The following is a 115,343-nucleotide window of genomic DNA, read 5'->3' on the forward strand; positions in this document are numbered from 1 at the left end:
CACTGGCCGCGCGGCGCGCCTTGTGCGGCAAGGACATCGCGATGATTTTCCAGGAGCCGATGTCGTCGCTCAACCCGGTGCTGACGGTGGGGTTCCAGATCGGCGAAGTGCTGCGCCAGCACATGGGCTTGACCAGGCGTGGCGCCCGCGCCCGCACGCTCGAGCTGCTGGCTGAAGTGGGCATTCCCGATCCGCAGCACAAGATCGATGCCTATCCGGGCCAGATGTCCGGTGGCCAGCAGCAGCGCGTGATGATCGCGATGGCCATTGCCTGCGAGCCGAAGCTGCTGATCGCCGACGAGCCAACCACGGCCCTGGACGTGACGATCCAGAAGCAGATCATGGACCTGATCGCGCGCCTGCAGCGCGAGCGGCGTATGGCCGTGCTGTTCATCACGCACGACCTGGGCCTGGTGGGCGAGATTGCCGATCGCGTGATCGTGATGCGCCATGGCGAGGTGCGCGAGGAGGGCACCGCCGCGCAGGTGTTCGGCGCGCCGCAGGACGCCTATACACGGGCGCTGCTGCATTGCCGGCCATCGCTCGACGCGCGCCCGCTGCGCCTGCCGGTGATCGACGACTACCTGGCGGGGCGCGTGCTGCCTGGCGCGCAGCTGCCGCAGCGCGTGCGCGGCACGCACCCCGACGATGCGCCGCTGCTGGTGGTAAAGAATCTGGCCAAGAGTTTCTGGACACGCGAGGGCCTGTTCGGCAAGCGCGAATTCAAGGCGGTCGAGGATGTCTCGTTCACGCTGGCGCGCGGCAAGACGCTGGGCGTGGTGGGTGAATCGGGCTCGGGCAAGACGACGGTGGGGCTGACGCTGTTGCGGCTGCACCGCGCGACGGGCGGCTCGGCGCTGTTCGAGGGGCGCGATCTGGTCACGATGAGCGACCGCGAATTCCAGCCGTACAAGCGGCGCATCCAGATTATTTTCCAGAACCCGTACGCGTCGCTCAACCCGCGCTTTACGGTCGGCCAGATTCTGCTGGAACCGATGCGCATCCACGGCATCGGCGCGCACGAGGCCGAGCGCGAGACGCTGGCGCGCGCCTTGCTGGGGCGGGTCGGCTTGCCGGATGCGGCGTATGGGCGCTATCCGCACGAATTTTCGGGCGGGCAACGTCAGCGCATTGCGATTGCGCGCTGCCTGACCATGCAACCCGAGATCCTCGTGTGCGACGAATCGGTCTCGGCGCTGGACGTGTCGGTGCAGGCGCAGGTGCTCAATCTGCTGCAGGATCTGCAGGACGAATTTGGCCTGAGCTATATCTTCATTTCACATGATTTGTCGGTCGTGAAATACATCTCCGACCAGGTGATGGTGATGCGTAACGGCGCTGTCGTGGAGGTCGCCGATGCCGACGCGCTGTACCGCGATCCGCAGCACCCATACACGAAGTCCCTGCTGGCGGCGATCCCGCGCGGCGTGTAACTACGGGTAGTGGTCGATGCCGCGAAAGACCGTTGCGAATATGCCAAACAACCTGCCGCAACAGGCCACATTCCTGTGCCGTGAGCGCAATTCACGTACACTGTGCCGATGTCCCAGTTAGTCGAACTCATTCAAGTCTATGGCGTGCTGATCGTGTTCGGCATCGTTCTCGTCGAGCAGTTCGGCCTGCCCATTCCCGCCTATCCGATCCTGATCGTGGCCGGCGCGCTGTCGGTCGATGCCGACGTCAGCTGGCAGCTGGTGTGGCTGGCCGCCATCGGCGCCTGCTTCATTTGCGATATGTTCTGGTTCCGCGCCGGGCGCTTCTATGGCAAGCGCATCCTGCGGCTGCTGTGCAAGATTTCCCTGTCCCCCGATTCGTGTGTCAACCAGACCGAAGAGCGCTTCAGCAAGTTCGGCGTCAAGTCGCTGCTGGTGTCCAAGTTCATCCCGGGCTTCAACACCATCGCCGCGCCGTTGTCGGGCGCGATGGGCGTCGCGCCCAAGCCGTTCCTGCTGTACGCCGTCACGGGCGCAGCGCTGTGGAGCGGTGTGGGCATCCTGCTCGGTGCCTGGTTCCATGACAGCGTCGACGACGTGCTGAATATCCTGTCGACGATGGGCAGCACGGCGCTGGTCGTCGTCGCCAGTGTTCTGGCGCTGTTCATCGCCTTCAAGTATGCCGAGCGGCGCCGGCACCGCGCGCGCAGCGCCGGCGAGCGCATCGAGATGGCAGAATTGCTGACGCTGATCGACAGTGGCGAGCAGCCGGTGCTCATCGATGCACGCAGCCTGACCGCGCAGAAGCTCGAGGCTGCCATCCCCGGTGCGCTGATTTTTCACGCGTGCCCGCCCGGGCAACTGATGGCGTCGCTCGACCGCGAGCGCCAGATTGTGGTCTACTGTAGCTGTCCCGACGACATCACCGCCGCCCAGGTGGCGCGCCAGTTCGCGGCCAATGGCTTTCATCGCGTGCGGCCGCTGCGGGGCGGACTGGATGCGTGGAATGCGCAACGTGGCGCCGCGCCATCGCTCGATCCGGCACCATGCGGATGAAGCGCACGTCTTGTAGAGTGAATCAAGTAGTGCAATTACGCTGTCAGAGCGCATCTGAGGGTAAGTCAGGCCTCACATGTGCGAATCTCTGTACCTAAACTACAGATAGTTCTTGTCTTCAAGGCAAAGAATTTAGTATTCTTGCAGCTTCGCTCCCAATGTCTGCAATGACCGCTTCCATGTTCATGTCCGAGACCTCCCGCCTGCATGCCGGCGGCCCCCGCCTGCTGGCCGATATCGGCGGCACCAATTGCCGTTTTGCACTGGAATGTGGTCCTGACCAGCTCGAGGGTATCGAGATCTACCCGTGCGCCGCGTATGCGACCCTGGGTGACGCGATGCGCAACTATTTGTCGAGCCCGACCGTCAAGGCGCTGACCTCCAGCCCGATCCTGCATGCAGCGCTGGCAATTGCCAACCCGGTCACGGGCGATTACGTGCGCATGACCAACCACCACTGGGAATTCTCGACCGAATCCTTGCGCCTGGAGTGCGGCTTTGAGGTTCTGATGGTGGTCAATGACTTTTCGGCACTGGCGCGTTCGCTGCCGCATCTGGGTGAGCACAAGCGGCAGGTCGGTGGCGGCGTGCCGCAGCCGGACACGGCGCTGGGTCTCATCGGCGCCGGCACCGGCCTGGGCGTGTCGGGCCTGATCCCGTGCGCCAGTTCGTGGACGGCCTTGCGCAGCGAAGGCGGGCACGTCAGCTTCGCGCCCATCAACGATGATGAAATCGCGATCCTGCAATTTGCCTGGCGCGAATACGATCACGTCTCGTTCGAGCGGTTCCTGTCCGGCGCTGGCGTCGAACTGATCTACCGCGCACTGGCCGATCGCGCCGGGAGTCCCGACGAACGTCTCAGCGCCGCCGAGATCTCGCGTCGCGCGCTGTCCGGCGAATGCCCATTGTGCGACGACGTGCTCGAAGCATTCTGCGGCATGCTTGGCACCGTGGCCGGCAACCTGGCCGTCACGCTCGGCGCGCAGGGCGGTATCTATATTGGCGGCGGTATCGTTCCCCGCCTTGGCGCGCGCTTTGACCGCTCGTCGTTCCGCCGCCGTTTCGAACAAAAAGGGCGCTTCGTCCATTATCTGACGGCCGTGCCAACCTACGTCATCACTGCCGAGTACCCGGCTTTTGTTGGCGTGTCAGCGATTTTGTCGGAAAAACTGTCAGACTGACGCTACTAGCTATCCACCGCGTGGATGGTCGCTTGTCCACTACGCGGTTTTATCGGGTACAATGGCCGCCAGTTGCAAGAAACGTTGTCGTCCCTTCGCGTGCCGCACAGGCCGCTCCCCGGCGCCTCCCGAACATGGCGAGTGCGCCGATACGCCGCGTTTCCCAACGAGCATCAATACTCAGAGGCAGTTTGCCCGCGACGGGTTCCTTGCCTGTCGTGTATAGATTGTCCGGCGCATCAGCCCCGGACCCACGCATTCCAGTATCAGGCAGCAGATCGCAAGCAGAACGGTAGCCGCCCACGCGCCGGTACCGCTCGTTGTGTGGTCGCCGGGCGCTGGCTGTGTTTGCCCTGATTCTGTTGCGCGGATTCTGTTTCTGCTACCGCTATAGTTTGTGGATTGACGACATCGCACTATGAATACTGACGAGGCCAAGCGCGTCCTCGAAACCGCCTTGCTGTGCGCCCGCGAGCCATTGTCGATCCACGGCATGAAAAAGCTGTTCGCCGAGGTCGATGCAGGCGGTCGCAGCCAGGGTGCCGGTGTTGGCGCCGATACGATCAAGATTTTGCTGGAAGAACTTCGCCACGACTGGGACGGGCGCGGTATCGAGATCGTCAGCCTGGCGTCGGGCTGGCGCTTTCAGAGCCGCCCCGAAATGAAGCCGTATCTCGACCGTCTCTCGCCCGAGAAACCGCCGAAGTATTCGCGGGCAACGCTGGAAACGCTGGCCATCATTGCCTATCGCCAGCCGGTGACGCGCGGCGACATTGAAGAGATTCGCGGCGTGGCCGTCAATTCGCAGACGATCAAAATGCTCGAAGACCGCGGCTGGATCGACGTGCTCGGCCACCGCGAAGTGGTAGGGCGTCCCGCGCTGCTGGGTACGACGCGCCAGTTCCTGGACGACCTGGGCCTGGCGTCGCTGTCGCAACTGCCGCCGCTGCAGGCGCTGGCCGAGGGGCCGGATGCACGCAGCCTGGAAGCACTGGAAGCAGCACTGAACGACAATTTTGAGAAGGCGGACGCCGGCGCGCCCGTCATACATCCGGACACTTCACCGATTGAAGTGTCGCTACAAGACCTGACAGACGACGGAATTGCCGAGGCGGGTCAGCACAATAAAGATACGAACGATGAACCCAACTGAACCAACCGAAAACATGCCTGTCGATGCAGCCGAGACCGCCGCCGCCAAGCCGAAGCGCCGCACCAAGGCCGTGATTGCAGCCGAAGCTGCTGCTGCGGCGTCGGCACCGGTCGCTGCCGCCGTGGAAGCGCCGGTCAAGGCAAAGCGCACCCGCAAGGTCGCCGTCGCCAGTGAATCCGGCGCCGCCGCGCCAGTCGCTGCCGAGTTGGCTGGCGATGCACCAGCTGCCGACGCGCCAGCCGCGAAAGTGCGCAAGCCGCGCGCGATGAAGGCCGCCAAAGAAGTTCAGGCTGCCAAGGAAGAGCTGGCCGCAGCGCCGGCCGCCGATGGCACCGACGCTGCACCTGCGCCGGCGCCGAAGCCGCGCGGTCCCCGCCAGATGCGCGAAAAGCGTGCCGAACGCGAAGCGCTCGAGCAGTTGGCCGCACCTGCCGCTGCTGTTGCCGACGCTGCGCCAGAAGGCGACGCGCCGGCTGTCGACACTGCCGATGCGGCTGCCGTCGACGGCGCGCCGCAGGGCCGCGGCCGTGGCCAGCAAAAGCCGGGCATGCGCAACCAGCAAAGCACCCGTCCGGTGCAGGGCGCCGGTCGCCAGGGCCAGCCGGTCAAGCAGATCGGCCGCAACGGCAAGCCGGGCAAGCCCGGTGGCAAGCCGCAGCCAATGGACGAGGCCGACAACGTGTTCTCGTTCGTCACGTCGGACGACTTCGACGCCAACGACGGCGCGCGCCGCAATGCGCCGGTCAAGGCCGTGCGCCGCGACCTGACCGCCGACGACGACGCGCCGAAGCTGCACAAGGTGCTGGCCGAAGCGGGCCTGGGTTCGCGCCGCGACATGGAAGACCTGATCGTTGCCGGCCGCGTGTCGGTCAATGGCGAGCCGGCCCACATCGGCCAGCGCATCCTGCCGACCGATGCCGTGCGCATCAACGGCAAGCTGATCCAGCGCCGCGTGAGCAGCAAGCCACCGCGCGTGCTGGTGTACCACAAGCCGGCCGGCGAAATCGTCAGCCATGACGATCCGGAAGGCCGTCCGTCGGTGTTCGATCGCCTGCCATCGATGAAAGCAGGCAAGTGGCTGGCCGTTGGCCGCCTCGACTTCAACACCGAAGGCCTGCTGCTGTTTACGACCTCGGGTGACCTGGCCAATCGCCTGATGCACCCGCGTTACAATATTGACCGTGAATACGCGGTGCGTACGCTGGGCGAGCTGGAAGAAGGCATGCGCCAGAAACTGCTGGCCGGCGTCGACCTCGATGACGGCAAGGCAGCATTCTCCAAAATCCAGAACGGCGGTGGCGAAGGCATCAACCGCTGGTACCGCGTGGTCATCGGCGAAGGCCGTAACCGCGAAGTGCGCCGCATGTTCGAGGCGGTCGGCCTGACCGTCTCGCGCCTGATCCGTACCCGTTACGGCGCAATGACGCTGCCAAGTGGCCTGAAGCGCGGTCGCTGGGAAGAATTCGAAGAAAACGATGTCCGTTCGCTGATGACGGCCTTCGGTGTCGAGAAGAAAGCGGCGCCGGAGAAAAACGCCAAGTCGGGCGGCAAGCCGGGCAAGGGTCCGCGTCCGAATGGTGCGCGCGACAGCGAGCGCGGTAATGAACGTGGCGGTGAGCGTGGCAACGAGCGTGGCAACATGCGCGGTCCTGAGCGCGGCAACGTGCGCAGCGCCGGAGGCGACGACGAGCGTAGCAACGACCGCAGCGATGGCAACCGCATCGACCGCGCCGATGCCAACCGCAATGTCGATCCGTTCGGTCCGCAGGCAACGCGCGTGGGCAGCACCCGCGGCCAGGGCATCCTGAATGGTCCGGTGCCTGGCAACAAGCCAGTCGGTGGCCGTCCGGGTGGTCAGGGCGGCGGCAAAGGCCGCGGCGCCGGTTTCGGCGGCGGGCAGGGCGGCAAGACGGGTGGCGCTGGCGCCAGCAGCCGTCCGCGCCAGCCCGATCCGTTGCAGACCACGTTCGGTTTTGCCAACACCGGTGGCGGCGCACGCCGCGGCGGTGCGGGTGGCGGCCAGGGTCCGCGTGGCGGCGCCGAGCATGCGGCACCGCGCCGCGGCCGTCGCGGATAAGCCTGATTCAGTGCGGGCTGCCGATGGCAGTCTGCTAACTGTTGTATAGCTGCTCATTTTGGCGTGCGGATTGCGAGGCACGCCGAAAAGCAGTATAATTTGCAGCCTAATCGAAGACCTTCCCGACGTGTTGTTCAGCGTGCATCCGGTGTAAGCGTCATATTTTGATTGGGGTGTAATGACAAAAAGATGGGCAGATGCCCATTTTTTTTTTGGTAAATCGTTTTAGAAGCCCTGGAGAAGTGCCGTGCAGCAGTTTGATTTAATCGCCACGACAGTCAGTGGTCTCGGTTATGAACTCGTCGATGTGGAGCGAGGCGACCGCGGGATCCTGCGTGTGTATATCGATTTTCCGGCTGCCGACGCGGACGAAAAGGGCCCGATCACGGTCGAGGATTGCGCCAAGGTGAGTCACCAGCTGTCGCATGTCTTCACGGTGGAAAACGTCGATTACGAACGACTCGAAATTTCGTCGCCGGGCCTCGATCGCCCGGTACGAACCCTCGCCGATTTCGCGCGCTTTGCCGGCCTTGAGTGCACGGTCAAGCTGCGCGTCGCGGTGCCGGGCAGTGATAACCGCAAGACGTTCACCGGTATCCTGCGCGGCGTCGAGAACGACAAGGTTGGCTTGGAATTTGACAGTAAAGATGGCCCGGCGTTGATGGAATTTACGCTGGCCGAATTGGATAAGGCACGTTTAGTGCCGCAGGTGGATTTTAGGAGTCGCAAAGCATGAGTCGCGAAATTTTGTTACTGGTGGATGCGCTTGCGCGCGAAAAGAACGTCGACAAGGAAGTCGTTTTCGGAGCGCTCGAGTTCGCGCTGGCACAGGCCACGAAGAAGCGTTATGAAGGCGAAGTCGACATTCGCGTGTCAATCGACCGTGACACCGGCGAATTCGAGACTTTCCGCCGCTGGCACGTCGTTCCCGACGAAGCCGGCCTGCAGCTGCCTGATCAAGAGATCCTGCACTTTGAAGCCAAAGAGCAGATCTCGGACATCGAAGTCGACGAATACATCGAAGAGCCGATTGAATCGGTCGACTTCGGTCGTCGCTTTGCCCAGGACACCAAGCAGGTCGTGCTGCAGCGCGTGCGCGATGCCGAACGCGAGCAGATCCTGCAAGACTTCCTGGAGCGTGGCGATTCGCTCGTCACCGGCACCATCAAGCGCATGGAACGCGGCGACGCGATTGTCGAATCGGGCAAGATCGAAGCACGCCTGCCGCGTGACCAGATGATCCCGAAAGAGAACCTGCGTATCGGCGACCGTGTGCGCGCTTTCATCCTGCGTGTGGACCGCAATATGCGTGGCCCGCAGGTGATCCTGTCGCGCACCGCGCCTGATTTCATCATGAAGCTGTTCGAACTCGAAGTCCCGGAGATCGAGCAGGGCCTGCTGCAGATTAAATCGGCTGCCCGCGATGCCGGCGTGCGCGCCAAGATCGCCGTGTTCACGGCCGACAAGCGCATCGACCCGATCGGTACCTGCGTCGGGATGCGCGGTTCGCGCGTCCAGGCCGTGACCGGCGAACTGGGTGGCGAGCGCGTCGACATCGTGCTGTGGTCCGATGACCCGGCGCAGTTCGTGATTGGCGCCCTGGCGCCGGCGAATGTCTCGTCGATCGTGGTCGACGAAGAAAAGCACGCGATGGATGTCGTCGTGGACGAAGAAAACCTGGCCATCGCGATCGGCCGTTCGGGCCAGAACGTGCGCCTGGCGTCCGAGCTGACCGGCTGGAAGATCAACATCATGACGGCCGAGGAATCGGCCAACAAGGTGGAGCAAGAGTCAGCGGCCATCCGCGCGCTGTTCATGCAAAAACTGGACGTCGACCAGGAAGTGGCCGACATCCTGGTGGAAGAAGGCTTCTCGAGCCTGGAAGAAATCGCGTATGTGCCAATTTCCGAAATGCTGGAAATTGAATCGTTCGACGAAGACACTGTCAACGAACTCCGTACCCGTGCACGCGATGCGCTGGTCACCGAGGCGATTGCTTCCGAAGAAGGCCTCGAAGGCATGGAAGAAGCTCTGGTCAATCTGGAAGGCATGGACCGTACCGTTGCCGGCAAGCTTGGCCTGGCTGGTATCAAGACGGTCGACGCATTCGCGGCACTGGCCTATGACGAGTTTGGCGCCATCCTGGCGCTGCCGTCGGAACGTGCCCGCGACCTGATCAAGAGTGAATTTAATGATGTGACCGACGACGAGATGAAGCTGGTCGATGGCAAGTACGACGACCGGGCGAAAGCACTGCAGGCGAAAGCCTGGAGCCTGGCTGAAACGGCCAAAGCTTGAGCAAATCTTTATCATCTGTCGCGACACATAGAAAAGAGGACTGAATGGCGAGTAACAACGTAGCCCAATTTGCCACCGAGCTGAAGATGCCTGCAGACCTGCTGCTGACGCAGCTGCGCTCGGCCGGCGTCGAAAAAAGTTCGACGTCAGATCCGTTGTCGAAAGATGATAAGGACAAGCTGCTGAACCATCTGCGTCGTACCCACGGCGCGAGCGACACCGGTGAAAAGAAAAAGATCACGGTAACGCGCAAGGAAACCAGCGAAATCAAGCAAGCTGATTCGTCGGGCAAATCGCGCACCATCCAGGTCGAAGTCCGCAAGAAGCGCACCTTCGTGCAGCGCGACGACCTGGTCACGACCAAAGCACCTGAAGAGCCAGTCGTCGACGTTGCTGAACAAGCACGTCGCGAAGAGGAAGCAGCGCGCCAGAACGAAGCGATCGCCCGCCAAGAGGCTGATCTGCGCGAGAAGCAAGAGCGCCTGATCAAACTCGAAGCCGAAGAAAAGGCGCAAGCCCAGGCAGCGCAAGAGCAGGCCAAGCGTGACGCGGCTGAACAAGCCAAGCGCGACGCCGCCGAGAAATCGGCTGCTGCTGCGGTGGCTGCCGGTGCTGCCAAAGAAGCGGCTGCCGGCGCGAAAGAAGCCGCTGCCGGTGCTGCTGCTGACGAGTCGGCCAAGCGCGCCGCTGAAGAAGTCAAGGCCCGCAATGAAGCGGCAAGCAAGGAAGCGGCCGAACGCGTTGCCGCTACCGAGCGCGCACGCAAGGCCGTGGCCGATGAAGTTGCGCAGATCAAGCTGATGATGAGTCAGCCGCGCCGCGTCATCAAGGCACCTGAGCCAGCACCGAAGCCGGTCGTCGCACCAGCGGCCCCAGCCGGTACGCTGCACAAGCCTGCCGACAAGAAGCCTGGCGAAGTCAAGAAAGACGACGCCAAGAAGCCTGGCGACAAGAAGTCGATCAAGTCGGCCAATGTGTCGTCGACCTGGTCGGATGACGCTAAAAAACGTGGCGGCCCGAGCGTGAAGACGCGCGGCGGCGCAGGCAGCAGCACCGGTGGCCGTGACGGCTGGCGTGCTGGTGGCGGCCGTGGCGGTCGTCGTGGTCATGATGACCGCGAGACCAACTTCCAGGCACCAACCGAAGCGATCGTGCGCGATGTACACGTGCCGGAAACCATCACCGTGGCCGAACTGGCCCACAAGATGGCGATCAAGGCATCGGAAGTCATCAAGCAGCTGATGAAGCTGGGCCAGATGTGCACGATGAACCAGGTGCTCGATCAAGAGACCGCGATGATCCTGGTGGAAGAGATGGGCCACAAGGCCTTCGCTGCCGCCGAGGATGATCCTGAGGCACTGCTGGCCGACAACGGCGAGCACGCCGAGTTCGAATCGACCTCGCGCGCACCGGTCGTCACCGTCATGGGTCACGTCGACCATGGTAAGACGTCGCTGCTGGATTACATCCGTCGCGCAAAAGTCGCCTCGGGCGAAGCTGGTGGTATTACCCAGCACATCGGTGCATACCACGTGGACACGCCACGCGGCATGATCACCTTCCTTGACACCCCGGGTCACGAGGCGTTCACCGCCATGCGTGCCCGTGGTGCCAAGGCGACCGACATCGTCATCCTGGTGGTGGCGGCGGACGACGGCGTGATGCCGCAAACCAAAGAGGCAATTGCTCACGCAAAAGCCGCTGGTGTGCCGCTGGTCGTGGCGATCAACAAGATCGACAAGCCGGGTGCCAACACTGACCGCGTCACGCAAGAGCTGGTCGCTGAAGGCGTCGTGCCTGAAGAATACGGTGGCGAATCGCCATTCGTGCCAGTGTCGGCAAAAATCGGTACCGGTATCGACGATCTGCTGGAGCAAGTGCTGCTGCAGGCCGAAGTGCTGGAACTGAAAGCACCGACCGAAGCGCCGGCCCGTGGTCTGGTGGTCGAAGCCCGTCTGGACAAGGGCCGCGGCCCGGTGGCAACGATCCTGGTGCAGTCGGGTACGCTGAAGCGCGGCGACGTCGTGCTGGCTGGTTCGTCGTTCGGTCGTGTTCGTGCCATGCTGGACGAAAACGGCAAGGCGATCACCGCTGCTGGTCCATCGATTCCGGTCGAGATCCAGGGCCTGACCGAAGTGCCGACTGCCGGTGAAGAAGTCATGGTCATGGCCGACGAGCGCAAGGCGCGTGAAATTGCCCTGTTCCGTCAAGGTAAGTTCCGTGACGTGAAGCTGGCCAAGCAGCAAGCCGCAAAGCTCGAGAACATGTTCGAGCAACTGGCCGAAGGCGAAATCAAGAACCTGCCGCTGATCGTCAAGACCGACGTGCAGGGTTCGCAAGAAGCGCTGGTCGGTTCGCTGCAGAAGCTGTCGACCTCGGAAGTGCGGGTCCAGATCGTGCACGCAGCGGTCGGCGGCATCACCGAGTCGGACGTCAACCTGGCAACCGCGTCGAAGGCAGTCATCATCGGCTTCAATGCCCGTGCCGACGCCCAGGCGCGCAAGTTGGCCGAGTCGAACGGCGTGGACATTCGTTACTACAGCATCATTTACGATGCGATTGACGAAGTCCGTACCGCTCTGTCGGGCATGCTGGCGCCAGAAAAGCGCGAGACCATCACCGGTCAGGTCGAGATTCGCCAGGTCATCCTGGTCTCGAAAGTCGGCGCGATTGCCGGTTGCCTGGTCACCGATGGTGTCGTCAAGCGTTCGTCGTCGGTCCGTCTGCTGCGCAACAACATCGTGCTGTGGACTGGCGAGATCGATTCGCTCAAGCGCTTCAAGGACGACGCAAAAGAAGTGCGCGCCGGTCTCGAGTGCGGCCTGTCGCTCAAGGGTCAGAACGAAATCCAGGTCGGCGACGTCCTGGAAGTGTTCGAAGTCACCGAAGTGGCACGTACGCTGTAAGCGACACGTTGGCGTAACATGGGGGCCAGGACGCTTCGCGGCAACGTCGCGAAGGGCCTGGCCCTTTTATTTGGCTCTCTGATTTTCCAGAAAAAGATGCAGCAACATCATGGCTAAACACAGCAAAAGCATTCCCAAGCGCGGCCTGCGCGTGGCCGACCAGATCCAGAAGGATCTGTCGGAACTCATCGCCTTCGAACTGAAGGACCCTCGTGTCGGCATGGTCACGATCAGCGAAGTGCAACTGACCCCCGACTACGCCCACGCCAAGGTGTATTTCACCCTGCTCAAGGATGGCGTGGAAGAAGTCAAGCAGACGCAGGAAGGCCTGAACAAGGCGTCCGGCTACCTGCGCAATATGCTGGGCAAGCGCCTGCACATCCACACGCTGCCGGCGCTGCACTTCGTGCATGACACGTCGACCGTGCGCGGCCTGCAGATGTCGGCCCTGATCGACCAGGCCAATGCGACCCGCTCGAAGGATGACCCGGAATCGAATCCGTCGCCTGAGCTGGATGCCGATCACGAGCACGAGCAGGAGCAGGAGCAGGAGCAACATCAGAATAGCGATGCTGGTGACGACGCCGACAAGGCGAACCAAGCGTGAACGGTCGGCCCGCCAAAAAACCGCGCGACCTGGTCAATGGCGTGCTGTTGCTCGACAAGCCGGTGGGCTTCTCGTCGAATGACGCGCTGATCAAGGCCAAGCGCGTGCTCAACGCGAAGAAGGCCGGCCACACCGGCACGCTCGACCCGTTTGCCACTGGCCTCTTGCCGCTGTGCTTTGGTGAAGCGACCAAGTTTTCGCAGGATTTGCTGGAGTCGGACAAGACCTATCTGGCCACGGTCCACCTGGGCATCATGACCACGACCGGCGACACCGAAGGCGAGGCCGTCGAGACCAAGCCGGTCGATGTGACGCTGGACCAGATCGAAGCCGCATTGGCCCGCTACCGCGGCCCGATCCTGCAGACGCCGCCAATGTACTCGGCGCTCAAGCGCGACGGCAAGGCGCTGTACGAATACGCGCGTGAAGGCATCGTGCTCGAGCGCGAAGCGCGGCCCGTCACGATCCACGCACTGACGCTGGTTGCTTACGATGCGCCGTTCCTGAAGATTGCCGTCACCTGCAGCAAGGGCACGTATGTGCGCGTGCTGGGGGAGGACATCGGCGCCGCGCTGGGTTGCGGCGCGCATCTGAACGCACTGCGCCGCACCGAGGTCGGGCCGTTGACGATCGAGGGCATGATCACGCTGGACGACCTGCTGGCGCACCCCGATCCGTTGTCGCTGTTGCAGCCGGTCGACGCTTTGCTGTCGAGTTTCCCGGCCCTTGAACTGATGCCCGAGCTGGCGCGCCGTTTCCTGCAAGGCCAGCGCCTGGCGCTCGGCAAGGAAGACATCGTGGTGCCCGAACAGCAGGGCAGGGTGCGCATCTATCATGATGGCAGCCTGCTGGGCACCGGGATTTTGGGGGAGTATGCGATCCTGGCGCCCGAGCGCCTGATCTCGACCGCGCCCCAAGGTTGATGTCACGCGGCAGTCATAAACGGGCGCTACCCTTGCAGGCAGCGCCCCGTCTGCCCAATGACCGGGCAAGCTCTTGAAATACCTCGCTATTTCCAGCCACCCCGGTTAGAGCGGTACTTTACCTGCTATACTAGTCGGTTTCCGAAATCAGCAAGTGCGCGGCAACTTCGCGGCACCATCGCGGCAACATCGTGGCAGCACCGGAGCAGTACTGTAGAAACATCGCGGTATAGCGCAGCAGATACTCGGCAGATCGTACACTTCCGTACAACGCAACTTCTCAGAGACCATGTCAAACACCAAACGCGCGATTCGTAATATCGCAATCATCGCCCACGTTGACCACGGCAAAACCACCCTGGTGGACATGCTGCTGCGTCAATCCGGTACGTTCCGTGAAAATCAGCAGGTGGAAACCCGCGTGATGGACTCGAACGACCTCGAAAAAGAACGCGGCATCACCATTCTGTCGAAGAACTGCGCTGTCGAGTACGAAGGTACCCACATCAATATCGTCGACACCCCAGGCCACGCCGACTTCGGCGGTGAAGTCGAGCGCGTGCTGTCGATGGTTGACTCCGTGCTGCTGCTGGTCGATGCGCAAGAAGGCCCGATGCCACAGACCCGCTTCGTGACCCGCAAGGCACTGGCCCTGGGCCTGAAGCCAATCGTCGTCGTCAACAAGGTCGACCGTCCAGGCGCGCGCGCTGAATGGGCCATCAACCAGACGTTCGAACTGTTCGACAAGCTCGGCGCAACCGACGAGCAGCTGGACTTCCCGGTCGTCTACGCATCGGGCCTGAACGGCTATGCCGGCCTGACCGAAGATGTCCGCGAAGGCGACATGAAGCCGCTGTTCGAAGCAATCCTGCAACACGTGCCAGTCCGTGACGACAATCCGGACGGTCCGCTGCAGATGCAAGTGACCTCGCTCGACTACTCGTCGTACGTCGGCAAGATCGGCATTGGCCGTATCTCGCGCGGCCGCATCAAGGCCGGCCAGGACGTCATCGTCCTGAACGGTCCTGGTTCGACCCCGATCAAGGGCCGCATCAACCAGGTCCTGAACTTCAAGGGCCTGGAGCGCGTGCTGGTCGATGAAGCCGTCGCCGGCGACATCGTCCTGATCAACGGTATCGAAGAAATCGGCATCGGTTCGACCGTCTGCGCACCGGACACCCCGGACGCACTCGAAATGCTGACCGTCGACGAGCCAACGCTGACCATGAACTTCATGGTCAACAACTCGCCACTGGCCGGCCGCGAAGGCAAGTTCGTCACCAGCCGTCAGCTGCGCGAACGCCTCGACCGCGAACTGAAAGCCAACGTCGCACTGCGCGTTTCGCCAACCGACGACGACACGATCTTCGAAGTCTCGGGCCGCGGCGAACTGCACCTGACGATTCTGCTGGAAAACATGCGTCGCGAAGGCTTCGAGCTGGCAGTGTCGCGTCCACGCGTCGTGTTCAAGATGGTCGATGGCGTGCGCCATGAGCCGTTCGAGAGCCTGTCGGTCGACGTCGAAGAAGCCAACCAGGGCGGCGTGATGGAAGAACTGGGTCGTCGTCGTGGCGACCTGCAGAACATGGAATCGGATGGCAAGGGCCGCGTGCGTCTCGAGTACCTGATCCCGGCGCGTGGCCTGATCGGCTTCCAGGGCGAATTCATGACCCTGACCCGCGGCACCGGCCTGATGAGCCACGTGTTCCACGAGTACGCACCAGTCGACAACAGCAAGGGCGAAATGGCCGGCCGTCGCAACGGCGTGCTGATCTCGCAGGATGACGGCGCTGCCGTTGCCTACGCCATCTGGAAACTGCAGGACCGCGGCCGCATGTTCGTGTCGCACAACGATCCGGTGTACGAAGGCATGGTCATCGGTATCCACTCGCGTGACAACGACCTGGTCGTGAACCCGATCAAGGGCAAGCAGCTGACCAACGTGCGTTCGTCGGGTACCGACGAAGCGGTGCGCCTGGTGCCACCAATTCAGATGTCGCTGGAATACGCGGTCGAATTCATCGAGGACGACGAACTGGTCGAGATCACCCCGAAGAGCATTCGTCTGCGCAAGCGCTACCTGAAAGAGCACGAGCGCAAGAAAGCCAACCGCGAAGGTTAATTCCTTCGAACGTAAAAAACCCGCTGCCTGCAGCGGGTTTTTTTATGCCTGGTTTGTTGGATCGGACCGGCTGGTCAGCGATTCAGGCTGTCGCGCAGTGCATCGGTCCATGGCTCGTGCGCAAAGGTATGGTAGCGACCCGCCAGCAGCGCGCTGGCTACCTTGGCACAGCGCGCAACCGGACTGGCCGGCAACCGGCCGCGCCAGCGGATGAAATCTGCCGCTTCCTGCGCCATGGCGATATGCGATGGGGCCAGGCCAGCGCGGCCGGCCATGTGCGCATGCAGCGTGGCGCGCGCCGACAGGAGACTGTCGGTGGTGGCTTTCAACGGACTCGGGCTGCCGATGGCCCACCACAGACGGCGCAGCTTGGTGAGCCGCCCCGTCCGCTTGACGCCCACCAGATTGGCGCCATGCTGGCGGTACTGGATGGTCGGAGTGTCGAGCATGACGACGCGGCCCGATGCCGCCGCCATCAGCGCAAGCCAGCCATCGTGGTAAAACATGGTCTTGGGGGGCATGGGCTGCAGGTGCCGGACCAGGCGGCGCCGGAACGCGGCGGCAGCGCCGGTAACCACGTTGCGGCGGCAATATACGCGAAACGCACAGCCACTGTTGATATCGCGCCGTTCGGCTCTGGAGATCGCGAGTTCCTCGAACAGCGTCGCTCCCAGTTCGTGCCCGTCGGCGTCAACCAGGATGGCATCGGTGTGGGCCAGTTGCACGCTGTCGTCAGCTTCGAATTCGGCGGCGAGCAGCGCGACCTTGTCGGGCATCCAGACGTCGTCCTGGTCGGACGCGAACACGATGTCTTCTTCTACCAAGCGCATGGCCTGCTCGAAATTCGCGCTCACGCCAAGTGGGGGATCGTTTCGCACCAGGGTGACGCGCACCGGGGCCTCCTTGGCCCATGCTTCCAGGTATTCCCAGGTGCCATCGGTGGAACCATCGTCGGATACGACGATATGGGCGACGGCGCGGGTTTGCGCGAGGATGCTGTGCAGCTGCTGCGGCAGGTATTTCAAACCGTTGTGGGTGATCAACGCAACGCCGCTGGTCAAAGGTGTGCCGCGGAAAGTAGTTGGTGAATCCATGGGCGCCAAATCAGTTTCAATTGAATTGAAATTGATGATAGCGCGCCTCTGGATCGTGCACGATTGACCGCGGTGATTCTATCCAAACATTGCAGCGCGGCGTTATTGCCAGAAATCGGTGGCGGCGTCGGTCAGTGCAAGCCGAGCAACGCCTGTACCCGCTCACGGCTCACGCCCACCAGCGCCGAGGTGATGGCCAGCAGCGACTGGTAATCGTGGCTGGTGGCTGTGCCGGAAAAATCTGCAGCCAGCAGCGCCAGTTCGGCCTGTTCCATCTCCGGTTGCGCCGTGCGCGCCATGGCCACGCTCAGCGCGAGCGTCGCGGCATCCTGCGAGCGGCGCACGCGCGTCAGGGCTTGTACCACGTCGCGCAGGCCCTGGCGCAGGGCGTCCGGATTACCCAGTTTCCATTCCTGCGGCGCCAGCGAGGGCGGTAGTGCGACCGTGTCGACACGGCCACGGCCCGTGACTGCGATGGCATCCTTCACACCGTCGAACGTGGCTTCAGGCGTGGTGAAGACAAGTGTGCGATCCGTGTCCAGCCCGGCGCGAATCCCGACTGGCGCCAGTGTGCGGTCCAGACGTCGCGCGATTTCTTCCTCGGTCATGCCTGGTTCGAACCTGGCCGCCAGTTGCGGGCCGCCGACGCTGCCGACCGAAAAGCCGAGGGTCTGTGGGCCGGCGGCCTGCAGGCTGGCAATGTCCAGGCCATCGATACGAAACCGTTGCTGCGCGACCCGGCTGCCATCAAAGCCAAGCTCGGCATCGAGCCCCGCGCCGCCTTCGCTGCGGCGGGCGTCAAGGGTGTCACCAAGCTGGCGCACCCGCGCTTCGAGCTGACGCGAGGCGGCGCCACGCCCGGCCAGGCGTGTCGAGAGGTCGGTTTTGAGTGCTTCGAGTTGGGCGGCGATGCGCGCCAGGTAGTCAAGTGCCTGCTGGGCTTGCGCCACGTCCGTTTGCAGACCGGGGTTGTGGATGACGCTGCGGCGCGGCGCACGCGCCGCGGACGCCGTTGCGGCGCCCGTATCGGCTGGCGGCGCGGACGGCTGCGCGGCCAGCGCCCGGGCCACGCTGCTGGCGCCGGTGCGGACCGTGCCGCCCGGCGTGCCGTTACCGGGGACGGCGGATGGCGTGAGGGTGCGGGTGAGGGCGTCCATGGTCATCAGAGTGCATCGAACAGCGACAGGTTGCCGATCTTGGCGTAGGCCTTGTAGGTCGCCTGCAGGGCCGATGAGTAGCCACTGAGCTCGGTCGCCGCGAGGCCGACATCGAGCTGGCCGATGTCGACGATGGCCATCTGGTTCGACAGGCTGATATTGGCGTGGTTGTCGTCGAGCGTCTTGATGACGTTCTGACGGCCGCCCATCGTGGCGATCTTGCTCGAGACCAGACCCTGGGTCGTATCGAAGCCTTGCAGGTTGGCAGTCAGTACGGCGCGCACGGCAGGATCGTTGGCGTTCGCGCCCGGCGCCGACAGTGCGCGAATGGTCTCGTCAAGCTGGTTCAGCAGCGATTCCAGGCCCGCCAGGTCCTCGTTGGCCGGCTGGGTCAGCCCGTTGCCGACCGTGACGTTCTGGCTGTTGCTGTTGCCCGCATACGTGTAGCGCGCACCTGCCGCGGCGGCCGGATCGAAGGCCAGCGGCGCCGTCCGGGTCAGGGTGCCCGAAAACAGATGGTTGCCTTCGTGGTCGACCGTGTTGGCGGTGAAGAACAGACTGTCCTTGAGCGCCTGCAGCGGCGCAATCATCGCTTTCAGGTCGGCCGGCGCGTTGCCGCCGTCGGAGGCCCAGACCAGCAGGTCGCGGCCTTCGTTCATCTCGCCCACCATATTGCTCAGGTAGCCTTCCGACTTGGACAGTCGCAGCTGCAGCGCACCGATATTGTCGCGATATTGCTGGACCGACGATTCCTCGCGTTCGAGGCGCGACAGGCGCACGCTGTCGACCGGGTCGTCCGACGGCAGCAGGATGCGCTTGTTGCTGGCGATCTGCTGCATGATCTGGCTGACCCGCTCCTGGTTGACCTGGAGTGAGGCATTCATCGTCGATTGGTACTGGGAAGTGGCGATACGCATGATTGTTCCTTTAGCCCATCATCGCGAGCGTGGCGTCGAACATCGAGTTGGCAATCGAGATCACCCGCATGTTCGCTTCGTACATCCGCTGCAGTTCCACCAGCTTGACCGCTTCTTCGTCTTCGTTGACGCCGCTGGTCGATTGCCAGTCGTCGACCGCTTGCGTGCGCACGGTGTCGGTGGTCTTGAGGGAGGCTTTATTCAGTTTGCTGTCGATGGCAAGCTTGCCCAGCAGCTGGGTATCGGCGTCGCTCAGCAGGACAGTGCCGATACCGGGCAGCGTGACTGGCTGCCCCTTCAGCGCGGCAAGTTTTTGCAGATTGCCGGTGTCGCCCGGCGAGCCGTCACCCGAAAAGGCGAGGTCTTCGGCCTTGAAGCCGGTGATAACCTTAAGGGCATTCGCGCCGCCGCCCGGGGTGTAGACGAACAGCGGTGTCCCCGGCACGGCGGGTCCGCTGGCAGGCGTGCTGTAGCCGAGTGCCAGCTGGGCATTGACGCGCTCGGCAATCGTGCGGCCCAGCGCGTCGATATCGTCCTGCAGCGGTTTGAGCGTGGTGACTTCGTACAGGCTCAGACCACCGATCTGGCCCCCCATTTTCGTGGCGTCCAGCGTGAAGGTGGCATTGGCAAACGTGATCGAAAACGCCTGTGGCGCGTCGGCCGTCGCGGCCGCCTGGAGCGTGCCGTGCATCCCGCCGATCACCAGTGCCTGGCCACTCTTGAGCGCGACATCACGGCTGCCATCCGCGTTGGTGGATACCTCCAGCGCCATCCTGGAAGCCAACGCGTCGATGGCGCTGTCGCGCGCATCGATCAGGCCGGACGCCGAGACGCCGCCCGCCTGGGTTTCCATGATCTGCCGGTTCAGGCTCGCGATCGTGCTGATGTCGCTGTTGGCCGACTCGACCAGTGCGCTGCGCTGCTGGCGCACCGACGTCAGTTGTGCGTTGAAGACATTGTTCATGCCATTGATGCGCTCGCCCATCAGACTGGCGGATGTGAGCACCTGCTGGCGCAGCGGGGTCGAGCCGGGGTCGCCGGCAACGGCATTGATCGCCTTGAAGAAGGCGTCGATGCCGGCCGACAGGCTGGCCGACGCGTCGCCCATGACACTTTCGAGCTGGGTCAGGTAGGGCTGCGACTGCGCGTAGGCGCCTTGCTCCGACGCTGCGCGCCACATGGCCTGGCTCTTGTAGTTGTCGGAAAAACGCATGAGCGAACTCACCTGAACGCCATTGCCGGCCGAGCGGCCGCTGGCATCCGGGCCAACCGACGTAAACAGCGCCGATTGCCGGGTGTATCCCTTGGTTTGCAGATTCGCGATGTTCTGGCTGCTGGCCGACAGCGCGATCTGGGCGGCGAGGGCGCCGGAAAGGGCATTGTTGATGATCGTCATGGGTGAGACTCTTTTCGGGACAGGGTTAACCTGATAAGGCGACCAATTATTGCCGTTTGTTAAGCTTTACCGCAGATTGGCGTTGCCGGTGCGGTCCATCAGGTTTTGCCGCCCCCGGCGCCCGGCACCAGCTGGCGCAGGATCGCGTCGGCAATGCCGAACGCGCGCTGACCGGCCATATTGCCTGCCAGCAGATCGTCGGCCATGTCCTGCATGTCCTGGTTGACGCGGTTGTTGAAAACGCTGTCTTCGCTGGCCATTTCGCGGGTCGAGGCGCGCATCGTGCGCAGCATGTGGCCGATGAAGAAGCGCTCGAATTCGACTGCTGCCTTGGTGGCCTTGGCGACATAGGCGGGGTCGGGCTGTGGCTCGGCCGCTGGGGCGACTGCAGTGTCGGCACCCGCCGCCAGGCTCGTGGTGCGAAGTTCGTCGATGCGCATCAGATCACCACCAGTTCGCCTTCGATCGCGCCGGCCTGGTCGAGGGCCTGCAGGATCGCCATGATGTCGTCGGGCGAGGCGCCCAGGCTGTTGACGGTGTCGATGATCGTCTGCAGGCGCGCGCCGGGCGGCCAGCGGAACATCTGGCCCGAGCCCTGGTCGACCGACAGCTTCGATTCGGGCGTCACGGCGGTCTGGCCGCGGCTGAGCGGCCCCGGCTGGCTGACGCGCGAACTCTCCGAAATGATCACCTTCAGCGAGCCGTGCGTGACGGCGGCGGCTTTCACGCGCAGGCCATCGGCGATGACGACGGTGCCGGTGCGCGAATTGAACACGACGCGCGGCACCTCGACACCCGATTCGACGGTCAGCGCGGTCAGGCGCGCCATGAATGCCACGCGCTCGGTCGGATTGCTGGGCGCGATGACGTCGACGCTGGTGCCGTCCTGCGTGGTGGCCACCGGGCCGTAGCGCTTGTTGATCGCATCGACCACATTGGTCGCCGTCTCGAAATGCGGCTGGCGCAGGCGCAGCGTGATTTGCGGGCGGGTGGCAAAATCGGTAGCGATCTCGCGCTCGATCTGGGCGCCGTTGGGAACGCGGCCGGCGGTCGGGGTATTCACGGTGACCGACGAGCCGCTGCGGCCGCTGGCGTTCAGGCCACCGACCACGACATTGCCCTGGGCCAGTGCATAGACTTCGTTGTCGGCCGCGCGCAGCTGCGTCAGCAGCAGCGTGCCGCCACGCAGGCTTTTCGAGTCGCCCAGCGACGAGACGGTGACGTCGATCGTCTGGCCACGGCGGTAGCCGGGCGGGAAGGTGGCCGAGACCATCACGGCGGCGACGTTCTTGTTCTTGGCGTCTTCGCCCTCGGGCAGGCGCACGCCGAACTGCTTGAGCATGTTCACGACCGACTGGCTCGAGTATTTGACCTGGGTCGAGTCGCCGCTGCCGTTCAGGCCCACCACGAGGCCATAGCCGACCAGCGGGTTATCGCGCACGCCTTCGACGCTGACGAGGTTGCGCAGGGCCTGGGCGGCGTGGGCGGGGTAGGCGGACAGCAGGGCGCAGAACGCGGCAAGCAGCAGGGGCGCAAAACGGCGCGACATCATGGTCATCCTCAGAACGGCATCAGGGGGCTGTTGAAAAAGCGCGTCAGCCAGCCCGGCGTGTTGGCCTCGGCCAGTGCGCCGCGGGCGGAATAGGCGATGCGGGCATTGGCCACGCGCAGCGACGAGACGCGGTTGTCGGTATCGATGTCGGCAGCGCGCACGAAGCCTTTCAGGCGCACGAATTCTTCGCCCTGGTTCAGCATCAGGTTCTTTTCGCCGGCCACGCGCAGCAGGCCATTGGGCAGCACTTCCTGCACGATCACGGTCAGGGCGCCGGACAGTGCATTCTGCTGGGTGCTGGTGGCGTCGCCTTCGAAATCGCGGTCGGCCGAGACGTCGAGCGAGGTCTTGCCGTAGACCTTGCCGAGCGCGGCCAGCGGCGAGATGCCGATCGACGAGCCCTTCGAGATGCTGGTGCCGGCCCGCTTGCTGGCCTGCGTCGTCTCTTGCAGGATCACGGTGACGGCGTCGCCCACGCGGTAGGCGCGGCTGTCGGACGTGAGCGAGACCGTATCGGCCGTGAACACGCCACCCGACAGGCCGGCGCGCACCGGGCGCTGCAGCGGCATGGCGTCGTCGTTGGCCAGCGAGACCGGCATCGGCGACGAGCAGCCGGCCAGGACCAGCCCGCACAGGGCGGCGGCAAGCGCCCAGGCAAGCGCGTTGGCAGGCGGGATGGCAACGGTATGCATCAGCGTGCCGCCGCCGCCAGGGTCTGCAGCATATTGTCGGCTGCCGACAGCACCTTGGTGTTCATCTCGTAGGTGCGCTGGGCCGCGATCATGTCGACCATCTCTTCGACGACCTGCACGTTCGAGCCTTCCAGCGAGCCTTGCTTGAGCTTGCCGAATGCGGCGTCGCCCGGACGGCCTTCGTTGGCCGCGCCGCTGGCGGCGGTTTCCTGGAACAGGTTGTCGCCCAGTGCCAGGAGGCCCGTCGGATTGATGAAGGCGGTCAGGTTCAGCTGGCCGATTTCCTGCGGCGCCGGCTGGCCCGCGATCGTCACCGAGACGACGCCGTTCTCGCCGATGGTCACGCCGGCGGCGTTCTGCGGAATCGTGATCTGCGGCACGATCGGCAAGCCCTGGGCATTGGTCAGCGTGCCATTGGCGTCGACCTGCAACTGGCCGGCGCGGGTGTAGGCCGGTTCGCCGTTCGGACGGCGCACCTGCAGGAAGCCGGCGCCGGAGATGGCGACGTCGAGCGGCTGGCTGGTCTGCTGCAGGCTGCCGTTGGTGAACGCCTTCTGGGTGCCGACCACGCGCACGCCGTTACCGAGCTGCACGCCATTGCTGACGGTGTTGTCGGCATTCTGGGCGCCCGGTTGCGCATCGACCTGGTAGAACAGGTCTTCGAACACGACGCGATCGCGCTTGAAGCCGACGGTGTTGACGTTGGCCAGGTTGTTGGCGATGGCCTGCAGCTTGGCGTCTTGCGCCTGTACACCGGTCTTGCTGATCCACATTGCTGGATTCATGGTTGCTCCCTGTGAGGTTGTGCCGGCGTCAGGCGCCGAGCAGTCGGTTGCCCGATTCGTTCATGCTGTCGCTGGCCTTGAACATCTTCATCTGCATCTCGAAGCTGCGGTTCAGGGCCATCACGGCGACCATTTCTTCCACGGCCGAGACATTGCTGCCTTCGAGCACGCGGCTGCGTACATTGATGTTCTGGTCGGCCGCGAGCGGCTCGCCGCCACGCGCCACGATCAGGCCGGCTTCGTTCTTGGTCAGTTCGGCGCCTTCGGCGCTCACCAGCCGCAGCCGGTCGACGACCTGGGTCACGGTGCCGCCTTCCGGCATGACCGAGATCGTGCCGTCGTTGGCAATGTCGACCGCCGTGTGGGGCGGCAGCACGATCGCGCCGCCTTCGCCCAGCAGGGGGCGGCCGGCGACCGACAGCGCGCCGTTGGCATCGATGTCGATGGCGCCGCTGCGGGTATAGGCTTCGCCGCCATTCCATTCGACCGCCAGGTAGCCATTGCCGGCAACGGCCACGTCGAGCGCCCGCCCGGTCTCGCGCACGGTGCCGGTGCGGGTGGAAATCGTGTCGGCTTCCGAGCGCGACTGGTGCACGCTTTCGTAGCCGTAGCCACCGAGCGACTGCACCGATGCCAGTTCGATATTGGCGCGAAAGCCCGGCGTGTCGGCGTTGGCCAGATTGTTGGCCCGCACCTGCTGCGCGCGCAGCGTGCGTTCGGCGCCGCTGACGGCGGTAAAGATGAGCTTATCCATGGCGCGGCGCTTACAGGGCCTGCATCAGCGACTGCATCATTTCGTTCTCGGCGGTGATGACCTTCGAGTTCGCCTGATAATTGCGTTGCGATGTCATCAGACCGACCAGTTCCGACGTGATGTCGACGTTCGAGCCTTCCAGCACGCCCTTGGACAGCTTGCCGCCCAGGCCGACGCCCGGCGTCGTGTACAGCGGCGCGCCCGAGTTGGCGTTGGCGATCCAGGCGGTATCGCTGACCGACACCAGACTGCCTTCGTCGGGGAAGGTGGCAATCGCGATCGTGCCGACGACCTGCTGCTGCTCGTTGCTGTACTTGGCCACGATCGAACCGTTCTCGGCCAGCTCGACGCCGACGAAGGTGCCCGACGCATAGCCGTCGGCGCGGTTGGTGGTGTTGGTTGCTTCGCCAGCAAACTTGGACGTGCCGGTGTAGTCGAAGTTGAAGGTCATGTTGGCTGCGCCCGCGGCTGCCCCAGGGATGGTCAGGGTCGGACCGGTCGTCGATGCCGGCAGAATCTGGCCATTGGTGCCGAAGTTCATGGCGAAGTTGGTGGCCGGCGCCGCGCCATCGAGGCTGTAGTGCACGGTCACGGTGTCGGCATCGGTCTTGACGAAATATTGCGACACCGTGTGCTGCGTGCCGAGCGAATCGTAGACCACCGATTGCTTGACCATATTGTAGCTGTTGCCGTCGGTCGGGTTAAAGCCTGCTGTCGGAACTTTCCAGTCGCCCGACATATTGCCGGCGTAGCTCACCTTGGTGCTGGCCACGGCCGGGATCTGGCCGGTCGGGATGGCGATGTCACCCATCGTGCCGAGCGCGCCACCCACGGACGGGCCGTATCCCTGGATTTTCTTGCCGGTCGCATCGACCAGCAAGCCATCGGCGTTGGTCGAGAAGATGCCCACGCGCGAGTACGACACGACGCCCTGGGCATCGCGGCTGGTGAAGAAGCCGCGCCCCTGGATCGCGGCGTCCATGCCGCGCCCGGTGCTCGACAGGCTGCCGTTCTGGCTGATGTTCTGGGTCAGTGACTGCACCTGCACGCCGTTGGCCTGTTCGCCTGCATAGATCGACGCGAAGTTGGCGCGGCTGCTCTTGAAGCCGTAGGTGCCGGCGTTGGCGATGTTGTTCGACAGCGTCGTGAGCTGTTCGTTGATGGCCTGAATGCCCGACAGGGCGATATTGAAGCTCATGGCATATCCTTTTAATTGAACGTGACGGACGCATCAGCGTCGGTGGTCTTGCCGTTGAAACCCGTGATCCAGCCCGGCTCGACATCGCCGATGCCGGCCACCTGCATGACGATGCCGCCGCTTGCCGACAGGCGCACGCTGTTCAGGCGTCCGTCGATTTCCACCGCCGGCTTGGTGCCGTCGGCTGCTTCGGCAGCGATGCTGTATTTGCCGGCTGGCAGGCCGAGTTTGGCCGGGTCGATCGTGAAAGGCTGCGCGCCCGCGGCATGCGGCGGCAACTCGATCCGTGTCTGCACGCCGGTGGCGCCGGTGAGTACCAGCTGCGTCAGGTTGCTCGCCCCGCCCAGCTGGACGGTGCCCTGCAGCGGGGTCTCGCCCAGTTGCACGCGGCTCGTCTCGACCGACACCTGGTTGCCGACCTGGCCACCCATGGCCAGCACCTGCAGGCTTTGCAGCATGGTGGCGCTGGCAGAGGTAGTCTGGGTCATGTTTTCCAGCGCTTCGGTCTGCGACAGCTGCGACAGCTGATTGACGAACGTGGCCGGGTCCGATGGCGCCAGTGGATCCTGGTTGCGGATCTGCGCGACCAGCAGCTTGGTGAACATGTCCTTGTTGGCGCTGACGGGGCTGGCGGCCGGGGCGACGGCATTGCTGCCCGTGCTGCCGTTCGCATTGCCATTCAGGCCGAATGCATTCGAGGTGGTGGTCACCATGATCAGCTCTCTCCCATGCGCATCAGCGACTGCTGCATCGACTTGATGCGGCCCATCACCTCGACATTGGTCTCGAAGGCGCGCGAGGCGGCCATCATGTCGGCCATTTCGGCCACTTCGTTGACGTTCGCGTAGAACACCATGCCGTCGGCATCGGCCAGCGGATTGTCCGGTTCGTGCATGCGGCGCAGCGGTGCGCTCGATTCGACCACGTCCAGCACCTGCACGCTGGCGCTGCCGCCGTCGCCCAGCATCGCGGCAAACACGGGCTTGCGCGCGCGGTAGGCATTGGCCTCGGTGCCGGCGACTGCGTTCGCGTTGGCCAGGTTGCTGGCGATCGTGTTCATGCGCACGGTCTGGGCCGCCATGGCCGAGCCTGCAATCTGTGAAATATCCTTGAATCCCATGCGATGCTCCTTACTGACCGGTGATGACTTTGTTCAGGCCGCGCAACTTCATGTTGATGAAGGTGAGGCTGGTCTGGAAGTCGGATGCGTTCTGCGAAAACGCTGCCTGCTCGACACCGATTTCGACGGTGTTGCCATCGGCGCTGGCCTGATACGGGACGCGGTACAACGGACCGTCGGCGGACAGGGTCGGCATCCCGTCCTCGCTATCGCGCTGGTCCTGCAATGCACTGGCGAAATCGATGTCGCGGGCGGTATAGCCCGGGGTGCTTTCGTTGGCGATGTTGGCGGCCAGGACGCGGGTGCGTTCGGCGCGCAACTGGAGCGCATCGGCGTGGACGCCCAGCGCGTCCTTGAAATTAATCGACATGGCGATTCTCCGGTGAAGTGCAGTGGGATTGGTTAGAATGGTTATTTCCGCCTGACCAACATTGTCCACCTATGGATTTCCGTAAGGCAATACTGATTATTGTAACCTGTGTGTTGTGCGCCACAGCATGGTCAGCGCAAACTCTTTCCGCACAGATACAACAGATTGCGCGAGATGAGCTTGAAAAAGTCGCTGCCGCCAGTGGTTTGAGCGAACCCGAATTCGATCTGGCCGTGGTCAGCAGCCGGCCGGCGCCCGCCTGCAGCGTGGCGCCCGCCATCGAGACCGTCGACACGCGCCAGCCGGCGCGCATGCGTTTTGTTGCCCGTTGCCCGGACGGCAACGGCTGGCGCCATGAATTCATCGTGCGCGCACGGGTGTCGGCCATGGTGGCGGTGGCCAGCGCGCCGTTGTCGCCTAATACGGTGCTCGGCGAGTCCGATGTTGCCCTCGAACGGCGCGACATCACCAATATCGCCGATCCGGTCGGGGTGCTGGCCAATGTCGTCGGCCAGTCGAGCCGGCGCAGCCTGCGCGCAGGCGACGTGCTGCGCGTGGGCAGCCTGGCCGCACCCGTCGTCGTCAAACGCGGCGACGGCGTGATGATGGTGGCGCGCCAGGATGGCATCGAAGTGAGCATGGCCGGCGAGGCGCTCGACGCTGGCGCGCGCGGCGCTGTGGTCCGCGTCAAGAACAGTGCCAGCGGCCAGGTCGTGCGCATGCGCGTGGTCGGCGCCGGCGCAGTCCAGCCGCTCGACTTGCCGCTGGGCGAATGACGCGCCAAGCGAGGCATCAATCCGCCATGCCCTGCAGCTTGCCGGCGATGCGCGCCAGTTTCGACGCGTAGTCGGGGTCGGTGGCGTAACCGCCACGCGCCAGTCCCTGCGCGAAGGCCTGCGCGTCGTTGCCCGTGTTGAGCGCGCCGCGGTAGCGGGGATTGTCCAGCAATACGCGGGCGTAGTCCTGGAACGCGCTGGCTGCATCCGGATAGGCGCGAAAGCGCTCGCGGGTGGTCAGCGCCGCGCCATTCACGTATTCGGTGGTGGTCGAGTCGCCCGTTGCGCCGTTCCAGCGCGGCCCGGCCTTGATGCCGAACAGGTTGTGGCTGCTGGCGCCGCCCTCGACGCGCAGCGGCCGCTGGCCCCAGCCCGATTCGAGTGCCGCGTGGGCTTGCACCAGCTCCGGCGCCACGCCGAGCTGCTGGGCCGCCTGGCGCGCCCAGGGCGCGATGCTGTCCAAAAATGCCTGCTGCTGCCGCGGCCTGGCGGCGTTCGGCGCCTCGACACCGTCGGCATTCTCGCTACCATCCATGATCAGGCCGGTGGCGCGTGCGCGCAGCAGCGCACCTTCGGCGCTCAGCGTGCTGGCAGCGCCACCGTCCGCGTCGCCATGCTGGATGTAGGCGGACACTTCACTGGCGACATCGTTTAACAGGCTGCCAAACCCCGTGCCGCCGCCGGGTGCGGCGGTCGGGCGCGTTGCGTTCGTTGCGCTCGTCGCTGCGGTTGGCGCGGTGGCCCGGGTTGTCAGGTCAACGTGGCGCATACAACTGCTCCTCGCCGTGCAGCACACGCTGCATGATGCCGTGCTGTTCGGCCAGCAGCTGGCCATTGCGCAGCGTTGCGTCCTTGCAGGCGCGCACCGTCTGCTCCAGCGCCTGCCAGGCCGCTTCGAAGGCGGCGCGCGGCGCCGGCGCCAGTGTCGCGCTGTATTGCGCCATCGTTCCCTGTGGCCCGAGCAGTGCGCGCACCAGCGTCACGCGCTGCTGGCGGCGCGCTTCCACGGCCTCGAGCAGCGGGGTAAGTTCGGCGGCCAGCGTGCTCAGCTCGGCGCTGCGGTGGCGCACGGCGGCGTCGAACTGGCGTTCGAGCAGCATCAGGATAGTGGCTGCTTCGTTGACGTCCTGGGTGACGCCGTCGGCAAGCAGCGCGTTGGCCTGGGTGCGGGTGAGAGTGGCCATGCTTAGCGTCCCGAGTGGAATTTTTGGATCAGGCCGGCCAGGCGCCCGGCATCGAACGGCAGCTCGCCGCGTGCAAGCGCCTCGCGCAGTTCGGCCACACGCACCGCGTCGAAGTCCGGCATCGCGCTGAGCGCATCGGCGGCAGGCTGCAGCACCGCCGACTGCAAGGCGGCTGCCGGCGCTGCAGGTGCTTCGCTCTGGACCGGTACCGACACCGCACCGGCGCCGGGTGTCACGGTGGTGATGGCGGACGACGATGTGCCGGAGATTTTCATGCGGTTACCTCGTGATTTGGTATTGATGGTCATGGCGATGTCGGCAGCTGGCCGCGCAGTGTTTCCAGTGCCGCCGCGTCGGGCAGGCTGACGGTCGCGCCGGCACCTGCGTTCCCGACCAGTGTCTTGCCCGCCGGTGCGCCGGCCGCCGGCGCGCCGAACATGCCCGCCACCGCGCGCGATTGCGCGCTGGTCAGGATCAGCAGTTCGATGCGGCGGTTCTTGCCGTCGAGCGGCTGCTCGGGATGCAGGGGGCCGCGGTCGGCCATGCCCACCACTTGCAGCACGGTGTCGGTGCGCATGCCGCCGGTGAGCAGCTGGGCCCGTGCCGACAGCGCGCGGTCGGTCGAGAGCGCCCAGTTCGAATACGCACCGCGGTCGATGCCGGCGTAGCGGCTGGCATCGGTGTGGCCGACGATCAGCATCTGGTTGCGCATCTGGGCAAATACCGGACCCATCTTTTGCAACAGGCGCGCGAAGCGGCCGGTGGGCAGGGCGCTGCCGCGCATGAACATGCCCTGCTTGTCGGTGTCGTGCAGCATCACGCGCAAGCCGTACGGCGTGACCACAGTGGCCAGGTTCGGCGCCAGTCCTGCTTCCACCGACATCTCGGTCAGCGCCTTCGACAGGGCGGTGAGGTCGGCCCGGGTTTCGTAGCCGACCTTCGGCGCGCCCGCATCGCCCCCGCTGCCCGGATTGCCGGGGCCGCCATTACCCGTGTGCGGCACCGGGAAGCGTTCGATCAGGCTACCGCTCGGTTCGCTCGCGATGGCCGGTTTCTGGCCCTGGCCTTCGAGCATGCCGCTCTCGGTGGCCTCGCTGATGATGGCCTTCAGGTTCTGCTGTTCGCGCGAGGCGATCAGCCACAGCACCAGGAACAGGGCCATCAGCGCCAGGCAGAAGTCGGCGAACGCGACTTTCCAGGCGCCGCCATGTTCGTCATGCTGGTGCTTGCCGCCACCGCGCTTGACGATGGTCGATTCGTGTTTGTCGTTCGTTTTCGACACGTGTTACCCCGTCATGCGGTCGGCGGCGCGCCGGCGCTTGTTCTGCGATTCGTCTTCGCCGCCCATCGCGTTGATCCACTGTTCGAGCTGGGCAAAGCTGGGCTTGGTATTCAGCTGGATCAGGCGGCGCCCGGCGTCGATTGCCAGCAGGGCCGGCTTGCCGGCCACGTGGGTGCACAGCACGACCTTGACGGTTTCCATCGTCGAGGCATCCGAGTTGACCGTCTGTTTCATCAGGTTGGCCAGCGGCTCGAGCACGCCGTAGCAGGCGAAGATGCCGATGAAGGTGCCGACCATGGCCGCGCCGATCTTTTCGGCGATCTCGCCCGAATCGGCGCCGCCCGAGACCGAGTACATGGCCATCACGATGCCCAGCACGGCCGCCAGGATGCCGAAGCCCGGCATCGCCTCGGCGATCTTCTGCAGCGATTTGGCCGGCTGCGTCAGCTCTTCATGGATGGCTTCGAGCTCTTGCTCGAGCACGCCTTCGAGTTCGTGTGCGTTGATCTTGCCCATGGCCATCAGGCGGAAGTTGTCGACGATGAAGGCCAGCAGCTTGGTCTCGTCGAGGATGGCCGGATAGCGCTGGAACAGCGGGCTTTCGGCAGGCGCCTCGACGTGCGCATCCAGTGCCTTCAGGCCACCGGCAGCCGTCTGCAGCAGCTCGTACATCAGCAGCAGCAGCTGGCGCTGGAATTCCGAGTCGTGTTTCTTGCGCGCCGCCACCTTCTTGAGCTGGTGACCCAATTCGGCCAGGACGTGCTTCGGGTTGCCGAGCACCAGCGCGCCAAGGGCAGCGCCGCCGATGATCAACAGCTCGATCGGGTGGAAGATCGAGGTAAAGGTGCCGCCCATCAGGGTAAAGCCCCCGAAGACGGCGCCGAGCACGATGGCGATACCGAGTAATTGCTGCATGACGTGTGCCTTTCTGGCGGTTTCTTTGTTGAGTTCAGTCGCGTCGCAGCGCGGTGTTCATTTTGGCCAGCGCGCTCTTGTTGAGCTGGCAGACACGCGCGTCGGACAGGTCGAGCACGGCGGCGATTTCCTTGTAGCTCAGCTCGAACTCGTAAATCATCTGGATCACGCGCTGTTCCTTGTCGTTCAGCTTGGCCAGCGCCTGCTCCAGACTGCGCCGCACCATGTAGGCGTCTTCGGGGCCGGGCGTGTGGTGCTCGGCCCCGACCGCTTCCTGCAGAACCTCGTCGAAGCTGAGCATTTCTTCGGCGCTTTCTGCCAGCAAATATTGCTGGTAGTCGCCTGCGCTCAGGCCCAGCGCGCTCGCCGCTTCCTGTTCGTTCGGCTCGCGGCCCAGGCTGCGCGTGAGTGCGCGCAACGCGTCGCGCTGGCGGTGGCTGTCCTGGCGCACGGCGCGCGGGCGCCAGTCCTGGCGCCGCAATTCGTCCAGGATCGCGCCGCGCACGCGCAGCGCGGCGTAGCTCGAGAACCCGGTGTCGGGCGCGCCATAGCGGCGCAGCGCTTCGAGCAAGCCCATCAGGCCAATCTGTTCCATGTCCTCGCGCCCCATCGCGCCCGAGACCTGGCTGCCGAGCTGGCGTGCGATGCGCTTGACCAGCGGCGCATACGCCACCAGGTGACGCGACTCGTCCTGCGGCGACAAGCCGGCACTGGCCACCACCTCGCCATATTCGCTGGCGGCGGCATCGACGTAATCGGTCATATAGGCCACGGCGTCTCCGGGATCAGGCTGCGTATCACTCGATGATCAGCTTGCCGACCATGACTTCGGAAAACGGCTTGATGTGGTTTTCCTTCGCGTAGTTGGCATTGAAGACCTTGTTCAGCTCGGCAGCGTACTGGTCCACCGTCATGCCCGACGCTTCGGCCATCGTGCGGGCCGACAGCGCGGACACGACGATGCTGCGCAGCAGCGGCAACTGTTCCTTGGTGGCTTTTTCGCCCTCTGCCGTGGTGGCCAGTACCAGGTCGACCGACAGGTAATGCGTGGACTGCTCGGCCGGGGCGCGGCGCAGCATCACAATCACCTTGTCCAGCGTGACGTACTTGGTGAGCTTGGTTTCTGGCGCCGGCTTGGCGGCCACGGCGGTGCTTGCGGTCTTGCTTGTGTACCACATGGCGCCACCCGCGGCGGCCGCCACGACAACGACGACGGCGGCAATGGCAATGATCAGTTTTGCTTTCATGGGGGGCGTGTCAGTTCATCGAAAAAAGGGTGGAGCCGGGGCTGGCCTCTTCATGCAGCGCGCGCCCGGGGGCACGGGCCTGTTCCTGTTCCTGGCGCGAACGGCCCTGGGCATCGGCCTGGCCCTGACCCGGGGTGTGGCCACCGGTCTGGGCGCTGGCCTGCATGCGCGGCACGTCGCTGACGTTGACCGAGACGCTGCCGTACTGGCGGCCCGCCAGGTCGCTGCGCAGGCTGTCGCTGACCGTGTTCAGCTGGCGCAGCACTTCGCTGTTGGACGCGGCGATGTGGATTTCCAGGTTGCCGGCGCTGTGGCGGATCGCGATCTCGATGCGGCCCAGCATCGGCGGCTCCAGGCGGATCGTGGCCTGCTCGATGTTGCGGCCAAGCTGGAGCTGCAGGCGTTCGCCGAGCGCCTCGTGCAGGTTCTGGCGCCATGCGGTCGGCGGGCCGGCCAGCACGATGCTGTCGGCGCTGCGCGCGCTCGCCGCCGGCGTTCCCGCGAGCGCACCGGGACCTGCCGTGACCGGGATCGCATCGGCGCCGGCGCCGGCATCGGCCGCGGCCTCGCCTGATAAGGACGCAGCAGCCGGCACGGCGTTCGGCTGCGCTGCCACGGACTGGGCGGCGCCAGGTTCGGGCCGGGCTGCTGCCACGACGCTTGCTGCCTGGGCGGCCGATGGCGTGAGCGCCGTTGCTGCAGCCGGCACCAGGGGTGCGGCGCGTGCGCCGATCGCCTGGGCGACCGCGCCTGGCGCGCCGACAGCCGGGCCGCTTGCGGCTTCGTCGGACGGCGCGCTGGCGGCATCACCGGCAACGCCCGGTTTCGCAGTCTGCATCGCCAGCATCATGGCCGGCAGCGCTGCCGGCGCCAGCATCGGCGCCATCGCGCCCAGCAGGGCGTCGGGGACGACGTCATCGTCCACCGCTGCCTCGGCTTCGCCAGCGTCTTCGCCCGGCGCCGCCGCGAGATCCTGCTGCGGCGTGGTGACGGTGACGTCGCGCAGCGCGCCTTCGAGCTTGATCCAGTGACCGAATGGCAGGGTAGCCGCCGGCGCCGTGGGTGTGGCCTGGACTGGTGCTGCCGTACCGGCGGCATCAGCGGCGGGCGCAAGCGCATCGGGCGCCACCGCGCCGGGGGCGGCGGTGGATGCTGCCGGCGCAGGGTTGCCGGCCATGCTGCCAGCCGGTTTCATTGTCGTCGTCATGCTGCTGTTCATCGCAAAATTCATCGCACGTTCTCGCCAGGTTCGGTTGCGCCCGCGAGGGCATAGGCCATCCAGCCTTCCTTGTTGTCACGCATCTCGTCCATCCGGGCCTGCAGGCCGGCAGCGGCAGCGGCGCCCGCCTGTGCGGCGCGCTCGTGCGACGCACGCAGGCGCTGCAGGGCCGCGCGCTCGGCGGCGCTCCACGGACCCTTGACGGCCAGGGCCTGCAGCTGGCGCGCCAGGCCGTGCACGGCCCGCGCGAGGGCATCCCAGTCGGCGCCGCTGGCAGCGGCGTCGAGCTGCGCCCCCAGGCGTCCGATGGCGGGTGACCTATCCATTGCGTTCCTGCACGCCTTTCCAGCCCTGACGAATCGTCGACAGGATGCGGATGACTTCATCGACCATGTCAGGGTCGAGCTTGATACCAGCGGTGTGCAGGTGGCCCGCGCAGAAATCGTAGATGCGCGCGAGGTTGGCGACCGTGTCGCCGCCGCCGTCGAAGTCGAGCGAGCTGGCCAGACCGTTGATGATCTCGACGCATTTGTTGATGCTGTTGGCCTTCTGTTCGTAGCGGCGCGCGACGATGTGCGCGCGGGCGCGCGCCAGTTCGTCGAGCAGGCCGTCGGTGAGCAGCAGCACCAGGTCGACCGGCGAGGCGCGCGTGGTCTGCGCATCCAGGTTCACTGCGTGGTAACTGCCGTAAGCTTCTTGATAGGACATGATGGGGATCCGGCTGTGGTTATTTGTCGTTGCCGAACAGGGCATCGAACAGGGACACGTTGTTGTTCATCACGGACTGCATGTTCTGCAGCTGCGTGAATTGGCGCAGGTAGCGCTGATAGGCTGCTTCGTGCTGCCCGTCGAGCGATGCCTGGCGCGCACTCAGGCGCGATTGCTCGCTGGTTGTCTGTTCGCGGCGCAGCTTGATCTGGCCGTCGACGCTGCTGCTCCAGGTTTTCAGGTAATTGTCGAGCGCGCCGGCGATGCCGGTCGGCGCCGATGAACTTGGCGCCCCGATCAGGGCGTCCAGACCGGTCGGATTGACGGCCAGCTGGCTGGTCAGGCGCTTCGCGTCCAGTTCGAGCGTGCCGGTGCGCGTGGAAATGATGCCGTAGGCCGCCAGCGAGTCGCCATTGGCCGGCCGCAGCAGCGTCCCGAGCCGGTCGTTCAGCGCACGCACCCCGCTGTCATGCGCGAACGTGCCAGCGGCAACGCCCTTGGCGGAGTCGCCGCTGGCGGTCAGCTTGCTCAAGGTGGTCTTGAGCTTGTTGAAGGCGTCGACGAACGCCTGCACGTTGGCCGTGCTGGTGGTGGTGTCGGCCGACACGGTCAGTGTGACGGGCGCGGCGCCGGTTGCATGGGCCCTGGTGAACGTCATGCTGACGCCATCGATGGCGGTGAAGGTGTTGCTGGCCTGCGTGATCGCGGTGCCGTTCTCGGCGCCGACGCGGATCTCGGCATCCTGCGCCTCGACCAGCACCCGGCGCCGCGCCGGATCGGCATTGGCGTCGGCCAGGCTGGAGGTGCCGGTGATGCCGCTCGTATCGAGCGTGATGGCCGAGTTCAGACCCGTGTCCCTGGCGGTGAGCACCAGTTCGGCCGTGCCGCCGGTGGTGACGATCGAGGCTGTGACCTTGCCCCCGTTGCCGGCAGCGCCATTGATGGCGGCGGCCAGTTCGCGCGTGCTCAGCGCGCCGCCGTCGGTGTTGGCGGCGGCCATGTCGACGTCGAAGGCGAGGGCGCCGCCCATGTTCAGTTTGAGCGTGCCGGCCACGCCGGTGTTGTCGGTCAGGCCCGTGAGCGACACCTGGCTGGCCGTGGCGATCTGCTTGACGAAGAAGCCATACGTGCCGGCGGCGGCCTTGCTGCTGGCAGTGGCGCTGCCGATCGTCGTGTCGCCAAACACGGCGGACTGCGCGAACACCGTCTTGTTCGCGCCCGTGAGCGCCGCCAGGCTGGTCTGGAAGGCCAGCAGCGCCGAGTTCATCTCGGTCAGGCCACGCTCGGCGGCCGTGGCAGTGGCCAGCTGCGTCGTCAGGATCTGCTGGCGCGGCGCGACGTATTTGTCCGCCAGATTGGTGGCGGTCGGAATGGGATCGTAGGTCGGTGAGGTGATTGCCGTTGCCATGGTGCGTGCTCCTTGTGATTGCGTGTGCCCGTCGGGTCGGCTCAAGCCTGCCCGGCCAGCCAGGATTGGGTGGCGATATCGTCTTCGCGCTTGCGGGTAGCGCGTTCATTCTCGGCCGCATGCGCGCTCTGGGTACGGGCCAGCACCTTGCCCAGCAGTTCGCGACCGACCCAGGCATCCTTGAGCCGGCTCTGCGAGACCGCCATGTTTGCCTGGTGCAGCGACAGGTCGATGCGGTGGCTGTCGGCCAGCGCCATCACGCCCTGCTTGTAGGCGCCGCAGTTCAGCGCCATCGCCGGATTGACCTGCAGCGCCGCGCCCGATGCGCCGCTGCCGTGCGTCAGCGCCGTCAGGCGATCCAGGTTGTTCTGGTAGCGCACCCGTGTTGCTTCCTGGCTGGCCAGGTCGGCTTCCAGACGCTCGACCTGGGTCGAACGCAACTGCACGAGGGTGCCCAGGCTGCGGATGGTCGTCGAACGCGTCATGCCATGATCGCTTTCAGGGCGTCGATGCAATTGTCGATGGGGGCGCCTTCACGCGTGCCCTGGCACAGGAACGCCTCGATATGCGGTTGCAGCTGCACCGCGCGGTCGGTTTCCGGATCGGCGCCCGGCACATACGCGCCCAGCGGAATCAGGTCGCGCACGCGCGCATGGCGCGCCAGCGCTGCCTTGAGCTTGCGCGCGGCCAGCGTGTGTTCCGGCGTGACCACCTGCGCCATGCAGCGCGAGATCGACTGCGCAACGTCGATCGCCGGATAGTGGCCGCGCTCGGCCAGCTCGCGCGTGAGCACGATATGGCCATCCAGGATCGCGCGCGCCGAGTCGACCACCGGATCCTGCTGGTCGTCGCCTTCGGCCAGTACCGTGTAGATCGCGCTCATGCTGCCTTGCGGGTTCTCGCCGTTGCCGGCCGATTCCACCAGTTGCGGCATGTTCGAAAACACCGACGGCGGATAGCCGCGCGTGGCCGGTGGCTCGCCCAGCGACAGCGCCACTTCGCGCAGCGCCATCGCGTAGCGGGTCAGCGAATCGCACAGCAGCAGCACGTTCTGGCCGCGGTCGCGGAAATGCGCCGCCACGGCATGACACAGCTCGGTCGCCATGACCCGCATCAGGGGACTTTCGTCAGCCGGCGCGACCACCAGGACGGCGCGCTTCAGACCCTCTGGTCCGAGCGAGCGCTCGACGAATTCGCGCACTTCGCGATTGCGCTCGCCAATCAGGCCAACCACGACCACATCGGCCACGGTCTGGCGCGTGATCAGGCCCAGCAGCACCGATTTGCCCACGCCGGAGCCGGCCATCAGGCCGACGCGCTGGCCCTTGCCAATCGTGAGCATCGCATTGATGGCGCGTACGCCGACGTCGAGGGGTTCATCCACCGGCGTTTTCTTGAGCGGGTTGACGCGCGGCGGGGCAGGGGCGAGCGGCTGGTCGCCACCCAGGCGGCCCAGGCCGTCGATCGGTTCGCCCAGGCCATTGACCATGCGGCCCATCCAGCTCGGGCCGATCATCAGGTCGCCCTTGTCGGTTGCCGGCAGCACGCGCGCGCCGGTGGCCAGGCCGGTCGCCTTCTTGAACGGCATCAGATACGAGACCTTGTCGCGAAAGCCGACCACCTGCGCATCGAGCCATTCGCCATCGACGGTCTCGATGCGGCAGCGCTGGCCCGTGTGCAGGCGGCAGCCGCTCGCTTCCAGCAGCAGCCCCTGGGCGCCGACCAGGCGCCCGGTAGGCGTGGCCACCGGCACCGCGCCGAGTTCGACGGCGCGCAGCGAGTCGGCCAGTGAATGTGCCAACCCCGTCATGCCTGCTCGCCTTCGCCAAGCAACTGCTGATGCACCTGTTCCATGACGGCCGTCAGGCGCCCCTGGCAACCGGCATCGACTTCATGGTCGCCCGAACGCACGCGGCATTCGCCGGCGTCGAGCGCCGGGTCGGGCAGGATGGTCCACTTCTTGGCACGCTTCGGATCGAGCTCCAGCACGCGGCGCAGTTCTTCCGGATTCATGAACACTTCGACCTGATCGCGTGACGGCGGCATCACGGCCAGCGCTTCCTCGACCAGCGAGAGCAGCTGCACCGGCTGCAGCGCCAGCTCGGCGCGGATCACCTGGCGCGCGATCTTGCCCACCAGGTCGACCACTTCGGTGCGCTGCGCGGCGCGCAGGTCGGTCTTGAGTTTCTTGAGGCTCTTGAGCATCGCATCGACCGGCTTGGCCAGCTGTTCGAAGCTCTCGAGCGCCATCGCGCGGCCTTCCTCGATACCCCGTTCGAGACCCTCGATCTTGCCTGCTGCAATACCGTCGGCGCGGCCCTGGTCCAGGCCCACCTCGTAGCCGTCACGCTGGCCCTGGCGATAGCCGTCGGCCAGTGCGCTTTGCCACTCGTCGGCGGCATTGCCACCGGCCGCACCGGCGGACGCGCCGGCAGGGCGCGCCGCGCTGAACTGGTGCAGCGGCGGAAAGTGATAAGCGCGAAACGGTTTCATTCGGCAGTCGCCTCGGCAAACAGCTGGATGTCGATCTCGCCGGCGTCGGCCAGTTCCTTGACTGTGGTCATGATTTCGCGGCGGGTCTGCTCGATGCGCGACATCGGCACCGGTCCGGAGCGGCGCATCAGGTCTTCGAAGCTTTGCGCCTGGCGGCGCGGCATCGCGGCCAGGATGGCGTCGCGCAGCGGCGCTTCGGCGCCTTTCAGCGCAATGGCCCACTGTTCCAGCGGCACGTCGTCGAGCAGGCGCGAGATGACCTGTTCGGTCTGGCGCGACAGGATGAAGAAGTCGTACATCGACATCTCGATCTGCGAGACAACTGCAGGATCGTGGGCGCGCAGCAGTTCGACCATGCCGGCGCGGTTGTCCTGCAGGCGGTTGAGGATGTCGGCGACCTGGCGCACGCCTTCGACGCTGGCGCTCTGCGTGTCGAGCGCGGCGAGGCAGCGGCCCACCAGTTCTTCGAGTTCGTGCAGCACGTCGCGGTCGATTTCGTCCAGGCGCGCCATGTTCAAGAGCACCAGTTCGCGGCCTTCCAGCGGCAGCGCTTCGAGAATCTGCGAGGCCAGCGCCGGCGGCAGGAACGCCAGGAACACGGCCTGCATCTGCACGTGCTCGCTCGAGACGAATTCGGCCAGCCACTTCGGCGACGCGTACTGCAGGCGCGCCATTTTCGGGCGGATCGCATCGCCATAGATCGAATTGAGCACGCTGTTGGCGATGTCGCTGCCCAATGCCAGGTCGAGCGAGCGCTTCAGGTAGCTGCGCGAGGCGCCATGCAGACCGCTTTGCTGGCGGTAGTCGTCGAAGAAACTCTGCAGCGCCGATTTGACGGTGTCGACCTTGATGCCGCTCATGCGCGACATGACCTGCGTCAGTTCGATCAATTCGTCGCGCTCGAGGCAGCGCAGCACGGCCGCAGCCTGCTCTTCGCCGATCGACAGCAGCACGATGGCCGCCTGTTCGACCGGGCTCAGACCGGCCTCGACGTCGTTGTCTTCCACGTTATTCAGTTCGGCCATGTTTTTTCTGTACCCATTGTTTGACGACTTCGGCGACGCGCTCCGGCTCTTTGGCCGCCAGCACTCTCAGGTGATCGACCATGACGTCGACCGGCGAGCCGGACGGCGGCAAGTCATAGTTTTCGAGCAGGGGAATGACGGCGCCCGGGGCGCCCGTCGCCGGCGCTGCGAGCGCCGTGACGCCGGCCGGCAGCGCGGTCAGCGGTGCTGCGGCGGCGCCCGCCAGGGCCGGCGTGGCCAACGTCGGCGATGGCGGCGCCAGGCGCGAGGTGGCGGCGCGCAGCAGAGGCCGGGCCAGCAGGAAATACGCCAGCACCGCGCCAACGGCCCACAGGGCCCAGCTTGCCATGTCGACGATGTTGTCGCGTTCCTGCCACCATGCCTGTTCGACCGGCGCAGCCGGGAACTTCATGGCCGACACGGCCAGCACGTCGCCCCGCGCAGCGTCGATGCCCAGGCCGCCGGCCAGGATCTTCTCGATATTCGTCAGTTCGGCGGGCGTCCAGGCCTTGCCGTCGGCAGCGCTGGTGGTGTTGAGCACCACGGCCACCGACAGTTTTTTCAGGCGGCCGCGTTCGCGCTTGATCTGCGTGATTGCGCGGTCATACGCGTACTGGCGCGTGGTGGCGTTCTTGCGGGCGTTGCCGTCGTCGGCTTTTTCGGCAGGCGCGGCGCCTGCCGCTTCCGCGGTAGCGGGCGCTGGTGGCCGGTTCGACAGCGTGCCCGGCACGCCCATCGCCATCCGGCTCTTTTCCATCTCTTCGCGCATCGCTTCGCTCGTGACCTTCGGCGCTTCGCCGTATTTTTCCTGTGTCTCGTCGACGCGGTCGTTGTCCACGGCAGCAGTCACGCTGACCTTGTAGTTGGCCATGCCGAGGATCGGCGCGAGCAGGTCGTTGACGTTGGAGCGCACCTCGTCGGCGTGGCGCTTGGCGGCGGTATCGCCCTGCGCGGCGCCATCGAAGCCATCGGCCAGGTCGATGCGCGAGGACAGGTAGTTGCCGGCCTGGTCGACCAGCGAGACGCGCTGGGGCGAGAGCCCCGCGACGCTGCCCGAGACCAGGTTGACGATCGCGGCGATCTGTTCGTTGCCCAGGCTGCGGCCCGGCTTCACGGCCACCACGACCGACGCCGAGTTGCCATCGGCATTGCCGGTCACGAACGAGCTGGTCTTTGCAATGGCCAGGTGCACGCGCGCACTGGCGATCGAATCCATCGCCAGGATGCTTTGCGCGAGCTCGCCTTCCAGGCCGCGCCGGAAGCGTACGTCCTGCACGAACTGCGACACGCCCAGCGGGTCGTTGCGGTCCATCAGTTCGAGACCGGCCGGCAGCTGGGCGGTCACGCCCTTGGCCGCGAGCAGCATGCGCACCTTGCCCAGCTGCGACGACGGGACCATGACCTGGCCGCTGTCCGGATGCACGCGGTAGGGAATCTGTTCGGCTTCCAGCACCGTCATCATGTCGGCGGCGACGACTTTCTCGCGCGCACCGAAGACCGGCTTGTAGCTCGATTGATCCTGCCACAGGAACATCATGACGGCAGCCGTGACGGCCATGGCCACGCCAAGCATCAGCGGCAGGTTATTGCGCAGCAGCGGTGGCAGCGCGGGCAGCGCGAGCTTGCCGCTGAAGGAGGACTTGAGAGAGGAGAGCACGTGAGCGTCGCTTGTCGAAAAAATCAGATCGGGAGCTTGAGCAGTTCATCGACTGCGCCCATGACCTTGTTGCGTACTTGCATCAGCATCGAGAACGAGAGGCTGGCTTCCTGGCTGGCCAGCATGGCGCCGACCAGGTCGTCGCTCTTGCCGGTTTCCACCGCCGTGACGCGGGCGCTTGCAGCCTGGTCCTGGGCGTCAACGCCGGCGATGGCGCTTTGCATGGCCTGGGTGAAGGAAAACGCGTCGGCGCCACCCGTTGGCGCACCGAGCCCGGCAAATGAGGCCGAGGCGGGGTTGATCGCCAGGCGGCTTGCGTCATTGCTCAGTTGTGCAAGATCAGCCCGTATCAAGCCTGCAAGTTCATTTGCCATCGTGGTTCCTTGAAGAAGTATTGTTGTTCATCGGCGACAAAATTTCACAACTTTTTGGTAATTTCTTCGCTGAAATTTGTTAAATCGGAGACTGGCGCGGTGCAGGCTTGTATGAACGGTACCCTGTCGCGCTGAGGCAGATTACCCTGACTGTCACTCTGCAGAGGGCAGATGGTGCAATGCAGTGACTCAATATTACCGTAGGGCAAATGATAAATCAAAGCGATATGTCAAAGTTGCGACGTTTGAACTCGCTGTATAATTATTGCTGCACGGAATCAAAACAATGTGACATTAACTTTCAACAAAGACAGATGGCAATTAATCAACTTGACCGACGGCGCGACCACCAGGTGCTCGATCCCTGCTTGCTGGGGCGTCCGGTGCATCTGCTGCCGGCGTTTGCTGCCGGGCTGGCCGAGGCGATTGGTAGCGAAATGGCATCGCCCGGCGGACGTCGGCACTGGGGCGCATACCGCCTGGAACAGTTGTCGTTCGAACGGGCACCCGAACAGCCTGGATTGCGCTGGCTGGGAGTAAGCGGCCACTACGGCGTGGCGGCCGTTGCCTTCGAGCGCAATCTGCTGTTGGGACTGCTGGAAGGGCGTTATGCACGCCGTCAGCCGGCACCATCTGCTGCAACGCAGCAAAATCCGGTCATGGAACGCGTCACGGCCACCGAAGAACGGCTCGCTGTCACGCTGGCCCAGCAACTGGCCACGCTGCTCGATGCGCGCGTGGCCGATGGCCTGGCCCGGGTGGACGGTGCGCCCGTGCCTTTGCCGGCGGCCGCTGGCGCTGCAGTGGTGCCGGCCAGCGCGCCTGGCAAGACCGGCTGGGTACTGCGCGCCGTGTTGCGCGCCCAGTACGGCCGGCGCGATACCGATGAGCCCACCCAGGCCGCGCCCGAAGGTCAGATCTGGATCGGGCTCGACCACGCCCTGATGGCCTGCGTACTGCAGGGCATCAAGGCCGACCGCGGCGCCGTGCGAGCGGCGGGCGGTGCGCGCATGCCGCGCGAACCGCTGGCCTCGCGCCTCGAAGTCAAGCTCGAGGGCTGCCTGGTGAGCAAGGAAGTCACGCTCGCCACGCTGTTTGGCCTGCAGATCGGCGACGTGATCCCGGTATCGGTCGGTCGCGCCGATGTATTGCTGGACAACTCCCGCCTGTTCACCGCCGCGGTGGCCGAGCACAAGGGCAAGCTGTGTTTAACCTCATTTGAAGATGCCGAATAATGGACATGAATCTCAACGACCAACTGAGTGGCGACGTCATCATTGACGATCTGGACAGCGAGGATGCGCTGCAAGTCGCCGCCTCCGGACGCAGCGGCGCGCGCCAGCTGCCGCAGATGATGCGGCGTATCCCCGTCACGCTGACCCTCGAAGTCGGTTCGGTGCGCATCTCGCTGCAGGAACTGATGGACATCGGCCCGTCGTCGGTGCTGCCGCTCGATTCGCTGGCCGGCGAGCCGCTGGTCATCAAGGTCAATGGCACGCCGATCGGCCGCGCCGAAGTGGTCGTCGCGGGCGAGCAGTACGGTCTGAAGGTGATCGACCTCGAAGGCCTGAACCTGGACATTCTCGCGCCATGATGTGTGTTACCGGGGGCGTCAGGGCCCGCGCCCCTGCGCTTCTGTCGGCGCTGCTGGTGGGCCTGCTGATTGCGGTCCCGGCCGCCGCCCAGAACCAGGACCTGCTGGCCGGCGTGCTGCCCGGCGCCACGTCCTCCAGCGCCGGGATGAGCGTCAAGTCGCAGATCCTGGTGCTGATGACGCTGCTCGGGCTGCTGCCCGTGATGGTCATGATGATGACCTGCTTCACGCGCTTCGTGATCGTGCTGTCGCTGCTGCGCCAGGCGCTCGGCCTGCAGCAGGGCCTGCCCACCCGGATCATCACCGGCATCGCACTGATCCTGACCATCCTTGTCATGCGCCCCGTGGGCGAGCAGGTCTGGACCCAGGCGTTCCTGCCGTACGACCAGGACAAGATCGGCCTCGAGACCGCGCTGCGTATCGCCGAACAGCCCGTCTCGCGCTTCATGCTGGCCCAGACCAGCAAGGCCTCGCTGGCGCAGGTCGCGCGCCTGGCCGGCGAGTCGACGGCCCAGCCGCCGCAGCAGCACAGCTTCCCGGTCAAGCTGGCCGCGTTCGTGCTGTCCGAACTGAAGACCGCGTTCCAGATCGGGGCGATGCTGTTCATCCCGTTCCTCATCATCGACCTGGTGGTCTCGTCGGTGCTGATGGCGATGGGCATGATGATGCTCTCGCCCCTTGTCATTTCCCTGCCGTTCAAGCTGCTGCTGTTCGTGCTGGTCGATGGCTGGACGCTCACGGTGAGCACACTGGTCGGCAGCATCCATGCGTACTAGTGCCGCCGCAGGAGACCGGCAATGAGTCCCGATATCGCCGTCGACCTCGTGGTCGAGGCCCTGCAGATTGTCATGCTGATGGTGATGGTGCTGGTGATCCCAGGCCTGCTGGTTGGCCTGCTGGTCGCGCTGGTGCAGGCGGCCACCCAGATCAATGAACAGACGTTGAGTTTCCTGCCGCGCCTGCTGGTGACGCTGCTGGCCGTGATCCTGGCCGGCCACTGGATGACATCGACGCTGATGGATTATTGCGTCTCGGTGTTCCAGCGCGCCGCCACGCTCGTCGGCTAGGGCAGGGCGCGCGCCGATGGAACTGTACGGCTTCCTGATGCCCCTGATCGGCGCCCTGTGGTGGCCGTTCTGCCGCATCATGGCAATGATGATTACCGCGCCCGTGCTGGGCGATGGCACGATCCCCATCCCGGTGCGCGCGCTGCTGGCCGTGGTGCTGTCGTTTTTGATGCTGCCGCTCACGAGCAAGGGCGCGATGCCGGATGCGTTTTCGCTGGCCGGCGTGCTGGCGATGTTCGAGCAGGCCGTGATCGGCGCCGTCATCGGCCTGGCGATGCAGTTCGCGATGGCGGCCATCAGCATGCTGGGTTTCCTGGCCTCGAGCCAGATCGGCTTTTCGATGGCGACGATGAACGACCCGGTCAACGGCCAGGCGTCGGACGTGATTTCCAGTCTGATGGCGCTGGTGGCGATGCTGGTGTTCTTCGCCATCGACGCGCATCTGGTGCTGGTGGCGGTGCTGGGCCAGAGTTTTCTGGCCTGGCCGGTCGGTGGCGGCCTGCAGCCGATGCTGCTCGAGGCCGTGGCGCTGAACCTGAGCTGGGTCTTTGCCGCCGCGATCCTGCTGGCGCTGCCGCTCGTGTTTTCCACCGTGGTGGTGCAGATCGGCTTCGGGTTTCTCAATCGCGTCGCGCCGAGCCTGAACCTGTTTTCACTGGGTTTTTCGCTGGTGACGATTTTTGGCCTGCTGATGCTGATCCAGCTGGTGCGCTTCATTCCCGAGCACTACATCTCGATGACCAATCAGGTGCTGGAAATGCTGACCGAACAAATGAGGCTGGCCCATGGCCGATAGCAGCAGCGGCGACAAGACCGAAAAGCCGTCAGCCCAGAAGCTGAAGAAGGCACGCGACGACGGCCAGGTAGCGCGTTCGCGCGACCTGGCCACGGCCGTCGGCATCCTCATCAGCCTGAAGGTCTTCATGCTGATGCTGCCGGGCTACCTGGACGACATGCGCCACCTGTTTCGCCTCGTGTTCGTGCCGCTGGGCGAGGCGGGCGACCTGGAAAACGCGCTGTCGACCGTGTTTTCGTCAGCCCTGCTGCTGCTCGTGCACATGGTGCTGCCATTGCTGGCCGTGCCGCTGGCGATCGTCATCGCCGGCGCAATCCCGGGCGGGATTGTCATCAGCGGCAAGAATCTGGCGCCGAAGTTCAGCCGCCTCAATCCGCTGACCAACCTGGGCAACCTGTTCAAGCAGAAGCACTGGGTGGGCTTTCTGACGTCAGCGGCCAAGGCCATCGTGCTCGGCATCGTGCTGTGGCATGTCTCGAGCGGCAGCATCAAGGGCTATATCGAATTGCAGAGGATGCCCCTGGACGATGCCATCGCGGTCGGCGGCGGTCTCGTGTTCGATGCGCTGATGGCGCTGGTGACGGTGTTCGTCATCTTCGCGCTGATCGATGTGCCGGTGCAGAGTTTTCTCTTCATGCGCAACCAGCGCATGAGCAAGCAGGACATCAAGGAAGAGCACAAGAGCAGCGAAGGCCGGCCCGAAATCAAGCAGCGCATCCGCCAGCTGCAGAATCAGCTGGCCCAGCGCAGCGTGCGCAAGTCGGTGCCGATGGCCGACGTGGTGATCGTCAATCCCGAGCATTACGCGGTCGCGCTCAAGTACGACGTTGACCGGGCCGAGGCGCCGTTCGTGGTGGCCAAGGGCGTCGACGAGATGGCGTTGTTCATCCGCCGTATCGCCACCGAAAACAAGATTGAAACACTGGAACTGCCACCGCTGGCGCGCGCGATCTATCACACGAGCCAGGTGCAGCAGCAGATTCCCGCGCCGTTGTACCAGGCCGTGTCGCAAGTACTGAATTATGTTTTACAACTGAATGCGTTCCGTGCAGGCAGGCGCCAGGCGCCGCCCCGGTTCCCCAACGAGGTGGTCGTACCACCGCACCTGAGTGAGGCTCCAGCATGACCGTAACGAATACCTTCAACGCCTTCGTGGGAGAGCTGCGCCGCCACAAGTTCGCCGCGCCCGTGTTCCTGATTGCGCTGCTGGGCATGATCATCCTGCCGCTGCCGCCGATCCTGCTCGACGTGCTGTTCACGTTCAACATCGTGCTGGCGCTGATCGTGATCCTGGTGGCCGTGACGGCACGGCGCCCGCTCGACTTCTCGGTGTTCCCGACCGTGATCCTGGGCACCACCCTGATGCGCCTGGCACTGAACGTGGCCTCGACCCGCGTGGTCCTGCTGCATGGCCACGAAGGCACGCACGCGGCCGGCCAGGTCATCGAATCGTTCGGTAACGTCGTCATCGGCGGCAATTTCGTCGTCGGCCTGGTGGTGTTCGTGATCCTGATGATCATCAACTTCATCGTCGTGACCAAGGGCGCCGAACGGATCTCGGAAGTCTCGGCGCGCTTCACACTCGATGCGCTGCCGGGCAAGCAGATGGCGATCGACGCCGACCTCAATGCCGGCCTGGTCAACCAGGAACAGGCGACCACGCGGCGCAAGGACGTCGCGGCCGAAGCCGACTTTTATGGCGCGATGGACGGCGCCTCGAAATTCGTGCGCGGCGACGCCATCGCCTCGATCCTGATCCTGATCATCAACCTGATCGGCGGTATCGCCATCGGTTCGCTGATGCACGACCTGCCGCTGGCCGACGCGTTCCGCGTCTACGCGCTGCTCACGATCGGCGATGGCCTGGTGGGTCAGATTCCGGCGCTGCTGCTGTCGGCCGCCGCCGCCATTCTGGTCACGCGCATTGGCGAATCGGGCGACCTCGAAGATCAGGTCAGCCAGCAATTGCTGGCCCGGCCGGGCGTGCTGTACTCGGCCGCCGGCGTGATGATGATCCTGGCGATCGTGCCGGGCATGCCGTGGTGGTTCTTCACGGTCGCTGCCGGCGTGCTGGCCTGGGTCGGCTGGACGATGGCGGGGCGCATCGCTGCGCCGGACGTGGCGGGCGTGGCCAAGATCGAGGCGGCCTTGCGCGACGACCGCGTGCCCGAACTCGATTGGCAGGCGCTGCCGGTGGTGCAGGCGGTCACGGTGGCGGTGGGCTACAAGCTGGTGGGCATGATCGACCGCGCCCAGGCTGAGCCGCTGGCCAAGCGCATCAAGGGTGTGCGCCAGAGCCTGTCGGAGCAGATGGGCATGCTGCTGCCGGCGATCTCGGTGCGCGACGACCTGGCGCTGCGCCCGACACAATATGCGATCAGCCTGTCGGGCACTGTCGTGGCCGAGGCCGAGGTCATGCCCGACCACCTGCTGGCGATTCCGTCGCCGAACGTGTACGGTGAACTCGACGGCATTCCCGGCATCGAGCCGGCGTACGGGATGGCGATCACGTGGATCCTGCCCGAGCAGAAAGCGCATGCGCTGGGTCTGGGCTACCAGGTGGTCGAAGTGCCGAGCGCGATCGCGACGCACGTGTCGAAGGTGGTGCGCGAATACCTGCACGAATTGTTCCGCCACGAAGACGTACCGGCGATCCTGGAACGTCTGACGGCGCTGTCGCCCAAGCTGGCCGCCGCGCTCGACAAGGCGCTCACGCACACCCAGCTGCTGCGCGTGTTCCGCGTGCTGCTGACCGAAGGCGTGTCACTGAAGGACATCGTGGTGATCGCCACCACGCTGCTCGACAGCTCGGAGACGACCAAGGATCCGATCCTGCTGGCGGCCGAAGTGCGCTGCGCGCTGCGGCGCCAGATCGTCTCGACGCTATTCGGTAAAAAGAAAGACATGCCGGCCTTTAACCTGTCGGCCGAACTGGAAAACATGCTGCTCGGGTCCCTGAATCAGGCGCGCCAGAATGGCGGCGGCAAGGTCGCGCTGGACAATTACCCGATCGACCCGCAATTGCTGGCGCAACTGCAGATCAATATGCCGGTGGCGCGCGAACAGATGAAGGGCCAGCATACGCCCCCGCTCTTGCTGGTGCTGCCGCAGGTGCGGCCATTGCTGGCCCGTTATGCGCGGCTGTTTGCACCGGGCCTGCACGTGCTGTCGTACAACGAGATCCCCGAAAACCGCGACGTGTCGATCGTCGGCACGGTGGGCTGATCAACCCTTCGCCACGAGGCGCCGCGTGATCACCGGGCCGTCCGGCCCCAGGTGAAACGCCAGCTTGCGCTCGCGCAGCGCGGCGTCGCCCGCGGTGGCGCGGTCGAAGCGGCGCAGGTGCTCGGTCCAGGACGGATCGATGATCTGCTCGGTGAATAATCCCGGATCGCTGACGTCGCGCAGCAAAGTCCAGCTCAGCGCGCCCTGGCGCAGGCGCGCGCGCCGGCTCAGTTCCATCAGTGCCATGAAGGCGTCGGTACGGGCCGGATCGATCCGGTATTCCACCGTCAGCACCAGGCGCCCGCCATCCTGCAGCGGCGAGAGCGACGGCGCCAGCGCCTTGAGCGCCGTCGACGGCGTCATGTCTTCGAGCAGCTCGCGGTCCTGGATGGCGCGCAGCACGAGCGCCATCACGACGACGCTGCTGCCGGCCGCATACAACAGGCTGTGCTGCACGCTGTCGAGCGTCGCCACCTGGCCCCAGACCGCGGCGCCCGTTGCACTCGCGCCCATCAGCGCCATCTGGTAGATCGACATCCCGCGTGCCCGCACCCAGTCGGGCAGGGCCATCTGCATCGACACGCTCAGCGAATTGGCCGACACGATGAACGCCATCCCCGACAGCCACATCGCGCCGGATGTCAGCACCACGTTGGTGCTGATGGCCGCCACCGCGATCATCGCCGCCGACAGCACGGTGCTGCCCATGACAAGCCTGTCGCGGCTGAACGCCTGGCGCATGCGCGGCAGGAAGAACACGGCGCTGATCGCGCCGCCGCCCATGCAGGCCAGCAGCAGCGTGAACACGCCAGCGCCGCCGCCGCCCTGCGCGCGCGCGACCAGCGGCAGCAGCGCCATCAGGGCCGTGGAGTGGAAGAACGACGCCGCCACCCGTGCCAGCACCGCTTTCACGCGGTTCGAATGGCGCGCAAACTGCAGGCCGACGCGCATCGCGCCGCCGATCCGCTCGCGCCCCAGCGGACTGGGCACGTGCGTGCGGCGCCAGCGCATGATCACGAAGCCCGAAATCACGGACAGCACCGCATTGAGCACGAACACATAGGCGCTGCCCAGGCTGGCGATGATGGCGCCGGCCGCCAGCGGTCCGGCGATGCGTGACGCGTTCATCGCCACGCCATTCAAAGCCAGCGCGGCCGGCAGCTGCGCGCGCGGCACCAGTTCGGGCACGATCGCCGAGAACACGGGCCAGCGCATGGCCAGGCCGATGCCGTTGGCAAACGTCAGCGCCAGCAGCACCGGCGGCGTGATGGCGTCGGCCAGGATCACCGCGCACAGGATCGTGGCCACGACGGCGACCCAGAACTGCGTGATGATGAAATAGCGCCGCCGGTCGAGGATGTCGGCCAGCGCGCCGCTGGGCAGGCCGAGCAAAAACACGGGCAGCATCGACGCGGTCTGCACCAGCGCGACCCAGATCGGCGCGCTCGTCAGCGACGTCATCATCCAGGCGGCCGCCACGTCGTTCATCCACATGCAGGTGTTGGCGATCAGCCAGGTCAGCCACAGCATGCGGAACACAGGGGCGCGCATCGGGCCGAATGCCGATGGCGGCGGCGCAGCGTCATTGGCCGAGGACGCCGGGCGGGGAGGCAGGGGTAACTTCATGCAGATGGGCTCATCGGAAACAGCAGCGATGGCCGCGAGCGTATGCAACGTGTCATTGGAAAGGCAGATGCGTGAAGACAACTGCCATTGTAGTCGGCGCAGTGCCGGGGACGGCGCGCAGGTCAGTCTGGTCTGTCAGCCGCGTGCGCGCTGCGCAGGCAGCAGCAGCGCCAGTTCAGCCACGGCGCGGAACACGACCGGCGTCAGCGCTTGCGCTGCCTCTTCGGCGTTGGCGATCATTGCGTGGCTGCGCCCGGGGGGCAGGGCATCGCGAAAGCCCCAGCGCAGCACCGTCAGGCCGGCGCGCGTCAGCACCGTCTCGAGTTCGGGCTGCAGCCAGCGCAGGCGCGTGAGCGCGCCTGCATCGGGCGCGCAGACCTCGATCACCAGCCCTTGTGGCGTCGGTTCCACCTGGATCACGACAGCGCTGCCGTCGGCCAGTTCGAGTTCGAGGCGCAAGGCGGCGCGCGCACGGCGCCGGCGGCCTGGTGGCTTGTCGGCCTCGTCGGCCAGCACGGACAGGTGCTGCGGCGTCTCACCAGCGCCATGCACCGTGAAGCGCCAGGCATCCTGATGTGTAGCGAGCAGCTGGGGCTGGTGCACGACCTGGCCCTGCTGGCCCGCAGCGAGCATGGCCGGCGACAGATGTCCGCCCATGTCGGCCAGCGCGCGGCTGGTCAACTGGCTGCCATGATTGCGTACCTGGCTGCGCCAGGCGCGCGCCAGGCCGGCGCCATCCTGCTGCTGATAGGCGAGCTGGCGCGCCATGAGCACCTGATCCGGCCGCATGGCGGCGCCGTCCCCACCGGACTCGGGCGCCGGCTGGCCCGTAGCTGGTGGTTCCGGCGAACGTGGCGAGGAAAAAGGCAGCGGCAGCGCATCGGCGCCGCCGGCCAGTACGGCGGCCGGGGCCACCACGGCGCCGACCTGCAAGGGCGCGAGGACTGGCGGGGGCAGCGCGGCAACGGGGAACATGTGGGCCATCGGAATGCCTGTCAGGGATAAAAAAAAGGCCAACCGTGTGGCTGGCCTTCCAAGTCTAACCCGGGGTGAGGCCCGGGTATGCGGCCATTATTGCAGCAGCGACATGACCATCGACGACATGCTGTTCGACTGCTTGAGCATGGCGGTGCCGGCTTGCAGCAGCATCTGGCTCGACGTCATGTTGGCGCTTTCGGTTGCGAAGTCGACGTCCATGATCAGGCCGGTAGCTTGCTTGGTGTTGGTGCTGATGTTCGACAGGTTGTTGTTGACGTGTTCCAGACGGTTGGCGGCGGCGCCGATGTCCGAGCGCACGGTGCCAACACTGTCCAGTGCGGTCGACAGCAGAGCGATCGTTGCATTGGCTGCGCCGGTCAGCTCGGCGCCTGCTGCTGCAGGTGCCGCAGCATAGTTCGTCGTGGCGGCGCCGACGGCGGTTGCCACTGCGGTGAGGTTGGTACCCAGGTTGACCGTCATGGTTTCGGTCGACGACGCGCCGATCTGGAAGGTCATCGACGATGCAGTGGTACCGCCGATCAGCAGCTTGTTGCCGCCGAACGAAGTGTTGTTCATGACGTTGAACAGTTCCTTGCCCAGCGCATCGTATTCCGACTGCATGGCGGTCTTGTCGTTGGTGCTCGACGACGCATCGGCAGCCTGGGTTGCCAGATCCTTCATGCGAACCAGCATGTTCGAGACTTCATCCAGCGCGCCTTCGGCCGTTTGCAGCATCGCGGTCGAGTTCTGGGTGTTGCGCATGGCAACGCTCATGCCCGAAGTCTGGGCTTTCAGGCGCGAAGCGATCTGCAGGCCGGCAGCGTCGTCCATTGCCGAGTTGATGCGGTAGCCGGTCGACAGGCGGGTCATCGAGGTCGACAGATTGCTCTGGGTCTTCGAGATGGCGTTTTGTGCGGACAGGGCGGCGTTGTTGGTGTGCAGGCTCAGCATGATGGACTCCGAAAATGTAGGGGAAGAATTCTGTATGTCGAGTGCGTCACTCGCTCTCATGAGTACAAGGCGACACATTTCCGTAAGGCATTAAATTCTTTATCGAAATTTTTAAAAATAATTTTTCAGCGCGTGACAAGGCCCGGACTGACCAGCTCATCGTGGCGCACGTAGCAGCAATGCAGCGACCTTGACAATGCGAATGAGGATGATAATGATTCTCATCTCTGTTAGAATCCCGGTTTTTCGCACCTTACGATCGCCAAACCATGACCCAACACGCCAACGCCTCACCACGCCCACCCGTCGAATCGATCCTGTCGCGCCTGGTCAGGAGCGCTCTCGTCAGCGTCGTCGCCTCGGCGCCGGTGCTGGCGCTGCCGTTTGCCGCCAATGCGCAGGAGGCAGGGCCGGCCGCGGTGGAGAAGGTGATCATCACCGGTGCGAAAGTGCAGGCCGATCCGGCCTATGCCGGCGGCCAGATCGGCCGCAGCGGCGGACTGGGCATCCTGGGCGAGGCGGACATCATGAAGACGCCGTTCTCGACTACCAACTATACGTCGCAGATCCTCGAAGACCAGCAGGTGCGCACGCTGGCCGATGTCGTCGTCAACGAAGCGTCGGTGCGCGTGATGACGTCGACCGGCGGGTTCAGTGAAGACTTCCAGATCCGGGGCTTTAATGTCACCAGCGGCGACGTCGGCCTGAACGGCCTGTACGGTCTGTCCTCATCAAACCGCATGCCGGCCGCCATCATGGAGCGCGTTGAAGTGCTCAAGGGCCCGGGCACGCTGATGTATGGCATCAGCCCGAACGGCAGCGTCGGCGGCAACATCAATATCGTCACCAAGCGCGCCGGCGACCAGCCGCTGACGCGCGTGACCGCTACCTATGAAAGCCAGGCGCTGTTTGGCACCCATGTCGACGTCGGCCGCCGCTTTGGTGACAACGGCGCCTGGGGCGTGCGCGTCAACGGCGTGATCCGTGGCGGCGACACCAACATCGACGACGGCAAGCAGGACCTCGGCCTGGCTGCGATCGCGCTGGACTACCGCTCGCCAAAACTGCGCTGGACCCTGGACAGCTACGGCCAGCAAGAAAAAACCGACAACTTCCGCGCGCAAAACAGCTTCCGGCCCGATATCGCGTCGATCCCGGCGCCACCGTCGGGCCACCGCGCCGTGTACCGCGGCGCCGACCTCGAGTTCCGCGATGCGACGATTGCCTCGCGCCTCGAATACGATGTGTCGAAAGACTGGATGGTCTACGCGACGGCCGGCTATCACTACGGCGCCAGCGAGCAGGACTTCCCGACGGCGCGCGCACTGAACGCGGTCGATGCTGCCGGCAACTTCCGCCTGACCAACGCCTGGTACGACGCCTATGGACGCAGCAAGACCGGCGAAGTCGGCACCCGCCTGAGCCTGGACACGGCCGGCATCAAGCACTTCATCACCGCCTCGGTCTCGCGCCTGGACAGCGAAGCGGGCAGCTTCTACCTGTCAGCCCCGGCCAGCTCGTCGCAGCTGTCGAACATCTACAACCCGGTCGCGATCACGCCGATGACGGGCGAGCGCCTGGCGCCGACCAAAACCTCGGAAACCGAGCTGTCGAGCTTCTCGCTGACCGACACGCTGACGTTCCTGGACGGCCGCGTCATGTTTACCGGCGGCTTGCGCAAGCAGAAGGTATCGCTCGACAACCTGGCGCCAAGCGGCGCGGTGACAACGTCGTACAGCGAAAGCGCCGTGTCGCCACTGGCAGGCCTGGTCGTCATGCCGATGGAAAACGTGTCGCTGTACGCCAACTTCACGTCGGGCCTGAGCCGCGGCAGCACCGCTCCTGCCACCGCCGCGAATGCCGGTGAAGTGTTCGCGCCGTTCAAGTCCAAGCAATACGAGGTGGGCACCAAAGTCGACACCGGCCGCGTACTGCTCGGCGCGGCCGTGTTCCAGATCGACCGTCCGAACGCGATCACCGATCCGCTGACGACGGTCTACAGCCTGGACGGCACGCAGCGCAACCGCGGCCTCGAACTGTCGGCGGTCGGCGAAGCCGCACCGGGCCTGCGCCTGATGACGAGCGCCACGTTCTACAACGCCAAACAGCAGCGCACCGCCGGCGGCATCAACGAAGGCAAGAAAGCCACCGGAGTGCCGAAGAATGCGTTCAACGCCGGCGTAGACTGGGACTTGCCATGGATTAGCGGCCTGAGCCTCAATGCCCGGGCCATCCACACGGCGGAGCTGGCGCAGAACGTCACCAATACCGTCTATATCTCGTCGTGGACGCGCTTCGATCTCGGCGCCCGTTATCGTACTGAACTGATGGGCAAGCCAGTGGTGTTGCGTGCCAGTGTCGAGAACGCTGCCAACAAGCGCTACTGGCTGTCGAGCAGCACGCTGGCCACGGTCGGTACGGCGGCAGCGCCGCGCACGGTGCTGCTGTCGGCGCAGGTGGACTTCTAAGTAGTCCTACGGTGTTATCCGGAATCTGCCCGCATGGCGAATGCGGGCAGATTCCGTTCTTTTCGGGCAGCGCCGGTTTGAGGCACAAGATTCGGAACAAAATGTGGTTGAGGCGTTGTTTTGCGGTAACTGAATCGCGTGCATTCTGTTGCCCTAGGGTATAGTTCCTCCCATATTCTGCGAACATGTGATGAAACTTATAACCTTTGAAATCAGTGACCGTTCCCTTGCGATCACCACAGTGAAAAAAGCCGGAGAGCAATGGGAGTGCGTGCTATCGGCGTCAAGCCATACCACGGACGGCGCGATGTCCGCCATCGTCCAGCAACAGATCAAGTTTGACGGCGCCTACTGTGCCGATATGGTGCTGGAAAAGGCCGTCGATTTCAGTGGCGCGTTTCTGCAACTGATGATGTAGGGCGGGCCGCGCCGCTCTTCTGGTCTGCCTGCGTACCCGTCCCCCGGGTGCCCGGATGCGATAGAATGCACAGTTAATTGTCGCCTTATCGCTCCCGGCGAATTCACTTCTACCTTCTTCCTGATCAAGGCCATCCGCAGTGTTATGCAACGACGCCATCGTGCGTCGGGCAGGGCGGGCAGGCGCATACAAGCATGAATCGCAATGACATCAACTAAAAACGGCAGGCGGCGCCTGAGTGTTGCCCCCATGATGGACTGGACCGACCGCCACTGCCGCGTCTTCCACCGGCAGATCACCCGCCACACCTGGCTCTACACCGAGATGGTCAACACCGGCGCGCTGGTCTATGGCGACGCCGAGCGTCATCTGCGCTTTGACGACATCGAGCATCCCGTCGCCCTGCAACTGGGCGGCAGCGATCCGGGTGACCTGGCCAAGAGCGCGAGGCTCGGCGAGCAGTGGGGCTACGACGAGATCAACCTGAACTGCGGCTGCCCCTCCGAGCGTGTGCAGAAGGGCTCCTTTGGCGCCTGCCTGATGAACGAACCGCAACTGGTGGCCGATTGCGTCAAGGCGATGCGCGACGCCGTCTCGATCGACGTCACCGTCAAGCACCGTATCGGCATCGATCACAATGAAGAATACGGCTTCGTGCGCGACTTCATCGGCATGGTCGCCGACGCCGGCTGCAAGACGTTCATCGTGCACGCCCGCAACGCGATCCTGAAGGGTCTGTCGCCGAAGGAAAACCGCGAGATTCCGCCCCTGCGTTATGCCGTCGCGTATGAACTCAAGCGCGAGTTTCCCGACCTTGAGATCATCATTAACGGCGGCATCAAGAGCGACGACGAAATTGCGCTGCACCTGCAGCATGTCGATGGCGTCATGCTCGGGCGCGAGGCTTATCACAACCCGTGGACGATGGCCGACTGGGACGCCCGTTTCTATGATGCGCCCGGCGCGCCGCGCACGCGCATCGACGTACTCGAAGCGATGATCCCGTACATCGACGCGCAGCTGCACCAGTACGGGCCACTGGGCTTGAAACTGAACAGCATCACGCGCCACATGCTGGGCCTGATGCAGGGCTTGCCGGGAGCACGCGTGTTCCGCCAGACGCTGTCGGACTCGAAGCAACTGGCGCTGGGCGATGCACGCCTGCTGCTGGCCGCCGCTGCCAGGATGCCAGCCACCGCATAAGCACAACTTTGCTGCAAAAAAGCGTGCCTCGGCACGCTTTTTTTCGTCTGTCGACAAATCGAGACATTTCCTTGTCGAAACTATCACCGCCACTCAAATTTGCTTGCCGCTTGGCAACCCCAGTTCCATAATGCTCACTTGTTCTGTTTCTGAACCGATATCAATGGTGTTGTACCACTGAAACAATTCATTCGAGAAATAGATTTTCACGCTGATTAACGATCTGTTGATCTATCCTTCAGGAAATAGCTGAAAACTATAAGAAGTACAGATTTCACTTGCGCATCGTGCGGCGTATCGCGGGACGCGATCTCAACCGAACGAGTTTTGATCAATAAGTTACAGGGAAAACACGAATGAATTTGAACAACATGAAGGTCGGCACCCGTCTGGCCCTCGGTTTTGCACTGGTTCTGGTATTGCTGGTGGCAGTGGCAGTGGTCGGTATCCTGCGCATGGCGCAGATCCAGGATCGCCTGGACCACGTGGTCAGCGTCAGTAATGTATCGACCGGTCTCGTGGTCGAGATGCGCAACAACGTCAGCGATCGCCTTGCTTCGCTGCGCGTGCTGACCCTGATGACTGACCCGGCCGACATGGAGCCGGAAATCGTCAAGTTCAAGGAACAAACGGCCAAGTACGATGCGGCCCAGGCCAAGCTGACCGCGTTGTTCGCAACCTATGCCAACGGCCAGGAAAAGACCCTGCTGAACCAGATCAAGGAACACGAAGCGACCGCAATGCCCGCCATTGGCCGCGCTACCGACTTGTATCTGGCCGCCAACGCGATGGGCGCCACCCGCGTGATGATCCGCGAAGTGCGTCCCGTGCAGCGCAAGTGGACCGACGCCCTGAACGCGCTGTCGGCCCTTGAAGACAAGCAGAATGCGCAAAGCAAGGCCGATGCCGAAACGGCGTTTGCCAATGCCCGTAACTTCATGCTGGTCCTGCTGGTGCTGGCCGTCGTCATCGGTATCGTCGCTGCCGTGGTCATCACCCGCAGCCTGCTCAAGCAGCTCGGCGGCGAGCCGGCCTACACCGCCAAGATCGCCGGCAGCATTGCCCATGGCGACCTGTCGATCGTCATCGACACCAAGGCATCGGATCGCGGCAGCCTGCTGGTGGAAATGAAGGAAATGCGCAACAGCCTGGTTGGTATCGTCGAGCAAGTGCGTCGCGGTACGGAAACCATCGGTACTGCCTCGCGTGAAATCGCCGCCGGCAATATCGACCTGTCGTCGCGGACTGAACTGCAGGCAAGCTCGCTGGAAAAGACCGCCTCGGCGATGGAGCAACTGACCTCGACCGTGAAACAGAATGCCGACAATGCCCGTGAAGCCAATGCACTGGCTGCAACCGCGTCGGACGTGGCCCGCAAGGGTGGCGACGTGGTGTCGCAAGTCGTCGGCACGATGGGCGAGATCAATAGCTCGGCCAGTAAGATCGCCGACATCATCGGCGTCATCGACGGTATCGCTTTCCAGACCAACATCCTGGCGCTGAACGCGGCAGTCGAAGCAGCCCGTGCCGGTGAACAGGGCCGTGGCTTCGCGGTCGTCGCCTCCGAAGTGCGCAACCTGGCGCAGCGTTCGGCAGCCGCAGCAAAAGAAATCAAGACGCTGATCGGTGACTCGGTCGAGAAGGTCGAGCGCGGCAGCAAGCTGGTCGGCCAGGCCGGCGTGACGATGGACGAAGTGGTCTCGAGCGTCAAGCGCGTGACCGACATCATGAGCGAGATCGCCAACGCCAGCGCCGAGCAGAGCGCCGGCATCGCCCAGGTCAACACGTCGATCATCGAGATGGACAGCATGACGCAACAAAACGCTGCGCTGGTGGAACAAGCCGCCGCAGCCGCCCAGAGCCTGCAGGATCAGGCAGGCGAACTGGCCCGCGTTGTCAGCATCTTCAAGCTGGAAGAGGGCGAAGAGCATCACGTTCCAACCCAGGCCCAGGCCCAGGCCAAGGCCCCGGCAGCGGCGCCAGCCGTGACCACCACTGCGGTGGTGGCGCGTCCGGTCGTCAAGCGCCCGGCGCCACCGGCCCTGAAAAAGCCGGCTGCAGCATCGGCTGCACCGAAAAAAGCGGACGAGGCAGTTGCAGCGCCGAAGCCGAAGAAAGCCGCCGTCAGCGCCACCGCCAGCGCCGACGAGTGGGAAGAGTTCTGATTTTAAGTAGTCGACCAGCGCCGGCCCGCCGTGCGGCGCACACCAAGACCATTGCCGTTCAATTCAAAAACCTTAAGTGGGGAAACCATGAAAAACCTGTCCGCCAAACTGTTCGTTGCACTGACCCTGACCGCCGCTGCCGGCGCGAGCTTCGCCGCTGAGACTTCGGCCCAGTTCGATCCAAAGAAATGCAGCATCGAGTACCCGAAGGCGTCGCTGATGAATGAAGAGCAGGGCACGACCACTGCGTCGTTCCTGGTCACCGCGGACGGTACCGTGACGGAATCGAAGATCGACAAGTCGAGCGGCTTCAAGAACCTGGACCGCGCGCTGGTCAAGGGCCTGACCTCGTGCAAGTTCAAGCCGGGCACCAAGGACGGCGCACCAGCACAGACCTGGACCAAGATCGACTACGCCTTCAAGCTGGACTGATCCACGCTCCCTGTACGCTCTCTTTCACGCAGCCGGCACCATCTGCCGGCTGCGTCGTTTTATCCCCCCCGCAACACCGGCCCCGCGTCATTTCCCCTCTGCACCAAACAATCTTGGTTGTTACAAGATTGTTGCCATATGTTACTGCTGTAATCACTTGGTTCAATCCCGCTTTTTAATGGATGCGCCCGGTATATTGAAGTCATACAAACAGCAACCGAAACGGAGCACACCATGAAAACTTTTCTCTCGACCGCTACCGCCGCCGCTGCCGCGCTCCTGATCGGCACCTCGGCTTTCGCACCAGTACAAGCGCAGCCGCACCATCAGCGCGCCGACGTCATCATCATCAAGAAAGCGCCGCCAGCGCCGCGCCGCGAAGCCGTGCCGAATGCGCGCCGTGGTTTTGACTGGGTGCCGGGTTATTGGAACTGGAACGGCCGCCGCCACGACTGGATTGCCGGCCACTGGGAAAAAGTGCGTCCTGGCTACGCCTACCAGCGCGCAGCATGGCGCCAGGACCGCAATGGCTGGCACCTCGACCGCGGCGGCTGGCGTCAGGAAGTGCGCGGTCGTGACAATGGCCCACGCGGCGACCGTGATCGCGACGGCGTCCCGAACCGCCACGACAACCGTCCGAACAATCCGAACCGCTATTAATCCGGATGGACAGGGCGGCGGCGATCCACGGCAAGCATCACGCCGCTGTGTCGTCGTCGCCGGACACCTGATTACGGCCTGACATCTTCGCCCGGTACAGCCGGGCGTCGGCACGTTCAATCAGGGTGCTCGTGGCAATGGCCGCGCCTTCTCCGCTGGTGGGCGACGCGCTTGACGTGTACACGCCAGCACTGATCGTCACGATGCCGGCGTCATTGCCGTCATGTGCGATCTGCAGCGCCATGACTGCGCAGCGGATGCGCTCGGCGACCATTCTGGCGCCGGCCGGATCGGTATCGGGCAGCAGTGCCACGAATTCTTCCCCGCCGTAGCGCGCCGCCAGATCGGCCGGACGCACCAGACTGTCGCGCAGCGCCGCCGCCACCTGGCGCAGGCAGGCGTCGCCCGCCACATGACCATAGGTATCGTTAAAGCGCTTGAAATGATCGACGTCGAGGATGACGATCGACAGCGGCAACCCGCTGCGCGCGGCGCGTGCCTGTTCCTTGGACAGCACCGTTTCGAAACGGCGCCGGTTGGCGATGCCGGTCAGGCCGTCGTGATCGGCCAGCACGGTCAGCGCCCGGTTACGTTCCTGCAATTGCTCGCGCGCGCCCACCAGTTCATTCTGCAAGTGGTCGCGAATCATGATCTGGCGCACCAGCCGCCAGCCAAATCCCAGCAGCAGCACGATGGCGACAAACGTGATCGCCGCTTGCGTGAGCATCGACTGCAGCCACTTTTCGAGGATTTCCTGCTTCGATTGCGCGGTCGCGACAATCAACGGATAGGTGTCGAGGTGGCGGTAACTATAGAGCCGCTCGATTCCGTCGATCTTCGAGCGGCGCAGGCCGGAACCGACCGGCCCCTGACGGATGTACATCTGCTGGATCGGTCCGTTGCTTACGTCCGTGCCGATCAGCGACTCGCTGTGCGGCAGGCGGTAGACCATCGTGCCATCGTCGAGCGTGAGCATGACCACGCCGGCGCGGCCGACATCGAAACTTTCGTACAGTGTCGAAAAATACGCTATGCGGATGGTGCCGAGGGCAACGCCGGCAAAGGTGCCGTCAGGATGATCGAGCCGGCGCGACACGGGCAATATCCAGTCCCCGGTCGACCGGCTGCGCACGGGTTTGCCCACGTGTACGCCGCGATCCGGGTGCTTCAGGTGATATTGAAAATATTCGCGATCGGCATTGTTGTAGCGTAGCGTGCGGTCTTGCGAGGTCATCAGCCAGCGCCCGTCGGCGCCGAACACGAACAGCCCATGCAGCTCTTCGACCTGCGCCGCCATATTCTTCAGATGCAACTGCAGCCGGACACGCGCCAAGCCATTGTCGACGCCATCGGTCTCGACGCGTTCAACCACGCCGGCGAGCACGGTATCGACCACGCGCACGGCGCTTTCGCCTTGCGCCGCCAGCGCATGCGACATATTGGCGGTGGCCACGGCCACCTCGGCCAGGCGCTCCTTGCGCGCGCGCCAGCTGTCCGAAATCTGGATTGCCAGTAGCAGCAGGCACAGCCCGACCACGAACAGCACGGCATTGCGCACGGCGGGGCGCTTTTCAGCGGTCAGGCGGGAGATTTCGGGAACGGTGCTATGGTCTGGCATGACGAGGCGGTGAGCCACCACTGGCGCAAACGCCATGGCCGTCAGCAGCAGCGACTCTCAATACGGGTAGAAAACCGACGAATTGTCGCACAGCGCTGCTGGATTACCTGAATTGTCACCACCTGATTACAAAGCCGCGCAACTTACGCCACCCGCAGTCCCAGCTCACTGATCAGTTCCGCCGCCTGGCGCGGCGTGATCCAGGCGCCCTGGAACAGCTTGACGTCGGCCAGCGTCAGGCCCGACAGATCGGCTTCGCGCAAGTCGGCGTTATCGAAGCGCGCCTGTTTCAGGCTGGCGTTGCGCAGGCTGCCGCCCTCGAACACCGTGTCGCGGAAATCGCAGGCGGCCAGGTCGGCATCGGAAAAATCGAGCGCTTTCAAGGTCGATTTGCGAAACGACATGCGGCGCAGGTCGGCGCCGATCAGCAAACACTCTTCGAAGCTCAAGCCCAGGTGCGCAGCTTCTTCGAAATTCGCACCGGTCAGCTTGCACCCCTTGAAGGTGAGGGACGCAAGGCGCGCGCGGCGCCAGCTGCTGTTGTTCAGGTCGCAGCTCTGGAACTGCGCATCGGTCAGGTCGGCCGCCTCGAAATCGGCTTGGCGGCCGCGGCAGCGCTGCCAGGTGGTCTGCGCCAGTTTGGCAGCATAAAACGAGGTTTCGGCAATGCTGCAGTTGATAAAGCTGCTGCCACGCAGGTCGAGCCGCGACAGATCGGCAGCGTCGAGCGTGCAATCGACAAAAGTGACGCTGCCACTGGCAAGCGCCGCAGCGATGGCGTCGCGGCTGGGGGAATCGGTAAATGTATGCATTAATTTGTTTTGAAAAAAAGCTCGCACGAAAGCGGCGACCTTGTTTCAAGTTCCCGGGTTACGCTTATGGCGGCGAACATCATGATTACGGCAGTTTACCTGAATTCTCCCATGCCCAATTCGTGCTTGATTTCATCGACAACCGCAGGCATTTGAGGGGCGGAGCAGGGTGTTGTGCGCAGGGCGGGAAAAGGTCGAAGCTGAGTTTCCACTTGGACAAAAAAAAGGTAAGATAGTGTCGCTCCCTTTATGTTTTTGATAAGCGCTTATTATTGGTTAAGCCGATTGAAAACAGTTGAAGGGTAATCGTGTTTGAGAAATTCGGAATACAAGATGGATCATAAGAAATCGGCTGATTGGGAACTCGCTTCCGGCAGCTGGACGGTGGCAACCAACGATGGCGAGATTCGCCTCAATCGTACGGTGATGGGCAATGCCGTCGCCGCCTCATTGGGTGTTGCAGACATTGCCGCCATCATGAAAATGCGCCGTGCCAACGGTGCGCCAACGCTGTATCCCCCAGATTTCAATTTCTCGCCCATCGACGGCGCGCGGCTGGCACCAAACAGGCCCAGCGGCGCCAGCTGGATCGCGCCAAGCGGCGCGTCGGCCATCACGGACGCCGGCATGCCCGAAGCCGTCGGCCTCAAGCGCACGCGTCTCAGCGTGCCGGTCGATCGCCTGCGCCGGCATGACGCCGACAGCATGGCCGATATGGAATTGCCACTGCCACCACCCGGCGAGTACGAATTCTTCTCGGGCACGTTCGGCACGGTCGATGCCGTCCTGCTGGCGCTCGATACGGGCAAGGGCACACTGTTTGGCTGGTTGCCGGCGTCGCAAAGATGGCAGCCGCTGCTCGGCACCGGCACGCGCCTGCTGTCCGAATCGACCTTGCCCGTGCATGCCTGGCGCGCCGAGATGGCCGCCGCATTCAACAGCCGCCTGTATATTGCCACCGAGCATGGCCTGGCGATGCTGGTGCCCGATTTCGCGGCGCTGCAGTTCCGGATCGATTACGTCGGCAACGCCCCGGTCGTGGGCGCGCCGGTGGCGTTCGATCACCAGGTGTGGGCGCCGATCCGCCATGAAGACGGCGTGGTGCAGTTCGTCTTTGCCGATGCCGATGGCGTGGCTGGTCCGCCGCTGCGCGTCGATGGCCGCTGGACACTGGGCGAGATGGGTGCGCCGTGTGCCTATGGCCGGCTCGCGGTCTGGCCCTGCGCAGCGGGGCAGCTGCGCTTGCAGAAAATGACCGATGGCAGTGTGGCGGCCACGTTCCTGGCCTGGCCGGACAATATCAAGCCCCATTTCGAGTTCGGCAGCGCGCACATGGCGCGCTCGGGTTCGCTGTGGCAGTTGTGCTTCGATAGCCGCCTCGACAGTTATGTGTACGTGCGCCTTGGCGTGAACGAACACGAACAGGTCGCCGCGCTCAATCCGCGCATCGGTTCGGGCACGATCAATTACCGCTTCGCCACCAAGCTGAAAACCGATCCGTGGATCGAGCCGGAACATGGTGACGACGGCGCAGCCAACACGGTCGTCGTGCCGCTGCTCGAACTGGGCGAGCGCAGCGCCGTACTGGGGCTGCGCATCGACAGCACGGCCGGCCTCGGCACGTTGCTCAATTCGGCTGAACGGATGCGCGCGCAACTGGTCTACGATGATGAGAACAACGACATCGTGTTCCACACCATCGCGGTCAGCAAACCATGGGAACTGCGCCTCTTCCTGCACAACGGTTACTTGTGGGCCTACCACCCCGGCATGCAGCGCATTCTCGGCTGGGACGTCCAGCAATGATGCCGCGCGCGTGGTGTGCGGCGCTCGCGTGCGTCGTCCTGGGTCTGTGCGCTGTGCCGGCGCAGGCCATCCAGCAAGCATTTCTGGTGCAGAACTCCGGCTGGATGGAGCCGTTCTACGCCGATCCGCAATCGCAGTTCAAACCGCTGATCGCCGCCGTGGCCAACGCCGCCGCGCGCCCGGGCGACAAGGTCATGGTGCTGGCGTTCAGCCAGTCCAGCGGCAACAATGTCTCGCCGCGATTGCTGGGACAGGGCGATGGCGCCGCCCAGGTTGCCGGCTGGCTGGCGCCGCTCGCGCCTGCGCGCAAGAGCGCCAGCGCACTGGCCGACACGGATTTTCGCGAAGCGGTGACCAAGACCATCGGTGAAACGTTCAAGTCGCGCCCCGGCATCATCTGGATCTTCACCAACAACAAGAACAGCCCCGGCAACGATCCCGCCACGGCGGCGCGCAACCTGGAGTTCTACCGGCTGCTGCATTTGGAGCCCTCCATCACGCGCACCGTGGTGTTCCCGCTGCGCATGCCGGTGCAGGGCAAGTTCTTTGCCGCCAAGGGCTTGATGGTCTACGGGCTGGCCTACGGCAAGGAAGCCGGCGACGAGTTGGGTCGCATGGTGGCCGAAGGCCGGCTGTTGACCATCCTGACCAAACCCCCGGCGCGCTTGAAACCGGTGGACCAGGACGGCGTGCGCATCGTGCCGCAGGCGGTACTGAATACCCCGAACATGACGGCATCGATGGGCACCGACAAGCGCACCGTCGTGCTCGATGTGGACGCCGACAAGCTGGTCCCGCAAGTGCGCCTGAAGGCGTCGTTGCAGAACCTGTTCTATCCCTACCTGATTGCGCAGGCCACTGTCGATGGCCAGCTGCGCACGCGCGCCGGCACGGCACCGCTCATGGTGACACCGACAGCCGTGAGCAACCTTGCACCGGGCGCCAGCCAGTCGATCGAGGTGAGCTTCAAGCTGCCCCTCGAGGAAGTGCCATCGGCCTGGTCGCGCCAGGCCATTGCAGCGATGGGCAAGCAAGTGATCATGCCGATGTCGGTGAGCCTGGGCCTGAGCAATCAGCGGCTGGCCTTGCCGGCATCGTTCAAGACCGAGATGCAGGACCTGTTCCCGGGCGATCCGCTGTCGGACATGTTCGTGCCGCCCGACAGCGTGAAATCGTCGACGGCGCAGGTGCCGCTGATCGTGCGCGTGCAATATCCATTGACGCCCGTGCTCGTGATCGTTGGCGGCGTGCTGGCGTTGCTGCTGGCGCTGGCCGCGCTCGCGTTTCTGGCCATGAAAACAACGCGCTATCCGGTCATGGTCAACGGCGTGCGCCGCAACGTGCTGCTCAAGCCGTTCAAGTCGCTGGCGATCAAGGCCGACGACGGCGCCGCGGTCGGCGAAATCCGGCGCGGGCTCGGCCGTCCGACCGTGGTCCAGGTCGAGCCGGGCCAGACGTTGACCATCGCGTCGTAATCCATTCAAGTAGTCTTTATCCCATTCAGGAGAACGTGGCATGACGCAGCAAGCAAAAGATAACGCAGGCTTTGCCCTGCCGGCACCGGTCGAAGGCCAACAGGCGCCAGCAGCGGCGGCGACTCCGGCGACCCCCGCAACGGGAACGCCAGAGACCGTCGAATCGCTGCCGGTGACCACCGACGTCGATACGTCGTCGCGCGATGCGCTGATCGGCGGCGGCGTCTTGCTGGTGCTGTTCATTGCGTTCTTCTTTGCCAAAAATGCCTACGCCAACACGCTGGTGGCAAAACGTATTCAACCGGGCAAGGCGAATGCGGCTGGCTGGTGGCTGTTCATCTTTTTGGCCAGCCTGTCGACCGGCGTCGTGCTGGCGGCAATCAATGCACCGAAGTTCATGGCGCCGCTGATCATCGGACCACTGACGCTGATCGGCCTGATTGCGCTGGTGCTGATGCTGCTGTCTTCCCGCAAATAAGTACCCAGACCAGGAACCACGCGACATGGCAGATAATCTGAACCAAACGATCGGCGCCGGTACCGGCGAACGCAAGCAGGAGCAGAGCATCGACCTGCGGCCGACGCTGTTCATCGGCATCGGTGGCACCGGCATGGAAGTGCTGATGCGCGTACGCCGCCGCATCCTCAACACGCTGTGGGGCGGCAACGGGGCGCGCACCCGCGTCGACAGCCTGGCCGAGTTTCCGGTCGCGCAATTCATCCAGTTCGACCTCGACACGGGCGCCGTCATCGACAGCGGCCGCGCCCAGGCCGAAGACCTGCAATTTGACCAGGTCAAGTTCACCGACGAAGAAAAAATCGTCGAAGCGTTCGACATGGACAAGTACAGCCGTGACGACGACGCGCTCGAGAAATACCCGCACATCAAGGAATGGCTGTCGCTGACGCCCAAGAAAATCCGCGAACTGGGCATCGACCCGTCGAAGGGCGCCGGCCAGATCCGCGCCGTCTCGCGCCTGTACCTGTTCGACAAGTACACCAAGATCCGCGACAAGATCCGCCTGAAGCTCAAGACGCTCAAGGCCGGCCTGTCGCACGAGCAGCAACTGGCGCGCCTGGGCCTGCGCATGGAAACCGAGAAATTCCGCATCGTCATCGTAGGCTCGGTGGCCGGCGGTACCGGTTCCGGCGCCTTCCTTGACATGGGTCTGCTGGCGCGTTGGCTGGCTAAGTCCGAAGTGGGCAATGCCGACGTCGAACTGATGCTGTTCTTGCCGACCGGTTACGCGGGCGCCAACAAGGAGCGCACCGAAGCGAACGGTTACGCCGCGCTGATGGAACTCGAATCGGCCATGCTGGGCAACAAGGGCTACGTGGGCCGCTGGGATGCCTACGACCAGCCGGAATTGCCGCGCGAACCGTACAGCGAAGTCTATCTGATCGACTCGGGCAACCTGGCGCAGCAGCACACGAACGACGTCAAGGATGTCTACCACATGGTGGCCGACACGCTGTTCGAAGATTTCGCGTCTGGCGACTTCGCCCGCCGCAAGCGTTCGGTGGCCGTGAATCAGGCGCAGCACAAGAACTTCCTGCACGATGCGCTGGTGCCGAAGAACCGCTTCGCCGACATGCGCCTGTCGTACTCGAAGCGCTTTTCGTCGTTTGGCCAGGCCGTGCTCGACACGCGCCAGGAAGCGCGGCGCGAAGAGCGCGCGCACCGCTGGGCCGGCGCCATGCTCAAGGCCTTCTTTGGCGTGGGCGGCGTCGACACCGGCGTGAACCGCGCCACCGACAAGCAGCGCGACGAATTCATGGCGGCCCAGATGGCGCTGCGCGCCGCGCCGTTCAGCGATTTCCCGACCTTCTCCGACCGCAACGTCGAGCTGAAACGCTCGAGCGGCGAGTTCCTCGATTACGCGCTTGTCGACGACCTGCTGCAGGACAAGCACGGCTTGCTGCTGGCCGGCGTCGAGCAGCGCGTCAACGCACGCATCGACAGCATCCGTACCGGCTTCGACCGTGCCGAATGGCCGACGCAGGTGCGCGACACCGTCCAGCAGCTCGAGCGCGACTCGGTGCGCGACCAGGATTCCACCGCCGACACGACCGAAGACCGCGTGGTGAAGCGCCGCCGCGAAGTGCTCGAGCGCATCAAGCTCGCAATCCGCGACCAGCTTTACGCCTACCTCGACAACAAGGATTTCGGCGGCCTCGAATACGTGCTGTCGCTGGTCGAGCAGATCAAGGACCGCCTCGAAGCACCTGGCTCGGGCCTGATCAGCGCACTGAAGCTCAACAGCGAGCGTTACCGCGAAATCAAGGAAGCGGTACGCACCCGCGAATACGAACGCCTGCTGTCCAACCTCGAGCAAACCAAGGGCGGCTTCTTCAGCAGCAATAACGAAAAGCAGGCGGTCACGGTGCTGGACCACCTGCGCACCGAAATCGCCAATGCGCTCAAGTTCCACCTGCGCGCCAAGGCGGCCGACGAAGCGGCGATCCTGATGGCCGACCTGTCCGCGTGGCTGGGCAAAAAGAACGGCGTCGACGCGCAGGGCCGCGCCATCTGGAACGGCCTGGTCGGCGAATTGCAGGCCGGCCGCGAAGCCGTGCTGGCGATGCTGGGCCAGCTGCAGCACGCCAACGCCATCATCCAGCAAGACCTGAACAAGGACCACGCCACGTTGATCACGGTGCCGGTGGCCGAACGCAACGTGCCGATGCCGAACGCGCTGCAACTGCGCGAATGGGCCGACGAGGCGTTCAAGGATCTGGGCGGCTCGAAGGTGCTGTTTCCGATGCTGGGCGACGCCGCCCAGCGCAGCGAGATCATCAACAAAGTCAAACGCATGGCCGAGCGGCAGTTGACGCTGGCCGGTGCGGGCGACGCTGAAACCGCCGACCACGATCCATTGATCGAGGCTCTGGAACAGATGAACCCGGCTGAACGGATGGACCGCTTCCGCAAACTGCTGGCTTGCGCGATGCCGTGGATCGACGCGAATTTGTCGGGCGACTTCACCGTCAAGGCCGACCAGTTCAAGTGCTTCGTGGGCGTGGCCAATGCCGACCGCTTCAAACGCCTGTTCGGCGCCGAACTCAATACCTGCGTGCCGACCCAGGCCAATATCACGGCCGCGCAATTGTCCATCGTCGAGACCGGCGTGCCGGGCCGCGCCGTCTGCTACTGCGAGCTGTCCGGCATCCCGATGACGGTGCTGCGTGGCATGGAAGGGTGGCGCACCAGCTACCGCAAGGAAGCCGAAAAGAACCCGACCCACACGCACATCGACTCGACCCAGTTCAGCCATCCGATGGCGCCGACCACCGACGAGATCAACCGCCTGGCCGAAGACTTCAAGCAGTACCTGCAGGCGATCATGCTGGGCATCCTGACGCGCTCGACCCAGCGCGTGATCCCGCGCGGGCAGTACCAGTTTGCCGTCGCGCGCGGCGACGTGCGCCGCATCGGCAACGAACGCGCCATCCGTCAGAACGGCTTGCCGGCCACGTACCGCGACGCCATCGTCGAACGGGTGCAGGAGCGCCTGGCCGAACTCGACGCCAGCCAGACCGTTGCCCTGGCGGCGCTGGCCAGCTATTACGAGACGGCCGTCTATACGCCGAAACTGGTGGAAGACGCGACCGGCGCGCAGGATGACCGCAAGGGCTTTGCCAGCGCGATTGCCGGCGAAGCCAAACGCGAGCTGGCCGAGAAGGCCCGCCGCAAGGGCATGAGCCAGCGCGACATCGACCGCGCCGACGAGCAATTGCTCGAAGTGCTGACCGAGTGGGCGAGCGTCGTGCCGGATTCGGATGAAGACGCGTATGACTGGGAAGTGCGCGAGCCGGGCGAGGATGGCCATCTGCGGCTGAAGTACGTGATCAAGCCGGATGCGTTCAATGCCGGTAAGTTAGACGCGTTGCTGGCGCCGCAGGCTACTGCGCCTGTTGCCACGTTCCCGGCTGGTGCGCCGGTCATGCCTGGCATGCCGCCGCCACTGGGTATGCCGCCACCGCTCGTCGAGCATCAATATCACTTGGGCATTGGCGGGCAGCAGTTTGGGCCGTACAACGCGCAGCAGGTTGTGCAGATGGTGCAGGCGGGGCAGGTCGTGGTCGCTGGCACGAAAGTGTGGCGCGCGGGCCTTGCGGCCTGGGGCGAACTGGCGCAGTTGCCGGAATTGACGATGCTGTTCGCAGCGCCGGCGCCGGCATCGCCGCCGCCGTTGCCACCGATGCTGTGAGGACGAGACTTTGAAACAGTGTTCTGGCTGCAGCGCAACGCTGCAGGGTGAGGTGGCGTTCTGTCCATTCTGTGGTGAAGGGGTGGATGGGGCGGTGCGCAAGGTGGGGCAGGTTGCTGCTCCGGTTGCGGCTTCGAATGCCGCTCCGGTTGCTGCGGTACCAGCGCCGCCGAGTGTGCCTGTGCCTGCGGCGCCTGTCGTGACACCGCAACCAGTTGCGGCGCCGACGGCAAGCGTCCCGCCGGCTGCTGCCGTGCCGCCGCCATCTGCGCCTGCAACGCCGTCCCGGCCTGCAGCCGATCGCGCGCCAATACCGCCTGCAACGCGCAAAGGCGGGAAGGGCAAGTGGATCGCTGGTGGGATCGGGCTGCTGCTGGTTGTGCTCTACAACATGGGTTCCCGGGACAAACCGGTGATCGAGGAAAACGCCTGCGAATCGGCCTTCGACCTGGGCACCCAGGCGGTCACGTCGGGCGACCTTGCCGCCGCGCGCACCCAGGCGCTGCGGGCCAGCGCCGAATGCGGCGACAAGGAGCGCGCCAAGGTCAACACCTTGCAACGTGCGATTGCGGCAGCGGAAAAGACCGACAACGCCTGCCAGCGCAACTTCCGTGCAATCGACGGCTTGCTGCAGGACAGCCGGCCCGGTCGTGCGCGCGCGGGACTGAACGAATTGACGGCGGCGTGTTCAAACAAGCCGGAGGCCGAAGCCTTGCGCACCCGGCTGGAGGCGACCCAGGAATCCATCAAGGGAGCGCTGGCTGACGTGCGCAGTGCGCTCAATGCACGTGACCAGGCGCAAGCTCGGGCCGCACTGGCCAAACTGACTGGCCTGAACCGCGATGAACCCAGCCTGAATCAGCTCAAATGGGAGGTCGACGCACTGGACGCCGCCGCTGCGGCTGCAGCCCAGCCAGCGCCGCCTGCCGAAGTCTTCATGCCGGGTGCGGCGCCGGTTCAGCGTGCACCAAGCCAGGTGCAGGAGCCAGTTGCGCCACGTGCGCCGACTGCGCCAAGTGCTTCAAGTACACAAGACGCTGGCGCCGCGCAGCGCACGTCGATGGCAACGATGTTCCTGCGCGATGCCGAGCAGGCGCTGTTGCAGCGAAAATTTGATGCCGCAAAAACCTATGTAGAAAGCGCACGCCGGGCCGACCCGAACAATCCGCAGCTCGACAGCATGATGCAGCAGATCCGCGATCGTGAACGCCAGATGCTCCAAGAAGAAACCACCATCAGATAATGCAGTCTCATCAGGAAAAACCATGAAAACGCCAATGAAAAAGATCGTTGTCCTGACGTTGCTGACGAGCCTGGTATCCGGCTGCGCCACGACGGGCCAGAGCGGCATGTCGCAAACGCAGTACCCGCAAGGCGGCGTCGCCGCCGAGCAAGACCCGTGCGCCGTCGGCTCATCGGCACTGATGGGCGCCGCCGCCGGCGCACTGCTGGGCGCGCTGATGGACGGCAAACGCGGCGCAGCACGCGGCGCTGCCGCCGGTGGCATCGTGGCCGCACTTGGCTGCGTGGCCATCAACTCGCAATCACGACAGACCCGCACCGCCGCCCAGGTCGACAACGACTTCATCCGCACCCGGGGCCGTCTGCCTGCTGAGCCACAAGTGGTGTCGTATCAGCCGCGCCTGAACGCCAGCACGGTACAGCGTGGCAAGCCAGTGGTGGTCAACTCGACCGTTGAACTGGTCAACGGGGCGACGACACCGGTGATGCAAGTGCGTGAAGAGCTGGTGGTGTTCGATCAGGATGGCAAGCAATTCAAATCAGGCTCGAAGGCGCTGACCAACAACTCGGGCGGGCGCTTCGAGAACTCGTTTGAAATCACGCTGCCGAAGGATGCGTCGCAGGGACGCTATGCGCTGCGGACTAATTTGTACGTCAACGGCAAGCTGTCGGCGTCGCGGGATATGAATACGCAGTTGGTGTGGAATGGGGTGGGGCAGGTGATGATCGCCAGCCGTTGAAAATTGGCTTGATCGTGGCAACTTGAATATCAAACCGTTTGAACCCCTAAAACTTTTAGGCATAAGGATTCGATTCCAAGATGAAAGCCCTATAAATCGCTCTACGCTTTCTCGGTCGTCATAGAATTCACCTTGCCGAAACGGCGTATGCTTCGCCTACTCGCTAAGGTTATGCGAGCATGTACTTTTTTGCGAGCAGGGCGTAATTCATTGATGATTTTCTGTATCTTTATTAAGAATTCTTTGGGCACTAAAAACATTGAAAGATCGCTGATAGCTATTGAGCTGTTAGAAATTTTGGATTTTCAGCTGACCCAAGATTTTTTTAGTGTGTCTATTGTTTTTCTTGCTTAATTATATTGCGTTTCATTTCAGTGCTGCTGTCATCTGCAATTGTCACTGGCTTTTGAGTACTCGTGAAAGTATTTCCTTCAATGATCACATTCTTGCTTGAGCCGGTGAGATAGATGGCATGACGGTTAGCAGAGTTCTGCTGGACATCAATTAGATTGCCACTAATAACAGTATTTGACGCGTAGTGCAGTGCAATTGCTGCTTTAACTTCACGCCTCGCCTCAATCAATTGTCTAAGATCTCTGATCCTGTTCAAGTCAGAGCCTTTCATCTTCCCGGGTATACGTGGCGAAGTTAATATAATTTTATTGTTTAATATCTTCCCATTTTTACCTGCCATTGCAATGGCAACTATCCCGCCACTCTCGATAATGCAATTTCGGATAATATTGCCGTCTCCCTCTAATAGTATTCCCATATTATCAGTTTTTATCAAAAGATTTTCTAGAATAATATTCGTTTTTTTTAAATTTCCCAAGCTTTTCATCTACTTTTTTTTCTACTCCATCGATGTCCCAACTGCTTAGATTGGACAATGCAAATCCTAGTCCGCGTAAGTCAATAACACCGTTTCTTATAATTATGGTATCTGCTATCGTTATTGACTCCGCAGCTCCTTTTTCTTTTTTAGAATCATCGAAATTAATCGAAATCCCACTCGAATGTCCGTCACTATGAAGAATGTGATTAGCAAGATCTATAACTACATTGCTAGCCCTAACTTCGATTAAATGACGGTACCGTGCCGGGCCACTATGGCCTGCTCCGTCATAAAGACGTCTCTGCCAAAAGTCTGTGCCTAAGCAATACTGCCCAGAATTCGAGATTACCGCTTCTTTATATGGTCCGGCGTCCGGAGTCAGTCTGGTGCAATGATTTAATTTTGGGATAATATTACGAGGCTGTTGTAACTTATCTGTTTTTTCATTTCTAAGAGAAAATATTAGATAAAATATAATTAGCGCTAATATTAGAGATGGCCAAAGTTTCCAGCGCTGTAGAAATAGTTGAAAAATCTTTTCCATTTTTTATCTTTTTTCATCGGGCAAAGGTTGACTTCCTTGGGGTAATATGGTCCCTGGGTAGTTATATATCTTTAAGGAATTTAACGCTGCTGCGCGATTCTTCTCCGCGATCTGTTTGCTATAGCCATGCTTAAACGGCGTTTCTTCAGCAAAGCCGGGGTCAGGTCTGACATTCGGACACGAGCTCAGGCTTAATGCAGCGTCGAAGTAAAAACTTGGCTAAATGGAGCCATTCGTTACCATATAGTAATAACAGAAGGAAAAGTATAGAGCAGGCGTCCGAATATTAAACATGAACCCTGCTTGTCCTTAGAGAAAAAGCCAATTTTGAAGATTGGATTTTTTTTTAATCCTGTGGAGTTGTCGAGGGGTCTCTATTCAATGAAAGAAGTTCTAGGAAAGGTCTGACATTGATAAACGAATTCAGGCATAAGATAGCCTTCGGAAGTGATGAAATTATTCGCAATTGGTAAAACATTTTTATTTAGAAAATATTTATCAAACTTATGTGAATAGTTTCCTATTTAATAAATTTCAATTGGGCTTGAAATCTTAGAAAGTGTTATTTTCGACTACGGCCGTGCTGCCATTAACTAAAACAATCGGCTTTTTAATATCTATAAAATTGTTGCCAATGATATTAATATTTTTGCTATTGTTGTCGACATAGATGCTCATTCTTCTTTCTGATTCACCTTTCACTAATATTTTATTATTCCGAATCAGCGTATTATCTGCTTGGTGTAAAACGATAGCTGCTTTCTGGATGCGGTTGGTTTGAATAATTCTATAAATCTCCACCGGATTATAAATTCCTTCCATGAATTTATCAAAGGTAATTGGTCTAATTTTAGAAAAGGGTCTATTATTAAGAATAATAGTATTACCTTCAATCAAGCCGTTCGGTCCCGCCATCATTATTGCTGCTTGACCATTACTTTCGATAATACAATTCCGTATTGTGTTTCCGTCTCCTTCTAAGATGACTCCGGTATTATCAGTAATAATGCGAAGATTTTCCAATATAAAACCCGTCTTCTCGTAGTGAGGTGGTCCTTCAGGTGCCGAGGTATCAATAAAATTCATCTTCCATCGATCTACAAGCGCAACCCCGACCCCAAGTCCTCGCAAATCTATAACCCCATTTTTTATGGTTATCCGTGTTGTTTGCTGAGAAAAATCGAAATTTTTATGTTCTCGATCAAACGTGGTTTTATTAGATTGTGTGAATGCTACAATCCCGCTTGAATGTCCATCGCTGTGTAGTATGTGATTCATTAAGTCAATCGTGACATTTCCCCCTCGGATCTGCACTAAATTACGATAAGGAGCGGGTACACAGTGACCTGCCTCGCAGAATCGACGTTGCCAAAAGTTTTTTATGACGCAATGAACCCCAGGATTGCTAACTGCAGCCTCTTGGTAAATTTCATTATCTGGATGGAGCTCAAAGCAATCTTCAGTATATACCACTGGGAGTTTAGGTGCGGTTAGGTTGACTTCTGTATCTTGGGATTTTGAGAAGAATAAAAACATTGGAACTGCAAGAAAAGCAAGAAAATATCGTGGCCTGATGAGCGTGCCGAAAATTTTTTTTAACTTGCTCATTTTTTTTCCGGCAATGGCGCCGTTCCTTTCGGTAAAATTGTCCCGACATAATTTTCGGGGTTTAGAGTGGCTAATGATCTCTCTCGTATTTCAGCTGCTTTCTTTGAGTCATATCCATGTTTTCCAGAGCCAAATGACATATCTATCCCGCCATATCCTAAAGTGATTAAGCCTGTGCTCAAAATAGCTATCTTTTCTTGAAGTTTTCCTTGTTCGATATCCGTGTCACTAGCCTCAAACTTATTAAAATCTTTAAGAATTTTTTCAATTCCCGGAAATTTTGTCGATTTTGTGCCATATGTTGTTCTAAAAGTTAACGCTGAAAATACTTCTTTTTCCATCTCTAGTGTTCTCGCTTCGTTAGTTCCCCAATATCCGAGCCCAGGCATCAAAGAAAAGTGATTGTACGTAAAGTCAGGATTTTTTCCGTCAATCGCATGGCCTGCACCTAACCCAGCAGTTTGCGAGGTATAAGGTTCATTTTGTTGGTCTCGATGTGCAAAAGTATCTTCTAAGCTGTGCAGATATTCCCCGAATAACTGATCGCTCGATTCGCACGTCGCATTTATGTCACTTTTTGAAAAAATCGATGCCGTGAGTAATCGACCTAGTTGGGGGCTAGAAGGATTTTTTATGCGGTTGATAATGTATTCTTCAGTATCAGAACCAAAAAGTGAATGGTATAGTTTTTGAACTACAGTGCGGGGAGGGTCGTACGTCGCCTGGACGAAGTGATAACGATCTAGGGCCGCCTGGTTATGTGCCATGCTGGAAGGATTTAACCCGTCGGGCGTTGGTGATGTAATCGAATTATCATCAATGTATTGTGTCGCCAAAGCTATTATCCGCGCTCGTTCTTGATCTACTCCGGCCGTGATCGCCAAAAAGAAAGTCATGTAATAATGTACATCGATCTGATAAAGTCCAAGTGGGTCGATATTCATCAGGGGATTGTTTGAGACGTAAATATATGGGCTGACGTGCCCGCCTGAAGTAATAGGATCTGGCGCAGTATATCGACCAATTTCCGGATCGTAGTCTCGGAGGTAGTTGTAGTTGAGATTTGTTTGATCATCAAAAAATTGTCCGGGGAGCCTCAAATTCATCTTGAAATTCGTGCCTGTTGTCTTGCTAAGCGCTGCATATCTAACCTGCGTTTTTCCGAATGCTGTGGTGTCCCCCTGCCAGACTGTCTTCCGACTCGAATCTATTACCAGTTGAGGCGTGCCTAAATGGTCTGTGATTATTGAGTAGATTACACCTACGAAATCAGTAGTATTTTTTCCTAATTTAAAAGAGAAAAAGTTCAAGAGCTTGCGCACAATAGACCGATTAGGCACCATTTCAATTTTTGCCACCGGCTTTCCATAAAGATAAATATAATGGTCTGTAATGTGTCCTTCGTCATCTGTTTCTGCAGCGAGCCTTTGGTCGCGATATAGGCTGTAGGAAGTATAGGGTCGAAATTCAGGCGAGTTGGTATTCTTTGCAATGCCAGTTTTATGTGGCGGATAATTTGTTCGGGCAATGCGCTCGCCTTTAATATCATAGAAATATAGCGAATTGAGTTGCTCGTTGTGATATACGGCAATTGGTCGCTTACTAATGTTGTAGACGATGCGCTGAGCGTCCTCTTCGAAATTCTTCCAACGTAGTTGTGTAAGGTGTATTCCGGTGGGGTGGTAAAACCAAGCACTGTTCAGCGTTGGAATATTATCGATTTTTTTGCGCTGTGTTTCGTTATCGGATTGGCGATCAAAAATTCTAGCACTGTCTAAAAGTGCATTTTGGGTAACGGCAAGAAGTCGGTTGGAGCCTGATGCGTAATGAAAAGAGAAATTTTTTGCGGTAGGTAATTCTGCATCTGCTGTTATCTTTTTCATACGAATGCTATCGAATATTTCAGCAGTTCTATTGCCATTTTTGTCGTACTGAAACCTAGTCTTGGATTCGCCATGCATAGATGTGGTAGTTATTCGGTTCATCGCGTCGTATTCATATAGATCAGAATAATTTTCAACATCATTTATGGAATTTGCAGAAGATATTCGATCAATCTTTACTATCCTGCCCCCATTGTCGTAAGAGTTACTTTGCTCGTACAAGGGCTGAGTAGTTGAGTCAGATTTAAAAATCCATGTGTCAACATATTGCCACCAACTTCTGACAATATCAGAGGAGTATTGCAATTTTTTAATACGGCCATTATGGTCTAGGCTAATTTTATGCCGTATTCCATTCCCCATCGTGTAGCCGCGTAATCCGCCTACGATTGAATTTTCTATGTTCGAGATGACGATTCTTTCATCGAATAGAATTGCTTCAAGCTGAACTGGCTGGCCGGAGTGGGTAACGCTATTTTCAAAGGGTCCATAGCGATATGTCAAACGATGACCGTCAGGCAGGATTTGAGAGATCAAACGACCATCGATATCGTAAGTATTTTTGGTAACAAAATTGAAGCCACCTGCCTTCGTTTTTGTATTTGCATTCGTATTTGGGTTGACGTTAGCGAGCCATTGCGTTTCCTTCGTAACACGTCCTAAGGCATCGCGCTCATAAACGACGCGTTCTGTAACATGCTCTTGCATACCATCGCGAGTGCTGGTCATCGCCACCAGCTGACTCCCCTGATATCGAAATTGCACCAAGTTTTGCTGTTTTCCTGTGCCGACAGCAATCAGACGATCCGCATGGTCGAATGTGTAGCGCGTCGCAACGAGCGTCTCGTCGATGCTGGCAATGACGTGACCTGCCGCGTCGTGGCGAAACAGCTTGGCCCCCTGGTCGGGATCCGCCTCCAGGACTTTCTGACCGAAGTCGTCGTAGACGCGTTTGGTCTTCACGCCATTCGGAGCGGTAATCGTTGTCGCGTGACCTGCAGTGTCGTAGAGCATATGGATGCTTGCGGCGTCCCGAGTACCGTCAGCATCGGTACGTTGGGAGAGCTGGCCATCGGCTCCATAGCTGAACGTTTTTGCGATACCAAGCGCATTCGTGATGGCGGCGATTTGACCGGTATCGGTATAGCGATAATGCGCAGACACGCCAAGAGCATCGCAAATCCGCGTCAGACGGCTTGGCTTGTCAATTGGCCGATCATAGAAAAAGTTCGTGATGGGCAGTTTGTCAGACATCGGCGTCGCCGCATCCAAAAATCGGGCCACATTTTGCACACGGTCTTCGGTGTCTTGTGCTGTGAGAATACCGCTGCCATCGGGAAGAATTGTTCTTGTCAGCCTGCCGGCCTGGTCGTACTGAAACGTTGTGCGCAGTTTGCCTGGCGCCGTGATGGCGCTGATTTGGCCTGTGGCAGTGTAGTCAAACTCCATCTGACGCCGCAGTGCGCCAGCGCTCAGATCGATACGCAGCGGCGCGCCGCGCCAGTTATTGGTCACCGTCGCAACTTGTACTACGCCACCGTCGTTAGTGCGAATCTTGACCGGGCGCTGTGCCTGGTCGCGCTCAAGCACTTCGGTGATGAATTTACCGGGGGCGATAATACGCGTCACAATACCGGCACTGCGCATCGCCGGGGCGTATTCGGCGATGCCGCTCGGATGCAATTGCGGCGTCGGTGGTACCCACGAATTGTCGTGGTTGTCATACTCGATGACCGTGATGTCCGAGTCAGCTGGCGTGTTCGTTTTGCCGTTCGGTAGCGGCCCGTCGATCTCTGTAAGCAGGCTCCGGTCGTTGATTTGACTGTAGCGATACCCCACAGTGCGTTCGATTCGGCCAGCAGCCTGCGAGCCATCAAGGTTGGGGACCCATCCCGTTTCCGTCACACTGAGTGGTTGTCCGGCAGCGTTGTAGGCTATGCGTGTGAGAACTTCCTTCCCGGGCACCACACTTGGACGGGCGATGACGTTTGGAGAAAAGCTGTCACCAGCATAATCGTAGCGCGTCACCCATTGTGCCGGCGTTGGTTTTCCGCTTGAGTACGAGACTTTGCTGATGAGGGCGATACGCCCCAGCTTGTCGAAGGCAGTGCGTTGAGCGACGATGGGTTCGCCGACGTCCGATAGTTTGATCGTCTCCGTCAATTGCCCGGCTGTGTTGTAGCGGTAGCGGACATTCGTCTCGCCACAGAGTGCACAGCCCGCGCCGCGCACCTGTAGCAGCCGGTGCTCCCCCCCGATGACAGCGTGCTGGTAAATGGTTCGTTGGCCAAGGCTGTTGGTGACAATGGTTTTTCCGAACTCCGGGGTGACGAGTGTGACTTTGTCGACATTGTTCGCATGGGTGCTGAGGATAGCGCGCCCATCAATGTCGTAGCCATAGGTGGAATACCTGGTCGCAATCGGCTTTCTGCCCGCGCCCATAGTCTCCGTGCTGATTCCCGTGAGTAGCCAAGGACTGCGCGGATCTTCATGATGGTAGGTACGGCTGATCCGGCTGGTCGTGGTGCCGCGGCTGGTGAGTGCATGCGCAGGCTTGTCCGGCTCGAAACCAGTGGGGAGTTCTGCCCTGACCAACAGTGCCAGCAGGTTTCGGGTATCAATGAGGCCGCTGCCTTTGGGCGGCTTGCTGCCGTACTGATACGCAAAGCGACCAACCGGACTGTCGATAAACTGCACGCCGTGAAACTGGTTCTTTAATTGCAGGTCGCCATATACCAAGTGCAAACTGCGCCCATATGGATCGGTGACGCGTTGCAAGACATCGCGTTGGTCGTAATCGAGCGCGACGACTTCCCCGGTAAGCGCTTTGATCTTGTAGAGCTTGCCCACGCTGTTGAACAACAGTTTGCGGCCATTGGTCCAGGTCCAGATGTATTCGGTGGCACCATTCTTTTGCGGCACAAGCGTCATGGTGCCATTGGCCGGATTGCGTGTGCTGCACAGATTGGTATGTCTCGGATCGCGCTCGAAAATGATGCGGCCGCCATCCGCCTGCAGGATTTGAATCTTCCCGTACATATCGAACAGCTCGGTTTCGTAGGACAGCCGCCAGCCACGGCCCATGACACCGTTCTGGCGTCCGGGCTGGCTGTTGACGCTGTTGTAGTGTCGAATGATTTCCAGGCCGAGCACGCCGGGCAGCGCTGGCATGTCGACTTCGCGCTCGTATTTATTCCCTGTCATGACATTGATAGGGTTGCCCGCACCAGAATCCGGGCCGCCGGTGCCTCCGGTACTGGCCACGCCCGGGCAATTATTAGGCGGACCTCCTGGAGGCGCGCCGCAATCGGCCTGGGCCAAGGAGGACCCCAATATGCCGAATACAAGAATCAGCAACCCGGCGGCGAGTATTGAAAAGCCGCATCGCCGCAATGAGGTGCAGCAGCCGATTGCACGATATGGCGTTGTCACGCCTGGCGAATCTTTCATCGAGGGCCTCCTGATGGGATGCAGCACATTTCCGCGGTGGGCGTGCAATCGGCCGGCGCGCAATGGGCCGGATCGGTGAACGGGTTGCAGGCGGGCGGGTCTGAAGGGCCGGGTGGCGGATGGATATCGCAGCCGAGATTGCTGCAGTCGGGCGGGGGATTGTTGGAGATCGGCGGTGAGCCCGGATCGATCGGCGTGCCATTGTTGCCAACGCCCGGTGAAGACGTCAGAGTGCCCGGTTCGATGGCGTCCGACTGCATGTGCAAGGTCACGCTCGTGACGATGGGAATGCGACCGTCACTGACCAGCTTGGTATGAAATGCGTCGGTGTGTGGATCGAGCCACTTCAGATAGGTGGTGTAGATCTTGTTGACGAAGGGGACTTTGGGCAGATAACCCTGGGTAATGCGCAACTTGAGGATGTTCGCGTCCTGAATCGTCTGTCCCGATGTTGCGCCGACAGACTGGGTTTTGAACGCCTGGCCAGCATTGGGAATGACGCGCTTGCCACCCGAGTTCAATGCCTGTTGCAAAACAGGATCGTTCCAGTCCGCAAAGCTCTCGCTGGTCGGATTCAATAGCTCAATCTGGACGTTGCCTTCGCCACTCGCGCCAAGGTCCGCGCTTGCTTTGGCCAGCGAAGTGGCGAGCTCGGCTGGCGTCTGGCCGCCGCCGTACAGGGGGACGAGTGCGCGCAAGTAGGCATCGTGGATCGAGGACAGGCTCGCATGGGTCATGGCACCTTCGCGCGCAGCCATGAAGCCGGCGTAATTGATTTGGCCTTTGGCGAAAAACAGCATGCTGTATTGGAGAACGGTGAGTCCGAGCATCGTGATCAGCGGGCCGACGATCGTGAACTCGATCATCGACGCACCACGCTGTTCGTGATCGGCTGCCATCGCCAATCGGGGGTATGGGTGCTGACGGCCCCAATGCGGATGATGCAACTGGTCCCCCTCGGCAATGCCCAGAGCATCAATTGCACCGCAGGCAAGTTCGAGTGTGTGGACCGTGCGGCCAAATCGTCGTCCCTGCGAATTGCAACCGGCATTGCCGAAGCTGGCGCGCCAGGGGCGCAGGCCGCGTACGCATTTGGTGACCACTCCACCAATGTCGAGATAGACGACATCGATAGGGCAGCGCATGAATGCGCTATGCACACTGGGGCAGGGCGTCAACAGCACACCCTGGCAGGGCTGCAATGCGTCCCTGAACATCAAGCCGGCGAAGCGCGTCAGGAAAGTAGCGGCCAGCCTGACCTTGAGCAGATGCGCACCACGCGCCGTGACCAGCGTACAGTTGACGGTGTCAGTCTTGCGCATGACAGACTCCTATAAACCCGACTGCATGAACTGGATGACGATCGGAAAGAACAGGACAATAAAGGTGCACGGGAAGATGAACGCAATGAGCGGAAACAGCAGCTTGACGGGCGCTTCGATCGCCAGCTTCTCCGCACGCAGGAAGCGCTCGGAGCGACGCTGATCGGCCTGCGCACGCAAGACTGGCCCCAGGTTCATGCCCAGGCGCTCAGCCTGAATCATCGCTGTGACGAAGTTGCTGACACTTGCCTCCTGAACGCTGTCACTCATCGCCCGCAATGCATCGGCCCGCGCCTTTCCATTGCGGATGTCGCGCAGAACGCGCTGCAGTTCCTGCTGCAGGACGCCCTTTGGGCCTTTGTCGACCGCTTGGTTCAGTGCGCCTTGCAGATTGAGTCCCGCTTCGACGCACAGCGTGATGAGATCAAGATAAAACGGCAGTGTCTTTTGCAGCATGCGCTTGCGCTCGGCGGTCCGGTCCTTGAGCCAGATGGCCGGATACGCCCAGCCGCACAGAGTGCCGACGAGGGCGGCTTCGGCGTAGCCTCCTGCCTTGAAGCTGCTACTGGTGCCAAGCGGGGCGAAGGAAGCGAGTATCCAACATGCACCGGCAGCAACCATCGTGCCGCACAGCAGGCGCGCGGCCAGGAACTGGGCCGGAGCAATGGAGTAGGCCAGTCCTGCCTTGCGTAGCCGGATCGTGAGCGATGCGGTCGCTCCAGCGGACAAGAGAGGCCGAATGACGTGGCTGCACCACTGGATCGGCCACCACATCAGCCTGAATCCAAGTGGTGGTGTGTCCATGTACCGGCGGTCCTGCGGTGGTATTGCTGCGACGGCTTTCCCGAGCAGCATCGCCATCAGCGCAACCGATACACCAGCACATGCGGGGATCATGGCGATGACGAGGCCTGTTTCGGATAGCATTGCGCACCCCTTGCATCAAACGTCGATGGCGACGATCCGCCGGATGACATAAATGCCAAGTGATTCCATGCAGGCGATGACGGCGAGCGCTCCCCAACCCATCCGCGTATGCCACATCACGCTCATCGCTTCCGGCTCCATCTGGTTCAGCACGGCCATGAGCGTCAAGGGCAGAAAGCCGACGACCCATGCCTGCAGTTTCCCTTGTGACGTCAGTGCGCGAATCTTGCCTTCGATCTGGAGACGGCTCCGAACCGTGTTGGCTGTACGTTCCAGCATTTCAGCAAGACCGCCACCCGTTTCGGATGCGATTCGCATCGCCGAAACCGTCAGGATCGTGGTTTGGGTCGGCACGCGTCGCACAAGGCCATTCAGGCTTTGCTCCAAGGTCAGGCCCAGACGCTGTTCGCGCAGCAGCAACGTGAATTCCTGCCCGAGTGGCGCCGGTGCCTCAACCACCAGTTGCGCAAGGGCAGTGCTCAGGCTCAGGCCCGCACGGAGGGCGCCAGCCAGCATCATGAGCGCGTCGGGCAACTGCTCCTCGAATTTGCGTTGCCGCCGTTGACGCAGCCACGCATACAGTAGCCTCGGCAGCAGCGCCAGACCGAAGAAAACGGGAAGGCCAGCCAGTACGTTGCCAGTGATTAGCACCGCTGTGATGGCGCCAAGCGTCATCATGGCGACGTGAAGGATGAAGAGTTTTGCCGGATCGATGAAAAGGAAAAATTCACGCGCTTGAAAATGTGTGCGCTCGGTAAACTCTGCGCGGTAACGCGCCATGGCGGTCATGCCCATATCAATGATGAACCAGGCAAGCATGGCAGCGGCAACGGCCGCAAACAACATCACGACCACCAGCATGTTGGCCGCTTTCATTGGCCGCTCCCGCGCGCGAATCCGCCCGTACCCGGATCGCTGCCCGACCCAGCGGCGCTGTTGCCCGCCGGTTGCCCATCACTTTTGAAAATCTCGAGATCGAGCGCATGGCCAGACGCGCGCAATGCCTCGTAGAAATTGGGCGGAATATCGCAGCCCGTAAAATAGCCACGCACCTTCATGCCATCCGGCCCTTGCGCATATCCGAGGTTCACGAAGCGAAACAATTCCTGCAACTGAAGTTTGCCGCTTTCCATGCCCGTGACCTCGGTGATGCTGGTGACGACACGTGTTCCACACGTAAAGCGCGTCTGCTGCACGATCATGTGAATCGCCGAAGCAATCTGATCACGGATGGCGGACAGGGGCAAATCCATGCCGGCCATCAGCACCATCGTTTCCAGACGCGCCAGGCCATCGCGTGGGGTATTTGCATGCAGCGTGGTCAACGAACCGTCGTGGCCGGTATTCATGGCCTGCAGCATGTCGAGCGCCTCGCCGCCGCGGCATTCGCCGATCACGATCCTGTCTGGCCGCATGCGCAATGTGTTTTTGACGAGTTCGCGAATGGAGACCGCGCCTTTACCCTCAACATTTGAGGGGCGCGATTCAAGACTGATCCAATGCTCGTGGTGCAACTGCAGCTCGGCGGAGTCTTCCACCGTAATGATGCGTTCGCCCGCAGGAATGAAGTTCGAAAGGATGTTCAGCAGCGTCGTTTTACCCGAACCGGTGCCGCCCGAAACGACGATGTTCTTGCGTGCCGTGACACACACTTCCAGGAACGTTGCCATCGCCGGGCTGATCGCGCCCAGCGTGACAAGGTTGTCCACCGTCATTTTGTATTTGGCAAATTTACGAATGGTCAGTGCAGCGCCCTTGAGCGCCAAAGGTGCAATGATGGCATTGACGCGCGAGCCATCCTTGAGTCGTGCGTCGACCATTGGCGAAGCTTCGTCGATGCGACGTCCAAGTGGCGCGACAATCCGTTCGATGACGCCCAGCACCGCCCGGTCACTGGTAAAGGTCAGCGGGTGCTTTTGAATGCGACCACCGCGCTCGACATAAATTTTGTCGAACTGACAGACCATGATTTCGGTGACGCTCGCATCGTCCAGCAAGTCTTCGAGCGGGCCGAGACCGACTGCTTCGTCGAGCACCTGCCTGGCCAGCAGTACGCGGTCGAGCTCGGGAGGAATTGTCGCTTCCTGGTCCAGCATGATGTCGGCGATGATACGACCTGTTTCGGTACGCAGCTGGGCATCGTTCATGGTCGATACGTCGTGACGGCGCAAATCCATTGTTTCCAGCAACATCGTATGCAGGCGCTTGCGCCACGCGAATTCGTCATGCCTCTGCTTTGCTTGCGGCGCCAGAACGACAGCGTAAGCGTTGGATTTGATCGATGCCGGATCTGGTGCCTGCACAAATCCCGGTGCTGACGTTTGCGACGAGGCCGTCGCCGTTTTTGTGGCGTCCCTGGCATCGCGAGCGTCCTGTGCTTGCCACACTTGTTGTTGCGCCTTGGTGGCTGCGACCCGCGACGCCTGTATTTCTTCCGCTGCGCGCAGGTTGCGCACCGGGGCGCTCGTCGAGCGCGAGTGTGCCGCTGCCGCCTGCACCGCGGGCGGTGCATCGGGGTGCAGCATCACGCGCAGCTTGAACGGCCCGATGGCGATCACGTCAGTGTCGCGCAGTGGCCCGTGAGGACTCGTGATCCGCAACCCGTTTACGGTTACACCGATAAACGTCCCCATATCCTCGAGCAGAACACCGGATGGCGTCCGGACCAGCCGTGCATGGTCCTTGCTGACGCGCCAGCTGTCGAGAACGACATCATTTGTCGACCGGCTGCCGACCATCGATTCGTCTGGCACATTGAGTTGCCGGGCATGGCCATCGGCGTTCGTGATTTCGATCTGGAACATGGCGCTACCTAGTGGGATCGAACAAGCGGTACCGGCCGGGTTGTTTGCCCTGACGGCGTCTGGTTGACCTTGCCTGCGTCACGGCCAGGCTGCAGCGGATCGGTCAGGAAAGGTGGCGCACCAAGTTGCTGCTCGAGCCGTTCGCCGGCACGTCTGGTTCGGTCGACCAGGCCGGGACTGTGGCTGTCGACAATGGTTGGCGTGACAAAGACCACCAATTCGGTTTCTTTGTTCTGAAAGCGCTTGGAGCGAAACAGCGCGCCCAGGACGGGAAGGTTGCCGAGGAAAGGAACCTTGTCGATGTCGGTGCTGGTATTGCGTTGCAAGAGCCCCGAGAGCACGATGGTTTCACCCTGATGAACATTGAACTCGGTTTTCGTGCGTCGCGTCAGCAAGCCTGGACCACCGGAGGTCGTGAACGACGCATCAATCGAGCTCACTTCGGATTCGATGATCGCCCGCACAATGCCGTTGCGGCCGACACGTGGTTCGATATCAAGCTTGATGCCGTACTGTTTGAATTGCACCGTCACGCCGTTGACGGTGGCGATCGAGTAGGGCACCTCGCCACCTGCCAGGAAACTAGCCTTGTAGCCACTTCGTGTGGAGAGTTGAGGTTCTGCCAGGATGCTGGCGGTGCCGTTCTGTTCGAGTGCATTGAGCTGCGCATTGAGGCCCAGATTGAGCGCGCTCAGCACCGTGAGGCTCGATGGCGACAGATTGCCGGCATTGTCGCCTGCCGAGATTGGTGGCGTGCCACCGCCGGTCGTGATCGACAGGCCTTTCTGATCGCCACGACGCAGAGGAGCCCAGATGCTGCCAATGGCGGCACCGCCCACTGCACCCCACTTCAAACCCAATTCACGAAGCTCGGTACGGGGAAATTCGACCACCTTCACATCCATCATCACCATTTGTTCCCAGCCTATGGGGCTAGTAAAGTTGATGATTTGTGGATACCGCTTTGCCAGTTCGGCGACCTTGTCCCGGTCGGCGTCCGACAATTCGTCACCTTCGACAATCACCTTGTCGCCGACGACACTCGTTGTCGCGTTCGGAATCGTCGACAGGAAGGTGGCAACCTCCCGCGCAACGCGGCTGACGTCGCCCAATACCACGTTGACCTTGATGCGTTGGTAGCGACCATCCTTGTTCCACACGAACAGGGATGATGTGCCTGCACCGTTGGCGAAGATGATCGTGTCTTTATCGTCCAGTGCGCTCGCGGTAATGACCTGTGCGTTACCCACGGCGATGCGCGCCACGTCTGGTGTGGGAAACACGCGTGATTCACCGACAAACAGCTCTATTTCGGCAACCTGTTCCGGCTCAGCGGATTTGGCAATCGGCGCGTATGGCGCGACCGCCATGGTGCCTGCGCGGCATTGGCCGGTTGCACTGGCGACGCATCCCGCGAACACCACCAGGCACACGAACGTGAGACGACGCGGAAAATCGATCCTGCTGTTTTTCATGGCTGGCTCACCGTATGGAAGAACGCATTGCGCGCGGGTCATAGCCGACCGAGCGCGAGTACAGCGCTATTGGGACAGGGTGCTCGCTGCGAGTGGGTCAGTGGAACCGGGCAGGATTGGCGGCGCAATGAAGGATGCGGACTGATTCGGTGTGACCGCCGCGTGGCGGTAGCGCCCGAGCTTTAGTGCTTCTGGTGGGAACTTGTTGCCACTACCGCCGTACAACACCGGGACGCCATCATCGCGTGCCATGTGCTGGCCAGCAGCCTGGGGACCGAACCAGGTGACAAGGTCGATACCCTCTCTGGCACCGCCGGCGTCGTCACCGGGGCTGCGCAGCAATGCTGTCAGCTTCCCGGTTTCGCGGGCCAGAATGATGTTTTTGGCTTCGTTCGGGGTGGTGTTGAGGGTCACGGTCGCAAACTGAACGACTTCGCCTCCACGAGGATCGTCGACGGACCGTTTACCAGTGGCCATGACCATCACACGTTGGAGGAGGGGAAGAATAATCTTTTTGCCGTTCTGGTCTGTGGTGAAGATCAAATCGATCAAATCACCCGGTTCGAGCATCCCGGAAATGGAGTTGATTTCGTCAACCATGACCGTAATGGCCCGCTGGCCATGGTCCAGCCGGGCCGAGAAGGTTGCTGGTCGTCTGCTCAGCAACTGGCTAGATAAAAGCATCTCCCCTGGCTTCAGGTCGTAATTGCTTACTCTGCCTGCCACGTTGAGAACGTCCTGGGGTGCGACTGCGTCGGAGTGGGCGAATTCTGTGGGTATCTTGCGAATGGCGAGATCATCCACGGCGACAACACTTCCTTTTGTAATGAGGGATTTGGCAACCAGCAGTTCGACGGTTTCGACCTTTCCGCGTGACTCGATCGATTCTATTTTCTTGCTGAGGTAACTGCGCGTGGTTAGTGCCGCAGCAATACCAATCACCAGCGCGATGCCCAGAACTGCCCAGGTCTTGCCGATTTTCGGTATTTTGGGGAGAGTCAGTCTCATCGCTTAGCCCGGGAGAGATATTGAGTAGCTGAAGTTGTGATAGGCCGTCTTGAATGCATCGAGCAACTGCCAGAGAACGCTCTGATCATTCGACATGCCAATGCCCAGCGCCAGCGCAAGTGCACCGCAAACGACGAGATACTCCATGCTGGACTGGCCATGCTGCGCAACGGTCCAGAGATGTTTATGTCGGTTCATCGTGTTGGTTTTGAAGAAGTGATGGTGTTCAGGACAACTGCTGTCCTGCCTTGGTTGTCCCGGGCTATGACGGCAACTGCTTCGCTGTCCGCCTTTTTGAAAAAAAGTAAGTTGGCTTCACGCGATGCTGTGGCTCGACCCACCCCGGGATGAATGGGCGACCTGGTTTCACGCTCCAGAATGAAGCCATCAATGCGGAGCATGCTTTTAATGGATTCGGTACTGAGTCCGAGGCTGTGCGTATTGGTGAGAACAACATGCTCGATGCGACGTCGGGCGTCGTTCGATGTGGTGCGGCTGAGAATATGGAAACCTGCAGCAAGCCTGGACAGCAGTCGTTGGTCTGCATCGCGGGATGCTGTCGCGCTGTTTATTGCGGCGCTCAGTTCGGTTACCGCGATCACGCCACGTGTACCTGTCCCATCAGGTTCGAAGTGGACCGTCGCGTAGTGTGTGCCAAGCGAGCGTCCAAGGATGCGCCTCGTACCGGCCGTGTTATCGACCAGCGGTTGCCCGAGACTCTGCCGGAACAGGGCAGCGACCCTGGCAGGTGTGGCTAGGGAGGTAAAGCCACGCATTTGAAGGGGCGTCCCGTTGGCGTTGACTGGCCCACCCTGGTCGGTCAGGTTGATACCTTCTGGGATAACGATCTGCGGCCACACCGACTGGGCGATCGTCGCTTCAACTGGCATAATCAGCAATGCGCCGATGAGCAGGCTGCGGCGGCGCCATCCGGAAGACGATCCGCGCAACACCGTAGTCGAAGCTGCCATGCCTGCCATGATTGCGCACCCTTTGCTGAGTTTCAGTGTTCGGGAATCGCTGACTAGTTCCAATTGGAATCTTTTCAGCAAGCAGCACACTTGACCTCGCACAACAGAACGCACAATGGCGGCTCGCTGGGTGCATCACTACGGCCGCATGTGGTATCCGCGAGTCACTTCAGCCGGTCAGGCGGAACAATATCGCGCCAGAAGTCGAGTTGCCCCAACTGAGGTTTGTCGATATGCCCGCCCTCAACCAGGGACACGGATGCACCGACGACCGAGGAAACGGCGCGCAATTTCGTGGCGGGAACGAGCATGGGATGATCGATGCGGGATTCCACTTGCTCCGCATCCCTGGCGGTCCATCCATCCACGACAAGGCTGGTGTGACGAGTGACGGACAGGTTGATCTTGTCCAGCGGCGTATAAGCCTTGAGACCGGCTGGCACGTTAGCCAACGTGATGCTGACATTGCCGGTATAAATGCCGCGTGCGCGTAGCCCAAGCCAGTCAGCGGTCTTCGGTTGATTGAATGGCTTGCCGTCGTCGGTGGCGCTGAAGGCGTCATTCTGGGTCGCACCACCGCCATCGCCATCGCCATCGCCTGCGCCGAATCCGACTGCAACATCCTTGTCGAAGTTGGCGATCAGCGGCGCGCCGGTCGGCCCGCGCCAGAACATGTTCTGGTGCGCAGTGAAATTGCCAGCGACATCACCTGTCTTCACCGGAGCATCGGGGTTGCTGAAAAATCGGCGTCTGACTTCCTCGTTCAATTGCGCGGGCGTCTTCCAGGTACTCTGCTCGTCATTGCGGGTGGTCGCTTCGAATGCCACATAACGGCTTGCCATCTGCACCGCGTATGAAACGTCTTGGTATTTTGCAATCAGGGGGATCAGCAGAATAAGTGGAATCAGTGCAAGCGCAACAACGAGAAACTCGGTGAGCGCCTGACCGTACTGACGGTAATGCTGTGCTTGATGTGGCAGGCAACGCTGACAAAAACCACTACTTTTGCGGCGAACGCTTGATCTACGCTGTGTCATTTGCGCGGCATCCTGCTGGTGATCGTAAATCCAGCATTCAGGTAGGGTGCGAAGACGGCGCTATGGACCATCGTGTCGAGCCTTGCTTCGACAGCATGCGCTTGGATGCCGCCGACCGACGTTGTTTCCAACGTCATGTTCGACTGATGATGTTCGCCATTGGCATGCCATGCGGTGAACGAGCCACCCAGAGAAAGGCAGTCCTTTCCTTGCGTGGTCAAGGGATTGTCCCAGACCTCGCACTCGAGCCCGAGAATCATCTTGCGTTCACGCTTGACCGACAGCGGATGCTGGCGCATCACTGCCGCAAGCGCCACGAGTCCCGGGTTGTCGGGAGACTTGCGGATCGCTTCGTCGATCTCTGCCACGCTTGCCGCTGGAACGCGTACGCGGGCACGCGCCGTTGCGTGAGCTCGCGCATCGCAGACGCCAGTGGCGGTCTTCTTGCGCAAGTCGATGATGCATGTGCCCATGGTAGAGCTGAGCTCGGCTGTCTCCTCTGCGGTTTCGCGCAGGCTGCAGTCGTGCTCCAAAAGGTCATAGGTCAGGCCGGACTGATAGGTGATGGTCCTGTTCGCAGATGTGTAGAGGTCGGTTCTAAGGCTCAGCAAGTAGTCAGGCCAGGCGCGGGGTAGATTTACTGGCCTGCCAGTTTCATGATGTTCACGAATGCATTGTTGCGTCTGCGCCTTCAGTTGCGCCAAACCGGATGCGTTGCCAAGCCTTCCGTCGACGTAGCTGTCCAGGCGTGTGAAATGCACCCTGACCGTGCCGCCTTCGATGCCCACGGCTTGATGCGGCATCGGCTTCTGTGCGCGCACAAGTTCAGCCTCGGTTGTTGCCTTGGCGGGCATCGCAATGATGGCTGCACAGAGAGCCAGGAGTACGGGTGCCCGTCGGCACAACCGCCAATCAAGCACTATTTCCGCGCGCTTGGTGACATCGACTGGCTCGCTCATTGTGAACCTCCCCGTGCCATCGCCTGGTCAAGAGCTGCTGACGACGTCGGCACCAGCCGCACCTGCCAGAACGGATTGAAGAGACTTGCCAGTTCCGTCTTGCCGTCACTGCGGGGGGATGGGCGGTCAAAGAACACTTCTGACGTCGAGACTGCTGATAGAACATCCGACTTTGCTTTCCCGTCGTACAGGGCCAGTTTGCCAGTTGGTTTGATGATGGAGCGACCATCGGATGTGCGGGTTTGCGACTTGTCGCGGGTAAGTCGGATCGAGAACCTCAACGTGGGCGACGGCATCGCCAATTGGGATGCGGACAGATCGTAGAACCGGGGCACGCCGCTATATTGGACACTGCGGCCGTTGGCATCACCATCCGCACTTGCACTAGGATTGTCATTGCGCGAATTGCCGTACTCCGCGCCCGACTCATCGGGGTTGCCATGCTTCGCCTCCTGAGTGCCATAACCAAGCGCCATCTCGTCGTGTTCGCACTTGGGCAGGCCGAAGGCAGGGATATTCCAGTGCCATTCATGCAGCGATGCCGTATCCATGGCCTTCCACTCGTCAAACCCGATCAGTTCGGTACCACCACGCCGTCGGAACTCTGCCTTGAGCCCGAGGATGCACGGGAAGCTGTTCTTCGATGTCCACGAGCGATTCTTTACAAAACCGTCCAGGTCTGCGGCCTGGGTCACCGCGCTTTTAAAACGGGTTCGATCGTTTCCTGAATACAGTTCACTGAAGCCCAGGAAATCGTCCGCAAGCGGCACCTCGTCAACTCGCACCACGCCGTCCCCGAGATAATTGGCATCTGCAACGGCTTGCATGACTGCTGAACGCGCAGGAATCAATGTCGCCTTCATCAGCGCTTGTGCACTTTGGAGCGCCTGCTTCGCAGTTTCTGACAGGCCGATTGTTCCTGTGGCCGCGACGCTGACCGCGGCATCGGTGCTCTTAGCAACAGCAGAGGCCGGTCCGAAACTCAACAGGTAGCAGACCGGAATATATGTCACGAGCAATAACATAACCGGCCGGGAATAAGAGCTCTGACACATCAAAGGCGGGATGTTTTCGGTATGTGTAACAACATGGCTGCTCCAGGAAGCAATGCTCACTGCCTGGGCGATCATCACCTCGTTGGCCATGAGTGCCCGGTTCGTATATGCGTCGAAATTGAGTGCCCGGGCGTGCATGACGCCAGCGCTGTATGCAACCGCATCTGCCGTGTTGACGAGTTTGGATTTTTCCGCAGTAAGTTGACCTGTGTTGAAAAGGAAGAACAACGCAGCCAGGCCCCCAATGAGGGTGAACAAACCGTAAATCAGCGCTTGCCCACGCTGGTAGTGCAGACTCTTTATCGAAGATGCTGGCACATGATGTCTGTACATGACGCGCACACTTTCTCGAATGCTGTAACGTTTGCAGTCCGGAGGCCCGGGCCAACGTGCAGAATCTAAAAAGCCGCTGTGGATCAGCGGCTGAAATAACACTGACTACTGTTGACCGTCCTTTGCCTGGTTGCCATACGTCGACAAGGAGCCCTTGGTCGGGTCCTTGGCCTGAGTCTCGGCTTTGCCTGCTGCCGTGCCAGCTTGGGTGATTGCCGAAGATCCATCTTTACCAGCCACTTCCATGGCGACGGCAGCAGTTTGATTGCGCAAGGTAGCCCCGAATAGCTGGTAAATCGCTATGGCAGCAACAGCAATCAAGGCAACAATGACAATATATTCGGTCATGCCTTGACCGCGACTCCTGTTACCAAGTGTGATTACTTTCGGCGTCAGTTTCATACCGGACTCCATCTTCATTTGGTTAATGTTGATATAAGGAACGTGTAATTGCCTATGGATAATATAGAAGGTGGAGCTGGTGAAAATTGGCGAACATCAACCAAAGTCTGATTTCAGCCGATGCCAGCGGCGCCCCACCCAACTTTTGCGGAACGATGTGCAGAACAAAAAGGGCTACACGCCGAAGCATGTAACCCTCTAATATCACAGCAAATTCTGTGGGTGGCTGATGGGGGAACACTGACCAAAGCAACGTATCCACGCTCACTGGGCGTCAAGGCAATTGCTCCACCGGTCTGTGAGAGGGATTGTGTTACGAAAGCAATCCTCTTGCAGTGCCGCTTTTTGTCCAGATTGTTGGTGGCGAGGTCCGTATCGATGAGCGTACCCGGGCTAGCTCCAGACAAAGGCGACGTGTTCCTTGTCTTCATCGTCAATGACAAAAGCCCGAACGTACATGCGAAATTTTTCGGCGACATACACTTCGGTGCGAAAAGTCTTGAGTGCCGAGGCGTCAACATGATGTCGCCGAAGGTGGTCCGCTAATCCAGCCCGGTAAGCCTCTACACATTGTTGTACCAGTGGCGGGAGGTCGCGCGAATCTTCGCCGTCGGCAGGGATCCAACTGATGATGACCTTCTCGCCGCGTCGCTCTCTGGCCAGCTTGTACACGTCCTCAAAGACGAAGGCATCGTCCACGTAGTTCATTCCGCTCATGAAGGAGTGCGACCAGTTATGCGCCATCGAGCGGATAAGTTTGTACTTCATCTACTGTGCTCCTCGTGTGCGCCAATGCCAGCCGTTGGCGGTTCCTTCGTGCTTGTTTCAAGCGAGCACCTTGCCATTGTCAACTACCTGCCGACCAGGTTGGTAAACCAAAACTGCGTCCGCGCATGCAGACACTTCTGCCGCTTAATGTTGAGCACGTGTCCGAATGTCAGACCTGACCCCGGCTTTTTGTTCGCATCAGAACGCAAAAAGCCCAGTCCGAAGACTGGGCTTTTTACTTGCATTCTGTGGGGTGGCTGATGGGGCTCGAACCCACGACAACAGGAATCACAATCCTGGACTCTACCAACTGAGCTACAGCCACCACTGAACTACTACATCTGTCTCGTTGTTTCCGCGACAGAACAAGATTATATAAACTTTAGCCCGTGCTTGCAAATTTAATTGCATGTCGAAGCAGAGGGCGCTTGCGGTTCGGCAATGTCGACCGCGTACACGGGCGGATCGATCCCCAGCAGGCTGCGAAACGCGGCCGTCAGCGCCGCTGCACTGGCCGTTGTATAGCCCGTCAGCCCAGCTGGCAGCGCCTCCGAACCAACAGCCCGCGCCAGCCCACCAGCCACCAGCAAACGCGCCAGTTGCCGCGCCACAGCGTCCCCCGTATCCACCAGCGCCACGTCACCATGTCCAGAGCTAACCAGCAGCCGCTCGATCGCCCCACGCACCAGCGGATAGTGCGTGCAGCCAAGCACCAGCGTATCGGCATCCTGCGCCAACAGCGGCGCAATGAAGCGATCAAGCATGGCCGTCGTGACGCTCGATTCAACCTCGCCAAACTCAATCTGGTCGGCCAGGCCGACACACGGTTGCAGCAGGAAGTCGACGCCGGTATCGCCATGGATCTGGTCACGCAGTTGCAGGAACTTGGCGCCGCGCAGCGTGCGCTCGGTGGCCAGCACGCCCACCTTGCCATTGCGGGTCAAGGCGGCAGCCGGCTTCAACCCCGGCTCCACCCCCACAACCGGCATTCCCGGATGCGTCTCCCGCAGCACGCGCACGGCCGCCACGGTCGCCGTATTGCACGCCACGACGATTGCCTTCGCACCTTGCGCAATCAGAAAATCAGCAATCGCCAGCACACGCGCAATGACCAGCGCCTCCGGCTTGTCGCCATACGGCGCATAGCCGGAATCGGCGACATACAACAGGTGTTCATGCGGCAGCTGCGCCTGAATGTGGCGCAGCACCGACAGACCGCCGACGCCCGAGTCGAACATGCCGACCGGGGCGTCGTGGGAAAGCGTGGTGGAAACCATGCTGAAGGGGAGAGGTGTTATGCGACGTTGATCGGCACGCCGCGCAGCGATTCGATCTTGGCCGACCATTCCTTCGGGCCGGTCGTGTGGACCGACGTGCCGGTCGAATCGACGGCGACAGTCACTGGCATGTCGGTCACGTCGAACTCGTAGATCGCTTCCATCCCCAGGTCCGCAAAGCCGACGACGGTGGCCGACTTGATCGCTTTCGACACCAGATACGCCGAGCCGCCGACCGCCATCAGATAGGCCGACTGGTGCTTCTTGATCGACTCGATGGCGGCCGGGCCGCGCTCGGCCTTGCCGATCATCGAGATCAGGCCGGTCTGCTCGAGCATCATGTCGGTGAACTTGTCCATGCGCGTCGCGGTCGTCGGGCCAGCCGGGCCGACCACTTCGTCGCCGACCGGGTCGACTGGGCCAACGTAATAGATCACGCGGTTGGTGAAGTCCACCGGCAGCGATTCGCCCTTGGCCAGCATGTCCTGGATGCGCTTGTGCGCGGCGTCGCGGCCCGTCAGCATTTTGCCGTTGAGCAGCAGCGTCTGGCCAGGCTGCCACGAAGCCACTTCTTCCTTGGTCAGCGTGTTCAGGTCGACGCGCTTGGATTTTTGCGTGTCCGGCGTCCAGTTCACATCAGGCCAGCTCGACAGTGCAGGCGGTTCGATGTAGACCGGGCCCGAGCCGTCCAGCACGAAGTGCGCGTGGCGCGTGGCGGCGCAGTTCGGGATCATCGCCACGGGCTTGGAGGCCGCGTGGGTCGGGTACATATTGATCTTCACGTCCAGCACCGTGGTCAGGCCGCCCAGGCCCTGCGCGCCGATGCCCAGCGCATTGATTTTGTCGCACAGCTCGATGCGCAGCTCTTCGAGTTTGTTGTTCGGGCCGCGCTGGCGCAGCTCGTACATGTCGATGTCTTCCATCAGCGACTCTTTGGCCATCAGCATCGCCTTTTCGGCGGTGCCGCCGATGCCGATGCCGAGCATGCCCGGCGGGCACCAGCCCGCGCCCATCAGCGGCACGGTTTTCAGCACCCAGTCGACCAGCGAGTCAGATGGGTTGAGCATGACGAACTTGCTTTTATTTTCCGAACCGCCGCCCTTGGCCGCGACTTTCACGTCGACGGTCTCGCCCTCGACCAGCTCCATGTGGACCACGGCCGGGGTGTTGTCCTTGGTGTTCTTGCGCTCGAAATGCGGGTCGGCCACGATCGAGGCGCGCAGCTTGTTGTCGGCGAAGTTGTAGGCGCGGCGCACGCCTTCATTGACGGCGTCCGTGACGGTGCCCGTGAAACCCTCGAAGCGCACGCCCATGCCGATTTTCAGGAACACGTTGACGATGCCGGTGTCCTGGCAGATCGGGCGCTTGCCTTCGGCGCACATGCGCGAATTGGTCAGGATCTGGGCGATCGCATCCTTGGCGGCCGGGCTCTGCTCGGCCTCGTAGGCGCGCGCCAGGTGCTGGATGTAATCCGCAGGGTGGTAGTAGCTGATGTACTGCAGTGCTGCCGCGACCGATTCGATCAGGTCGTCTTGGGTAATCACGGTTGCCATGTTCGCTCTTTCAGAAGTACCAGGAATGTTCTGTTTTAAGAATGCTTGTCGTTGTGCGTGCTCATCACGATGCGGTCGGTGTAGGCAATCGCCATGGCCGAGAGCAGGAACGCGAAGTGGATCAGGGTCTGGAAGAACAGCGTCTTCACATCGTAGGACGACGCGTTGATGAAGGTCTTGAGCAGATGAATCGACGAAATGCCGATGATCGCCATTGCCAGCTTGGTCTTCAGGACCGACGCGTTCACGTGCGACAACCATTCTGGCTGGTCCGGGTGACCATCCAGATGCATGCGCGACACGAACGTCTCATAACCCCCGATGATCACCATGATCAACAGGTTCGAGATCATCACCACATCGATCAGGCCGAGCACGACCAGCATGATGATGGTTTCATTGAGCCGGGTAGGGCGCAGGGCGCCCGGAACGCTGACGGCATCGATGATGTGTTTGAGCGAGTCGGCGTTGCCCATGGCGGCGCCAATCAGGTCGACGAGTTCGACCCAGAAGTGAAAGACGTAGACGCACTGGGCCAGGATCAGGCCCAGGTAGAGCGGCAGTTGCAGCCAGCGGCTCGAGAAAATCAGTGAATTGAGGGGCGACAGCTTGCGAAAAGGCTGGTTCGGCGGCAGGGACGACATCGGGATGGAACTCCAGGAAGTGCGAGAAAATTCAGCACGGCATTTTACACCGGCGCCAGCGTTACGGTGTCGTCTGGCGCGCACTTGTCCGCTTTGCAAGCGACGGCGTTAGAATGCATCAGGCGGCACCTGCCGGTCGCCGGGGGCGGTGTGTAAGGGCTCAGTAAGCGAGCGCCCCTATGGTATCGGCATAACCCACTAACTAGAATGGAGACTGACATGTCCGAGAACGAGACGACGCAAGAGCAATCCCAGGGCCTGCAAGAAAATCGCGTGTTCCAGCCGCCGCACGACTTTGCTGCCAACGCCACCGTCAGCGGCATGGCCGCCTACGACAAGCTGTGCGCCGAAGCGGCCAGCGATTACGAAGGTTTCTGGGCGCGCCTGGCGCGCGAGAACCTCGACTGGCACAAGCCATTTACCAGCACGCTCGACGAGTCTGACGCGCCGTTCTACAAATGGTTCGGCGACGGCCAGCTCAATGCGTCGTACAACTGCCTCGACCGCAACCTTGAGAACGGCAATGCCGACAAGACCGCGATCATCTTCGAAGCCGACGACGGCGCCGTCAACCGCGTGACCTACCGCGAGCTGCACGAGCGTGTCTGCAAATTCGCCAACGCGCTCAAGTCGCGCGGCATCAAGAAGGGCGACCGCGTCATCATCTACATGTCGATGTCGGTCGAAGGCATCAGCGCGATGCAGGCCTGCGCCCGTATCGGCGCGACCCACTCGGTGGTGTTTGGCGGCTTCTCCGCCAAGTCGCTGCAGGAGCGCATCATCGACGCCGGCGCAGTTGCGGTCATCACGGCCGACGAACAGCAGCGCGGCGGCAAATCGCTGCCGCTCAAAGCCATCGTCGATGAAGCCCTCGGCATGGGCGGCTGCGACACAGTCAAGGACGTCATCGTCTACAAGCGCACCGGCGGCGACGTCGCTTTCAACGAAGGCCGCGACCTGTGGCTGCACGAGCTGGTCGAAGGCCAGTCGGCCGACTGCGAGCCGGAATGGGTCGATGCCGAGCACCCGCTGTTCATCCTTTACACGTCCGGCTCGACCGGCACCCCGAAAGGCGTGCAGCACTCGACCGGCGGCTACCTGCTGTGGGCCGCGCTGACCATGAAGTGGACGTTCGACCTGAAGCCCGACGACGTCTTCTGGTGCACGGCCGACATCGGCTGGATCACCGGCCACACCTACATCGCTTATGGCCCGCTGGCCGTCGGCGGCACGCAGGTCGTGTTCGAGGGCGTGCCCACCTTCCCGAACGCCGGCCGCTTCTGGAAGACGATCGAAAAGCACAAGGTCAGCATCTTCTACACGGCGCCAACGGCGATCCGCTCGCTGATCAAGGCGTCGGACGTGGACGAAAAAGTCCATCCGAAGAACTCGGACCTGTCGAGCCTGCGCCTGTTGGGTTCGGTCGGCGAGCCAATCAATCCGGAAGCCTGGATGTGGTACTACAAGAACGTCGGCAGCGAACGCTGCCCGATCGTCGACACCTTCTGGCAGACCGAAACGGGCGGCCACATGATCACGCCGCTGCCGGGCGCGACGCCGATGGTGCCGGGTTCGTGCACGCTGCCGCTGCCGGGCATCATGGCCGCGATTGTCGATGAAGCCGGCGCCGACGTGCTGAACGGGCAGGGCGGCATCCTGGTCGTCAAGCGCCCATGGCCGTCGATGATCCGCACCATCTGGAACAACCCCGATCGGTTCCGCACCAGTTACTTCCCGGACGAGCTGGGTGGCAAATACTACCTGGCGGGCGACGGCGCGATCCGCAACAAGGACACCGGCAACTTCACGATCACGGGCCGCATCGACGACGTGCTGAACGTGTCGGGTCACCGCATGGGCACGATGGAAATCGAATCGGCGCTGGTGGCCAATTCGCTGGTAGCCGAGGCGGCGGTGGTGGGGCGCCCGGACGACACGACGGGCGAATCGATCTGCGCGTTCGTCGTGCTCAAGGGCGCGCGGCCAACTGGCGAAGAAGCGAAAAAAATCGCCAACGAACTGCGTGCCTGGGTGGGCAAGGAGATCGGTCCGATCGCCAAGCCGAAGGAAATCCGCTTCGGTGACAACCTGCCAAAAACCCGCTCGGGCAAGATCATGCGCCGCCTGCTGCGCGTGCTGGCCAAGGGCGAGAACATCACGCAGGATGTGTCGACGCTCGAGAATCCAGCGATCCTGGAGCAGTTGAAAGAATCGGCGTAATCGCAAGCGTCTGCACCGGCCTACATGCCGGTGAAAAAAATGCCCGTGGTCGCATTGCGAACACGGGCATTTTTTATGACGCGAACCACCATCACAACTTCTGCAACTGCTCCTTCGCATACGTCGCACCCGCGCCGGTCGGCGCCAATTCGAGATACGTCGTGAACGCCGCCCTGGCTTTCTGCGGCTGCTTCGACCTGACATACGCATCACCCAAATTGCGATACGCAATCGCCCGCGACGGATCGATCTTGACGGTATTTTCAAACCAGCGCGCCGCCTCGACAAAACGATCCTGCTTGTAAAACACGAAGCCCAGATTGTTCGCCGCCAGCGCAAAGTCCGGCCGCAGCTTGAGCGCTTCGGTGAACTGCGCCTCGGCCTGCGCATACTGCTTCTCTTTATACAGCTGCAAACCCAGATCGTTGGCCCGCTGCGCCTGCTGCCGGCTCGATACCGGCACCGCCGCCGGCGCCTTGAGCCGCGTCTCGCCGCCTTGCAGATCCTTGACCACGACGGTGCCCGTTGCCTTGGATGCCTGCGCATCCAGCCGCGTGTTGAGCGCGATCGCATCGTTCGACAACTGCGCCGTGCCGGCGGTGAGGAACTCGGTTTCTTCCGGCAGTTCGAACACGAAGTCGCCGCCTTCCGAGCCTGGCAAGCTGCCAAAGGCCGGCGTCTGCTGCGATACGCTCGACACGGCCGGCGCCACATATGCCGCCAGCTCGGTGGCCGTGATCAGGCCATCGCCATTCAAATCACCCTTGCCGCCCAGGCCCTGCATCAAGGTCCAGGTAAATACCGAGTGGCCATTCGGCCCGCCATCGGCCACCAGTTGGTCGGTGCCGCCGGCCGTGAGCATCTGCCGGCCCAGACGGCGCGCGTTGTCGCGCAAGAACGACGCATTGGCCGCGCCACGCGTCAGGCCAAGGCCGCTGTAGCAGGCGTCCATCACGAACAGCGCGTGCTTGGCGGGCAGGCTCTCGGCGATGTTCTGGATTTCGGTCATCGGAATCGCATCGGTGGCCAGGTTATTCGGGTCGGCATCGAACGGCACGATGTAGCCGAGATCACGCCCGGAACTGAGCTTGCGCGTGGCGCCGTGCCCCGCGAAGAACACGAACACGCGGTCGTTCGGCTGCAAGCCACCGTGAGCCAGGCGATCGTGGAACGCGGCCAGGATGCCCTGGCGCGTGGCCTGTTCATTCTTCAGCGTGATCACGCGCTCCTGCGCGAAGCCGAATTTCTGCACCAGCAGCCGCTCGACGCCCTCGGCATCGCGCACCGCATATTCCAGGCGCGGCCACTTCGGATAATTGTCGATGCCCACCAGGATCGCCCACGAATTGGCGTAGCCGGTGGCCGCCGCGCGCGGTGCCGGCGCGGGCGCTGCCTTGCTGTCGACCTGGAACGTGGCGCCATCCCAGCCGGCAAATTGATACCCCTCGGCCGCCAGGCGTTCGAGAATCATCGGCAGCGCCTTGACGGTGCGTTCGTGGATATCGTGGAACAGGATGATGCCGCGGCCTTCCTTCTCGACGCTGCGCAGCACGCGGTCGGCGATCGACGACGGCACCGGGTCGGCCCAGTCGAGCGAATCGATATTCCACATCATCGACGTGAGCTGCGCATCGGCCAGCAATTGCATGCCTTCGCGATTGCGCGCGCCATACGGAAAGCGAAACAGCGACGAGCGCTGCGGATCGACCGCCTTGAGCAGCGTATCGGTATCGAGGATTTCGGACTTGAGCTTCGCACCCGTCTGCTTGGACAGCTGCGCATGCGTCAGGCTGTGATTGGCCAGCACGTAGCCGGCGTCCTTGAGTTTGCGGCTCACTTGGGCATTCGCCCCCAGCTTGGCGGCACCCTGCGCGTCGAGCGCGCCCAGGTTGCGCCCGACGTTGAAGAAGATCGCCGGCGCGTTGTACTGCTTGAGGATCGCGGCGATTTCTTCGCTGTAGCGGCGGTGCGGGCCGTCGTCGAAGGTGAGCAGCACGGTCTTTTTAGGAAGTGACTTGCCGAAGATTTCGGCGCCTTCACGCCCGGCCTGCGCTGGCGCGCCGGGTTCTGGGGCCGCAGGCTCGGGTTCGGGCGCTGCGGGGTAGGGCAGCACGACGCCGTATTCCTTCAGGATGCGTTCGCGGGAGTAGAGCTTTTTCAGGTAGGCGATGTAGCTGTCCCACTTCTCGCGCTTCAGCTCGATCGCGCGGGTATCGTAGCGCCCGAAGATCGCGCGGATCTCCTTCTCATAATTGCGCTCGATCTCGGCCAGCGCGTCGAGGTCTTCCGAGATCCGCTTGTGCAGCTTGATCGCGGCGAGCGACGAATCGCTGGCGATCTGCGCCTGCAGGCTGCGCAGGGTTTCGCGAAACGCCAGGCGGTCGGCGTCGTACAGGCCGTCGCCCGACTCGATGTAGTCGAGCAGGCTGCCGATGGCGTCGAAGCGGCGTGGGTTGTTCGACGCGATCAGGGTGGCCAGCGCCGTCTCGACGCGACCGATGCGTTCCTGGTTTTCGTGGAACAGCTGCTGACCGATGCGGTTCGCCTGCGCGCGCTCGGCGGCGGGCAGGGTAGCCTCGTCGTGGGTCAGCACGATGATCTTGCGGTAGGCGTCGAGCATGGCGCGTAGCTCGGTTGCGATGGCGCTGGCATCCTGCGTGCTGGTGGTTGATGCGGTGGCAGGCTTCGTTTCTGGTGCCCCGGTCGGGGTGCGGTTCACGAGCCAGGAGCCGGCGCCGGCGCCAGCTGCGGCCACGGCGAAGATGATGAGATAAAGTGATGTGCGTTTCACGACGTATCCGTTGCGGGTAGCGTGCCAGAGGGGCAGGCCAGCCGGGAACGATACCATTCACAGGTCATGCGTGAAAAGGGGGCGGGCAGGCCGTTGCAGGATCGGTCTTGTACTACCAGGAATTGTTGTTATAATGAGCGGCTTCGTGGAACGCACACGTCGACCATCAGGAGAGATGGATGAGTGGTTTAAGTCGCACGCCTGGAAAGCGTGTGTAGGTTCATAGCCTACCGGGGGTTCGAATCCCCCTCTCTCCGCCAAGCATACAAATTGGGACGTCCGCAGAAGTCCAGCAACGTCCGGAAAAAGCCGCTCTAGCCTTAGCTATAGCGGCTTTTTTGTGTGCTTGCGTTCAGGGAAGGACCCCCCCCCGATAGCGCAGTCGGGGCGCACCGAACGCATCACGACCGCTTATAACGCAGCCACACACCGCCACCATCCTGAACCTCTGCCGAATCGAGTTTCAGATAACTCGGCTGCTTCCAGGCCTCTTCGGCAACTTCAAACGACGCAGGATGATGACCGCGTCCGTCGATCAAAGGCAGTATCAACACGCTGACTTCATCAACCAGGCCAGCATTGACGAAGGACCCGCTGACGTGCGGCCCGCCTTCGACGATCAGTCGCTTCGTGCCCAGCTCATCGGCCAGGGTCTGCACCACCTGCGCCAGATCGATATCGGTTTTGCCTGCGAAAAAATACGACACCGCGATCGACTGCAGATAGGCCAGATAGTCGTCCGACACGGCTTCCGTCAGAACCGCGACGACGTGGGAGCCGAGTGCTTCGTTACTCTTCCAGGCAACCTTGCCATGACCATCGATCGCAATGGCGTAGGTCTTCGCATCACGCTTGGCAAAATAGGGCGTACGTGGGATCGGCTCCTTTGCCAACCCTTTCGGATAACCCTCGCCATGCGCGATTTCCTCCATGGTCGTACGGCCGCAAATCCAGCCATCGAAGTCAAACGTCGCGGCCAGCTTTTCGTACAGCTCGCCCGCAGCATTCTTGAACGGCCGATCCCACCCATCGGTCAGTGCATGGCCATCGATGGACGACATCATGTGGCAAATAACATAGGGTTTCATTGAATTCTCCAAAACGAGACATGAAAAAATTGCTCGTCAATTAAAAGGGTCATGCCTCGTCATCGAAGTCGGCAGACAAACTCAGATCCCGCTGCATCGAAATATCGCGAACACGTTGCTCCAGCCGTTCAACAACCGCATCAAAGCCCCAGGCGCCCAGCACGAGATGCCGAGGTGCATCGGCGCCATTCGCAATCGTGACCATGGCCTGCGCAGCCTTGAGCGGGTCACCCGCCTGCGCGCCGCTGGTTTCTTTGGTCCCTGCCAGCCGCTTTCCTGCCGTATCGGCGTAATCGGCAATCCCGCTCGTTGTCTGGCGCAAGGAGCGGCCCGCCCAATCGGTGCGAAACGGCCCGGGCTCGACGCACGTTACGCCGATTCCCAGCGGAAGCACTTCGGCGCGTAGCGCATCCGACCAGCCCTCAACCGCATGCTTGGACGCGGCATAGTAGCCAGACCCCGGATAACCGATGAGACCAGCAACCGAGGTGATATTGATGATGTTGCCCTTACGCTGCTCGCGCATCAGGGGAAGTACCGCGCGCGTCATGGCAAACAGGCCAAAGACATTCGTGTCGAACTGCGCACGAATTTCTGCCTCTTCACCTTCTTCGACAGTGCTCTGGTAGCCGTAGCCGGCGTTGTTGACCAAGACGTCGATGCGCCCGAATCGTTCGCGCGTCGCAGCAACTGCTGCATCGATATCGTCAAGGCGCGTGACATCCAGCGACAGTGCGAGAGCACGACCGGGTGCGCTGCGTTCGATGTCTGCGATGGCGTCCTTGTCGCGCGCGGTGACGACCACGCGCCAGCCGCGCTGAACGATCAGTTCGGCCAGGGCGCGGCCCAGGCCGGTTGAACAGCCGGTGATGAACCAGACCGGCGTGTTGTCTTGCTCGGGAGAGCCCTGCATCACTTGTTCAAGTGCTCGCGCACCTTGGCCGCACTGTTGCCCACCTGGCCAACCACGCGCTCCAGCTCTTCTTTACTGATGCCAAGGGCTTCAGTCCAATAGCGGACCTCATGGGTCTCGGTGAGACTGATGAGGTTGCGGTCCGGGTTGCCTTTGTTCGAAAGATTATCTGACATGGGTATCTCCTCAAAACTTCAGGATGCGCGGCCAGGGAGCACTGAGTCAGTGCGTGATTTCACGAACCGCTTAACAACATGCGTGCCGTCCCGATAACGCAGTGCTGCCCGTCTGTTGTTTTCACGGCATGCAGTTCGTCCACTGTTTTATGCAATTCGTCCATCGTGCGCCAGTGGTATCCGGGATTTGCCCAATGCTTCGCCTGAAGACCTGCGCAGGTGCATCAACGGCAATAAAATTGCAATATAAGTATTGATTTCGCACACCAAGAATCTGCTAGAATATTTTACAAGCAATAAAAATTGATAATAATCTACAAAAGTTTCATTGTTTGAGCTACGCCGAGCTGAGGAAATGCGGCTCCCCGTCACCAATATCGATATTCCACGGAGTCCCGTCCCATGCGCATCAAGTCAGTCCTGCTGTTGCTGTCCGCCTTCATCACTTTCAGCGCGGGCATCGCCCATGCCGGCCCGATCCTGGTCCAGAACGGCAATTTCGAGCTGACCTCAAACGGTGGCAACAAGAAAATCAACGGAACGACAGTCGATGCCAAGAGCACCACGCTGACCGGCTGGACCAGCAAGGAAGGCAGCGGCGGCTCAGGTGGTTACAACTTCGTTCTGGATGGCGCCACCGCCACCACGACCACGTCGGCGCTGCGGCTCGAAGGCACCAAAAACGGCTTCACAGCCTCGCCAACCGGCGGCAATTTCTTCGCGTCCGACTCGCAGTACTACCCGGGCCAACTGTCCCAGCTGATCAACGGCCTGACGATCGGCACCTCGTACCTGCTGACCTTTGATTTCGCACTGGCGCAGCAATCCGGCTTCGTCGGCGCCAACTACGACAATTACTGGCAGGTCGGCTTCGGCAAGGCCACCCAGAACAGCACCAAGCTGAGCATTCCGGATGACGGCTTCAGCGGCTGGAAGTCGGCCACGATGGCCTTTACGGCCACCAGCGCGAGCGAAATGCTGTCGTTCCTCGCCCGTGGCACCGCGCCTGGCGCGCCGCCATTCATGCTGCTCGATAACGTCGCGCTGAACGCCGAAGTGCCCGAGCCAGCCACTTGGACCATGCTGCTCGGTGGCCTGGGCCTGATCGGTTTCATGGCGCGCCGTCGCCGCAACGCACAGGCCTGAAAATACTGGCGGGTAGCGGCAGGCATGTCTGCCGCTACCCGCCTGTAAATCACCATGCACTTTTCGTCCGCCGAATTCGCCGCCACCGCACTGCGCCTGTGCGTCTGGCTGATCCTGCTCACGGCCCTGTTCGTGCCGCTGGAACGCTGGTTCGGCGTGCGCCACGATGGGCCAAACGGCGAGTTGCGGCACAACCTCGCGTATTACTTCCTCAGCAGCCTGGTGCCCATCGTGCTGCTGAGCGCGCCGATGGCGCTGCTGGCCGCGCTGGCCGCCTGGGTGGTGCCGGATGCGTTGATCACCGCCATCGCCGGCTTGCCGCTCGCCGTGCGCATGGTGCTGGCCTTCGTGATCGCCGAGACCGGTTTCTACTGGGGCCATCGGCTGAGCCACGAGCTGCCGTGGCTGTGGCGCTTCCACGCGCTGCACCACAGCACCGAGCGAATGCATTTTCTGGCCAATACGCGCAGCCATCCCGTCGACATGGTCATCACGCGCCTGTTCGGCATCGTGCCGCTGTATCTGCTGGGGCTGGCCAGCCCGACCGCGGCCGGCAGCGCCGCGCCCGCCGCATTGATCGTGCTGGGCACGTTGTGGGGCTTCTTCATCCACGCCAATCTGCGCTGGCGCTTCGGCCCGCTCGAATGGCTCGTCACGACGCCGGCCTTTCATCACTGGCACCACAGCCGGCACGAGCACACCAACCGTAACTACGCGTCCACGCTGCCGTGCCTGGACCGCCTGTTCGGCAGCCACTACCTGCCGCGCCACTGGCCGGCCGAAGTAGGGACAGACACGCCGCTCGCGCCCACGCTGCCGCGCCAGTTGATCGAGCCGCTGCTGCCGGCGCCGCCAGTCAAACCGGCCGCCGAACAGTCATTTTGAAGGACGACGCCAATACAACGGCGGCCCCCGAATCTGGTTGATTGACGGCGTGATCGCTTACAATGACTGGCCAATCACTACCAAACACACCTAATGGAATGGCTTTTTGACCCAAATATCTGGGTCGGCTTGTTCACCCTTGTCGTGCTCGAGATCGTCCTTGGCATCGACAACCTGATCTTCATCGCCATCCTGGCGGACAAACTCCCCCCGCACCAGCGTGACAAAGCCCGCCTTGTCGGCCTGTCGCTCGCCATGATCATGCGCCTTGGCCTGCTCACCGTCATCGCCTGGCTCGTCAAACTCACCGCCCCCCTGATTGCCCTCGGTCCGCTGTCGTTCTCCGGGCGCGACCTGATTTTGCTGGTGGGTGGTTTCTTTTTGCTGGCCAAGGCCACGATGGAGCTGCACGAGCGCGTCGAAGGCAAGCTGCAGGTCGCCACCGGCAAGCGCGCCTACGCGAGCTTCGCCGCCGTTGTCGCGCAGATCATCGTGCTCGATGCCGTGTTCTCGCTCGACGCCGTGATCACTGCCGTTGGCATGGTCGACGAGCTGGGCGTGATGATGGCGGCCGTCGTGATTTCGATGGGCGTCATGCTGTTCGCCTCCAAGCCGCTCACGCGCTTCGTCAACGCGCATCCGACTGTCGTCGTGCTGTGCCTAAGTTTCCTCTTGATGATCGGACTGTCGCTGATCGCCGAAGGACTGGGCTTCCATATCCCCAAGGGTTACCTGTACGCCGCGATCGGCTTCTCGGTCGTGATCGAGCTGCTCAACCAGCTGGCGCGCCGCAACTTCGTCAAGCAGGATGCGCACATCCCGCTGCGCGACCGCACGGCCGATGCGGTGCTGCGCCTGTTGGGCAGCACGCGCGGGATCGAGCCGGGCGACGAGCCGGATCCGGTGACGAGCAAGCAGCAGAAGCAAAAGCCCGACGAGCCGACCTTTGAGCTCGAAGAGCGCAATATGGTCAGCGGTGTCCTGAGCCTGTCGCAGCGCTCGGTGCGCTCGATCATGACCAACCGCTCGGACATCTCGTGGATCAATATCGAGGACGACGCCGACACGATCCGCGCCCAGCTCCTGGCCACGCCGCACGGCTTCTTCCCGGTCTGCCGGGGCGAACTCGATGAAGTGATCGGCGTCGCGCGCGCGAAAGACCTGATCGCCGACCTGGCGCTGTCGGGCGCGATCGATGCGAACCATATCCGCGTGCCGATCATCGTGCCCGACGCGAGCGGCGTGTTGAAAGTGATGGACCGCCTGAAGCGCTCGCATGGCCAGTTGGTTCTCATCGCCGACGAATACGGCACCTTGCAGGGCCTGGTCACGCCGATCGACATCCTTGAAGCCATCGCCGGCGAATTCCCGGACGAAGACGAGCAGCCCGTCGTGCAGGACCTGGGCGGCGGGCGCTGGCGCGTCGATGGCACGGCCGACCTGCACTACCTGGAACAAGTGCTCGAGGTGGACGCGCTGGTGGGCGACACTGACGACTACACGTCGCTGGCCGGCCTGATGCTCGAACGGTTCGGTACCTTGCCGCTGGTGGGCGACGGCATCGAGATCGAGGGTCTGCGCATGGAAGTCGAAGAGGTGCTGGAACGGCGTATCGCGTCGGTGCTGGTCACGCGCATCGCCGCCCCGCTGTGATACCCGGTTGAACGAACGTTTTACGATAGGGACGCCACCATGCAAGCACTCTCCCGGGGCCAGCGCCTGCCCCTGTCCACCGTAGCGCCAGACGGCGTGCTGCAAGCGGGCGTATCGGCCCAGGGTCTGGCGCTCGATGTCGTGTGCTTTGCACTGGACGCCGGCGGCAAGCTGGCCGATGAGCGCTACATGACGTTCTTCAACCAGCCTACGACGCCGTGCGGCGGCGTGGCGCTGGATGCGGCCGGCCAGGATGCCACGGGCTTCCGTTTTCAACTCGCGCGGCTACCTGGCTGGGTCGAGCGCGTGAGCATCGTCGCCAGCACCGAGGGCGCAGCGACGATGGCGCAACTGCAGACCGGCTATCTGCGCCTGGTTGGCCCGCAAGGTGAATTCGCGCGCTTCGCGTTCAGCGGCAGCGACTTTGCCGGCGAGCGCGCCGTCATGCTGGGCGAGCTGTATCGCAAGGATGGTGGCTGGCGCTTCATGGCCGTGGGCCAGGGCTTCAACGGCGGGCTGGATGCGCTGGTGCGCCACTTTGGCGGCGCGGTGGCGGACGATGCTCCCCAAGCTTTGCCAACAACGTCGGTCGACCTCGAAAAGCGCGTGGCCCAGTCTGCGCCGCAACTGGTCAACCTGGTCAAGTCTGCGGCCGTGTCGCTCGAAAAAGCGGGACTCGCGCAGCATCGTGCCAAGGTCTGCCTGGTGCTCGACATCTCCGGTTCGATGAGCGCCTTGTACAGCAAGGGCCTGGTGCAGAAATTCGCCGAGCGCATTCTGGCGCTGGGCTGCCGCTTCGATGACGACGGCGAGATCGACGTGTTCCTGTTTGGCCGCAACGTCCACCAGGGCGAGGCGATGGACCTGTCGAACTGGCCGAACTACATCAAGGGCATCATCACGCGCCATCCGCTCGAAGGCGACACGCGCTACGGCGCCGCGATCGAAGCCGTGCGCCGCCACTACTTTCCGGATGCGCGTGGCGGCGAGCGCCGTGCCGTGGCAAAAGCTGCCGTGCCGGTGTATGTGATGTTCGTTACCGACGGTTCGACGTCCGACAAGCCGCTGACCGAGCGCCAGCTGCGCTGGGCCAGCCGCGAGCCGATCTTCTGGCAGTTCATGGGCATCGGCAAAGGGCGCAAGTCGAAAGCCAAGGCGCTGGCCAGCTTTGCCGATTCGGATTTCCCGTTTCTGGAAAAGCTCGACGAGCTCGATGGGCGCCTGGTCGACAACGCCGATTTCTTTTCGGTGGCCTCGCCCGACGAGCATCCCGACGCCGCGCTGTACGACCTCTTGATGAACGAATACCCGCAGTGGGTGAAGCAGGTCAGGGCGCTCGGCATGATCGGCTGACGCGCGGTAGAAGGGGCGGCATTTGTCACGCAAACAGGCCCCGAAATACCGCTCTGCTCAACCATTAGAAACCAGTAGTCGCACGTTACTCTTGTCGCATTGTCAGGACGTCGTTACGTCCACAGACCGTGTACAACAGGGAGAAACAACGTGTTCGAAGGATTCATCCAGCTCACCCCAACGGGCGTCGCGCTCACCATGGCCGCGTCGTACATCATGACCGTGTTTGCCAGCGAACTGTATCTGCACCGTTCGCGCAGCCACCGCGCGATCACGTTCCACCCGCTGCTGTGCCAGCTGTTTCGCCTGTGGATCTGGCTGACGACCTACGGCGTGACGGCCAAGGCCTGGGTGGCGGTGCACCGCAAGCACCACGCCAAGTGCGACACGGTCGACGACCCGCACAGCCCGCACATCCACGGCCTGTGGACCATTCTGACCAAGGGCACGCTCCTGTACCGCAAGGCCGCGCGCAACGCGGACCTGATCAAGGCCTACGGCGTCGGCATCAAGGAAGACTGGATGGATGCGCACCTGTACACGAAGCACCGCTTCCGCGGCGCGTTCCTGTTCCTGGCGCTGGAAATGCTGGTGTTCGGCATGACCAACGGCTTCCTGATCTGGCTGTTCCAGTTTTCGATCCTGCCATTCTGGGCCTCGGGCTTCATCAACGGGATCTTCCACGTGGTGGGCTACCGTAACTTCCAGACCAAGGAAGGGTCACGCAACTTCTTCCCGATCGGGATCATCTTCGGCGGCGCCGAACTGCACAACAACCACCACGCCAACCCGGCGTCGGCCAAACTGTCGATGAAGTGGTGGGAGTTCGATGCGGGCTGGCTCGTCATCCGCATCCTCTCGTTCGTGCGCCTCGTGACCATCAACCATGTCGACCGGTTGCCGGCACCGGATGCGGCGCAGGCGCGGCGGCACGCGGCGGGTTGACGCCCGCCGGGCGCAGCTTCTTGCCAAGCCGGCGCCACCCGATCACCACGCCCGTCACGCTGAGCAGCAGACCACCGAGGCTCAGCACGACCAGCACGATGTCCCATAGCGGCCGCCGTTCCAGCAACGGCAGCCAGTCCCACGAATGCAGCATCGCGAACAGCCAGCGGCTGGCGCGCTTGCCGCTGTCGATGTGGCCCAGTACCGCGCCGGTATGCGGGTCGAGATGCACCCAGGTCGCGTGTGCATCGGCGAACACGAGACGCAGCACCGGCAGCGGCTTGTCGGCGCCGCCCATCATCGTGTGCGCATCGCGTGCGTAGTAATACAGGTCGTACTCACTCAACTGCTCGACCCGCGCGACGGGAGCGTCGACCAGGTGCACGGCCGCAGACTGCAGCGCCGCTGCATCGAGCGTCAGCGGCTGTGCGGCATGGCTGTCCAGCACCTGCGGCGCGCCGCCCGCGCGGTAGGCCAGCACGCGGTTCTGGCCCAGTACGCGCACCCAGCGCAGCTCGCGCACGGCGCCCGTGCTGGCGGCCAGCAGCGCTGGCGGTGCGGCGTCTTGCGTTGTCAGCGTCAATGGTCCGCCCTGCAGCACCTCCATGCGCAGCTTCGGTGCACCGGTGTCGAAGATGTGCCAAGGGTTCATCGACATCAGGCCGCTGAAGATCCACGCGATCGTCACCAGCGCAAACAGCAGACCGGTCACGTGGTGCCAGCGCATCATCGCATTCGGGTAGGGCGTGCGTGCGCCGCTGCGGTAGGGCGTACGAAAACGCCAGCGCAGGATGCCGGCCACGGTGCCGGACAGCGCAGCGGCGATGCCGGCAATCGCCAGGTAATTGACGATATTGGTCCAGTAGGGCTGGAACAGGTTGCCGCGAAACGGATACAGCCAGTGGATCCAGGCGCCGGCGTAATTCCATAGCTGTTCGCTGCGCGTTGCGTCGCGCACGACTTCGCCGCTTTTCCCGGACACGTACAGCAGCGTGCGATCGGCATCCATCACTTCGACGCGGTGCAACGGGCGCTGCGCATCGAGCCCGCGCGAATGGGTGAATGCGTCTTCGTCGATCACGTCCTGGTAATGCACGTTCACGCCGGGGCCGGCCCAGGCGGCAGCGCTGGCGAGCGCGTTGGCCGCGTTCACGGTTTCCACGCGCGCGCCGCTGATGGCATCGATGACGATGGCGCCGCGCTTGCCGCTGGCAGTCGGCGTTGCCATATACACGGCGCGCCCGCCACTGGACGCCGCCAGGCGCAACCCGTCCAGCGGCCCGGTGACGCCGGCCCTGGCCAGCGCCTCGTTTGGCGCCAGCAGCGGCGCTGTTTGCGACAGCGCCGGCAGATGCGCCAGCCGTTCGGTATCGGTCAGCTTCGGGTAGCCGACATACATCATGACGATGCCTGAGGCGAACCACATCGCAAACAGCACGCAGCCGCCGATGCCCAGCCAGCGGTGGGTCAGGAACAGCCAGCGCTTGAGTTGTGCCTTCATGCCGGGCTCCCCGTCAGAACGCCACGCGCAGCGACATGTCCGCCGTGCGCGCCGCGCCCAGGTACGCCATCGTGCTGTTCACGTTGGCGGCGTAGATCCGGTCGGTCAGATTGCGCACGCGCCCGACCAGCGTGACTTCGCGGGTCACTTGGTAGGACAGACCCAGGTCGACGAACGTGTAATCCGGCCAGTACAGCGTGTTGGCCGCATCCGCATACACCTTGCCGACCCGGCGCACGCCGACCTGCGTCTGCAGCGCCGGCGTGATGGCGTACGACAACCACAGGTTGGCGACGGTCGCCGGCGTGTTGACGGGCGTCTTCCCGGCCAGCGACACGTTGCCCTGGCGGTAGTTCTGGTATTCGGCGTCCACGTAGGTGACGTTGGCCTGCAGGCCAAGGCGGCGCGTCGGTTGCAGGCCCACGGCCAGTTCGACGCCTTGCGATGTCTGCTCGCCCACCAGCAGGGTCAGGGCGCTGTTGTTCGGGTCTTGCGTCGCGATGTTCTTGCGCGTGATGTGGTACGCGGCCAGCGTCGCCGTGCCCTTGCCATCCCAGAATCCCAGCTTGCTGCCTACCTCGAACTGGCGCCCGGTGGTCAGCTCGCTGTTGGTGCGTACGTCCGCGAACGAGGCGGTCGACAGCACGCCGGACGGTGGATCGGCCGCCGTCGCGTATTGCGCATACAGGTTCATGTCGGGCGTGACGTCCCACACCAGGCCAAGACGGCCTGTCGTCGGCGTGTAGCTGCGCGCGAAGCTGGCCGGGCTGGCGCTGGTCACCTCGCGGCGGTTGGTCAGATCGAGTTCGATGCGCTCGTGGCGCAGTGCGGTCACCAGGTTCAGGTCGGGCACCAGCGCCGTGCGGTTCTCGATATACAGGGCCGTTGTCGTGACCTTGTTGTCGCGGTCGGGTCGAAAGCCTGGCGTCATGCCTGGCACCGCAAAGAACCGTTCGGTGACGAAGTCGTACGGGTCGACCGTGCTGACCGTGGCGGGCAGGCTGTTCGGAAAGCGCGTCTGCTTGTTGACGCTGACGTCCAGTCCAAAAGCCCAGTCGCTGCGGCGCGCGCCGATGCGACTTTTATAAACGCCGTCGAGGCGATCGCCGACCATGCGCTGGTCGTGGCGCTGGAGCAGGGCCCCCGAGCGGATCACGGCCGTGTTGGACGGATTGAAGCGGTAGGTTTCGACGTTGCGGTAGTCGCGCAGCGCATCGTACAGATACAGCGTGTTCGTGAGCTGCAGCGCATCGCTGACCTGCCACTTGCCGATCGAGCGCAACCAGTGCACACGCTGATCGTAGACGCCGTCCGCGCTGTTGTAGTTCTTGAAGCGCGTAGCCTCGAGAATGCGCGCTTGCCCGGCGATCGGGTTGGCCAGCGGCGTGCCCCAGTACGGCCGGTCCACGTCTTCCTGCTGGAATTCATAGGCCAGCGTGTGCGTCACGCCGCGCCCGAACTGCAACAGCAGGGACGCCGCGAGCTGGGTCGAGCGGCTGTCGACGCCGTCGATCGGGCTGCCGGTGTCGCGGTGATTGATGTCGATGCGCGCGTACTGGCCATCGCTCAGTTGGCGGTTCAGACCGACCGACACTTCTTTCAAGCCATGCGCGCCAAGCCGCACTTGGGCCTGTGACAATTCGCGCGTCTCGGCCAGTTTGGTGATGTAGTTGATCGAACCGCCCACGGCGCCCGAGCCGAACAGAAAGCTCGATGGCCCGCCGATGGCTTCGACCCGGTCGATGATCCAGCTGTCGACGGGGCGCGCAGCGATCGCGTACTGGACGTTGATACCGTTGAACAGCTGGCTGATCGAGCCGCTGCCGAAACCCCGGTAGCTCACGCCGATATTGCCCGGTGCATTGTGGGCGGTCACCCCGGGGATCGCGCGCAGGATTTCCTGCGTGTCCTGGGCGCCCCGCACGTCGATCAGTGCGCGGTCGACAACGGTGACGGTGGCCGGGGTTTCGCGTGCGCTCAAGCCAAGGCGGCTGGCGGTATCGAGCGGCGTGTCGAGGTCGAGCAGACTGCCCGCGCGCGGTGCATCGGCCGTGATTTCAACGGTGGGGATGGTCTGGGCGTCCGCCTGCAAGGGGACAACGAAGGTAAAGCCCAGGGCGAGCGCGATCGCGCGCGGCCGGGCGTGAAGACATGGGGTCATTGCATTTCCTGTGCGCGCGACGGGTGCTGGTGGCGCGTCGCGCATGGTCCACCGGTGCTGCATAAGGATGCAGCACCGGAATCAAGGGGTATGACAGATCAGGAAAGGGATGAGGGCGGCCCGCGCGATTGCGCAGGCGTCCAGGCAAATTGCGGGCGTGGTGCGTGGTAGAACAGGGGCGGGTAGGGATCGGGCTCAAGGCTGATCACCTGCAGCGCGCCGGCGTACGGCGGCGGCGCGATGGTGATGTGCTGGTGCGAGCAGCACAGGTCACAGTGCGACATGTCGGGCACCGGCGGCGCCGTCGTCTGGCCCGCGTCGTCCACGACCAAAACATGGCGGGTGCCGGTGGCGCTGCAAATCTCGGACAGATAGGCATTGGGCGGCTGCGCGGTGGCCAGGGCCATCGCATGCGACAGCACGGGCGTGAACAGGCCGAACAGGAACGCCACGAGGACGGTCCAGCCATACAGCGCGCGAGTTGTGCGAAGCCTGTGCATATGAAAATTATAGTCGGGGCAGCGCGCCGCGGCGCACGGGTGGTCAATTTGTCCATCTCGCCGGACGGCCCGCGACCGGGTCACGGGCAATACCGTGCGCGATTGTTATAATCGCGGCCTACCATCCCCGCTACCGACGACCAACACGATGCCGCGCACCCTTGTCATTTCCCCCAACTGGATCGGCGATGCCGTCATGGCCCAGCCCTTGCTGCGCCGGTTGAAGGAGCGCCATCCCGATCGGCCGATCGATGTCGTGGCGCCCACCTGGGTCGCCCCGGTCTGGCGCGCGATGCGCGAAGTGGACACGGTGCTCGAGTCGCCGTTCAAGCATGGCGCGCTGCAGTGGAAAGAGCGCAAGGCGTTCGCGAAGATACTCAAGGCGCGCGGCTACGCCGACTCGTACGTCTTGCCCAACACGCTCAAGTTCGCGCTGATCCCCTGGCTGGCCGGCATCCCGCGCCGCGTGGGTTACAAGGGCGAGATGCGCTATGGCCTAGTCAATGTCATGCATCACGACGAGAAGACCGCGCCGCGCCCGATGGCCCAGTTCTACCAGGCGCTGGCCGACGCGCCGGTGCGCAACCTGGCGCGGCCCGAGCGCCTGCCCGAACCCATGATGACCGTTGCGCCAGCAGAAGCACAGGCCACGCTCGCGCGCCTGCAACTGCCGGGCGGCGCGCACGTCGTGTTTGCGCCGGGCGCCGAGTTCGGCCCGGCCAAGCGCTGGCCATCGGCGTACTTCGCCGAGCTGGCGCAAACGATCCTGGCCCATCGCCCGGATGTCCAGATCCTGCTGCTCGGTTCACCGAAAGACCGCGCGGTCTGCGACGAGATCACCGCGATCGTGCCGCAGGCGCACAACCTGGCCGGTTCGACCTCGCTGGCCGAAGCCATCGCGCTGATCTCGCGCGCCGCCGCCGTGGTCACGAACGACTCGGGCCTGATGCACATCGGCGCGGCGCTGGGGAGCCCCGTGGTGGCCATCTATGGCCCAACCGATCCGCGCCATACGCCACCGCTGTCGCAACTGGCGCAGATTCTGTGGCTGCACCTTGAATGCTCGCCGTGCCAGCAGCGCGAATGCCCGCTGGGCCACCAGCACTGCATGAAGCAGATCCTGCCGCAGGCTGTCTGGCAGCCCTTGCAATCCATGCTTGCCGCCGCGTGATGCGGACAAGCCAAACGATTTAACAGAGGACCCCATCATGATTCTGGTTACCGGCGCCGCAGGTTTTATTGGCGCGAACCTCGTGCATGCACTGTCAGCGCGCCAGCCGTTCAGCGTGTTCGCCGTCGACAATATGTCGCGGCCCGAAAAATTCCATAACATCGTCGACGCCGAGATCGCGGACTACGCCGACAAGGAAGACTTCCTGGTGCGCCTGAAGGCCGGTGAATTCGACAACAAGTTCACAGCCGTGCTGCACCAGGGCGCGTGCTCGAACACGATGGAGACCGATGGCCGTTACATGATGAAGAATAACTACGACTACACGGTCGCGTTGTTCGAATTCTGCCAGCGTCAGGACATCCCGTTCATCTACGCATCCTCGGCCGCCGTGTATGGCGCGGGCACCGTGTTTCGCGAAGAGCGGCCGCTCGAGCGGCCACTGAATGTGTATGGCTACTCGAAATTTTTGTTCGACCAGTACCTGCGCCGCTACTGGGCCACCAAGGGCAAGGATGCGGGCAGCCAGGTCGTTGGCCTGCGCTACTTCAACGTCTACGGGCCGCTCGAAGGGCACAAGGGCACGATGGCATCGGTGCCGTTCCACCAGTACCACCAGTTCCTGAAGGACGGCAAGGTGCGGCTGTTTGGCGCCAATGACGGTTACGAAGCCGGCGCGCAGATGCGCGATTTCGTCTATATCGACGACGTCGTCAAGGTCAACCTGTTCTTCCTGGACCATCCCGAACAGCGCGGCATCTTCAACCTGGGCACCGGCCGAGCGCAGCCGTTCAACGACCTGGCGGTGGCCACGGCAAATGCATTGGCCAACGAAGGCAAGCCAGCCTTGATGCTGCAGGAGATCGTCGATCAGGGCCTGCTCGAGTATCTGCCGTTCCCGGACAAATTGAAAGGCAAGTACCAGAGCTTCACGCAGGCCGACATCTCGGCGCTGCGCGCGGCCGGCTACAACGAACCGTTCACCGACGCAGCCACCGGCGTGGCCAAGTACATGGACTGGCTGCGCGCTCAGCCGGTGCGTTAAGGGCCACTGCGTTAACAGTCACGTTTACATCACGTATACACCGGGGGCTGCGCTTTATACCCGGTTTTTACGCCTGAATCGCTAACCTGCTCGTGTTCCATGCGGCGCCATCGTGCGCCGCATGGGTTCCAACACAACCACGAGCAGACACCATGAACGCATCGATTCAAGCACGGCGCGCCGCCCTGGCGGCAGCCGCCATGCTGGCCATCAGTGGCGCGGCCCAGGCCCAGGCCACCGACACCGTCGCGCTGGCCGAACCTTCCGCAGCCGCATCCCCCGTCACCTTCAACGCCGCCATCACGTCGGACTACCGCTACCGCGGCATTTCGCAGACGCGCCTGCAACCGGCGCTGCAGGGCGGTCTTGACTAC

At 62.3% G+C, this 115,343-nt stretch carries 102 protein-coding genes and 2 tRNA genes (2 of these 104 cut by a window edge); 41 read left to right on the forward strand and 63 right to left on the reverse strand.

What is annotated here, in order from left to right; genetic code table 11:
- The 11 genes from AC56LH_RS02265 to typA form a co-directional block, all read left to right on the forward strand.
- On the forward strand, positions 1-1,433 hold the 3' portion of the coding sequence (locus AC56LH_RS02265; protein WP_499643677.1) for an ABC transporter ATP-binding protein. 259 nt of this gene lie to the left of the window's left edge; only the last 1,433 of its 1,692 coding nucleotides appear in the window; its start codon lies beyond the left edge, outside the window; the stop codon is at positions 1,431-1,433.
- A gap of 108 nt (positions 1,434-1,541) precedes the next feature.
- Entirely contained in the window at positions 1,542-2,489 is a 948-nt protein-coding gene (locus AC56LH_RS02270) for a VTT domain-containing protein (RefSeq protein ID WP_499643679.1), read from the forward strand.
- A gap of 185 nt (positions 2,490-2,674) precedes the next feature.
- Positions 2,675-3,670 carry a glucokinase gene (locus tag AC56LH_RS02275; protein WP_499643681.1) on the forward strand — a complete coding sequence of 332 codons (996 nt, stop codon included), beginning with the start codon at positions 2,675-2,677 and terminating at the stop codon, positions 3,668-3,670.
- A gap of 418 nt (positions 3,671-4,088) precedes the next feature.
- On the forward strand, positions 4,089-4,823 hold the full coding sequence (scpB, locus tag AC56LH_RS02280) for an SMC-Scp complex subunit ScpB (protein WP_499643683.1): 735 nt from the start codon (positions 4,089-4,091) through the stop codon (positions 4,821-4,823).
- On the forward strand, positions 4,810-6,900 hold the full coding sequence (rluB, locus tag AC56LH_RS02285; protein ID WP_499643685.1) for a 23S rRNA pseudouridine(2605) synthase RluB: 2,091 nt from the start codon (positions 4,810-4,812) through the stop codon (positions 6,898-6,900). Before scpB ends, rluB begins: the two co-directional genes overlap by 14 nt.
- Before the next feature lie 247 nt (positions 6,901-7,147).
- Entirely contained in the window at positions 7,148-7,636 is a 489-nt protein-coding gene (gene rimP, locus AC56LH_RS02290) for a ribosome maturation factor RimP (protein ID WP_183549472.1), read from the forward strand.
- Positions 7,633-9,198: a transcription termination factor NusA gene (gene nusA / locus AC56LH_RS02295; protein WP_183549475.1), complete on the forward strand. Its 1,566-nt coding sequence runs from the start codon at positions 7,633-7,635 to the stop codon at positions 9,196-9,198. The genes rimP and nusA overlap by 4 nt, the downstream gene beginning before the upstream one ends.
- Before the next feature lie 44 nt (positions 9,199-9,242).
- Positions 9,243-12,104 (forward strand): translation initiation factor IF-2, encoded by a 2,862-nt coding sequence (gene infB, locus AC56LH_RS02300; protein ID WP_499576192.1) that lies wholly within the window; start codon positions 9,243-9,245, stop codon positions 12,102-12,104.
- A 109-nt stretch (positions 12,105-12,213) separates the two neighbouring features.
- Positions 12,214-12,711, forward strand: a complete 498-nt coding sequence (gene rbfA / locus AC56LH_RS02305; RefSeq protein ID WP_499643687.1) for a 30S ribosome-binding factor RbfA — start codon at positions 12,214-12,216, stop codon at positions 12,709-12,711.
- A complete protein-coding gene (truB, locus tag AC56LH_RS02310) occupies positions 12,708-13,634 on the forward strand; it encodes a tRNA pseudouridine(55) synthase TruB (protein WP_499643688.1) in 927 nt (308 codons plus the stop codon). The genes rbfA and truB overlap by 4 nt, the downstream gene beginning before the upstream one ends.
- A 289-nt stretch (positions 13,635-13,923) precedes the next feature.
- Positions 13,924-15,756 carry a translational GTPase TypA gene (typA, locus tag AC56LH_RS02315; protein WP_482897671.1) on the forward strand — a complete coding sequence of 611 codons (1,833 nt, stop codon included), beginning with the start codon at positions 13,924-13,926 and terminating at the stop codon, positions 15,754-15,756.
- A gap of 74 nt (positions 15,757-15,830) precedes the next feature.
- Here typA and AC56LH_RS02320 read toward each other — a convergent pair whose 3' ends face one another.
- The 13 genes from AC56LH_RS02320 to flgB all read right to left on the reverse strand — a co-directional run bounded on the left by AC56LH_RS02320 (position 15,831) and on the right by flgB (position 26,791).
- Positions 15,831-16,850, reverse strand: a complete 1,020-nt coding sequence (locus AC56LH_RS02320) for a glycosyltransferase family 2 protein (protein ID WP_499643690.1) — start codon at positions 16,848-16,850, stop codon at positions 15,831-15,833.
- Positions 16,851-16,981: 131 nt separating this feature from the next.
- Complete coding sequence (locus tag AC56LH_RS02325) at positions 16,982-18,013, reverse strand: hypothetical protein (RefSeq protein ID WP_499643692.1); 1,032 nt, start codon at positions 18,011-18,013, stop codon at positions 16,982-16,984.
- A complete protein-coding gene (gene flgL, locus AC56LH_RS02330; protein WP_499643694.1) occupies positions 18,013-18,924 on the reverse strand; it encodes a flagellar hook-associated protein FlgL in 912 nt (303 codons plus the stop codon). Before flgL ends, AC56LH_RS02325 begins: the two co-directional genes overlap by 1 nt.
- Before the next feature lie 10 nt (positions 18,925-18,934).
- On the reverse strand, positions 18,935-20,320 hold the full coding sequence (flgK, locus tag AC56LH_RS02335; RefSeq protein ID WP_499643696.1) for a flagellar hook-associated protein FlgK: 1,386 nt from the start codon (positions 20,318-20,320) through the stop codon (positions 18,935-18,937).
- A gap of 98 nt (positions 20,321-20,418) precedes the next feature.
- On the reverse strand, positions 20,419-20,760 hold the full coding sequence (locus AC56LH_RS02340; protein WP_499643698.1) for a rod-binding protein: 342 nt from the start codon (positions 20,758-20,760) through the stop codon (positions 20,419-20,421).
- Positions 20,760-21,872: a flagellar basal body P-ring protein FlgI gene (locus tag AC56LH_RS02345; protein WP_499643700.1), complete on the reverse strand. Its 1,113-nt coding sequence runs from the start codon at positions 21,870-21,872 to the stop codon at positions 20,760-20,762. Before AC56LH_RS02345 ends, AC56LH_RS02340 begins: the two co-directional genes overlap by 1 nt.
- A gap of 8 nt (positions 21,873-21,880) precedes the next feature.
- Positions 21,881-22,564 (reverse strand): flagellar basal body L-ring protein FlgH, encoded by a 684-nt coding sequence (gene flgH / locus AC56LH_RS02350; RefSeq protein WP_499643702.1) that lies wholly within the window; start codon positions 22,562-22,564, stop codon positions 21,881-21,883.
- Positions 22,564-23,349 (reverse strand): flagellar basal-body rod protein FlgG, encoded by a 786-nt coding sequence (gene flgG, locus AC56LH_RS02355; RefSeq protein ID WP_183549500.1) that lies wholly within the window; start codon positions 23,347-23,349, stop codon positions 22,564-22,566. The genes flgH and flgG overlap by 1 nt, the downstream gene beginning before the upstream one ends.
- Positions 23,350-23,377: 28 nt before the next feature.
- Entirely contained in the window at positions 23,378-24,103 is a 726-nt protein-coding gene (locus AC56LH_RS02360) for a flagellar basal body rod protein FlgF (protein ID WP_499643704.1), read from the reverse strand.
- A gap of 10 nt (positions 24,104-24,113) precedes the next feature.
- The gene (locus tag AC56LH_RS02365) at positions 24,114-25,301 is read right to left on the reverse strand and encodes a flagellar hook protein FlgE (RefSeq protein ID WP_499643706.1); all 1,188 of its coding nucleotides are present in this window, start codon (positions 25,299-25,301) and stop codon (positions 24,114-24,116) included.
- An 11-nt stretch (positions 25,302-25,312) separates the two neighbouring features.
- On the reverse strand, positions 25,313-26,014 hold the full coding sequence (locus tag AC56LH_RS02370) for a flagellar hook capping FlgD N-terminal domain-containing protein (protein WP_499643708.1): 702 nt from the start codon (positions 26,012-26,014) through the stop codon (positions 25,313-25,315).
- Positions 26,015-26,016: 2 nt separating this feature from the next.
- Complete coding sequence (gene flgC / locus AC56LH_RS02375; protein ID WP_499643710.1) at positions 26,017-26,421, reverse strand: flagellar basal body rod protein FlgC; 405 nt, start codon at positions 26,419-26,421, stop codon at positions 26,017-26,019.
- Positions 26,422-26,431: 10 nt separating this feature from the next.
- A complete protein-coding gene (gene flgB, locus AC56LH_RS02380; RefSeq protein WP_499643712.1) occupies positions 26,432-26,791 on the reverse strand; it encodes a flagellar basal body rod protein FlgB in 360 nt (119 codons plus the stop codon).
- Between the two features lie 206 nt (positions 26,792-26,997).
- Here flgB and flgA point away from each other — a divergent pair, with 206 nt between their 5' ends.
- Complete coding sequence (flgA, locus tag AC56LH_RS02385) at positions 26,998-27,567, forward strand: flagellar basal body P-ring formation chaperone FlgA (protein ID WP_499643713.1); 570 nt, start codon at positions 26,998-27,000, stop codon at positions 27,565-27,567.
- Positions 27,568-27,583: 16 nt separating this feature from the next.
- Here flgA and AC56LH_RS02390 read toward each other — a convergent pair whose 3' ends face one another.
- From AC56LH_RS02390 to fliE, 17 genes are read right to left on the reverse strand one after another with little or no spacing between them, the layout of a single operon-like run.
- Positions 27,584-28,336 (reverse strand): glycoside hydrolase family 73 protein, encoded by a 753-nt coding sequence (locus AC56LH_RS02390; protein WP_499643715.1) that lies wholly within the window; start codon positions 28,334-28,336, stop codon positions 27,584-27,586.
- Positions 28,323-28,751, reverse strand: a complete 429-nt coding sequence (gene flgN, locus AC56LH_RS02395) for a flagellar export chaperone FlgN (protein WP_499643717.1) — start codon at positions 28,749-28,751, stop codon at positions 28,323-28,325. The genes AC56LH_RS02390 and flgN overlap by 14 nt, the downstream gene beginning before the upstream one ends.
- Positions 28,752-28,753: 2 nt before the next feature.
- A complete protein-coding gene (flgM, locus tag AC56LH_RS02400) occupies positions 28,754-29,059 on the reverse strand; it encodes a flagellar biosynthesis anti-sigma factor FlgM (protein ID WP_499643719.1) in 306 nt (101 codons plus the stop codon).
- Complete coding sequence (locus AC56LH_RS02405) at positions 29,056-30,033, reverse strand: flagellar motor protein MotB (protein ID WP_499643721.1); 978 nt, start codon at positions 30,031-30,033, stop codon at positions 29,056-29,058. The genes flgM and AC56LH_RS02405 overlap by 4 nt, the downstream gene beginning before the upstream one ends.
- A gap of 3 nt (positions 30,034-30,036) precedes the next feature.
- Positions 30,037-30,948, reverse strand: a complete 912-nt coding sequence (motA, locus tag AC56LH_RS02410; protein WP_258836336.1) for a flagellar motor stator protein MotA — start codon at positions 30,946-30,948, stop codon at positions 30,037-30,039.
- A 34-nt stretch (positions 30,949-30,982) separates the two neighbouring features.
- Positions 30,983-31,720 carry a FliA/WhiG family RNA polymerase sigma factor gene (locus AC56LH_RS02415; protein ID WP_499643723.1) on the reverse strand — a complete coding sequence of 246 codons (738 nt, stop codon included), beginning with the start codon at positions 31,718-31,720 and terminating at the stop codon, positions 30,983-30,985.
- Between the two features lie 25 nt (positions 31,721-31,745).
- Entirely contained in the window at positions 31,746-32,195 is a 450-nt protein-coding gene (locus AC56LH_RS02420; protein ID WP_499643724.1) for a flagellar basal body-associated FliL family protein, read from the reverse strand.
- A 10-nt stretch (positions 32,196-32,205) separates the two neighbouring features.
- Positions 32,206-33,402 (reverse strand): flagellar hook-length control protein FliK, encoded by a 1,197-nt coding sequence (locus AC56LH_RS02425; protein WP_499643726.1) that lies wholly within the window; start codon positions 33,400-33,402, stop codon positions 32,206-32,208.
- A gap of 20 nt (positions 33,403-33,422) precedes the next feature.
- Positions 33,423-33,740 (reverse strand): hypothetical protein, encoded by a 318-nt coding sequence (locus tag AC56LH_RS02430; protein ID WP_499643728.1) that lies wholly within the window; start codon positions 33,738-33,740, stop codon positions 33,423-33,425.
- Positions 33,733-34,122, reverse strand: coding sequence for a flagellar export chaperone FliS (gene fliS / locus AC56LH_RS02435; protein WP_499643730.1), 390 nt, complete (start codon positions 34,120-34,122; stop codon positions 33,733-33,735). The genes AC56LH_RS02430 and fliS overlap by 8 nt, the downstream gene beginning before the upstream one ends.
- 19 nt (positions 34,123-34,141) lie before the next feature.
- Entirely contained in the window at positions 34,142-35,530 is a 1,389-nt protein-coding gene (gene fliD, locus AC56LH_RS02440) for a flagellar filament capping protein FliD (protein ID WP_499643732.1), read from the reverse strand.
- A gap of 41 nt (positions 35,531-35,571) precedes the next feature.
- On the reverse strand, positions 35,572-36,015 hold the full coding sequence (locus AC56LH_RS02445) for a flagellar FliJ family protein (protein ID WP_499643734.1): 444 nt from the start codon (positions 36,013-36,015) through the stop codon (positions 35,572-35,574).
- Positions 36,012-37,340, reverse strand: coding sequence for a flagellar protein export ATPase FliI (gene fliI / locus AC56LH_RS02450; RefSeq protein ID WP_499643736.1), 1,329 nt, complete (start codon positions 37,338-37,340; stop codon positions 36,012-36,014). Before fliI ends, AC56LH_RS02445 begins: the two co-directional genes overlap by 4 nt.
- Positions 37,337-38,023 carry a flagellar assembly protein FliH gene (gene fliH / locus AC56LH_RS02455; RefSeq protein WP_499643738.1) on the reverse strand — a complete coding sequence of 229 codons (687 nt, stop codon included), beginning with the start codon at positions 38,021-38,023 and terminating at the stop codon, positions 37,337-37,339. Before fliH ends, fliI begins: the two co-directional genes overlap by 4 nt.
- The gene (locus AC56LH_RS02460) at positions 38,020-39,048 is read right to left on the reverse strand and encodes a FliG C-terminal domain-containing protein (RefSeq protein WP_499643740.1); all 1,029 of its coding nucleotides are present in this window, start codon (positions 39,046-39,048) and stop codon (positions 38,020-38,022) included. The genes fliH and AC56LH_RS02460 overlap by 4 nt, the downstream gene beginning before the upstream one ends.
- Positions 39,032-40,705, reverse strand: a complete 1,674-nt coding sequence (fliF, locus tag AC56LH_RS02465; protein WP_499643742.1) for a flagellar basal-body MS-ring/collar protein FliF — start codon at positions 40,703-40,705, stop codon at positions 39,032-39,034. The genes AC56LH_RS02460 and fliF overlap by 17 nt, the downstream gene beginning before the upstream one ends.
- A gap of 23 nt (positions 40,706-40,728) precedes the next feature.
- The gene (gene fliE, locus AC56LH_RS02470; protein ID WP_499643744.1) at positions 40,729-41,079 is read right to left on the reverse strand and encodes a flagellar hook-basal body complex protein FliE; all 351 of its coding nucleotides are present in this window, start codon (positions 41,077-41,079) and stop codon (positions 40,729-40,731) included.
- Between the two features lie 314 nt (positions 41,080-41,393).
- On the opposite strand from fliE, the gene AC56LH_RS02475 reads away from it, so the two are divergent.
- The 7 genes from AC56LH_RS02475 to AC56LH_RS02505 are packed head-to-tail and all read left to right on the forward strand — an operon-like array spanning position 41,394 to position 47,761.
- Positions 41,394-42,314, forward strand: coding sequence for a FliM/FliN family flagellar motor switch protein (locus AC56LH_RS02475; RefSeq protein ID WP_499643746.1), 921 nt, complete (start codon positions 41,394-41,396; stop codon positions 42,312-42,314).
- A 5-nt stretch (positions 42,315-42,319) separates the two neighbouring features.
- Entirely contained in the window at positions 42,320-42,673 is a 354-nt protein-coding gene (locus tag AC56LH_RS02480) for a FliM/FliN family flagellar motor switch protein (RefSeq protein ID WP_499643748.1), read from the forward strand.
- Complete coding sequence (gene fliP / locus AC56LH_RS02485; protein WP_499648355.1) at positions 42,673-43,449, forward strand: flagellar type III secretion system pore protein FliP; 777 nt, start codon at positions 42,673-42,675, stop codon at positions 43,447-43,449. The genes AC56LH_RS02480 and fliP overlap by 1 nt, the downstream gene beginning before the upstream one ends.
- A 21-nt stretch (positions 43,450-43,470) precedes the next feature.
- On the forward strand, positions 43,471-43,740 hold the full coding sequence (gene fliQ, locus AC56LH_RS02490) for a flagellar biosynthesis protein FliQ (protein WP_332530288.1): 270 nt from the start codon (positions 43,471-43,473) through the stop codon (positions 43,738-43,740).
- Positions 43,741-43,756: 16 nt separating this feature from the next.
- Entirely contained in the window at positions 43,757-44,536 is a 780-nt protein-coding gene (fliR, locus tag AC56LH_RS02495) for a flagellar biosynthetic protein FliR (protein WP_499643750.1), read from the forward strand.
- Positions 44,526-45,662: a flagellar type III secretion system protein FlhB gene (flhB, locus tag AC56LH_RS02500; RefSeq protein ID WP_499643752.1), complete on the forward strand. Its 1,137-nt coding sequence runs from the start codon at positions 44,526-44,528 to the stop codon at positions 45,660-45,662. The genes fliR and flhB overlap by 11 nt, the downstream gene beginning before the upstream one ends.
- A complete protein-coding gene (locus AC56LH_RS02505) occupies positions 45,659-47,761 on the forward strand; it encodes a flagellar biosynthesis protein FlhA (RefSeq protein WP_499643754.1) in 2,103 nt (700 codons plus the stop codon). Before flhB ends, AC56LH_RS02505 begins: the two co-directional genes overlap by 4 nt.
- On the opposite strand, the gene AC56LH_RS02510 is transcribed toward AC56LH_RS02505, so the two are convergent.
- From AC56LH_RS02510 to AC56LH_RS02520, 3 genes are all read right to left on the reverse strand, one after another.
- Positions 47,762-49,387, reverse strand: coding sequence for an MFS transporter (locus tag AC56LH_RS02510; protein ID WP_499643755.1), 1,626 nt, complete (start codon positions 49,385-49,387; stop codon positions 47,762-47,764).
- Between the two features lie 135 nt (positions 49,388-49,522).
- Positions 49,523-50,371 carry a hypothetical protein gene (locus AC56LH_RS02515; RefSeq protein ID WP_499643757.1) on the reverse strand — a complete coding sequence of 283 codons (849 nt, stop codon included), beginning with the start codon at positions 50,369-50,371 and terminating at the stop codon, positions 49,523-49,525.
- A gap of 87 nt (positions 50,372-50,458) precedes the next feature.
- The gene (locus AC56LH_RS02520; RefSeq protein ID WP_499643759.1) at positions 50,459-51,316 is read right to left on the reverse strand and encodes a flagellin N-terminal helical domain-containing protein; all 858 of its coding nucleotides are present in this window, start codon (positions 51,314-51,316) and stop codon (positions 50,459-50,461) included.
- Positions 51,317-51,585: 269 nt separating this feature from the next.
- Between AC56LH_RS02520 and AC56LH_RS02525 the strand changes: the two genes are divergently transcribed.
- From AC56LH_RS02525 to AC56LH_RS02550, 6 genes are all read left to right on the forward strand, one after another.
- The gene (locus AC56LH_RS02525; protein WP_499643761.1) at positions 51,586-53,784 is read left to right on the forward strand and encodes a TonB-dependent receptor; all 2,199 of its coding nucleotides are present in this window, start codon (positions 51,586-51,588) and stop codon (positions 53,782-53,784) included.
- Between the two features lie 190 nt (positions 53,785-53,974).
- Entirely contained in the window at positions 53,975-54,202 is a 228-nt protein-coding gene (locus tag AC56LH_RS02530; RefSeq protein ID WP_499643763.1) for a hypothetical protein, read from the forward strand.
- A 204-nt stretch (positions 54,203-54,406) separates the two neighbouring features.
- Entirely contained in the window at positions 54,407-55,405 is a 999-nt protein-coding gene (dusA, locus tag AC56LH_RS02535; protein ID WP_499643765.1) for a tRNA dihydrouridine(20/20a) synthase DusA, read from the forward strand.
- Between the two features lie 356 nt (positions 55,406-55,761).
- Positions 55,762-57,570 carry a methyl-accepting chemotaxis protein gene (locus tag AC56LH_RS02540; protein WP_499643767.1) on the forward strand — a complete coding sequence of 603 codons (1,809 nt, stop codon included), beginning with the start codon at positions 55,762-55,764 and terminating at the stop codon, positions 57,568-57,570.
- An 87-nt stretch (positions 57,571-57,657) separates the two neighbouring features.
- The gene (locus AC56LH_RS02545) at positions 57,658-58,002 is read left to right on the forward strand and encodes an energy transducer TonB (protein ID WP_183549598.1); all 345 of its coding nucleotides are present in this window, start codon (positions 57,658-57,660) and stop codon (positions 58,000-58,002) included.
- 234 nt (positions 58,003-58,236) lie between these two features.
- Positions 58,237-58,662 carry a YXWGXW repeat-containing protein gene (locus tag AC56LH_RS02550; protein WP_499643769.1) on the forward strand — a complete coding sequence of 142 codons (426 nt, stop codon included), beginning with the start codon at positions 58,237-58,239 and terminating at the stop codon, positions 58,660-58,662.
- A 37-nt stretch (positions 58,663-58,699) separates the two neighbouring features.
- Here the strand turns inward: AC56LH_RS02550 and AC56LH_RS02555 are convergent, their stop codons facing one another.
- The gene (locus AC56LH_RS02555; RefSeq protein ID WP_499643771.1) at positions 58,700-60,280 is read right to left on the reverse strand and encodes a sensor domain-containing diguanylate cyclase; all 1,581 of its coding nucleotides are present in this window, start codon (positions 60,278-60,280) and stop codon (positions 58,700-58,702) included.
- Between the two features lie 143 nt (positions 60,281-60,423).
- The gene (locus tag AC56LH_RS02560; protein WP_499643773.1) at positions 60,424-61,092 is read right to left on the reverse strand and encodes a pentapeptide repeat-containing protein; all 669 of its coding nucleotides are present in this window, start codon (positions 61,090-61,092) and stop codon (positions 60,424-60,426) included.
- A 333-nt stretch (positions 61,093-61,425) separates the two neighbouring features.
- Between AC56LH_RS02560 and AC56LH_RS02565 the strand changes: the two genes are divergently transcribed.
- From AC56LH_RS02565 to AC56LH_RS02590, 6 genes are all read left to right on the forward strand, one after another.
- Positions 61,426-62,898, forward strand: a complete 1,473-nt coding sequence (locus AC56LH_RS02565) for a hypothetical protein (RefSeq protein ID WP_499643774.1) — start codon at positions 61,426-61,428, stop codon at positions 62,896-62,898.
- Positions 62,895-64,373: a hypothetical protein gene (locus AC56LH_RS02570; RefSeq protein ID WP_499643776.1), complete on the forward strand. Its 1,479-nt coding sequence runs from the start codon at positions 62,895-62,897 to the stop codon at positions 64,371-64,373. Before AC56LH_RS02565 ends, AC56LH_RS02570 begins: the two co-directional genes overlap by 4 nt.
- 40 nt (positions 64,374-64,413) lie before the next feature.
- On the forward strand, positions 64,414-64,851 hold the full coding sequence (locus AC56LH_RS02575; RefSeq protein WP_332530305.1) for a hypothetical protein: 438 nt from the start codon (positions 64,414-64,416) through the stop codon (positions 64,849-64,851).
- A 25-nt stretch (positions 64,852-64,876) separates the two neighbouring features.
- Positions 64,877-68,584 carry a tubulin-like doman-containing protein gene (locus AC56LH_RS02580; protein WP_499643778.1) on the forward strand — a complete coding sequence of 1,236 codons (3,708 nt, stop codon included), beginning with the start codon at positions 64,877-64,879 and terminating at the stop codon, positions 68,582-68,584.
- A 199-nt stretch (positions 68,585-68,783) separates the two neighbouring features.
- Complete coding sequence (locus AC56LH_RS02585; protein ID WP_499643780.1) at positions 68,784-69,827, forward strand: hypothetical protein; 1,044 nt, start codon at positions 68,784-68,786, stop codon at positions 69,825-69,827.
- Between the two features lie 22 nt (positions 69,828-69,849).
- Positions 69,850-70,566 carry a hypothetical protein gene (locus AC56LH_RS02590; RefSeq protein ID WP_499643782.1) on the forward strand — a complete coding sequence of 239 codons (717 nt, stop codon included), beginning with the start codon at positions 69,850-69,852 and terminating at the stop codon, positions 70,564-70,566.
- Positions 70,567-70,900: 334 nt separating this feature from the next.
- Here AC56LH_RS02590 and AC56LH_RS02595 read toward each other — a convergent pair whose 3' ends face one another.
- The 21 genes from AC56LH_RS02595 to AC56LH_RS02695 form a co-directional block, all read right to left on the reverse strand.
- Positions 70,901-71,356, reverse strand: a complete 456-nt coding sequence (locus tag AC56LH_RS02595) for a right-handed parallel beta-helix repeat-containing protein (protein ID WP_499643784.1) — start codon at positions 71,354-71,356, stop codon at positions 70,901-70,903.
- A complete protein-coding gene (locus tag AC56LH_RS02600; RefSeq protein ID WP_499643786.1) occupies positions 71,343-71,945 on the reverse strand; it encodes a hypothetical protein in 603 nt (200 codons plus the stop codon). Before AC56LH_RS02600 ends, AC56LH_RS02595 begins: the two co-directional genes overlap by 14 nt.
- A 552-nt stretch (positions 71,946-72,497) precedes the next feature.
- On the reverse strand, positions 72,498-73,553 hold the full coding sequence (locus AC56LH_RS02605) for a right-handed parallel beta-helix repeat-containing protein (protein WP_499643788.1): 1,056 nt from the start codon (positions 73,551-73,553) through the stop codon (positions 72,498-72,500).
- The gene (locus tag AC56LH_RS02610) at positions 73,550-78,886 is read right to left on the reverse strand and encodes a DUF6765 family protein (RefSeq protein WP_499643790.1); all 5,337 of its coding nucleotides are present in this window, start codon (positions 78,884-78,886) and stop codon (positions 73,550-73,552) included. The genes AC56LH_RS02605 and AC56LH_RS02610 overlap by 4 nt, the downstream gene beginning before the upstream one ends.
- Positions 78,883-80,208 (reverse strand): DUF192 domain-containing protein, encoded by a 1,326-nt coding sequence (locus AC56LH_RS02615; protein ID WP_499643792.1) that lies wholly within the window; start codon positions 80,206-80,208, stop codon positions 78,883-78,885. Before AC56LH_RS02615 ends, AC56LH_RS02610 begins: the two co-directional genes overlap by 4 nt.
- A 9-nt stretch (positions 80,209-80,217) precedes the next feature.
- A complete protein-coding gene (locus tag AC56LH_RS02620; protein WP_499643794.1) occupies positions 80,218-81,135 on the reverse strand; it encodes a type II secretion system F family protein in 918 nt (305 codons plus the stop codon).
- Between the two features lie 15 nt (positions 81,136-81,150).
- Positions 81,151-82,011, reverse strand: coding sequence for a type II secretion system F family protein (locus AC56LH_RS02625; RefSeq protein WP_499643795.1), 861 nt, complete (start codon positions 82,009-82,011; stop codon positions 81,151-81,153).
- Positions 82,008-83,939, reverse strand: coding sequence for a TadA family conjugal transfer-associated ATPase (locus AC56LH_RS02630; protein WP_499643796.1), 1,932 nt, complete (start codon positions 83,937-83,939; stop codon positions 82,008-82,010). Before AC56LH_RS02630 ends, AC56LH_RS02625 begins: the two co-directional genes overlap by 4 nt.
- A gap of 8 nt (positions 83,940-83,947) precedes the next feature.
- On the reverse strand, positions 83,948-85,414 hold the full coding sequence (locus AC56LH_RS02635; protein ID WP_499643797.1) for a type II and III secretion system protein family protein: 1,467 nt from the start codon (positions 85,412-85,414) through the stop codon (positions 83,948-83,950).
- A 66-nt stretch (positions 85,415-85,480) separates the two neighbouring features.
- Positions 85,481-86,422: a Flp pilus assembly protein CpaB gene (cpaB, locus tag AC56LH_RS02640; RefSeq protein WP_499643799.1), complete on the reverse strand. Its 942-nt coding sequence runs from the start codon at positions 86,420-86,422 to the stop codon at positions 85,481-85,483.
- Positions 86,423-86,425: 3 nt separating this feature from the next.
- Positions 86,426-86,569, reverse strand: a complete 144-nt coding sequence (locus AC56LH_RS02645; protein WP_499643801.1) for a hypothetical protein — start codon at positions 86,567-86,569, stop codon at positions 86,426-86,428.
- A 47-nt stretch (positions 86,570-86,616) separates the two neighbouring features.
- Complete coding sequence (locus AC56LH_RS02650) at positions 86,617-87,393, reverse strand: hypothetical protein (protein WP_499643803.1); 777 nt, start codon at positions 87,391-87,393, stop codon at positions 86,617-86,619.
- Positions 87,394-87,557: 164 nt separating this feature from the next.
- Positions 87,558-88,430 carry a hypothetical protein gene (locus tag AC56LH_RS02655; protein ID WP_499643805.1) on the reverse strand — a complete coding sequence of 291 codons (873 nt, stop codon included), beginning with the start codon at positions 88,428-88,430 and terminating at the stop codon, positions 87,558-87,560.
- On the reverse strand, positions 88,427-89,389 hold the full coding sequence (locus tag AC56LH_RS02660) for a hypothetical protein (protein ID WP_499643807.1): 963 nt from the start codon (positions 89,387-89,389) through the stop codon (positions 88,427-88,429). The genes AC56LH_RS02655 and AC56LH_RS02660 overlap by 4 nt, the downstream gene beginning before the upstream one ends.
- Positions 89,386-90,777, reverse strand: a complete 1,392-nt coding sequence (locus AC56LH_RS02665; RefSeq protein WP_499648357.1) for a pilus assembly protein TadG-related protein — start codon at positions 90,775-90,777, stop codon at positions 89,386-89,388. The genes AC56LH_RS02660 and AC56LH_RS02665 overlap by 4 nt, the downstream gene beginning before the upstream one ends.
- Positions 90,778-90,882: 105 nt before the next feature.
- Positions 90,883-91,179: a hypothetical protein gene (locus tag AC56LH_RS02670; protein WP_499643809.1), complete on the reverse strand. Its 297-nt coding sequence runs from the start codon at positions 91,177-91,179 to the stop codon at positions 90,883-90,885.
- Between the two features lie 393 nt (positions 91,180-91,572).
- Entirely contained in the window at positions 91,573-91,947 is a 375-nt protein-coding gene (locus AC56LH_RS02675; protein ID WP_499643811.1) for a hypothetical protein, read from the reverse strand.
- Positions 91,948-92,196: 249 nt separating this feature from the next.
- A tRNA-His gene (locus AC56LH_RS02680) sits at positions 92,197-92,272 on the reverse strand.
- A gap of 76 nt (positions 92,273-92,348) precedes the next feature.
- On the reverse strand, positions 92,349-93,224 hold the full coding sequence (gene murI, locus AC56LH_RS02685; RefSeq protein WP_499643817.1) for a glutamate racemase: 876 nt from the start codon (positions 93,222-93,224) through the stop codon (positions 92,349-92,351).
- 17 nt (positions 93,225-93,241) lie between these two features.
- The gene (locus AC56LH_RS02690) at positions 93,242-94,777 is read right to left on the reverse strand and encodes a fumarate hydratase (RefSeq protein ID WP_499643826.1); all 1,536 of its coding nucleotides are present in this window, start codon (positions 94,775-94,777) and stop codon (positions 93,242-93,244) included.
- Between the two features lie 35 nt (positions 94,778-94,812).
- Positions 94,813-95,421 (reverse strand): TIGR00645 family protein, encoded by a 609-nt coding sequence (locus AC56LH_RS02695; protein ID WP_499643828.1) that lies wholly within the window; start codon positions 95,419-95,421, stop codon positions 94,813-94,815.
- 219 nt (positions 95,422-95,640) lie between these two features.
- Between AC56LH_RS02695 and acs the strand changes: the two genes are divergently transcribed.
- The gene (acs, locus tag AC56LH_RS02700; RefSeq protein WP_499643830.1) at positions 95,641-97,641 is read left to right on the forward strand and encodes an acetate--CoA ligase; all 2,001 of its coding nucleotides are present in this window, start codon (positions 95,641-95,643) and stop codon (positions 97,639-97,641) included.
- A 91-nt stretch (positions 97,642-97,732) separates the two neighbouring features.
- On the opposite strand, the gene AC56LH_RS02705 is transcribed toward acs, so the two are convergent.
- Positions 97,733-100,432: a polysaccharide deacetylase family protein gene (locus AC56LH_RS02705; protein WP_499643832.1), complete on the reverse strand. Its 2,700-nt coding sequence runs from the start codon at positions 100,430-100,432 to the stop codon at positions 97,733-97,735.
- A 169-nt stretch (positions 100,433-100,601) separates the two neighbouring features.
- On the opposite strand from AC56LH_RS02705, the gene AC56LH_RS02710 reads away from it, so the two are divergent.
- Positions 100,602-100,692: transfer RNA gene (locus AC56LH_RS02710), tRNA-Ser, on the forward strand.
- Between the two features lie 141 nt (positions 100,693-100,833).
- Here AC56LH_RS02710 and AC56LH_RS02715 read toward each other — a convergent pair.
- Genes AC56LH_RS02715 through AC56LH_RS02725 form a run of 3 tightly spaced genes read right to left on the reverse strand, consistent with a single transcriptional unit; the run spans position 100,834 to position 102,609 of the window.
- Positions 100,834-101,520 carry a dihydrofolate reductase family protein gene (locus tag AC56LH_RS02715; RefSeq protein ID WP_499643834.1) on the reverse strand — a complete coding sequence of 229 codons (687 nt, stop codon included), beginning with the start codon at positions 101,518-101,520 and terminating at the stop codon, positions 100,834-100,836.
- A 49-nt stretch (positions 101,521-101,569) separates the two neighbouring features.
- On the reverse strand, positions 101,570-102,433 hold the full coding sequence (locus tag AC56LH_RS02720; protein ID WP_499643836.1) for an oxidoreductase: 864 nt from the start codon (positions 102,431-102,433) through the stop codon (positions 101,570-101,572).
- Positions 102,433-102,609, reverse strand: a complete 177-nt coding sequence (locus tag AC56LH_RS02725; RefSeq protein WP_499573260.1) for a DUF3606 domain-containing protein — start codon at positions 102,607-102,609, stop codon at positions 102,433-102,435. The genes AC56LH_RS02720 and AC56LH_RS02725 overlap by 1 nt, the downstream gene beginning before the upstream one ends.
- A gap of 402 nt (positions 102,610-103,011) precedes the next feature.
- Here AC56LH_RS02725 and AC56LH_RS02730 point away from each other — a divergent pair, with 402 nt between their 5' ends.
- The 5 genes from AC56LH_RS02730 to AC56LH_RS02750 all read left to right on the forward strand — a co-directional run bounded on the left by AC56LH_RS02730 (position 103,012) and on the right by AC56LH_RS02750 (position 108,591).
- Positions 103,012-103,755 (forward strand): PEPxxWA-CTERM sorting domain-containing protein, encoded by a 744-nt coding sequence (locus AC56LH_RS02730; protein WP_499643838.1) that lies wholly within the window; start codon positions 103,012-103,014, stop codon positions 103,753-103,755.
- A 54-nt stretch (positions 103,756-103,809) separates the two neighbouring features.
- Positions 103,810-104,640, forward strand: coding sequence for a sterol desaturase family protein (locus AC56LH_RS02735; RefSeq protein ID WP_499643840.1), 831 nt, complete (start codon positions 103,810-103,812; stop codon positions 104,638-104,640).
- Between the two features lie 93 nt (positions 104,641-104,733).
- The gene (locus tag AC56LH_RS02740) at positions 104,734-106,293 is read left to right on the forward strand and encodes a TerC family protein (RefSeq protein WP_499643842.1); all 1,560 of its coding nucleotides are present in this window, start codon (positions 104,734-104,736) and stop codon (positions 106,291-106,293) included.
- 39 nt (positions 106,294-106,332) lie between these two features.
- The gene (locus AC56LH_RS02745; protein ID WP_499643844.1) at positions 106,333-107,646 is read left to right on the forward strand and encodes a VWA domain-containing protein; all 1,314 of its coding nucleotides are present in this window, start codon (positions 106,333-106,335) and stop codon (positions 107,644-107,646) included.
- Between the two features lie 150 nt (positions 107,647-107,796).
- Positions 107,797-108,591 (forward strand): fatty acid desaturase, encoded by a 795-nt coding sequence (locus tag AC56LH_RS02750; protein ID WP_499643846.1) that lies wholly within the window; start codon positions 107,797-107,799, stop codon positions 108,589-108,591.
- On the opposite strand, the gene AC56LH_RS02755 is transcribed toward AC56LH_RS02750, so the two are convergent.
- The 3 genes from AC56LH_RS02755 to AC56LH_RS02765 form a co-directional block, all read right to left on the reverse strand.
- On the reverse strand, positions 108,527-110,092 hold the full coding sequence (locus tag AC56LH_RS02755; RefSeq protein WP_499643847.1) for a PepSY domain-containing protein: 1,566 nt from the start codon (positions 110,090-110,092) through the stop codon (positions 108,527-108,529). The genes AC56LH_RS02750 and AC56LH_RS02755 overlap by 65 nt on opposite strands.
- Before the next feature lie 13 nt (positions 110,093-110,105).
- On the reverse strand, positions 110,106-112,253 hold the full coding sequence (locus AC56LH_RS02760) for a TonB-dependent receptor (protein ID WP_499643849.1): 2,148 nt from the start codon (positions 112,251-112,253) through the stop codon (positions 110,106-110,108).
- A gap of 98 nt (positions 112,254-112,351) precedes the next feature.
- Positions 112,352-112,753, reverse strand: a complete 402-nt coding sequence (locus tag AC56LH_RS02765) for a DUF2946 domain-containing protein (protein WP_499643850.1) — start codon at positions 112,751-112,753, stop codon at positions 112,352-112,354.
- A gap of 148 nt (positions 112,754-112,901) precedes the next feature.
- On the opposite strand from AC56LH_RS02765, the gene waaF reads away from it, so the two are divergent.
- The 3 genes from waaF to AC56LH_RS02780 form a co-directional block, all read left to right on the forward strand.
- Positions 112,902-113,924, forward strand: coding sequence for a lipopolysaccharide heptosyltransferase II (gene waaF, locus AC56LH_RS02770; protein WP_499643852.1), 1,023 nt, complete (start codon positions 112,902-112,904; stop codon positions 113,922-113,924).
- A 34-nt stretch (positions 113,925-113,958) separates the two neighbouring features.
- On the forward strand, positions 113,959-114,969 hold the full coding sequence (rfaD, locus tag AC56LH_RS02775; RefSeq protein WP_499648359.1) for an ADP-glyceromanno-heptose 6-epimerase: 1,011 nt from the start codon (positions 113,959-113,961) through the stop codon (positions 114,967-114,969).
- Between the two features lie 152 nt (positions 114,970-115,121).
- On the forward strand, positions 115,122-115,343 hold the start of the coding sequence (locus AC56LH_RS02780) for a TorF family putative porin (protein ID WP_499643854.1). It continues 579 nt past the right edge of the window; only the first 222 of its 801 coding nucleotides appear in the window; its start codon is at positions 115,122-115,124; the stop codon falls past the right edge of the window.

The organism is Telluria sp. LT1R51-2 (assembly GCF_059685775.1).

Excerpts from the sequence above, each read along its gene's own strand:
- waaF (WP_499643852.1), top strand. The coding sequence starts at position 112,902 with ATGCCGCGCACCCTTGTCATTTCCCCCAACTGGATCGGCGATGCCGTC.
- murI (WP_499643817.1), bottom strand. The coding sequence starts at position 93,224 with ATGGTTTCCACCACGCTTTCCCACGACGCCCCGGTCGGCATGTTCGAC.
- flgK (WP_499643696.1), bottom strand. The coding sequence starts at position 20,320 with ATGACGATCATCAACAATGCCCTTTCCGGCGCCCTCGCCGCCCAGATC.
- AC56LH_RS02635 (WP_499643797.1), bottom strand. The coding sequence starts at position 85,414 with ATGAAAAACAGCAGGATCGATTTTCCGCGTCGTCTCACGTTCGTGTGC.
- fliP (WP_499648355.1), top strand. The coding sequence starts at position 42,673 with ATGTGTGTTACCGGGGGCGTCAGGGCCCGCGCCCCTGCGCTTCTGTCG.
- AC56LH_RS02565 (WP_499643774.1), top strand. The coding sequence starts at position 61,426 with ATGGATCATAAGAAATCGGCTGATTGGGAACTCGCTTCCGGCAGCTGG.
- AC56LH_RS02510 (WP_499643755.1), bottom strand. The coding sequence starts at position 49,387 with ATGAAGTTACCCCTGCCTCCCCGCCCGGCGTCCTCGGCCAATGACGCT.
- fliE (WP_499643744.1), bottom strand. The coding sequence starts at position 41,079 with ATGGCAAATGAACTTGCAGGCTTGATACGGGCTGATCTTGCACAACTG.
- AC56LH_RS02345 (WP_499643700.1), bottom strand. The coding sequence starts at position 21,872 with ATGATGTCGCGCCGTTTTGCGCCCCTGCTGCTTGCCGCGTTCTGCGCC.
- AC56LH_RS02745 (WP_499643844.1), top strand. The coding sequence starts at position 106,333 with ATGCAAGCACTCTCCCGGGGCCAGCGCCTGCCCCTGTCCACCGTAGCG.
- motA (WP_258836336.1), bottom strand. The coding sequence starts at position 30,948 with ATGCAGCAATTACTCGGTATCGCCATCGTGCTCGGCGCCGTCTTCGGG.
- fliR (WP_499643750.1), top strand. The coding sequence starts at position 43,757 with ATGGAACTGTACGGCTTCCTGATGCCCCTGATCGGCGCCCTGTGGTGG.
- AC56LH_RS02520 (WP_499643759.1), bottom strand. The coding sequence starts at position 51,316 with ATGCTGAGCCTGCACACCAACAACGCCGCCCTGTCCGCACAAAACGCC.
- AC56LH_RS02660 (WP_499643807.1), bottom strand. The coding sequence starts at position 89,389 with ATGAGCGAGCCAGTCGATGTCACCAAGCGCGCGGAAATAGTGCTTGAT.
- dusA (WP_499643765.1), top strand. The coding sequence starts at position 54,407 with ATGACATCAACTAAAAACGGCAGGCGGCGCCTGAGTGTTGCCCCCATG.
- nusA (WP_183549475.1), top strand. The coding sequence starts at position 7,633 with ATGAGTCGCGAAATTTTGTTACTGGTGGATGCGCTTGCGCGCGAAAAG.
- AC56LH_RS02630 (WP_499643796.1), bottom strand. The coding sequence starts at position 83,939 with ATGTTCCAGATCGAAATCACGAACGCCGATGGCCATGCCCGGCAACTC.
- AC56LH_RS02730 (WP_499643838.1), top strand. The coding sequence starts at position 103,012 with ATGCGCATCAAGTCAGTCCTGCTGTTGCTGTCCGCCTTCATCACTTTC.
- rbfA (WP_499643687.1), top strand. The coding sequence starts at position 12,214 with ATGGCTAAACACAGCAAAAGCATTCCCAAGCGCGGCCTGCGCGTGGCC.
- AC56LH_RS02610 (WP_499643790.1), bottom strand. The coding sequence starts at position 78,886 with ATGAAAGATTCGCCAGGCGTGACAACGCCATATCGTGCAATCGGCTGC.
- AC56LH_RS02755 (WP_499643847.1), bottom strand. The coding sequence starts at position 110,092 with ATGAAGGCACAACTCAAGCGCTGGCTGTTCCTGACCCACCGCTGGCTG.
- AC56LH_RS02320 (WP_499643690.1), bottom strand. The coding sequence starts at position 16,850 with ATGGATTCACCAACTACTTTCCGCGGCACACCTTTGACCAGCGGCGTT.
- AC56LH_RS02275 (WP_499643681.1), top strand. The coding sequence starts at position 2,675 with ATGTCCGAGACCTCCCGCCTGCATGCCGGCGGCCCCCGCCTGCTGGCC.
- AC56LH_RS02370 (WP_499643708.1), bottom strand. The coding sequence starts at position 26,014 with ATGGTGACCACCACCTCGAATGCATTCGGCCTGAATGGCAATGCGAAC.
- flhB (WP_499643752.1), top strand. The coding sequence starts at position 44,526 with ATGGCCGATAGCAGCAGCGGCGACAAGACCGAAAAGCCGTCAGCCCAG.
- fliD (WP_499643732.1), bottom strand. The coding sequence starts at position 35,530 with ATGGCAACGGCAATCACCTCACCGACCTACGATCCCATTCCGACCGCC.
- AC56LH_RS02430 (WP_499643728.1), bottom strand. The coding sequence starts at position 33,740 with ATGGATAGGTCACCCGCCATCGGACGCCTGGGGGCGCAGCTCGACGCC.
- AC56LH_RS02690 (WP_499643826.1), bottom strand. The coding sequence starts at position 94,777 with ATGGCAACCGTGATTACCCAAGACGACCTGATCGAATCGGTCGCGGCA.
- AC56LH_RS02445 (WP_499643734.1), bottom strand. The coding sequence starts at position 36,015 with ATGACGCGTTCGACGACCATCCGCAGCCTGGGCACCCTCGTGCAGTTG.
- AC56LH_RS02670 (WP_499643809.1), bottom strand. The coding sequence starts at position 91,179 with ATGAAACTGACGCCGAAAGTAATCACACTTGGTAACAGGAGTCGCGGT.
- AC56LH_RS02515 (WP_499643757.1), bottom strand. The coding sequence starts at position 50,371 with ATGGCCCACATGTTCCCCGTTGCCGCGCTGCCCCCGCCAGTCCTCGCG.
- flgM (WP_499643719.1), bottom strand. The coding sequence starts at position 29,059 with ATGACCATCAATACCAAATCACGAGGTAACCGCATGAAAATCTCCGGC.
- AC56LH_RS02530 (WP_499643763.1), top strand. The coding sequence starts at position 53,975 with ATGAAACTTATAACCTTTGAAATCAGTGACCGTTCCCTTGCGATCACC.
- AC56LH_RS02645 (WP_499643801.1), bottom strand. The coding sequence starts at position 86,569 with ATGGAGTATCTCGTCGTTTGCGGTGCACTTGCGCTGGCGCTGGGCATT.
- AC56LH_RS02270 (WP_499643679.1), top strand. The coding sequence starts at position 1,542 with ATGTCCCAGTTAGTCGAACTCATTCAAGTCTATGGCGTGCTGATCGTG.
- AC56LH_RS02545 (WP_183549598.1), top strand. The coding sequence starts at position 57,658 with ATGAAAAACCTGTCCGCCAAACTGTTCGTTGCACTGACCCTGACCGCC.
- AC56LH_RS02620 (WP_499643794.1), bottom strand. The coding sequence starts at position 81,135 with ATGCTATCCGAAACAGGCCTCGTCATCGCCATGATCCCCGCATGTGCT.
- AC56LH_RS02740 (WP_499643842.1), top strand. The coding sequence starts at position 104,734 with ATGGAATGGCTTTTTGACCCAAATATCTGGGTCGGCTTGTTCACCCTT.
- AC56LH_RS02360 (WP_499643704.1), bottom strand. The coding sequence starts at position 24,103 with ATGGATAAGCTCATCTTTACCGCCGTCAGCGGCGCCGAACGCACGCTG.
- flgN (WP_499643717.1), bottom strand. The coding sequence starts at position 28,751 with ATGGCCACTCTCACCCGCACCCAGGCCAACGCGCTGCTTGCCGACGGC.
- flgG (WP_183549500.1), bottom strand. The coding sequence starts at position 23,349 with ATGAATCCAGCAATGTGGATCAGCAAGACCGGTGTACAGGCGCAAGAC.
- fliQ (WP_332530288.1), top strand. The coding sequence starts at position 43,471 with ATGAGTCCCGATATCGCCGTCGACCTCGTGGTCGAGGCCCTGCAGATT.
- AC56LH_RS02675 (WP_499643811.1), bottom strand. The coding sequence starts at position 91,947 with ATGAAGTACAAACTTATCCGCTCGATGGCGCATAACTGGTCGCACTCC.
- AC56LH_RS02655 (WP_499643805.1), bottom strand. The coding sequence starts at position 88,430 with ATGACACAGCGTAGATCAAGCGTTCGCCGCAAAAGTAGTGGTTTTTGT.
- AC56LH_RS02715 (WP_499643834.1), bottom strand. The coding sequence starts at position 101,520 with ATGAAACCCTATGTTATTTGCCACATGATGTCGTCCATCGATGGCCAT.
- AC56LH_RS02420 (WP_499643724.1), bottom strand. The coding sequence starts at position 32,195 with ATGAAAGCAAAACTGATCATTGCCATTGCCGCCGTCGTCGTTGTCGTG.
- fliH (WP_499643738.1), bottom strand. The coding sequence starts at position 38,023 with ATGAAACCGTTTCGCGCTTATCACTTTCCGCCGCTGCACCAGTTCAGC.
- typA (WP_482897671.1), top strand. The coding sequence starts at position 13,924 with ATGTCAAACACCAAACGCGCGATTCGTAATATCGCAATCATCGCCCAC.
- flgH (WP_499643702.1), bottom strand. The coding sequence starts at position 22,564 with ATGCATACCGTTGCCATCCCGCCTGCCAACGCGCTTGCCTGGGCGCTT.
- AC56LH_RS02505 (WP_499643754.1), top strand. The coding sequence starts at position 45,659 with ATGACCGTAACGAATACCTTCAACGCCTTCGTGGGAGAGCTGCGCCGC.
- AC56LH_RS02460 (WP_499643740.1), bottom strand. The coding sequence starts at position 39,048 with ATGGCCGAACTGAATAACGTGGAAGACAACGACGTCGAGGCCGGTCTG.
- flgL (WP_499643694.1), bottom strand. The coding sequence starts at position 18,924 with ATGCGTATCGCCACTTCCCAGTACCAATCGACGATGAATGCCTCACTC.
- AC56LH_RS02580 (WP_499643778.1), top strand. The coding sequence starts at position 64,877 with ATGGCAGATAATCTGAACCAAACGATCGGCGCCGGTACCGGCGAACGC.
- AC56LH_RS02390 (WP_499643715.1), bottom strand. The coding sequence starts at position 28,336 with ATGCGCCACGTTGACCTGACAACCCGGGCCACCGCGCCAACCGCAGCG.
- AC56LH_RS02720 (WP_499643836.1), bottom strand. The coding sequence starts at position 102,433 with ATGCAGGGCTCTCCCGAGCAAGACAACACGCCGGTCTGGTTCATCACC.
- AC56LH_RS02425 (WP_499643726.1), bottom strand. The coding sequence starts at position 33,402 with ATGACGACGACAATGAAACCGGCTGGCAGCATGGCCGGCAACCCTGCG.
- flgC (WP_499643710.1), bottom strand. The coding sequence starts at position 26,421 with ATGGGATTCAAGGATATTTCACAGATTGCAGGCTCGGCCATGGCGGCC.
- AC56LH_RS02560 (WP_499643773.1), bottom strand. The coding sequence starts at position 61,092 with ATGCATACATTTACCGATTCCCCCAGCCGCGACGCCATCGCTGCGGCG.
- AC56LH_RS02365 (WP_499643706.1), bottom strand. The coding sequence starts at position 25,301 with ATGAGCTTCAATATCGCCCTGTCGGGCATTCAGGCCATCAACGAACAG.
- AC56LH_RS02540 (WP_499643767.1), top strand. The coding sequence starts at position 55,762 with ATGAATTTGAACAACATGAAGGTCGGCACCCGTCTGGCCCTCGGTTTT.
- fliI (WP_499643736.1), bottom strand. The coding sequence starts at position 37,340 with ATGACGGGGTTGGCACATTCACTGGCCGACTCGCTGCGCGCCGTCGAA.
- AC56LH_RS02650 (WP_499643803.1), bottom strand. The coding sequence starts at position 87,393 with ATGGCAGCTTCGACTACGGTGTTGCGCGGATCGTCTTCCGGATGGCGC.
- AC56LH_RS02590 (WP_499643782.1), top strand. The coding sequence starts at position 69,850 with ATGAAAACGCCAATGAAAAAGATCGTTGTCCTGACGTTGCTGACGAGC.
- AC56LH_RS02735 (WP_499643840.1), top strand. The coding sequence starts at position 103,810 with ATGCACTTTTCGTCCGCCGAATTCGCCGCCACCGCACTGCGCCTGTGC.
- infB (WP_499576192.1), top strand. The coding sequence starts at position 9,243 with ATGGCGAGTAACAACGTAGCCCAATTTGCCACCGAGCTGAAGATGCCT.
- AC56LH_RS02615 (WP_499643792.1), bottom strand. The coding sequence starts at position 80,208 with ATGCGCAAGACTGACACCGTCAACTGTACGCTGGTCACGGCGCGTGGT.
- cpaB (WP_499643799.1), bottom strand. The coding sequence starts at position 86,422 with ATGAGACTGACTCTCCCCAAAATACCGAAAATCGGCAAGACCTGGGCA.
- AC56LH_RS02695 (WP_499643828.1), bottom strand. The coding sequence starts at position 95,421 with ATGTCGTCCCTGCCGCCGAACCAGCCTTTTCGCAAGCTGTCGCCCCTC.
- AC56LH_RS02600 (WP_499643786.1), bottom strand. The coding sequence starts at position 71,945 with ATGGAAAAGATTTTTCAACTATTTCTACAGCGCTGGAAACTTTGGCCA.
- rluB (WP_499643685.1), top strand. The coding sequence starts at position 4,810 with ATGAACCCAACTGAACCAACCGAAAACATGCCTGTCGATGCAGCCGAG.
- AC56LH_RS02480 (WP_499643748.1), top strand. The coding sequence starts at position 42,320 with ATGAATCTCAACGACCAACTGAGTGGCGACGTCATCATTGACGATCTG.
- AC56LH_RS02725 (WP_499573260.1), bottom strand. The coding sequence starts at position 102,609 with ATGTCAGATAATCTTTCGAACAAAGGCAACCCGGACCGCAACCTCATC.
- AC56LH_RS02475 (WP_499643746.1), top strand. The coding sequence starts at position 41,394 with ATGGCAATTAATCAACTTGACCGACGGCGCGACCACCAGGTGCTCGAT.
- fliS (WP_499643730.1), bottom strand. The coding sequence starts at position 34,122 with ATGTCCTATCAAGAAGCTTACGGCAGTTACCACGCAGTGAACCTGGAT.
- AC56LH_RS02340 (WP_499643698.1), bottom strand. The coding sequence starts at position 20,760 with ATGCGCATCGACGAACTTCGCACCACGAGCCTGGCGGCGGGTGCCGAC.
- AC56LH_RS02765 (WP_499643850.1), bottom strand. The coding sequence starts at position 112,753 with ATGCACAGGCTTCGCACAACTCGCGCGCTGTATGGCTGGACCGTCCTC.
- AC56LH_RS02550 (WP_499643769.1), top strand. The coding sequence starts at position 58,237 with ATGAAAACTTTTCTCTCGACCGCTACCGCCGCCGCTGCCGCGCTCCTG.
- flgB (WP_499643712.1), bottom strand. The coding sequence starts at position 26,791 with ATGTCGATTAATTTCAAGGACGCGCTGGGCGTCCACGCCGATGCGCTC.
- AC56LH_RS02525 (WP_499643761.1), top strand. The coding sequence starts at position 51,586 with ATGACCCAACACGCCAACGCCTCACCACGCCCACCCGTCGAATCGATC.
- AC56LH_RS02760 (WP_499643849.1), bottom strand. The coding sequence starts at position 112,253 with ATGACCCCATGTCTTCACGCCCGGCCGCGCGCGATCGCGCTCGCCCTG.
- AC56LH_RS02570 (WP_499643776.1), top strand. The coding sequence starts at position 62,895 with ATGATGCCGCGCGCGTGGTGTGCGGCGCTCGCGTGCGTCGTCCTGGGT.
- AC56LH_RS02625 (WP_499643795.1), bottom strand. The coding sequence starts at position 82,011 with ATGAAAGCGGCCAACATGCTGGTGGTCGTGATGTTGTTTGCGGCCGTT.
- acs (WP_499643830.1), top strand. The coding sequence starts at position 95,641 with ATGTCCGAGAACGAGACGACGCAAGAGCAATCCCAGGGCCTGCAAGAA.
- AC56LH_RS02605 (WP_499643788.1), bottom strand. The coding sequence starts at position 73,553 with ATGAGCAAGTTAAAAAAAATTTTCGGCACGCTCATCAGGCCACGATAT.
- AC56LH_RS02665 (WP_499648357.1), bottom strand. The coding sequence starts at position 90,777 with ATGTACAGACATCATGTGCCAGCATCTTCGATAAAGAGTCTGCACTAC.
- scpB (WP_499643683.1), top strand. The coding sequence starts at position 4,089 with ATGAATACTGACGAGGCCAAGCGCGTCCTCGAAACCGCCTTGCTGTGC.
- AC56LH_RS02575 (WP_332530305.1), top strand. The coding sequence starts at position 64,414 with ATGACGCAGCAAGCAAAAGATAACGCAGGCTTTGCCCTGCCGGCACCG.
- AC56LH_RS02555 (WP_499643771.1), bottom strand. The coding sequence starts at position 60,280 with ATGCCAGACCATAGCACCGTTCCCGAAATCTCCCGCCTGACCGCTGAA.
- AC56LH_RS02325 (WP_499643692.1), bottom strand. The coding sequence starts at position 18,013 with ATGACCATGGACGCCCTCACCCGCACCCTCACGCCATCCGCCGTCCCC.